Consider the following 91,506-nt stretch of genomic DNA (forward strand, 5'->3'; position numbering starts at 1 on the left):
TACTCACCCGTCCGCCGCTCGTCATCTTCTAGCAAGCTAGAAATGTTACCGCTCGACTTGCATGTGTTAGGCCTGCCGCCAGCGTTCAATCTGAGCCATGATCAAACTCTTCAATTAAAAGTTTTTTGTTTGAAGTAAACCTCAAACGCGCTCAATGAATTCTGATTGTTTGTTTCTACTTTTCAAAAAAGTAAAATCAAAACGAATTGACTATATAGCCACTCAGTTACAATTGAGACTCTAAATTTGTTTGCGTCATCTAGCGAACTAGAATCTGCTGTTAGAACTCAATCTGTACGAGCGCCCACACAGATGATTGCTTCATATTTTTAAAGAACGTTTCGAAACATTTCGTTGTTTCGAGGGATGTGCATTCTAAGCATTCCCATTTTTTTGTCAACACTTAATTTTGAATTTCTTTAGAAGAAGTTTCGAACTTAAGTTTTACTTGACGCTAACTCGTTGCTGCTTTGCTTTTCAGCGTAGCGCCCCGTGTCAGTGGGGTCGCATTATAGGGCGATCCGATTTTAGTGCAACCCTTTTTTTAAAGAAAATTGCAAAAAATAGATCGCTCGAGCAAAAAAAGTCGAAACGTTCATTTTTAACACGTTAATAAGGCATATTAGACTCTCTAAAGACGACTTTTCTAGTTTAATTTTCGAATCTACAAATATGTAAGAGAGGTGTGTCTACTATAGATAGCACTTTTTAGTATGGACTTGGTGAACACTATCTATAAAACAAACCAGCCTAAGCTGAATCTATTCAGTTTAGGCTGAGGGAATTGAGATAACTCCTAAAAACTACTGTTGTAGAAGATGAATAGCTGTAAGCCCTCTTTTATTTTATCAACTGGACCAAGTTCAATTTTTATGTTGATTAGAGCAGAATACATTGTCGGTAATGTATGAGTTAGCAGTTGCAGGTTCTTCAATTGCTAACTTTATAAATGAAGCTAATAAGAATAGTGACCAAAAGATATGAGAGAGCGTTTAGTTATTATAAACAGACGCAAAAGTCTTAAGGGATATAAAAAGAAAAAGCCGAGCATAGCTCGGCTTTTTTGTGTCTTTAAAAAGACTAATTACTCTGCAGACTGCGCGTCTTCTTGAACTTCTTCTGTCGCTGGGCGATCTAGTAGTTCAATATAAGCCATTGGCGCATTGTCACCTGTACGGAAGCCACACTTAAGAATACGAGTGTAACCACCTGGACGATCCGCGAAACGTGGACCGATCTCAGAGAACAATTTACCAACTACTTCTTTATCACGCGTGCGAGCAAACGCTAAACGACGGTTTGCTACGCTGTCAGTCTTAGCCAGTGTGATTAAAGGTTCAATTACACGGCGCAGCTCTTTTGCTTTAGGCAAAGTAGTTTTGATGATTTCGTGCTTCACCAAAGAACCAGCCATGTTGCTAAACATCGCTTTGCGATGGCTGCTGTTACGGTTTAATTGACGACCACTCTTACGATGGCGCATGACCCTATCCTTCTAACTAAACTAATATAGTAACTTAGATTACTCAGCTAGACTTGCAGGTGGCCAGTTTTCTAGGCGCATACCCAGAGATAGACCACGTGAAGCTAGCACGTCTTTAATTTCAGTTAGAGACTTCTTACCAAGGTTTGGTGTTTTCAGAAGCTCAACTTCAGTACGCTGTACTAAGTCACCGATATATTGAATTTGCTCGGCTTTCAGACAGTTTGCAGAACGTACAGTTAGTTCTAAGTCATCAACTGGACGAAGTAGAATCGGATCGAACTCCGGTTTCTCTTCTTTCTCTTCTGGCTCAGAAACATCACGTAGGTCTACGAATGCATCTAACTGCTCAGCAAGGATAGTTGACGCACGGCGGATCGCTTCTTCAGGATCTAAAGTACCGTTCGTTTCCATATCGATGATTAGTTTATCTAAGTCTGTACGCTGCTCAACACGAGCTGACTCAACCGAGTACGCAATACGCTCAACCGGGCTGAATGATGCATCTAGCAACAAACGGCCGATTGGACGCTCATCGTCATCAGAGGATAAACGACTAGACGCCGGTACATAACCGCGACCACGCTCAACACGAATGCGCATGCTGATTTCGCTATTGTCAGCAGTTAAGTGACAAATGACATGCTCAGGGTTGGCGATAGTCACATCTCCGTCGTGCTGGATATCAGCCGCAGTCACAGGGCCTACACCAGACTTAGTCAGGGTAAGGAAAACTTCATCTTTACCTTCTAGAGATACCGCTAGACCTTTAAGGTTTAACAGAATTTCAATGATGTCTTCTTGTACGCCTTCTTTCGCGCTGTACTCGTGCAATACGCCGTCAATTTCAACTTCTGTCACAGCACAACCAGGCATAGATGAAAGAAGTATACGACGTAGAGCATTACCTAGTGTGTGGCCAAAACCACGCTCTAGAGGCTCTAAAACTACTTTAGAACGCGTTGAGCTTACAGCGTCGATATCGACTAATCTTGGTTTTAGGAATTCGGTTACAGAACCCTGCATTTTATCCTCTCTTAACTCTTAACTTTACTTCGAGTAAAGTTCGACGATTAGTTGTTCGTTAATGTCCGCAGACAGATCAGAACGCTCTGGTAGACGCTTGAAAGTGCCTTCCATTTTCTTACCGTCAACTTCAATCCAAGTTGGCTTTTCACGTTGCTCAGCCAACTCTAGAGCAGCGATGATACGCGCTTGCTTTTTAGACTTCTCGCGAATTACTACTACATCTTCAGGAGTAACTACGAAAGAAGGGATATTAACAACACGACCATTAACCATAATCGCTTTGTGGCTTACTAGCTGACGTGCTTCAGCACGTGTGCTTGCAAAACCCATGCGATATACAACATTGTCTAGACGTTGCTCTAGAAGCTGTAACAAGTTTTCACCTGTGTTACCTTTAAGGCGAGCAGCTTCTTTGTAGTAGTTACGGAATTGCTTTTCTAGTACACCGTAGATACGACGAACTTTTTGCTTTTCACGTAGCTGTAAACCGTAATCAGATAGACGACCTTTACGTGCGCCGTGCTGACCAGGTGCTGTTTCTAGTTTACACTTAGAGTCAATTGCTCTTACGCCGCTTTTAAGGAACAGGTCAGTACCTTCACGACGACTCAGCTTGAGCTTAGGGCCCAAATATCTTGCCATGTTCTTTCTCCTAACCTATTGTTATACGCGACGTTTCTTCGGTGGACGACAACCATTGTGTGGAATTGGCGTCACGTCAGTGATGTTAGTGATACGGTAACCAGCAGCATTCAATGCACGAACAGCAGACTCACGGCCTGGACCTGGACCTTTGATGAATACTTCTAGGTTCTTAAGACCGTACTCTTGTGCAGCAACACCTGCACGCTCCGCAGCAACCTGTGCAGCGAATGGAGTAGACTTACGAGAACCACGGAAACCTGAACCACCTGCAGTCGCCCAAGAAAGAGCATTACCTTGACGGTCAGTGATGGTCACAATCGTGTTGTTGAAAGATGCATGAACGTGAGCCATGCCGTCAACAACCTGCTTTTTGACCTTTTTACGACGAATTGGTGCTTTTGCCATAACTTACCCCACCTTATTTCTTGATAGGCTTGCGAGGACCCTTACGAGTACGCGCGTTAGTCTTAGTACGCTGACCACGTAGTGGTAGCGAACGACGGTGACGTAAGCCACGGAAACAACCAAGGTCCATAAGACGCTTGATGTTTAGTGTAACTTCACGACGAAGATCACCTTCAACAGTGTACTTGCCAACTTCTTCACGAAGGATGTCAAGTGTTTCGTCATTTAACTCGCCGATTTTAGTAGTTTCAGCGATACCTGTCGCAGCTAAGATCGCCTTAGCGCGAGTTTTACCTACACCATAGATGCTTGTTAAACCGATAACAGCATGCTTATGATCAGGAACGTTAATGCCTGCGATACGGGCCACTAACATATCTCCTATAAATAAACTTGATTATCATCTTGCTGGAAAGCCCGTATAGGATACCCAACCGACATTCAAGTTTTACCAAAGAAACAGGCTAAGTAAAGTTACTCAGCCTGCACGACTTAATTTGCTTAGCCTTGCCTTTGCTTGTGCTTTGGCTCACTGCAGATCACACGTACAACACCTGCACGCTTGATTACTTTGCAGTTACGGCAAATTTTCTTAACGGAAGCACGTACTTTCATTACTCAACTCCGTAAACTGACCTTAACGGCCGTAGCCTTTAAGGTTCGCTTTTTTCAGCACAGAATCATATTGATGTGACATCATATGAGTCTGTACTTGTGCCATAAAGTCCATGATGACAACAACGATAATCAGAATCGATGTACCGCCGAAGTAGAATGGCGTTTGCCATGCCATAGTCATAAACTCGGGCACCAGACAGATAAAGGTTATATACAAAGCACCTGCCAATGTCAGGCGTGTCATCACTTTATCAATGTATTTAGATGTCTGCTCACCTGGACGAATGCCTGGAATAAAAGCGCCAGATTTTTTCAGGTTATCTGCTGTCTCACGCGGGTTAAACACCAACGCTGTGTAGAAAAAGCAGAAGAAGATAATAGCCGCAGCTAATACCATCGCATACAGTGGTTGACCTGGAGTCAATACTGCTGAGATAGCTTGTAGCACATCAGCGACCGGACCTTCACCTTGGCCAAACCAGCTTGCTATTGTACCAGGGAACAAAATGATACTGCTAGCAAAGATTGGTGGAATAACACCCGCCATGTTAACTTTTAGTGGTAAGTGCGTGCTTTGAGCAGCAAATACCTGACGACCTTGTTGACGCTTCGCATAGTTTACAACGATACGACGTTGACCACGTTCGAAGAACACAACTAGGTAAGTTACAGCGAATACGATTACCGCAATCAATAACAATGCTAAAATATGCAGATCACCTTGGCGCGCCATTTCTGCTGTCGAACCAATTGCAGACGGCAGGTTAGCTACAATACCAACAAATATTAGAACTGAGATACCGTTACCGATACCACGCTCAGTGATTTGTTCGCCCAACCACATAAGGAACATAGTTCCTGTGACTAAGCTCACTACAGCTGTGAAATAAAAGCCGAAGCCTGGATTCACAACTAGGCCTTCCATCATGTTAGGTAGACCAGTAGCGATACCTATCGATTGGAATGTAGCAAGCACAAGCGTACCATAACGCGTATACTGGCTTATTTTCTTACGCCCTTGCTCACCTTCTTTCTTAAGCTCTACCATCGCAGGATGTATGTGCGTTAATAGCTGCATAATAATCGAAGCCGAGATGTACGGCATAATACCTAGCGCCAATACCGATGCACGCTCAAGCGCACCACCGCTGAACATGTTGAACATCTCAACAATGGTGCCCTTTTGTTGCTCGAAGAATTCGGCAAGTACAGCGGCGTCAATCCCAGGGATTGGCACAAAAGAGCCCAGACGGTAAATAATGATAGCACCCAATACGAATAGTAATCGGCGCTTCAGTTCCGCAAGCCCACTTTGTGCACTTTGCATATCTTGACCTGGTTTAGCCATAGCGTACTTCCTTAGTCTTCTACCTTGCCTCCGGCAGCTTCGATAGCTTCGCGTGCACCTTTAGACACTTTCATGCCTTTAACAGTAACAGCGCGTGAAACTTCGCCAGATTTTACAACTTTTACGAACTGGATGTTCTTTTTAACGATACCAGCTGCCTGTAACGCGTTTAGATCTACCACATCGCCTTCAACTTTAGCGATTTCGAATAGATTCACTTCTTTAGACACAAGAGACTTGCGTGAAGTGAAACCAAACTTAGGTAGACGACGTTGCATAGGCATTTGACCGCCTTCGAAACCAACGCGTACTTTACCGCCAGAGCGTGACTTTTGACCTTTGTGACCACGGCCACCAGTCTTACCAAGACCAGAACCGATACCACGGCCAACACGCTTACCAGCTGTTTTTGAACCTGCAGCAGGTGAAAGTGTATTCAAGTTCATCGAATTACCCCTCAACCTTAACCATGTAAGAAACTTGGTTGATCATACCGCGAACTGCTGGCGTATCTTCTAGCTCAACAGTGTGATTGATACGACGTAAACCAAGGCCACGTAATGTAGCTTTATGCTTCGGTAAACGACCGATTGAGCTACGTACTTGAGTTACTTTTACTGTGTTTGCCATGGTGTCTTACCCCAAGATTTCGTCAACGCTAAGACCACGCTTCGCAGCAATACCTTCTGGAGAATTCATATTCTCTAGCGCTGCGATAGTTGCGCGAACGATGTTGATCGGGTTAGTTGAACCGTATGCTTTAGATAGTACGTTCTGTACACCAGTTACTTCTAGTACTGCACGCATCGCACCACCTGCGATGATACCTGTACCTTCAGATGCTGGCTGCATGTATACTTTAGAACCCGCGTGGCGACCCTTGATTGGGTGCTGTAGCGTGTTACCTTTTAGTTCAACAGTGATCATGTTGCGACGTGCTTTTTCCATTGCTTTTTGAATAGCAGCAGGAACTTCACGTGCTTTACCATAACCAAAACCTACTTTACCAGCGCCATCACCAACTACTGTTAGTGCAGTGAAGCTAAAGATACGACCACCTTTAACCACTTTAGACACACGGTTTACCGCGATTAGCTTTTCAGCCAATTCAGGCTGTTGTGCTTTTGCTTCTACGTTAGCCATTGTCTACTCCTAGAATTGCAGACCGGCTTCGCGCGCAGCATCAGCTAGCGCCTTCACACGGCCGTGATATTTAAAGCCACTGCGATCAAAAGCGATTTTTTCAACGCCTTTGTCAGCTACGCGCTCAGCGATTGCTTTACCAACTGCTTGAGCCGCTTCGATGTTGCCTGTGCCTTTAACTGTTTCAACAATTGCTTTTTCAACAGTAGAAGCAGCAGCCAGTACATTACCCTCAGCATTGATTACTTGAGCGTAAATGTGACGTGGCGTGCGGTGGATAACAAGACGTGTTGTGCCTTGTTCGATAATATTTCTACGAGTGCGCTTAGCACGACGTAGACGAGCTGTTTTCTTATCCATCGTCTTACCTTACTTCTTCTTAGCCTCTTTACGACGCACGTGCTCATCAGCGTAACGTACACCTTTACCTTTATAAGGCTCTGGTTCACGGTATGAGCGGATGTTAGCAGCTGTTTGACCAACTAACTGCTTGTCTGCGCCTTTAACAACAATTTCAGTCTGGCTTGGAGCTTCGATAGTGATACCTGTTGGGATCTCGAAGTTCACTGGGTGAGAAAAGCCAAGGGTTAAATCTAATGTATTACCCTTAACTGCCGCACGGTAACCAACACCTACTAGCTGTAGTTTCTTCTCATAACCATCGTTAACACCAACAATCATGTTGTTGATTAGCGCACGTGCAGTACCAGCTTGAGCCCAAGCATTAGCAACTTCACGAGGAGCTGTAGTGATAACGTTGTCGTTTAGTGAAACTTCAACCGCATCGTTGATTGTGCGAGTTAATTCACCGTTCTTGCCTTTAACTTTGATGTCCTGGCCGTTAATTGTAACTTCAACACCGGCAGGAACATTGATTGGAGCCTTCGCTATACGAGACATAGTTCCCCTCCGATTAAGCTACAAAGCCAATGATTTCACCACCAACGCCAGCGGTACGCGCAGCGCGGTCTGTCATCAGGCCTTTAGAAGTTGATACGATAGCGATACCTAGACCACCCATTACCTTAGGTAATTCGTCACGTCTCTTATAGATACGTAGACCAGGGCGGCTAACACGCTGGATGTTTTCGATTACAGCTTTGCCTTCGAAGTACTTAAGTTCGATAGTCAATTCTGCTTTTACGTCACCAGATACTGCGAAGTCAGTGATATAACCTTCGTCTTTAAGTACCTTAGCTACAGCTACTTTCAGCTTTGAAGTTGGCATTGAAACAGATACCTTCTTCGCAGACTGACCGTTACGGATACGTGTGAACAAATCCGCAATTGGATCTTGCAAGCTCATGTCTTACTCCCGTGATTCTATTACCAACTAGCCTTTTTAAGGCCAGGAATTTCACCGCGCATCGCTGCTTCGCGAACTTTAATACGGCTTAAGCCGAACTTGCGAAGGTAACCATGAGGGCGGCCCGTGATGTTACAACGATTACGTTGACGTGAAGGGCTAGAATCGCGTGGTAAAGACTGTAGCTTTAACACTGCATCCCAACGCTCATCATCAGATGCATTAACATCGCTGATGATAGCTTTTAACGCAGCACGCTTTTCAGCATACTGAGTAACTAATTTAGCACGTTTTACGTCACGTGCTTTCATTGAATTCTTTGCCATAACCCTACCCTTACTTTTTGAATGGGAAGTTGAACGCTTCTAACAACGCACGGCCTTCGTCATCTGTTTTCGCAGAAGTAGTGATTGTGATATCCATACCGCGAACGCGGTCTACTTTATCATAATCGATTTCTGGGAAGATGATTTGTTCACGTACGCCCATAGAGTAGTTACCGCGACCGTCAAAAGACTTTGCGCTAACACCGCGGAAGTCACGAATACGTGGCATCGCGATAGAGACTAAACGCTCTAGGAAATCCCACATACGCTCGCCGCGTAGGGTTACTTTACAGCCAATTGGGTAACCTTCACGGATCTTAAAGCCAGCAACTGATTTGCGTGCTTTAGTCACTAGAGGCTTCTGACCAGAGATTGATTCTAGGTCTGCTACTGCGTTTTCTAGAATTTTCTTGTCAGCTAGGGCTTCGCCCACACCCATGTTAAGTGTGATCTTTTCGATCTGAGGGACTTGCATGACAGAGCTGTAACCGAACTTCTCTTGAAGCTCTTTTACCACTTTGTCTTTGTACACTTCATGCAGTTTCGCCATCGTCTACTCCAACTATTAAATAGTTTTACCGGTAGACTTGAAGAAACGGACTTTTTTACCGTCTTCAAATCTAAAACCTACACGATCCGCTTTGCCAGTTTCGGCATTGAAAATCGCTACGTTTGATACGTCGACTGACGCTTCTTTCTCAACAACACCGCCAGCTTGCTGTAGTTGTGGTACAGGCTTCTGGTGTTTCTTGATGATGTTAACGCCTTCAACAAATACTCGGCCAGTTTCAGTAACAACTGAAAGCACTTTACCGCGCTTACCTTTGTCTTTACCGGCTAGTACGATTACTTCGTCATCACGACGGATTTTTGCTGCCATGATCGACTCCTTATAGTACTTCTGGTGCTAGTGAAACGATCTTCATGAACTTTTCAGTACGAAGTTCACGAGTCACAGGGCCGAAGATACGAGTACCAATAGGCTGTAAGTTATCATTTAAGATAACAGCCGCATTGCTATCGAAACGGATTAAAGAGCCGTCTGGACGACGTACGCCTTTTTTAGTACGCACTACTACTGCGTTTTTAACATCACCTTTCTTCACTTTGCCGCGAGGAATCGCTTCTTTAACAGAAACTTTAATGATGTCGCCAACCGCTGCGTAGCGACGGTGCGAACCACCAAGGACTTTTATACACTGCACTTTGCGAGCGCCGCTGTTATCAGCAACGTCCAGCTGAGTTTGCATTTGGATCATCTTAATGACCTCCGGTGTAGTTACAACTCGCCTAGATTTCGTTCAAAATCAAGGCATTTAGGTTAAATTCCACTCAAAAAACTGTGATTATGTCTTTCAAGGGCGGGCAATTGTATCAGCAATGTCGCATCAAAGATAGTTCAATTTTTAATTAATTTAACGCGTTAACATGACGTACCGATTACAGTTTGAGGATATGGCGGCAAGCAATCGAGAATTCAACCACTTGCGCAAATATTAAACAAAGTTTACAGCGAAAATTTTATTTCGATTATTGTTTAGGCATATCGCTTAGTAGGCTGTGAACAAGAATTTCTCATCCTTTTCTCACAAACAAGCTCAAGCTTTGAGCAAACAGCTATATGGAGCGACGAGAGAATTTTAGAAATCGTCAAGTCGAGATAAATCTCGACCTACGGCTCTCTTTTACTTTTGATGTAATCACCCACATTGCTTACGGTGTCTAACCAATAACCGTTTTTAGGGTCCTGTAAGTAAGGAATAAGCTGGTCTAACATTTTGGTATCTACGGTGTACATGCCTTTTTCGCCCACTTCATGTCCAGCAAGAATTATCCAACTGTTATTTGCCCTAAGGTGCTCCAGTAACCCTTTTAGCTCTTCAAAACTAACACCGTCCATTCTCACTCCTGTGAGCTGCGCAAAGTCAGTATAAGTTGGGTTGTTAGCGGTTTCATCTAACCACGTGCGGCCACTGTCAAAATGCTTCGCAATCACAGGCACATAACTTTTTACTTCAGCGCCGCGACCAACAAAGGTATTACCACAAGGATATGCAAAGCTTCTGGGGGTTACGCCTAAATGCTTTTCAATATATTTTGTGGTGCTTACTACATCGCGTTCTATGTAGGCCAAATCAACCTGTTCGAGTCCTTTATTCTTTTCCCTTAGCCAGGCAAAGTTACCCGTACATAAGTGTTCACTGGTGTGATTACCTATTTCATGCCCCTGCTTCACAGCGGCTTGCCACAATGCGAGCTTTTCCTTCACCTGTGGTGGCATAACATAAAATGTGCCTTTCACCTTGTGGCGGTTGAGTAGCGGCACTCCCACATCAACTTGACTTGGTCTTGCATCATCAAACGTAAGGCTTATTGCGTTACGAGCGTTATTGGGGTAACTAAAGGTTTGCTTGTTACCTGCCGCTATACTAGACGTATTCACGAGCAGAGCGCTTGCCATCATGGCGGCCAAACTGAAGTGAGAAACTAAATTAGAAGATAACTTTGCCATTTGCTTTTCCTTATTGTTGTTTATCCTTATAACCTACATGCGGCTGTGAGTATGACAAAGTGTTAAATTTTCAACTTGTTATTTGCGACTAAGCCCAACGCAAATGGTACTAATTTAGTATTTTTAGCGATACACTAACCCCAATAATAAAAGAGAAAGACAGCGCTGTGTTGAAGTTAGAAGAATACTATCAGGACGTGATCTTGCTCGCCGAAGGCGGAATGAGCAAAGTGTACCTTGCTACCGACAAAAAATTAGGCCGCCGAGTGGCGGTAAAGGTGATGTCACTAACTCAGCACACGCAATCAGATGCACTCAACGAAGCCCGACTGTTAGCGCGTTTTAACCATCCAAATATAGTACAAATTTATGATGTCTTTGAAAGCGATGGGCAAATGGCTTTGGAAATGGAATATGTGCAAGGTGCAACTTTACAGCACTACACAAAAACACACGTATTAACTACCGAGCAAAAAGTCGAGCTACTAAGCCATATTGCCGATGGCCTAGCCTCAGCTCATGGCCAGAACATTCTTCATTTAGACTTAAAACCTGGCAATATACTGGTTAATGAACAGAGCATAGCCAAAATTGCCGACTTTGGTATTTCACAATTAGAAGACAACCAAGCCTCTCGTCCACATACCAGTTACGGTAGTCTCACAGCAATGTCACCAGAGCAACTTCGTGATGAAACGCTAGACAGTCGCAGTGACTTATTCTCATTTGGGCTAATAGCTTATCAATTGTTAGCAGGACATCATCCTTATTTCGAACAAGCTGACGATGGTAGTGACAAGTCTATTGCTGAACAGATCAAGTTCCAGCCATTAAAAGCCAGCGCTAAACGTATTTTAGATATTCCCCCTGCACTGGCACAGCTTATTGATCGCTTATTGCAATACGACAAAAACGCTCGTCCAAGCAGCGCGAATGAAGTCAGTCAGCAGCTAAAACAAATTTTACACGCCTTTAGCTACGATAACAGCGAAGCGACAGTCTCACTTGAACAAATAGAGCTACGAGATAGAGCCAGAGAGAGAGCCAAAGTACGTAAAAAGCAACTAGGTATTGCAGCACTTTTCACCTTTTTAGTGTGCTTAGCCGTTGGTGGGTACTGGTATTGGCAGGAAACCAAACCCAAGATCTATATTGCAGCGCTACCGATAAAATTCACTAACTCTTTTCAACTACTTGAAGCGCATCAACAAAACATCGAGTTAGCAATTAACGACGCACTTAAACAACATTTTTTAAGTAATAATGATTACGTCTTCATTTCAGACAGTGAAGTAGAGCAAACACAAAAGTTTATTGGTGTTGAAGCACCATTAAAGGCATTGGGGCGAGCGTTAAATAGTAATGAGCTCATTACGATAAAACTAGACTGTAATATTCAAAGCTGTGACATCGTTATCGACTTAGTTGATGCGTCTAATGGAGCCTTAATTAGTAGTGCGCGAACGATGACATCGAGTGAAAACTACAGTCGTGTTTTTGCTATTACAGCCTCGGCCCTCACTTCATTAACCGGAGGCTCAACTGATTTAGCCACTAGCAATAAAACATTACTGAATAACTACGCCACACTGCATGATGCTAGTTTAGTAAAAGATGCGGACCGCGCTACGATATTAAAAGAGTTAACAACGCTGATTGATACTGCGCCGGACTTCCTGCCGCTGTATTCACTTTACTCTGAACTCGCGACTCAGTTGTATGAAGATAGTTCAAATGATCAAATACTTCTAAACTGGGAACAAGTATTACAGCAAGCCCCCAAGAGATTAAAAGCAAGTACAATTATTCAAGCTTCCTATCTCGATTTTTATGCGTTTGCAAAAGACAAAATCCGTGCCAAAGGAACCTTTTTAGCAATTCAGAATTCAGCCAAGGACGAGTATCAAAAGCATGCACTTATCAGCATCTACTATCATTTAATAAACGATTACGCTTCGGCACTTCATCACACTGAGCTTGCCTATGAACTTAGACCGACCTTAAAAGTCATCCGCAATGCAGCTCTGTTCAACATGAAGCTTGGCCAGTATGAAGAAGCCTTACCTTACTTACGAGCAGCCAGCCATTACGGCCCTGATAACCTGAAAACACTGAAGGCCATTGCCGATATCTCTCTTCTACTTGGTAAGCTCCATGACGCAGAAAAATCTTATCAGGCTCTAGTTAAGCGCTCATATACAAGTACGGCTACCTTTAATAATTATGCCATTGTATTGATGCTATTAGGTGATTTAGAACGGGCACTAGAGTTTGCTGAACGAGCCTCTCAGTTGGCGCCCAGCAATGTAGAAATCTTACTTAACTACGCAGACATTTACTCACTAATGGGTGAGAAGGCGAAAGCCAGTGAAGTGTATCTGCAAATTTTAGCCAGTGATCCAGCAAGCCAAGTTGAAGTCGTGCGCATCCAAGCTTTAGCACACCTAGGTAAGCACCAAGAGGCATTAATAGCAATTGATGAATATTTGGCTGAGTATCCCGATTCAGCTGAAGCTTTTTACGTAAAATCGTTAATTCAAACCCTGATAGAAGAAAAGTATTCCGCGATGGCTTCACTGAAAAAAAGCATTGATTTAGGCTGGAGCCCGTCTTTTTATCGCCTGTCATGGTTCAGGACACTATGTCACTCGCCATCACTTGAATTAAGAATTGGCACAGAACATTTTACCTATCTGTGCCAAATGCAAATTACGAATTAACCTGGACCATCTGGGTTGTCAATTATCACCCTTGGATCTTGAGAGAAATAACGCACAGCACCATTTGCGGAATTGTATTGAGCAACAAGTCTGAATTCAATATTCGAGTTGTTATTGTCTACGAGTGTAACAACCCTCGCATCAGGATTAGCTGAAAGCGCTTCGATATCATCTTCACTTAGCGTATTCGCAACATTCAATGCTTCAATCTTCACCTCAACCGTAAACTCATCTTTTAATGTGCTTATAAGGTTATAATTGAAATTGTCTTGCGCTTCGGTAAAAAAAGTACCGTTTTCAGCAAAGCTCCAGCCGGCTTCATCAGTAACGAGCTTATAAGTTAGAACAGCGCTTTCACCCTGAGCTAATTTAAGTTCAACTGGTTTATCGTCATTTGAAAATATCCAGTTACCCTCAGCTTTTGGCGTCACCGTGTATTCGAGTAAAATAGGTGTACTCATTATTTTATCCTTCGTTTGTTTATAGAGCTATTCGCATCTATCTAAGCACATGAATAGCAGTAATTCTATTACAGCTGGTTACAACTTATAGGCATAAGTCATCATAAGCTCACTATAACTGCATATAGATAATTAACTCGCGATAAATATAGAACAAGGGCTACCATCGGCAAGCCCTTGTTAAGCTGAAATTGATTTAAAACAAACAGATGAGCTGTTTATTGAAGCGTCATAAAGATCTATCCACCAAACAAACCTTTAAGTTTGTCTTTTACCTTATCCTTAACCTTGTCTTTGGCTTTGTCTTTTGCCGCTTCTTTTAGGTCTAGGTTAGTTTCAACTTTGTGGAATGGACCTTTGATCCGCACCGGAATTTTAAAGCCGGTACTGTCATCGCTGCTGGCTTGCCCTTCAATGGTATCAACAATTCCAGTCACCACACGGTAATCAACTAAAGTTTGTGGTAAATCAACGGTGCCCTTGCCTGTCACTCGTAGTAACGGGCTTGCCAACGAGAAGTCATCGTTTTGACCTACGCCTTTGGTGAAGACAAAGGTGCCAGTCATGGCTGAGAAGTCGGTTTTTTGATCTGGGTCGAAATTGGCATTGAGTCCTTGCGATACCGAAGAGAAGTCACCTTTGAGCATCTCTTTGCCCTTACGGATCATCTCAGCAAGGTTTGCGCCTTTTACCCCACCATCTTTGAACTCAAAACCTAATTTACCACCTAGGGCATTCACAAATTGCTTTTGACTGATACCTTGTGTGTTTAACGCCCAATTAAGACTACCTTTACCCAATACTTTGTCAAAGCCAATGGCATCGGTCAGTAGTGGCTCGGCATTAATTGCCGTTAACGCAAAGTCAGTACTGATGGTATAAGGTTTTGCAGCCGCATTTACAACAACCCTACCTTTACCCTGACCTTCATAGGCTTGGAACTTATCTAAGCTCAGTGTCGCCTTACCTGAGTTAAGCACTAAGCTGATTTGGTTTTCGCCAAGCTTAATTTCTCTCGCACGTAGCCCTGTTGAGGTGATCTTCACATTCGCATTGAGGCTATTAAGTGCTGACAAATCAATTGCAGTGTCATCCCACACGATAGGCTGTGCTGGTGCGCCTTCTGGCTCAGTTTGCGTTTGTGGCTTTTCCACAGGTTCTGGTAAATACGGGTTAAGATCTAACATGCCAAGGTCAACGCTAGCGACAATATCAGGCTTACCTGAGAGGGTGACTTTGCTTTGACCCTTTATTACCAATTCGTCCAAGGTCGCTTCTAAGGCATTGAGAGTAAAAACTTGCCCTTGCGTCGTCATTTTAGCATTTAGGCCAAAGTCATTGAACGCATTTTCTTTGGCTTTTAGATCAACGCCCTGCCACTTAGCTAGCGCTTTTACCGAGTCGCCAGACAAGGCTAATTGACCGCGAATGGTTTTACCTTGCTCTGCAATTTCACCTTTATAGTCAAGGTTGAACAGCGCTGATTTTACTTGTTGTTCAACATTAAAGGTTTCACCTTCGATCGCCTTTGCTGGATTATCGAGTGTAGTAACTAGGTTAAAAGTTTGACCTTGAAAAGTCAGCTTGCCGTCGACTTCTAATGGTTGGTACAGTGACGATAGCATCACGCTAATGTCTAAATCAGTTACCTGATATTCAGCGCCTGTCACACCATCAAGATAAGTCACCGAGCCACCATAAATCGCCACTTCGCCAAGGCTAACATCTAAGCCTTCCGGTAACTGCATATTACCTTTTGAGCTGGTTTGCGCCGTTGGCGTGTTTTCTGCACTGGTGGGTAGCAACTGCCAGTTAGCATTACCTTGTTTGTCGGTTTCTAGAATAATTTTAGGATTATTGATCACAAAGCGCTCAAGCTTAGCTTCACCAGACAACGCACTTAACCACGGAATATGCACGGCAAGTTGCTCCATAGCGAACATATCTGGGCGACTGCCCGTTGCCATGTTGGCAAATCGCACTTGGTTTAGCTCAATGTGCAGCGTTGGGAAAATACCGATGTCAGAGTCGCCATCGATCGACAGTTTTCTACCTGTCACTGACTCAACCTGTGACGTGACTTGGTCAATAATTGCCTGTTTGGGGATTAAAAACGGGGCTGCGATAACAAGAATAATAATAAGCGCGACAATGGCGCCTACGATTTTAACTAGCCGGTTCATTGCTTTTCCTTCGTAAGGCTTGGTTCTCTTTATGATAACGGCTGTAGTCGAATATACCATGAATAAAGGCAAATAATTTGTACTGAGCGATTGCAACCTTTTGACTAATCGGTATGATCCTCGCCCTTGCCAGTTTTTAGCGTCATTAGCTATATTTTACTGGTTGGTTTATTAATCAAACTTGGAGTATCTAACCCGCATGAAGAAACTGCTCGTATCACCGTCAAACATGGCCTTGGGCGAACAAGAAAGTCAGATTTATCAAAATATCCTCAAACAGGCCACGGAGATCAGCCTTAATCTGATGGCGGTTAAGGTGGAAAATCATCCTGAAGATTTTCTTGGTTGGTGTTATGAACTGCTTGATGTGGCGAAAAATCGTATCAATTTTGATTTACTGGATGACCATCAATTACCCACAGTGAAAAAGCTACAAGATCTGCTCATCGCAGCGATTAGCTTTTTACAACTCAAGACGTTACGCATTGCGCCTTGGCCTATGGTGGCTGCATTTATTACCGGTCACAAAGAAGTGATTGTACTAGATGAGCAATTAAAACTGATTGAATACCTTAAACCAATGCGCAGCACTCCACTTAAAGACATGATCAAAGAAGATCGCCTCGCCTTTAGCGGTAAGCATGCTGCAAATTTAGATACCAGCGTGTATCAGTTTGACGTGGAGTGGTTTGCCTCCACCAAAAGTGCAAAAGGCTTTCACCAGTTATTAGACGACCTTCCGGGTGCTTTTGATGAAGCGCTAGCCACAATCCCGGCAGAAGGTGACGTGACGCTCGAGCATTATCAGTCATTTATGGTGGGGTATTTAAGCGCTTTTGCTGGCAGCGAGGAAAAGCCAACGCTTGCACCAGCTACTCGCCTATTAGCAATGCGTCGCCCTGATGTGTTCACTCCAATAACCTCGAGCAAGCTTGACGCTTTGTGCCAAGCGCTTGGTGTTGCTAAACTTAACAATCGCGATTTTGAGCGTTACTGGACCGATGTCGTCAGCACCATTAAAGCAATGCCATGGTATACGATGGCCGCTCCTGTGGATGAGTTTGAAACGCAACTTGCTGAAATTAAAGCGCTGCTACCATGCCTGTTTTATTACGCGGATAAAGACACCGCCACTAACTCCAATTACTTTAAGCTACTGCATAAGCCTAAGCGCAGCGGCAGCAGTGGTGGCAAAAAGACCGTACGCCGCGGTAAAGAGTCAGCTGAAGTGTTAGTCGACCGCGCACTCGCGGATGAGTCTATTCCAGAACATATTCGCGCCAAACGTGACTCGATAGTCGCTGAAGTGGAAAAAGGCCGCAGTGTTGATGAAACCATCAGCCTAATGCGCACCATCTTTGGATAACTAACCTAAACTTCAATAACGGCTAGCGCAATCCATAGCTTGCATTAATACTGTGCAAGCTATGGTACTTTGCACCAGCTATGTGCAACATTTATGCAAATCACTCTGTCCTATTTTCGAAAATCAGAAATTAATTTCCAATATTTTTAATAACATAGAATAAATTCCCTACTATTTCCTGACATTGGCCTCCCCCTTGCACTTACTCTTTGCAGAAAATGCAATGACAACAACCGAATAATAACTCTGCGTTCAATGGGGAAAACAGAATGAAAAACAAACCTTTGCTTATGCTACTCGGCGGCCTGACTGCGTGCTTTTGTGTCTCTGCTCAGGCGGAAGTGACCGCGAATATTGCGGCAAGCTCAAATTATTACTGGCGTGGTATCACCCAGACTGATGACGGCGCAGCGGTGTCTGGCGGCTTGGATTATAGCAATGAGTCAGGGTTTTATGCAGGCACTTGGGTCTCTAACATCGACTTTGGCGACTCCGCCAGTTACGAAATGGATCTGTACGTGGGTTACGCTGGAGAAATCAAGGGCATGAGTTTTGATTTCGGTTATATCCACTACGCCTATCCCGATGCCAGTGGAGATATTGATTTTGGCGAGATTTACGCCGCGCTTGGCTGGCAATACTTTACGTTTAAACTCAGCCACTTAGCTACAGCGCAAAGCGACTCAACCACAGAAGAAGACATGCTATATGCCGAAGTGTCGGCCAGCTTCCCCATTTTTAAAGACAGTGAATTAACTCTACATATTGGTCGCTCCAGCGGAGATACAGTGCTTGAGTGGACAGGAGAAGACGACGCTTATATGGATTACGGGGTGAGTTTATCTACGCAAGGCTTTACCTTCGGATTAGTAAAAACCGACCTAGACAGTAGCGACGATATCAAAGCATACGTAAGTTATGGATTAGATTTTAATCTGTGATGACCAAAGGTGAACGGCCCTGTGACAGCCGCATCACCTTATTTTTTACTTGCTGCAACACGTAGGGCCGAAAGGCCCTTTTTTTAATTCTTCAACATTCTGAGTTTGGAACATTAAAAACGTACTGTAATTCATTGCGAGAATTGTAAAAGTGAATTGTGCAACCTGTTACCTTACTGCTGTCTCCAGACTCTGGCGGAATTCCACCTGGATTACCAAACCGAGTCGCCGAACCATCCTTAAGTTTCAACTGTCCGAACTGACTTAATTTTTCTAGCTGGTATAAAACACACTCATTAGTAATTTCTTGCGGCCCATGAAGTGCTTGCAATAGCGTCGTAATTCTTTTCCCCCCAGCAACTCGCGAATGAGCTTTATTCAACTTCATACCCAACAAAGGTACATTTTCAGCATCCCAACCGATATGATCTATGCTCAACGCTAGCACATCACGAAATGAGCTAGACTCTTCATTTTCATAAAACGTCTTAGCATAAACTAGCGGTTGCTCATGTTCAGATATACTGACTGACACACTCGCTCCAAAATGAGATAGACTCACGGAACCTCCAGTGAAACGCGCGCCTTGATAAATCCTCTTATTAACATCAATACCGTCACCCATCCCAACTGTAATCTCAGCCAACGCAAGCTCCTCCAGTGCCATCATTTTTGAGGGGTCGAGCAAAGTTGCTAGCGCAGAATTTGATGGGCACGATTGTTCTGGCTGCTGAGCCTGGCTACGCACGTTTGACAAACCATAACGACTCACATTCTGACTTGAGGTAGTTGCTAGCACGTGCTTCATCTCTTCATAAAAACTGGCCGCCTCTGCAAAGACCTTTTTTTGCACTTCCGTTAACGAAAAGGCAGTCACTTTGACATCATAGGGTAAAAAATCTTCATGCGTAACCCAAAAACCGTAAGTCGTTCCACTTGCAGGGTGTACAAGAAAAACCTGTTTTTTTGCAGAAGTACACTGCATGTTTTCAGGGGTCATAGGCGCGCTAGGTTTTAATGGATAGCAGCTTTTTTGTGGTGCATAAGTTTTAGCCATCTTCTGAGCTTTACTTTCAGATGTACATAAGCTGCAAAACTGGCCTCGATAATCAGACGCACTCGAATTCGCAAATACAGGTCTGGTGGCCAATATGCACATCAAGAATAGCACCGCTGAGATTATACATTTCATTTATTTAACTCCTTTTTAGAAATGAAAGTACAAAATAATCAAAAGAAGAGACAATATACAAGTAGTTTGAGATAAGTATTAAAGTTCAAAAGTAGTGCTCTCAGCTACTGCCAAGCTATTTATGTTTACTAGGAAAAACTTCGCTATTTATTTGTTCTAATTGATAAATTTTTTAACAAACTACGATACCTGGGGTTTGAATGCAACTGATATTATAACTGGCTCAAATTTATTGCCGTGGTTTGCCCCAAATAACTTCAGGGCAAACTAATCGGTTATGGTACGCTATGCCCAGTAGACGCTGTCCAAATGCGATACCACTGCTCGCGACTCATGCTAAGTGACTGTGAAGCAAACGCGCTGGCAACTCGAGTGATATTTCCCGTTCCAAGCACAGTGGCAGGTTTCGATGGGTGCATGGCAAGCCATGCGTAGATCACTTGATCAATTTCAGTGCTACCAATCTCTTCACCCACTTGCTTTAGCACCGCTCGCAGGCGTTTGGCTTTTTCATCTTCACTGGAGAATATTCTCCCCCCTGCCAATGGCGACCACAGCATAGGGTTCATGCCTAGTTGTTGGCACTGATCAAGCGTGCCATCGTCAAGCGCTTTCATCTCATAAGGTGAAAACTCAATTTGGTTGGTCACTAAAGCGAAATCGAGTCTCGATTGCAATAAGGCAAGCTGGCTCGGTGTAAAGTTCGAGACCCCAAAATGCAGCACATCGCCGTTTTGTTTGAGGGTATTAAACGCATCGGCAACTTCATCAGCATCCATCAGATAATCCGGGCGATGGATCAACAACACATCTAACCTATCCGTGCCGAAATGCTTTAGTGACTGCTGCGCTTGGGCAATGATATGCGCCTTACTCGAATCATAGTGGTTCGCCTTTCCCACTAGTCCCAAGCTTGGAAATGCGGGCTTAATGCCACATTTAGTGATGATCCGAATGTGCTCTCGAATGCTAGGCTCAAGCGCTAAGGCTTTGCCAAACTCCGCCTCACACTGATACTCACCGTAAATATCAGCATGATCAGTATCGCGTATTCCAAGCTCAATCGCTTGCTTTAAAAAGCGTAAATTTTCTTGCGGCGTAATTTGCCAATCTAATAGCCGCCAAAACCCCAATACTAATGGGTCAAGTACGCGGGTGTTTGAGTTCATAACGTAATTCCTACTGTTGCAGCCACTTGCTTGGCTTTTTCGACAGCACTTTCAGCCGAATCTGAGCGCGCTAACGCCACACCCATTCTACGCTTGCCACTCACCTCGGGTTTACCAAACAAACGAATATCCGTTAGTGGCTCTGCAAGCGCTTGTGCAAGATTGTTGAACTGTAGCTGTGTTGATTCCCCTTCGACAAGGATCACGCTAGATGCCGATGGCCCATTAAAGTGAATGGTGGGGATAGGCAAACCTAAAATTGCCCGAGCATGCAGCGCAAACTCACTTAAGTCTTGCGAGATAAGCGTGACCATGCCGGTATCATGTGGCCTTGGTGAGACTTCGCTGAAGTAAACTTCATCACCCTTAATAAAGAGCTCAACGCCAAACAGACCCCGACCGCCCAGTGCTGCCGTGACTTTTTCAGCCATCGCTTTACTGCGCTCTAGCGCGAGTACTGACATCTGCTGCGGCTGCCAGCTTTGCTGATAATCACCGTCTTGTTGCACATGTCCAATTGGCTCACAAAAACTCGTACCATCGATATGGCGTACGGTTAGCAGCGTAATTTCGTAGTCAAAATCAACAAAACCTTCCACAATCACTCTGCCCTGACCTGCACGCCCACCTTCTTGAGCATAGTGCCAAGCCGCTTCGATATCCGCGGCACTTTTAATCACACTTTGCCCTTTACCTGACGAGCTCATGATAGGCTTAACCACACATGGCATGCCGATACGCGCGACAGCAGCATTAAAGTCTGCCAAGGTATCAACAAATTGGTAGGGTGAAGTAGCAAGTCCAAGCGTCTCAGCGGCAAGACGGCGGATCCCTTCACGGTTCATGGTCAGTTGAGTCGCTTTGGCGGTTGGCACCACCGTGTAACCTTTAGCCTCTAATTCCACCAACTTATCCGTCGCAATGGCTTCGATTTCCGGCACGATATAATCAGGTTGCTCTTGTTCAATAATCGCTTTGAGTTTTTCACCATCCAACATAGACAAGGTATAGCTGCGATCTGCCACTTGCATCGCTGGCGCATTGTCGTAGCGATCTAAGACAATCACTTCTGCACCTAAGCGCTTAAATTCGATAACGACTTCCTTTCCTAACTCGCCACCACCGCAGAGTAATACTTTGCAAGCAGTTGCCGAAAAGGGCGTGCCCAGAGGTTTGATTTTCATGATGATTCCTTGGTTGGTTTGATGCCCCATGGTAGCGACTTTTTGTCATATGCAAAAGCTGAGAAGACGGCAATTCAACTCGAAATCACAAAATACACATTTCAAACACATTCTTTACATATTGTACACAAAGAGCATTTTTATATTTAAAGGATTACTTCAATGACCGCCCAGTCTCCTATTGATTACAGCACTCAGCCGCAGATCTTATTAACGCAAGCATTCAGCCAATACGCCAATAAAGTTGCACTGATATTTAACGGTACGCAAGTCACCTATAAAGCACTTGAAGAGCAGGTAACACGAGTCGCCGCGAATATTCAGCAACAAGCGAATCTGAGCCAATCTCAATCGCCTTATGTGGCACTATATCTCGAGCGTGGCATTGATATGGTCGTGGGGATCTTAGCGGCAATCAAATCAGGACTGGGTTATATCCCTATTTCCACTGAGGCACCCAAAGCTCGCTGCGAGTTTATTCTTGAAGATAGCCAACCGGCGCTTATCGTCACCCATGGGCATTATCAAGCGCTGCCACAATTTGGCCATACACCTCAAGTGTTGATCGAATCTCCTGCAACGCAAGCCTTTGTTACTCCTGATTATAAAATGAGTGATATTGCCTATGTGATCTACACCTCGGGCACCACTGGCACGCCAAAAGGCGTAGAAGTACCTTACCAAAATTTACTTTATTTAGCCGAGTCACAAATTGGCCGCTTTGAACTAGACCAACTTGACCGCGTTATGATGTTTGCCTCTTATATTTTCGATGCCAGTGTATTTGAGCTGCTCGTGCATATCATGTTGGGCCAAACTGTATTTGTAACGACAGAAACCGAGCGACGTGATGCCAAAGCGCTAAGCCAATTGATCTCAAAAAATGCGATTCAATTTGGCGCTATCCCTCCTGCATTGCTGGCTTTGATGGACCCCCGTGATTTGCGCTCTATGCGCAAATTAATCGTCGCAGGAGAAACCCCAAATCTAGAAATGCTTTCTCGACTTTCAGAAGTCACGCGAGTGTTTAACGGTTATGGTCCTACCGAATATACCGTGTGCACCTGCGCCAATGAATATACCAATGCCGACTCCGAATTTAATATTGGTCAACCTTTTGTGAATACCAGACTTTATGTGCTAGATGAGCAATTGCAACAAGTAGCCAATGGCGCTATCGGTGAGCTCTATATTAGTGGTGCAGGTTTAGCAAAAGGATACTTAAACCGTCCTGAACTCACAAAATCTCGATTTATCGCCAACCCATATTATCAAGCAGAAGTCGATCCTGTGCACTTCGCTAGACTTTACAAAACTGGCGACTTAGTAAGTTTTGACGGTGATAATTATCATTTTGTTGGTCGTAATGACAACCAAATTAAGCTACGTGGATTTCGTATTGAGTTAGGTGAAATAGAAAAAGTTGTTGCCCAACATGAGGCTGTAAAACTTGCAAGCTGCCAAGTAGTACAACGAGGTAATGCTAAGTTCTTGGTAGCCTTTATCGTTCCTCATAGTGAACCTACAGCAGACCTTGGACAACACATCAGCCAGTTAGCAGAAAAGCTACTGCCAGACTATATGCTGCCTGATCACTATCAATGTTTAGACGCATTACCCATGACCGAAAACGGGAAGGTAGATAGCCGCGCACTCGCTAATTACGAATTAAGTAGCCAACAAGACCAACCGCAAGATCAGCTTAGCCAAGAACAACAAGCTTTTTTAGCGCAGTTTCAAGGTTTCTGTTTGCCAGGTCTTGGCTGGCAACAAGATTTTTTCCAACAAGGTGGAGACTCCATCTCCGCAATCAACCTTAGCAACCAGTTATTTCAGCAGCTCGGCTTAAGCGTGCCAACACATCTAATCTATCGCTATCGTAGTGCTGGACACGTATGGCAAGCAATGCAAACTCAACACTTTGAAACCATTGCGATTCCAAAGCGCGGTGCTGATTTTGAGGAAGTCGCCCCGCTATCACTGCAACAACGCGCGATTTGGTTTTTAGCCAAAGCCGATCCAAGCGATAAAGCCTATCATGCAAAGTGTACGATCACCTTCAGTGGCGATTTAAATGTACCTGCACTACAAGGTGCATTACAAGATATCGTTGATAACCATGCGATTTTCCGTACTAGCTACGACTTACATGAGCCGCTGCAGTATATTGCAAAGCACTACCAGCAAGATGTGCCTTACTTTGACTTTAGTGAGTATCAAGAAGCACAAGCATTAGCTGAGGTCGATAAACTCGTTAATGGTCATATGAATGATATTTTTGCGATTGACCAATTACCGCTGGCACGCTGGGCAATTGTAAAAATTAGCGAATATAAACATGTACTTATTCATATTGAACATCACTTAGTACATGATGGTTGGTCTTCTAACATCTTCCTTGATCACCTATTTAGTTGTTATAAACAGCGCTTGAATGGCGCAAGCCAAGGTACTTTGCCTGAGATCACACAATACGCCGATTACGCAGCCTATCAGCATCAATGGTTGGGAACAGAGCAAGCCGAGTTGCAACGTCAATTTTGGAAGGCACAACTTCAAGACGCACCGAGCCGTATTAACTTACCTGTTTCTCGTCTCGGCGAAACCGCAACCGAACGTGGTCGCGCACACCGAGTTAAACTGCCTCGTTCGCTATGGAACAATTTAAAAGCCTACAGCCAAGCGCATCAGATCACCCCATTCGCCGTTGCCCTTGCGGCATTAAATATTGTCCTTTCGCGCTTTAGTGGCGATCAGGATATTTGTATTGGTTCTGGCGTTGCAAACCGAGGCTACACCAATGTGGATGATACCATTGGTATGCTCGTCAGCACCGTAGTGGCGCGAGTACAGCAAACACCAGAAATGTCTGTTGAACAACTGGTACAGCATTGTTTTGAAGTCAGTAACGATATGCTGGCCAATCAAACCCTACCATTTACTGAAGTCGTCGCGGACGTAAACCCTGAGCGCATCAAAGGCGTCAATCCGTTATTCCAGATCTGTTTTAGCTTCCATGATTCACCACTCCCAGAGCTCACGCTTCCGGGATTAGATGATATTGAGTATTTCGAGGCAATCAGCAGTCAAGCGGCTAAGTTTGAGATTAATATCGTGGTGCTTACCCGTATGGGGCAAGATCAGGATGATTCGGTCACTATGTTATGGGAGTTTGACTTAAACCGCTACGATCCTTGGTTTATCGATGCCTTAAGTGACAACTTTAGTCATATTCTCGCGCAACTTATCAGCGTTGATGGGCAATTACCACTTGAGCAGTTGAGTTTACAAAACCATATTGAGCGCGATGTTCAAATAGCGCAGCACCAAAGCCAAGATTTGCTGTCACTATTTACGTATCACGCGCAGTCTCGCAACCAGCAAACTGCACTTATCACCAGTCAAACGGAGTTAAGCTATCAGGCGTTAAGTACTCGGTCAGACAGCCTTGCTGCACATATTCTTAAGCAGTATGGTACGCTTGAGTATATCGGCCTATACCTGCAGCCCGGCATTGACACAGTGGTTGCAATGCTCGCCATCATGAAAGCTGGTGCCGCTTATGTGCCGCTATCGCCAAGAGCGCCAACTGCCCGCAATGCTTTTATTATTGACGATGCTCAGCTCAAGTTAGTATTAACTAACACCATAAGTCAGCAAAGCTTGAGCGAAAATGAGCAATCAAATTGGCCACTGTTAAACTTGGATAATACATTCGCGCCTTGCGATATTGCACTTTGCCAACCGTCGCCTGATTCTGCAGCCTACATAATTTACACCTCAGGTACGACGGGCCAACCTAAGGGCGTTATTCAAAGCCATAAAAATGTTGCGCGCTTGCTATCTGCCAGTCAACCGCTTTACCACTTTAATAGCGAAGATACTTGGGTACTTTATCACGATACGATTTTTGACTTTAGTGTTTGGGAAATATGGGGAGCACTGTGTCATGGCGGTCGGTTGTTTATTCCAAGTTACGAAGAAGCAAGAGACAGTTTTGGTTTTGTAAAGCAGTGTGAGCAATTTGCTGTCACCGTGCTTAACCAAACTCCCAGTGCATTCTATAATTTTAGTGATGTTGCCATTTCTGCGGCGGCGTCGCTCGATAGCCTTAGCACTGTGATCTTTGGTGGTGAGCAGCTCAACTACGATAAACTGAGCCCTTGGTGGCAACGCTTTGGTCAGCGTATTCAATTGGTCAATATGTACGGTATTACTGAAACCACAGTACATGTCACCTATCAACCTTTACACCCTAACATGAATACCCAGATTGCTGACATTGGCGTGCCGCTCAATGATATGCAGGCTTGGGTGCTGGATAGTCAGTTACGTCCCGTACCTGTGGGTTGTCCTGGAGAGCTGTTTATCTCTGGTGCAGGTTTGGCGATTGGGTATTTGAACCAACCAGAGCTGAGCGCCACTCGCTTTTTCGAGCTAACGCTCAATGGCAAACTCACTCGCGTTTACAAAACTGGTGATAACGCCAGATTATTACCAAGCGGTCATTTAGAATACCTAGGTCGTTTGGATAACCAAGTGAAGATCAGGGGTCATCGTATCGAGCTTGGTGAAGTCGAATCCCAATTGCTCAGCTGTAGCGGTGTTAAAGAAGCAGCAGTGATCACCTATACACGCCAAAATCAAACGGCGTTAAGTGGCTATGCTGTAATGGAAAGCCATGCTTATTTTGACGCCGAACAGTTACTTAACCATCTACGAACGCAGCTGCCAGCATATATGGTACCGGATAGCATCACCCAACTCACGGCGATGCCACTCACCGTAAACGGAAAGCTAGATAGCAAAGCACTACCGCTACCGCAGATGTCATCATCAAACCAATACGCTGCGCCGCGCACAGCGCTTGAACAGACGCTTTGCCAAATTTGGCAAACCACATTAGAACTGGAACAAGTCGGTATCCATGATAATTTCTATCGTCTAGGTGGTAACTCCATCTTAGCAGTGCAGCTCGTGCGCAATGCCCATAAATGGCACCAGATTGCGATCCCGTTATCAGCGATCATTGCCAACCCATCGGTTGCGGCTCTGGCGCAATATCTAGACACCATAGAGCTGGGTGATATCACCCAATCTCAAGACGCACCTGCCACCACCTCTTCGCAGGTGATGGAGCTATAGTCATGGAGTTAACATCTTTACTGAACGACCTTCACGCGCAGCAGTTGCGCGTGTGGGTGTCTGAGCAAAATACCTTGGCACTGGGATATGAGGGTAACGTAGCGCCAACTTTGCTAACGGCACTCAAAGCGCATAAAGCTGAACTATTGGCGCTACTAAGCGCCCACCAGATCTGCTCCGAAGCAGCCTTTTTAAGTTGGCCATTATTAAAACCAGTGCCGCTTTCCAATGCCCAAGCAAGGTTGCTGTATGTAGACAAACGTGCACCAAAGTCCTGTGCTTATCATATTCCAATGCTGGTTGAGCTGAATGATCCAGCGCAGCAACAAGACATAATCTCGGCACTAGCACAGCTGCTTGTCCATCACCCTATCCTAACGAGTGTGATTGAAACCGATGCTGAGCATTTTAACTGCCGAGCAACCTTACAACCTCTTGCGGTCGAGTATCACCGAGCAACCACTTTGGCTCATGTACAAACACTGGTAAGAGAGCACATCCACACGCCGTTTGATCTCCATACTCAAGCTCCCTTTAGAGTCTGTATTATTGAGCTTGAGCAAAGGCGTTTTATGCTTTTCCTTTGGCATCATATCGTCTTTGATGCTTGGTCAATGCGAGTCATGTTGCGCGATCTGGTTAGCTTGCTACGAGGAGAAAGCATTAAGCCATTAAGCTATTTTGACTTTGCCAAGTGGCAACAAAGGCAAGAACAAAGCGCTGCACACAGTTATTGGCAAACGCAACTTGCAGGCGCTCATGCCACACAAATTGCACCGCTGTTTGCTACACAAGCACAAGAAACCGAATCGCTCACGCACTATTTTGCACTTTCACCACAGCAAAGTCAGGCATTGCGTGCCCTAGCAAAATCATTAAATACCACAGTGTACAGCGTGTTGCTTGCCCATTACTGTTATATTTTGGCACTTCATAGCGGTGAAACAGACATCGTGATTGGTGCGCCATCGGATAATCGAGATCACCCGCAAACGCAAGAAATGATTGGCTTTTTTGTCAACACCTTAGTGCTTAGAGTGAAGCTAGATTATCGCCAAAGTTTTGCCAGCCTCGTGCAGCAAGTTCATGAGACTGTGCGCGCCGCAAAACAATACCAAAGTTATCCTTATGATCAACAAGTTGCCTGTTTGAGTGAGGGAAAACACTCACCTCAGCCAAGCCTGATGTTTAGTGTACAGAGATTTGCCAGCGAGCTTATGGACGAGTTTGCGTTGCCATTTTCAGCGGTTGATGCTTTTACTAGTGAGTCTTTATACAACCCGATTAAATGTGACTTCCGCCTAGCATTTGATGATAGCAATACAAATTTACAAGGACAGGTAAATCTCGATCCCAATAAGTTTGATGATGCATTTGCACAGCAATTTGCCCACACCTATCAGCAATTATTGGTACAGCAGTTAGAGCACAGCGACGTCGCTCTTGAGCAATTATCAACTTCTCACCCAAGCACAAAGCCATCAGCAACCACCGTTAAGCAAACTTCAACCCTATCGCTATATCAACAATTTTTAGCCTGCGCCTCAGCAGCTCCAGATGCACCAGCATTACAAATCAACGATGAGGTTATTACTTACCAAACACTCGCTGCGCGTGTTCAGCACCTGACTGTGCAACTCCAAGCACAGTTAACCCACGAGCAAAACCCTGTTATCGCGCTGATATTTGAGCGCAGTCCAGAGATGATAGTCGCCATATTAGCAACGCTTGGAGCCGGTGCTGGATATTTACCCCTCAATCCAGAGCAAGGCCAAACACGTAGTGAGTTTATGTTGCAAGACAGTAGTGCCAACCTGCTACTTTGTCATCAAGCAACCTTGAATACAGCCATGTGTTTTAGCGCAATCACAGAGGTGCAAAACATTGACGAGTTAGCGCAACAACCAGCTCCTGTTTTCGATATAGATCAAGCGAACTCAACGTGTCATTCATCACTTGCATATATTATTTATACTTCTGGAAGCACCGGTAAACCAAAAGGCGTCATGGTAGAGCAGCGGCAAGTTCAGGCTTTGGTTCAAAGCGCAACTGCGGCTTACAATTTTAACTCAAGTGAAAAAACACTGAGTCTGGCTCCGTACTTTTTCGACGCGTCCGTAGAGCCACTCTTTTTAACGCTGCTCAACGGTGCTTGCTGGGTGATCATGAATGAGGCAAGTGCAAACTCGCCAGCTATGATAAGCGAAACTATCGTTAGCCAAAGGATCAGTCACTTAGTCACAGTTCCTGCATTTTTAAGTGCCATTGGTACGCCGCCCGAGCATCATGCACTACAGCGTGTGATCACCGGTGGCGAGCCTTGTGACCGTAATCTCATGGAGGCATGGACGCCTCTTCTTCATATTGAATATGGTCCGACCGAAACCACGGTAACCGCAACAGCAAACCACCAGCCGCTACAATCACGCTATTTCAATAATATTGGTGTACCACTGCCTCATGTTGATATTCAGATTGTTGATGCCAACCTCAAAGCGCTGCCACCCTTTTGTCAAGGAGAGATCCTTATTGGTGGCGCGAGTGTCGCACGAGGCTATATTAACCTTGCAGAGCAGACGGCGTCGCGCTTTATTAACTGGCACGGAACACGTATGTATCGCACGGGCGATCAGGCGCGGTATCTGGCAAACGGCGAGATCCAATTTTTAGGGCGTGCCGATGAGCAGGTAAAAATTCGTGGCTATCGCATCGAGCTACAAGAAATAGAGCACCTACTTAACCTGCATTCGCAAATCAACCAAGCTTGCGTCAAAGTACAGCAAAACAACCATCTCATTGCTTATTTCACTGGCGACCAAACCCTCTCTCACACCGAGATTGTGAAGTGGCTACAACCACAATTGCCAGATTATATGCTGCCAAGTGCCACATGTTGGCTCGAACAATTGCCTGTGCTCGCCTCTGGTAAAGTGGACAGCCGCAGCTTACCAAGCGTCGCTCTGGTATCACAGACACCATACCGAGCACCACGCACGTCATTAGAGCAACAGCTTTGTGCTCTATGGCAGACGCAACTTGAAGTTGAGCTAGTAGGTATTGATGATGACTTTTTTGCCTTAGGCGGCCATTCTCTTAGTGCAATGACATTAGTGGCTAAAATGCACTCTAGCTGTAACGTTAACATCAGTTTGAGTCAATTTTTGCAAAGCAAAACGATAGCGCAACTGGTATTACAACAAACTAGCAACGCCAGCGAGCCTTTAGCGGTCGCATCAACATCACAATCACTTGATGAACTCATCGTGCCAGCGCAGCAGCAAGCGATGCTCACCAGCGAGCAATTAGCAACACAATCAGGCGCTTTTCATATCCCCTTACAGCTTAAATGCCCAAGTGAGCTACAACAGCAAGCGTTACAACACGCAATCTATCAGCTGGTTGAGCGTCATGCTATTTTGCGCACCCGCTACACTCAACAGCAACAAGGTCGCTGGGCATATAAAGATGAGCAAGGCGTGCCAACATGCAAAACCCTCATAAACACGCCGCATAGTGAATTTATCGCTCAGACATTTGACCTTGAGAATGATGCGCCGCTACGGATCGGACTGTATCACCAAGATGATGAATTTGGGGTGTTACTGGTATTTCATCACATAGCCTTCGACGGCTGGTCGACACAAGTATTGTTGGATGAACTGAACACGCTGCTATCAGGACACACGCTTGCCCCAACCTCACTGCAATTTCGCGACTATGCATATTGGCAATCAACACAACAATACGACGATGCCACCGCATTTTGGCAGCAACACTTGATTGATATTGATGTCACCCCATGGCCAACCGATGAGCCAAGACAGGCTTTGTTTGATCACCAAGGTGAAGCATTCCCCTTTACCCTCTCGGCAACACTAACATGTGAGTTAAGGACGCTGGCAAAATCACATCAGGTATCTATGTACAACTTACTACTGTGCGCTTTTCAGCTCGCATTATGTGCATGGGATAGTCGTGAAAGTATTGTCGTTGGCTCCCCCACCGATAACCGCGACTCGGCATTTAAAGATACGCTAGGTTACTTTGTTAATACCTTACCGATGCCGCTGCGTGTCGACTTAAATAAGAGTTTTTCTGACTACCTAAGACAAAGCCAAACGCTGTTACTTGCGGCGAAATCTCACCAACAATTGCCGTTAGAGTCAATTGCCGCACAACTTGGATTGATCCGAGAGGTGGGTGTATCGCCACTGTTCCAAGTGTTTTTTACCTTTGATCAGTTCTCACTACCAACGGCGCAATATCAACATTTTGAAGTCGCCAGCGACACCGCCCAGCAAAACCAGTATCACCCAGCCAAGTTTGACTGGAATTTGGTGATTAAAGATATGCCAGAACAATTGATTGGTCAGCTCATTGTTGCTCGCAGTCGTTACCAGTCTTCCCGCTGCCAACAATTTGTGCACTTTTTTTGCCGTTATCTTGAAAATCTCTGTCAGTACAACGAGGAACCTTTACTACAATGCCCTTTGGTTAGTACTGAATATTTACAGCAAGTCATCTCAGAAACACGATTATCACAACCAAATGACGCTTTTTTAGTGCAATTTGCGAAGACAGTAGCAGCGTATCCAGCACGCACAGCATTAAGCTTCGCTGAGCAAACCGTGAGTTATCGCGAGCTAGACTTGTTTTCTGATCACTTAGCAGCACAGTTGATTGCAACCAATGACGAAGGCTCGCCAGTTGCACTTTATTTTGATAAAGGTATAGAAGCTCCCATAGCAATGCTAGCGGCGCTAAAAGCGGGCATGCCCTTTGTTTCACTCTCAGCTAATCATCCCGTTGCTCGTCGCCAAGAGATTATGGCAAAAGCGCAGGCAAAACTGCTCCTTAGCCGCACACCACTCAGCTGGAATGCATTGCCAACACTGACCTTTGATGTACAGACACTACAGCAAAGTGCTCAACTACGGCCATTCTCAGCCAACAATCATGCAACAGACAAGCTGGCTTACCTCATTTTTACTTCGGGGACGACGGGAGAACCAAAAGGGGCGATGCTGTCTTACCAAGGCCTTGCTAACCTCTGCACCGAGAAGCGCAACACCCATAAATTAGAGGGAAATACTCAGGTAGTCACTAGCCAATATGCTGAATATGTTTTTGATGCCTGTATTTGCGAGATATTCCCAGCCCTAGCTGCTGGCGCTAAACTGGAAATCATTCCAGAGCCAATACGCAAAGATCCACAACAGCTGTGCCGCTATCTCAAAGCTAAACAGGTCAACGTCGCATTTATTCCTACGGTATTTATCAATCAGTTTCCAAAGTGGATAGCGGATATTAACTTAACCGTATTGTATGCCGGTGGTTCTCGTTTAGACCCAGTCAGCCACAAGTTGGCAGAGTATCATTTCAATGAATATGGATTAAGTGAAACAAGTGTCACCGCAACACTTAGTGAAGTGTACCCCAATACACCTATCACTATTGGTAAGCCTATTCGTAACACTCGATGCTATGTGTTGGACCCTTTTATGCGGATTTTACCGGACGGTGCGTTGGGTGAGCTATACATCGCCGGTGATTGCGTCGGTTTGGGCTATTGGCAGGCACCAAAGCAAACGGCAAAACACTATATTGACTATCACCTTCGCTGTGAAAACAACCACTTTTCTGACGAAAAGCTCTACCGCAGCGGAGACTTAGTGCGTAAAAATCAGCAAGGTGAATTCGAGTTTGTTGCCAGAGCTGACAAACAGTGGGATTTACATGGTCACCGTGTTGAGCCAGGCGAAATTGAGTATAAACTCAAAGCGCATCCAGATGTTGACCACGCCGTTGCACACTTACATTTAAGTGAAACAGGCAAAGTGCTGTTGGGTTATGTCGTACTTAACGCTAACACTGAGTGTGATGTGAACGACCTTCGCCAATGGTTGAATCAACAGCTCCCAAGCTATATGCAGCTTGCTGCGATATCACAGATTGACGCACTTCCAATGACAGTAAATGGCAAACTTGATACCGCTCAGCTCATCATTCCAACGCTGCAAGATAGTATTACCTATATCGCGCCAGAAACGGAACTACAACAACAACTCGCCAATGCTTGGCGGCAAGTGCTTGAAGTCTCCGAGATTGGCCTACAACACGACTTTTTTGCTTTAGGTGGCTCATCGATACAGGCAGCACAAGTTACCGCTCTGTGTAGTCAAGCACTCGGCAACGAAGTTGCCGTTGCGACCTTACTGACTTACCCACAACTTGACGCATTTGCCACGCAAGTAGAACAACAGCTAAACGCGCTCGCCAGCAGCGAAGACTGCGAATTTGAAATGGAGTTATAACGCATGATCGAATCATTTATTTATGAACTAAAACAAAGTGGGATAAGCGTTTGGCAGCAAGAGGATAAATTAAAAATTGCTAGCAACGTGAATTTACAAGGCCAAGCCATCGTTGAGCAGCTAAAACAGAATAAGCCACAGTTGTTACGCTACCTCACAAGGCAAGGCATAGATAGCAAAGCTCGTTTTGATGAACTGTCTATCTTGCCATTGGAAACGCGATGCGCTCCGCTTACGCTTGGGCAGCAACAACTACTGTTTACGCAAGAAGTGAGCAACGCGGCAAGTACTTATCATATTCCATGCCTACTCAAAATCGCCAAGCACTGCGATATTGAAAAACTCACAGCAGCAATAGAACAACTGGTGATCCGTCACAGTGCGCTAGATATGGTTGTGGCCTATGATCACCAAGGAAAGACGATACAGCAGCCTGCCAATGAGGCGTTTATCGTGACGCATCATGAGCTTGGTAATCTAAACTTGCATGAGCAGTGCGAGCATTTCTTTAACGAGCCGTTTAGCTTACAGCATTCTCGACCATTTCGTGCCTATGTCATCACCTCAAAGGAGCAACAACATGTGTTTTTTGTCTGGCATCATATCGCCTTTGACGGATGGTCTTTGGGACTGTTTTTACAAGAATTGACATCACTCTATGAGGGAGAAAATCGACCTCTGAGTCTACAATTTAGTGATTATGCTTATTATATGGCAACACCCGGCCAACGTGAACGACAAGCAACAAGTCAACGTTATTGGCAAACTCAATTGGCTGATTACGAACCATTAAAACTTGCGCAAACTCAGTCGCGCCCAGCCACCTTTGATCATCGCGGCGCGATACAGAGCATTGTACTAGATGAAAGTACGACGCTAAAGTTACAACAAACAGCGAAAACGCACCGCATTAGTATTAATACACTTGGGCTTGCGGCTTGGTATCACACCCTTGCGCTGCTCAGTCATCAACGTCAATTTGTTGTTGGTATTCCAAGCGAGAACCGTCCAACGGCACTGCAGCAAAACATACTTGGATATTTTGTTAACTCATTGCCGATTAAAGCGGATATCGACATGACGATGTTACTTGAGCGCTGGTTCACTCAAGTTAATCAAGTCGTTAATCAAGCCAAGCAACATCAGGCCTTACCGTTTGAGGCCATTAAGAATAGCTTAGACGTGCCGCTCGACACTAGCATGCACCCGATATTTCAAACGTTGTTTAGCAGTAGTCAGTTTGCCCCTGAGCAACATCATACCTTATGGCAAAGCGTTGACCTTGATCTTACCCAGCAGTGCCAAGCGAAGTTTGATTTAACGTTACACTTGAGCGCAGGGAAAACCACAGAGTTGGGGTTAACTTATGCCACGGCACTTTTTTCCAGTTCATACGCGCAGCAGATCCTCGAGTTATATCAAACGGTTTTACAGGCATATCTAACAGCTGAAAACGCCCAACAGCCTCTCTATAGCCTACCTTTATTGAGTAACACGGCGCAGCAAAAACAATATCAATTAAGTGGAATGCAACACGCCTATCCGAGCGTGGCAAGTATCACCGACCAGTTTGCTGAAGTAGTAGCACGCTATCCAGATAAAGCTGCTATCAGTAATCGCCATCAAACCTTGAGCTACCAAGAGCTTGATAACCAAGCCAAGCAACTTGCCAATGCTATCTTGGCAGTCTGCCCTGAACCCAAAGTCGTCGCACTCTACATGCGAAACGACATTGAGTTTGTGATTGCCATGTTGGCGGTACTAAAAATCGGCGCGGCATACACAACACTATCGCTCAAAGACCCAGTGGCGCGTCATCAATATCAACTGAGTGATAGTAATGCCGATGTAATTGTCACCTTGCATGAACATAGCCAAACATTGGCAACACTCAACCACAACAATATCGCTGAAGTTTTCTATGATACAAGTCTGGCAGATACTGATATCACGGCGAATTTTGAGCCTATGTACATCGCACCTAGCGAAGTCGCGACGATTATTTATACCTCAGGTACGACAGGAAACCCTAAAGGCACATTGCTCTCTCACGCCGCAATTAGCTCTTTGGCACTCGATAATCATAGTTACCAGCATCAGCCCCAAGATAGCTTTATTCAACTCGCAAACCCAGCTTTTGATGCCACTCTATTTGAGATATGGAGCGCATTACTCAACGGTGCAGAGGTGCACTTAGGCTATCAGGACAGCCTTAATTCTGCAGCGCAGCTCAGTGCAACATTACAGACGTTGAATATCACTTCAATGTTTCTAACCCGCTCACTGTTCGACACTTTGTTGCTGCAAGACGAGCATATTTTCGCTTCTCTGACTCATTTACTCGTGGGTGGTGAAGCATTAACAGAGTCGATGGTAAATAAATTGCTGGCGTCCACATCTTGTCCAAAACACTTTATCAATGGTTATGGCCCGACTGAGTGCACCACATTTACCACAGTGCAAACGATGTCTAAACAGCAGTCTGAGATAGCAATCGGCAAGCCAATCCCAGGGCGAGCAGTGGCTGTAGTCGGTCACAATAACGAATTACTGCCACTTGGCTGTCCCGGCGAGTTAGTGGTTTGTGGACATGGCGTGGCTGCACGTTACCTCAATCACCCAACACTCAACAGCGAAAAGTTTGTATCCCTAAATCTGTTTGGCTCAATGCAAAAGTACTATCGCACGGGCGACTTAGTATATTGGAATGCACAACAGCAACTGTGTTATATCAACCGTGGCGACCAACAAGTCAAAGTACGAGGCTTTAGAATTGAGTTGGCAGAGATTGAGCATCACCTTAATCAGCTGGCGGATATAGATAGCTGTGCGGTTATTGCCAAAAAGCAGCAGGCTCAGACCTTGCTGCATGCATATTTGGTCATCAAACCAGCGGCCGATCAAGCTGCGGCACTCAGCCACTGTAAAACTCAGCTTACCAAGTTACTTCCTAGTTATATGATGCCACATAGCTTCACTGTCCTTTCGGCGTTACCGTTAACGCTCAACGGCAAACTCGACAAAACTAAGTTGCCAGAACCTGAGCTAAAGCAGCATCAACTCGTCGTGCCACAAACCAACACAGAGAAGGAAGTGCAGGCCATTTGGCAGGATGTTTTAGGCCAGAGTCCACTTTGTTGTGTGACGGCAGTGACTGAGCAAGGTGCCGACTCCATTAGTTTATTAAGCTTTTGTGGTGCAGCAAGCAAGCGTAATTGGCAGCTAACCCCACAACTTATCCTTGAACATCTATCAGTGCAGCAACTGGCAAGATTTATTGATAATCAGACCCGACTTGATTTTGCCACCATGAGTGAAGATCAAGCAATTGACGCTGCGCTTGCCCATGAGCATTTCGCTCCTTCACGTTTTTTTAATGCACCGCAGGGTGAGTTTCTGCTTCACCTCATGCCCGCAGCAGCAACCGCAGATAGCTTTGCACCTCTGTGTGAAAAACTCGCGCCCGACCTGCGCATTCACGCATTAGAAAATATCAAACTGTTCACAGGCAAACACATCAGCTTGCATACTATGGTGCGCTATTATGCTCAGCGTATTACAGAGATATCGCCAACTGGTCCACTTTACTTGGGCGGCTTTTGTGAAGGTGCGGCATTGTCACTGGAAGTGGCGCGTTACTTGGCCGAAATGGGTAGAGAAATTGTCCATTGCTTTTTGATTGACCCCGTCTTACCAAGGCTTACTTCAACAGCGCGTCAGGCCGCTGAAGAAGAGTATATTCGCTCGCAAGACGATGACGCTAAACCCATCGCTCGAGCATTTTTAGACTTTACTCAATACTTTCAAAGCGCGACGGCGTTTACCTTCCCTGTGAGCTTCTTTATCGCCGATCATGTCAGTGATGAGGCCATTCCACTTCCGGCACTGAGGTTGATCCATCAAGTGGAAGACATACCTGCGCTGTATAAGCGGACATTTGCAAGTGACAGAAATGGTTTTGAAAATTTACTTGCCAATGCAGACTATATTGCGCTTGAAAGTGCACACGATGAAATCATGACCGACGCTAAAGACTTATCCATCATCGCGTCACACATTAATGCGTTAATGCAACAAACGAATAGCGCCGCAACCACTGTGGAGCAACGCGCATGACTCGTTCACAATTTGCTACACGATACGGCATCCACCTTGGGTTAACTATGTTTGCCAGTATGCTGGTGCTCCCTATTTTTACGCCTTACATGCTGAACTTAGGTCTAGCATTGCAAGATGTGGCCTTAGCTATGGTGGTCATGGCTATCACTATCGTGGTGTGTGAAGTACCAAGTGGCATTGCGGCAGATGCCATTGGTCGCCGCAAAGTATTTTTAGTTTCTTTAGTGTTTGCCGCTGTATGCAACTTACTTTTATTGTTGAGTGAAGACTTTTGGCACGTCTGCTTAGCCATGGCATGTTGGGGATTAAGTCAGGCATCGTTAACTGGCACGCTCAACGCATGGTTTGTTGAAACTTATCAAAAGCTTGAAGGAGACGAACCACTGAATAAAGGGTTCGGTAAAGTGTATGGTATTGGCTATCTTATCGGCGCCAGTGCCGCTTTATTTGCCGCCCTCTTTTTGGCGTTTGCGACTAGCCCAACACAACAGCTCAACCACTTGTATCAAGCCTTAATCTTGGTTTCGATAGCGGTATTGTGTGTGGTATTTGCATGTACTTTTGTCGTGGTGAAAGAGTCAACGAGACCTCAGCAAGAGGTGGTTGAGAAAGGACCGATTAGCCAAGCTAAGGCCATGCTGGCAACTTGTAAGCAAAGTGGTATGCAAAGGCTGCTGTTGGTGATTGTTTTTGCAATTCCTGTTGCCAGTAGCATAGAGAAGTTTTGGCCTGCTCTAGCAGAGCGCTATAGTAGTGCACCAGTTGACTCTATTGCGTGGATATTCCCAGCAATGATGGCGGCTGGGTTTGTATTAAATGGCGTCGCTGCAGCTATCAGCGCTCCGATCTGCTCTCTATTTGGCCAACGCTTAGGGTATGTCATGGCGTTCGCTCATTTCGCCAAATTAGCCTTTGTGCTGTTACTTGCTTGGGTTACGTCACTACCATTACTGATTGTAGCTCTGCTGTGCTTTTATTTTTGTATGGGACTAGCGCAACCAGCACAACTGCAACTACAACATCAACTGAGTAGCGATAACGTGCGAGCCAGTGTGGAGTCAATAATGTCACTGACCACTCGCTTTGGTGGCTTGCTCGGCTCTGCATTAACCGCTTTACTGTTGGGCTACGTCAGCCTGACTATCAGCTGGATAATATTAGGCGCAATTTCACTCGTTGCTATCATGCTGTGCTGCTCGAGCACAATCAATCAACCGGAAGCTGAGCTCGTTGCTGCGCAGTCGTAACAGACTACGCAGCGATGTACATAAAAGCGAGAAGCTAATCTATCGCAACTTTGCCATGCCAAGGAGTATGGCTTTTCAGCTGCAGCGTAAGTTCATCGCCATGCGCTAGGCTCCCTACCCCTTTTGGCGTTCCTGTTAAGACAATATCTCCTGGCTGAAGCGTAAAGTAACGAGCAATGTCCTTTAGCAACTCAGCGATTGGAAAAATCATTAAGCTAGAGTCGCCATGTTGTTTAAGCTCTCCATTTTGCCAAAAACGATATTCAATACTCTCAGAAAAGGTGTTTTCATCGCATGGTACAAAAGGCGTCATTGGGCAACTATTATCATAGGCCTTTGCCCGCTCCCATGGGTGCCCTTGTGCTTTTAGCTCACTTTGTAAGTCTCGTAATGTCAAATCGAGTGCCAGCCCAATTCCAGCGATATGCTTGAGAGGCGCTGGGGTTTTTGCATCAATTTTGGTGCCTACCAATAGTGCAAGCTCGGCCTCATAATGATGTTCGCCAAGTGCGGCGTCCAACTTCATTTCATTATTAAATGGTACTAAGCTCGTTGCTGGTTTAATAAACAACAGCGGACTGCTTGGAATAGGGTTATCTAGCTCTTTGGCGTGCGCTACGTAGTTTCTACCAACACAAACGATTTTCCCCGCTGGTAGACTTATTTTATTGTTTTCATTATCAATATGTTGATACATTTCACCCTCTCTGTACGGCCACAAGCTTTAGTTATGGAGCGTACCATAACCAAAGCGTTGAGCTAGCAAGTTATCATATAAACGGTATTATTCCGGTTTACAGACCCAGCGCACCATATCCTTAATTGAGGGTTCCTTGCCATACATCACCATGCCCGCTTTAAACAATCGCCCCGCAGCAACACGGATAAGGTAGCAACCAAGTAATGCGCTGACCAACGCGCATAACACTTGCCAAATGGGTACTTCAATTAACGCCATTTTTACTGGCATCACCACAAATGCGGTAAGCGGGAAAAGACTCAAAATATCCACGGCAAGGCTGCTAGGACTATCAACAATCATAAACGCGATAACAATTGGCAATATAGGGATCATCATAAATCCTGTCTTGCCACTATGGTTAGGATCGTCAATAGCTGCGGCTATTGCTGCCATAAAGGCTGTTGCCATATAAAGACCTACTATCGCAAACAGGGTAAACCAAGGCAACATTGCAAAGTCTATCATCGTAAAGTCCAAGGCTTCGTTTTTTACAACGACTTGTATAAAAGCCATCGCCAACAAAAATGAAAATAACGTACTTAACATAGCCTTTAGACAATGGAGCATTTGACCAAATATTTTGCCGTCAATCCAAGTTTGCGCATTCATACAAGAATATAATTGCTCGGTAACACGCTGCTGCTTTTCTCCGGTGATAGACACGAAGATCTGTCCAAATGACGTAAAAATACCGATGAGCATCAATAGCATCACGCCAAATGCTGTCATCGAAGACTGGTTGTGTGCCTCCTTAACCGCATCCTTGGTGTATTGATTGGAAACGGTCACAGGTTGCTGTAACAAGGCGAGCTGAGCGGCAGATAAATTAAAGCTCTGTGCGAGTTCGTTGCTGTAAAACTGCTTAAGCGCTACCTCAACTTCATTCTGCCAAGACATTTTACCTGTGGTAATCAGTTCAAACTGTAACGCCTCACCCGCTTGGGCTTGAAGTATCAAAATACCGTCAATTTCCTCTTGTTCTAACTGAGTCAGAAGCTCAGCTTTTGAAGCATCAACTCGCTTTAGAAGCAAAGGCTCAGGTAGCTGAGTTAAGTTCATGGCGGATGGTGTTGCGATAACATATTGCTCAGGTTCAAAAAACGAAGTGCTTTGCCAAAAATAGATAAGCAAACCTATCGCCAGCATAATTGCTTTACCGATCAACTCCTGCTTGAGTTTAAAAAAGTACATAAACTCCCATTTGGTCACTTGCAGTATCTGTTGCAGTTTATGAGACATGGGCATTCTCCTGAGATTGCACTTTGCCTTGATGAGACTCGATTGCTTTAAGATAGAGTTGATGCAAGTCCATCGTTTTGGTTTCTATTCCTTGCAAAGTCGTTGATTTAGACAAATCGGCGAGCAGCAAATTAAGCTCTGAGGAGTCACTCAACTCAAACTTAATTTTATTCTGACTTAATTGAGTACACGCAACCTTGTAGTTACCTAAATTGAGCTCTGTGTAGTTCGTTGCCTCACTGAAGCTCACTGTGATATCGATGCCAACACCAACGTCCTGTTTTATTTCGGCTAACGTGCCATAAAGCACGGCTTGCCCGTGATTCATTAACAGCATTCGATCGGCAAGCTTTTCCACCATCGCCATCTGATGTGCGCTTAAAATAACCGTCATGCCTTGTGCTTTTAACGCTTCTAAAAACACCACCACCTTTTCTTGGTTGATGGGATCAAGACCAGAGAAAGGCTCATCGAGCAATACAACCTTGGGTTTGTGCAATACTGCCGATATTAACTGTACTTTTTGCTGATTGCCTTTTGACAACGATTTCAACCGCTCATGCGCTCTATCACTTAAGTCAAACTGCGTTAGCCAAGACTCAATCTGTGCTAGCGCTGCGTTTTTCTCAACACCGCGTAGCTTGGCAAAATAGAGCAAATTCTGCTGCACGGTTTTTTCAGCGTAAAGCCCTCTATCTTCTGGGAGATAACCTAAACTTTGATGAGGGATTGATTGATATGCTTGCCCATCAATATTCACAGCGATTGTGCCGCTATCTGGATAGGTAAATCCAACCAACATTCTCACGAGAGATGATTTACCCGCACCATTGGGGCCTAGTAATGCAAAGATCTCACCTTGTTTAACGCTAAAACTTAGATTGTCTACTGCTTTTACCGAAACATATTGCTTCGACACCCCTGTTACTTGCAATAAATCTGGCATAACTTTCCTTTAAAAACGAATGAGGGCTTTCGAAAAGCCCTCTCCTACCTATATATCCATTAGAGTGACTTGATGTTATCGGCGGTTTTCTTATCAATCAGTTTTACAAACGGATCAACTCCCGCAAATTTCGGTAACTCTGTTACTTTCAACTCAATCTTATTTTCACCCGATGTGATGACGTGCTTTTGTAGATATAACAGCGTTTCGTCACTTTGAATGTTGTTAGGATCGGCAGAGAATAAGGCTATATCAATCTCTTGATTAAGCGGGATTTCTTCTTCGTTACCTTCACCATCTGCATGCTTTTTCGCCGCCTCAACCGTTAAGGTCACCGTATGTAGCTCTCCCGCTTGCGTCGCTTCTTGCACTTCAACACCCGCAAGCTTAAGCTCATACAACGTAATCGCATTGAACTGATCTTCGATAAATACTTGTTCTTGCTCTGAAGCCCCCGCTTTTAAGTAAGTCAAAAAGTCGAGTGTCGTTGGGTAGATATCTGTTCTAAAACGATAGTCATTTAAGAAGCTTCTTAATGCGCTATTAAGTCGCGTTTCTCCAAGTAAATCGTGCAGCGCTAACATCACAACAGAACCTTTATTGTAGTGAATGTACTGCTGACCGACTGTTCTGGATAGCGCCCGCTCTTCATACGGATCAGAACCTCGTCCACTTAAATAGGTGTCTAGTTCATACTTCAAGAATTTACGAAGATTATGCTCGCCGTACTTTTCTTTCATCACCATAATGGCAGAATATTGCGACAACATTTCCGACAGGATATTTGATCCCTCCACATTAGCACCAATTACCTGATGCGCCCACCACTGGTGTGCCAGCTCATGTGACGTCACATAGTAAGGTACATTGATATTGTCAGGGTTACGGGTGTCCGTTAAAAATCCAATATTCTCCGAGTAAGGCACTGTATTGGCAAAACTTTGCGCAAAGTCTCGGTAACGAGGAAACTCAATAATACGCATTTGCTTATGTTGGTAAGGCCCAAACTCTCGAGTGAAATAATCAATTGAGTCTTTAGTCGACTGCAACATAGTGTCGACGTTCCAAGCATGATCTTTATGGTAGTAAACCTCGAGCGCAATGCCTTTGTACTCTTCTCGTTTCACCTCAAGATCCATCGACAAGATGTTATAGAAGTGCAGCATTGGAGCATCCATTTCATAGACATAGGTCGTGCGGCCGTCTTTACTGAATTTTGATTGCAAATAACCCGGCACCATCGCAACTTGCGATTCATCCGTCGTCACCGTTGCGGCGAATGTGACGAAATTTTCAGCAAACAATGGCTCATGATGATAGTGTGTTTCTTCAATCTTATTGCCACGTTTTAGTGGTTCAAGGCTGCGCTGACGACGCTCACTTTTGTCTTGAATTTGCTTATAGATGTTATAACCAAATGTCGGGAACAAGGTCGCGTTATCAATGAAGGTACCATTGTTCACCAAAGTTTCATCATAGCCTCTATCTACAAAGCCAAGCGTTTGGCGTACGACTGACATCGTAATTGCACGCTGCTCACCCGGTGTCATTGGTTGTGAAAGCTCAAGCCAAGCATGCTTAAAGGTTTTATCCTCTTCAGCAAGCGTAGCGCCAGCCATTTCAACTTGCCACTCTAATGTATGATCAGGTTTATTGACCAAGAAGCGAGCAATCTCTTTATCTGAGCGGTTTTCAACCAACAGCTTTACCTGCGCTTCAATACGACGTGTCTTTGGAAATATCTCAGCATTGAGCTGTACATCTAACGTGACAGGTACAGGGTCATCACGATACTGGGAAAATTGTTGCTCATATAGCTCTGCGATATCTTCAGCTTCATCCTGCGTGATAAACTCATTGACCACTTGCGTGTTGTAGTAGATGTAGCTGCCACTGCCCACGAATATTAAAGCACCACAAGCCAATAATGCTTTACCAGCGTTACCTAACTGATAGCCCATCAGTGAAATGCGTGCTTTCAGCGTTTGTCCTGCACCACGAGGCCAAAGTGCATAGCTTAGTGTCGCTAATATCATGCTAAAACCAAACCAGTACAAATTGTACCAATGTGCCGCACTGAGGAAATGACCATAACCATTAATATCTGAGTACGGCACTGGGGAAGTTTCGCCTAAGTGGTACATATTGTGCTCAAAACCAAAGTTGGTCAGGACTATCGAAATAATGAAATAAACGACATATATTCCCATACCCATATATTTGCTTGGACTCATCACCTGTATCAAAAATGCTAAGGTGGTTTGGAAGGCAAAACCTAACACATATAAATATCCCAAGCGCACAATATACTGGGCAAGATCTATCTGTGTCACACCCGACAATAGTTGATAGCTAATGGTGATCAAGCTACCAAATACACATAGCAGCGTCATCACCGCAACTAAGGCTATGTATTTAGAGCCCCAAAATACCCAGTTTGCAACAGGATAAGAGTCAACAATGTCTCCCATTCGCGAATCACGGTCATGCCATACCAGCTCAGCGCTGTAATACACCAATACAATGACCAATAATTGCCAGAAGCTCCCATGGATAAGCTCCACCATTCTAAAGGTCACTGGCCATACTTCTGTGCCATACCAATTAAATGAGCCAACCAGTGCAGGTATTAAGGTTGCCACCGCCAAAATTAATAACACTAAGAATGGGTAGCTTTTAAGCACTTGCTTTACTTCAAAAGTGGTTCTGGTGCAAAAGTGCACCCAACTACTACCTACGCTCGCTTTAAAATCAAAACGATTCAGCAATGCCGACGCTTGGTTACCATCTTCTTTGGCTTTACTCTTAGTTTTTTGTTTTTGCGGTAAATAATGAGAAGTATTTAAGGCTAAAGCACCTAAACTGAGCAGTGCAACTGACATCCAAATTAAGCGGTTATAGAGCAGTTCATCAACTAAGCTAATGACTGACGTATTGCGATCTGCAATGGTCCAATATTCTGATTGCGCCGAAATAGCTGATAGGCCAAACATGTCTAAATACGCAGCAATGGTACGGTATTCAATGTCTGAAAAAATACTATTTGCCACAAGATAAGTCACAAACAAACCCACAGCAACTAAGTACATTGCTATCATGGTTCTAAATTTTTGCGCCACCAGCGCAAATAGGCTCGCCATAAAAAACAGTGACGGGGCCGCGATGACAAATAGTGGCGTTAGGTAATAGTTGAGTTTATTAGGCCCAATCAGTTCGGTATCCAACCAACCGACTAATCCGCCGATACCAGAACCTACCCAGATCCCCACTAAACACATTGAAAATACTAACAAGGTGACAAGATATGCACCGAGAAAACGACCCAATCGATATTGCGCTAAGTGCAAGGGCTTACTCAAAATAAGTTCACTGAACTTACTTTGATCGTCTCTTATCACCGCACTACCAACAAAGTTAACCACCAAAAAGATGGAAAAAATGGTCATGATGGCAACGGTTTGTAAGATGGCAAAGGGCGAGTTTACATTGACGTTACTGCCACCACCAATCTGTACCGAGTCCGAAACTGAGGCAAAAAAGGTGAGCAAAAATAGAATCAGAGAAGTCACATAAAAGGAAGGCTGACGGACAAAATACCGCAGCTCAAAACGCATCATTTTAAATAGCATCTGCCTACTCCTTACGCTGCTTGATTATTTCGATGAGTATGCAGAGTAGAAAAATAGACGTCCTCTAAATCGGCAGGTACCGCTTCAAAACCTTCAGGTGCTTGATCTGCAAATACGTTAAGTAAGGTCTGTCCCGCAAATAATCGCTTAGAAATAACCGGTAAGTTTTGCTCTACTTCTTTCGCTTCTGCAAGTGTGACCGACTTACGCCAGATTTTCCCCTGTAGCTGCTCGGTGAGCGCAATTGGATTACCTTCAAGTAAAATTTGTCCGCTCGCCAATACAGCCATATTCGGACATAGCTCAGACACATCCTCTACAATATGCGTTGATAAGATGACTACTTTACTCTCACCTAAGCCAACGAGTAGATTGTGGAAACGATTACGTTCTTCTGGGTCTAGTCCCGCCGTCGGTTCATCCACAATGAGTAAATCAGGGTCGCCAAGCAGTGCCTGTGCAATACCAAAGCGTTGACGCATACCTCCGGAAAATCCGCTTACCGCATTTTTACGGTGATCATATAAGTTAGTTTGTGCGAGCAATCCGTCAACGGCTTCTTTACGCTCTTTTTTATTATTTAACCCTTTTAGGATTGCCATATGATCCAATAAATCATACGCACTAACGCGTTGGTAAACACCAAAGTCTTGCGGCAGGTAGCCTAAACGTGCACGAAGTGCCTTTGGCTCCTTTAAAACATCTACACCATCGAACTGTATAGTGCCCGCATCTGCCGACTGTAATGTGGCAATCGTGCGCATCAACGAAGATTTACCAGCGCCATTAGGTCCGAGTAAACCAAACATTCCCTTTGGAATAGTCAGGTTTACACCTCTCAAAGCATGAACGCCATTGTCATAGGTTTTTGAAAGTCCTGAGATTTCGAGCATTTTTATTTCCTGTCCGGATTTTTATTATTGTCCTTTTTATAACATTTCCCTAGGTTAGTGACAATTAACATAAACATATCAATTGCAAATAAAAGTAAACACTGAAACACTAAGAAGCATTCTTAGTTTACAACACCCAAGGAAAACTAACATGCAAGATCACGCCAACCACCCATTGACGGATTTTATTGAATACCCTCACGAGGAAATGCTAAGTCGTGCGGAAGCATTCTTGGAGAACAGTAAGAGACGTCATAGTATCCGTGCTTTTAGCAACCGCCCAGTACCGCAAGAAATCATCGAAACTTGTATCAAAGCGGCGGGCACTGCCCCTAGTGGTGCAAATCACCAGCCATGGCATTTCGTGGCGATTGGCAGCGCAGAAAAGAAAAAACAGATCCGAGCTGCAGCCGAAGACCTCGAGCGCTCGTTTTACCAAGGCCGTGCGGGAGATGAGTGGCTGGACGCGCTAAAGCCTTTGGGCACAGATGCACAAAAACCCTACTTAGAACATGCACCTTGGCTTATCGCTATTTTTAGTCAGAAAAAAGGTGGGATCCACGCGGAAGACAAAAATACCAACTACTATGTCCATGAATCGGTTGGGATAGCTACTGGGTTTCTTATCCAAGCTCTGCATAATGCAGGACTTGCCACACTGACCCATACACCTAAACCTATGAGCTTTTTAAGCGAGTTGTGCGGTAGAGATAAAGATAACGAACGTCCTTATATGTTATTGATTGCGGGTTATCCAAGTGATGATGCAACTATTCCAGAGCACGCAACAGTGAAAAAATCACTCGCCGAAATCGCTTCCTTTATTTAAAAGTTCGGATCAGCTAACTATCGCTGCACAGCTAGCTGATCACCTTCGTTTAGGCCACTAATAACAATCGTTTTATTACCTGTCTCTTCGCCCAACCTGAGGTAGCGTTTGTGAAGCTGGCCACTTTCTATTACCTCAACCATCGCCAATTGACCATACTTGCTGATCATATTAGTTGGAATTTGGATAACCGCCTGCTCGCCAAGCACAAGTTCAACCAGCGCGTACATGCCAGGCACCACATTTTGCAGCAAAGACATATCCAGTTTAATAATAAAGCTGCGCGCTTGGCTGTCGGCAATTGGCACCATTTCCGACACTCGCGCGGTTTGGCTTATATCTAGCGCAGGTATGCGTACCTTAATCTCGCTTCCTAGCTGAATATGCTTAACTTGGCTCTCGCGAATTGGCGCTTCAATCTGCAATTGTAATGGGTTGAATAACGAAATAATGGCGCCACCGGGGCTAACCATGCTGCCCGGCTCTTGTAAGCGCGCCACCACTTTACCCGAAATAGGGGCTGTGATTTGCGTGTAACCCAGCGCGACTTCAGCACTACGATACGCTTCTTGCAATGCCTTATCTTGCGCTTGTAACTCGTTCACTGTGGCTTGCCACTCATCCACTTGGTTAATCGCGATAAGCCCTTTTTCATTAAGAGATTTATTGCGTACTAACTGCTTAGTTGCTTGCTCTAGCTTAGCTGAATTCGCCGCTTGCTGCGCTGCCACTCTTTGCAGCTCTGCTTTAAGCTCTGCATCATCGAGTGTTGCTATCAGCTGTCCCGCAGTGACTTTATCACCGGCTCTGACGTTAAGCGTTTTAAGCTCCGCCAACAACCGACTGGACACTAACGTATTTTCTTTTGCGACCACACTCGCGGGAACTTGTTCAATCATCGCAATCAGCGACTTTTGTACTGTATAACGTGTTCCTTGATAGGCGGGAAGTTCGGACTTATTGCCCGGAGCTAGCTTATTTTGGAATCCACCAGCAAGCCATACGACCATCAAGAATAGGCAAAAAATAGCAAGAACAGGAATAAAGATTTTATTACGAGACATGAGAAGACTCCTGAACTGATGAGGCATTAAGGGGTTGATTAGGTGTCGATGATGATTTGAATACTAAATAGTAAACGATAGGCACGACCAACAGTGAAAATAACGTTGAAGCAATGATCCCGAAGATAATAGCAAGGGCGAGGCCACTAAAAACGGGATCTAAGATAATTACTAAATTGCCTAATAACGTCGTACCTGCTGTAAGTAATACCGGTCGCATTCTTATACTTCCCGCCGCAATCAATGCATCGATAAGTGCCATACCAGCCGCTCGAGACTGATTAATAAACTCCACCAAAATCAGGGAGTTTCTCACCACTATTCCGGCCAGCGCTATCATCCCTATCATCGCGGTCGCTGTAAATAACACGGGCTCAGGCGCACCTGCAACCACACGCTCACCAAACTGGTTGAGTAACCAAAAACCCGGCATAATCCCTATCATAGTGAGGGGAATAGCCGACATAATGATAAGTGATAAGCTACTAGATGCCGTTTGTACCCGCAGGATGATAAATATCGCCACCAGTGCAAACGCAAATGCGATCCCCATATCTCTAAACACATCTATGGTAATGCGCCATTCACCTTCGCCTTTAAAGGTATAATGGGTTCCCTCAAACATTGACCAAGTGACTCCTCCGCCACTGTGTAAAAAGGTGCGAGATGTCCAATTGCTCGGTGTTATCTGTTGGTTTTCATCCGCAACCACATCGGCAATCACCTCAGCTGGCGTGCGGCCATTTAGCTCCGCAAACACATAAATCACCTCTTGTAGGTCTTTTCGAAGGATCACGGGAGCCGTAGGAATAGATGTTAATTCGCCCAGTTCACCAATCGCCACAAGGGGTCTCGCAGCCTGCTCTAAGCCGTATTCTTGAGTGGTTTTAGCCAACTCCTGACGACCACGAACTTGCATCGCTAATACGTTTTGCCATTGATTACGCTGCGCGTAACTCACACCTAACTCGATGGGCACCGTTGCGACCTCACCTTGAGTATATAAAAAGCCTGCTGACATGCCGCTGCTTGCAACCACTAAAGATTGATTAATATCCTCTGTGGCCACACCTGATAACGCAGCCTTTTGTTTATCAACCACAAACCGCTTTAGCCATGTTGGCGAAGCCATTGAGGTGTCAACCTCAACCACATGTGGCTCCTGCCTTAAACGATGTGCTAACCTCTGGGCTGCTTGCTCTTGCGTTTCACGAGCAACAAACGGATCTGCATAAACCTCAGCAACGAGTGTACTTAATACCGGAGGTCCCGGCGGCACTTCCACCACTTTTACTTGCGTCAAAGTTTGGTTAAAAGGCTGAAGCTTTTCACGCAGTCGCATGACGATGGCGTGAGATTGATGTTCGCGTTCACGCTTATCCACCAGTAAGACTCTAAGTTCGGCAAGATGCGTACCACTACGACGATAATAGCCTCGCACCATACCATTAAAATCCATACTGGAAGGCTTACCGACAAAAGCGGCGATGTCGGTCACTTCAGCTTCTGACCAAACGATTTGCTGTACTTGCCTCGCCATTGCGGCCGTTTGCTCAAGGCTGGTTCCCTCAGGCATATCTATCAGTACTTGGATTTCACTTTTATTGTCAAACGGCAGCAATTTCAGTGGTACGGCCCTAAAAATAGGAAGGCTCACACTCGCAACAAATAACCCTAACACACCCCATAATAACCATTTGGCTTTGCGGGTGTTTTGTAAAATTGGCAGCATGATTTTGCTGTAGTACGAGTCTTGAGGCGCGACTTCACTTGTTTTTGAATCCGCTTTGAGTAGCTTTTTAGATAGCCAAGGCGTTACTAAAAAAGCCACTAACGTCGAGGCAATGACACTAACAGGGACGTTAAATGCCATGGGTGCCATATATGGGCCCATCATGCCAGTAATAAACGCCAATGGAATAAACGCCATGATGATAGTTAACGTTGACATCAAAAGCGCAGATTTGATCTCGACCATAGCAGCGACAATGTTATGATCTGTGTCAGCTGCCGCGCCGCGATGAATAAAGCGGCTAATATTATCAATCCCAGTGATTGGGTCATCGACTAACAATCCCAGCGACAAAATAAGCGCAAACAAGGTGACCCGATTAATGGTGTAACCAAACGCAAAGTCCAACCCAAGTGTAATGCCATAGCAAATTGGCACTGCAAGACCAACAACGATGGCAGGCCGCCAACCTAAAAATACACCGACAAATATCACAACGGTAAATACCGCAAAGGCCAAGCTAGAGGTAAGGTTATTGACTTTGTCATTGGCCGTCTCGCCATAGTTTCTTAATACTTTTACCGATACCTCAGCAGGAAGGAGCTCCTGTTGTAGCTGGGTCACAAGCGCTAAACTTTGCTCTGCAACCGTTACCGCATTACTTCCCTTTTGCTTCGCCACGCCAATCGTCACTAATGGTGCATCAGCCTGGCTGTCGCTGCTTGCTAACCACTGATAGCTATCGGGCTCACTAGGACCATCAATAACCCGAGCAACTTCTTTTAAAACAATGGCACGACCATTAATTACATTCACCGTGAGCCCTTCAAGTGCCGACTTATTACGAAGGACATCACCTGATTCAAAGGCAATTGTGTTACTACCTGCCGTCACTTGCCCGACTCGTGTCACTAGATTACTACTTTGGATAGCACCTAAAACATCCATTGGTGTTGTTTGATGTGCGGCAAGAGCAGTTAAGTTCAACTCAATCCTAAGTGCTCTCGTGCGCCCGGTAATAACCGTAACCTCGCTGGTATCTGCAATGCTCTGTAACTGGATAGCTAGCTCTTGTGCAAAACGCGTTAGCGCGTAGTCATCATATAGTTGCGGCTTGGAACTTGTCAGTCCAAGCATAAGAATCGGAACGTCATCGACTTCTACCGGACGGATCTGCCACTGAGTGACAATTCCCGGCATAGTATGCTGGTTGGCATACAGCTTAGTGTAGGTGTTGAGAATGGCTTTCTCTCTGTCTTCACCCACATGAAACCTTAAAGTAACAACCGTGCCGCCGGTTTGGGTCGTAGAATAGACGTGTTCAACGCCTGGAATTTGCAGCAGTAACTTTTCAAGTGGAGTGGTGACCAATCGTGCCACTTCTGGTGAGGCAGTATTTGGTACCGACACATGAATATCCAGCATAGGCACCACTATTTGTGGTTCTTCCTCTCGTGGTGTCATTTGCAATGCAAATAATCCAAGTACCACAGCGCACAAGAAGATAATCGTTGGCAAGCTGCCTTGTAGAGCATACCGAATGACACCATCTAACTTTTGCATCTCAGTCGTTCCTAGTTACTCTGCACTTGAGGCGCAGAACAGCTGATATAAACTTTCGAGTAGTACAGCGACTCGGCTATCTTTAACCTGATAATAAATCGTCGCTCCCTCACGCCTAGTCGCCACGATTTGTGCCTTTCTCATGCTGGCTAAATGTTGTGATAAGGCAGACTGCGCTAACGGCACCATTTCGTTAAGCTGGCTAACACTGAGCTCTTGCTTTTGCAATGCACACAAAATCATCAAGCGATTTTTATTCGCCATAAGCTTTAACAAGGCTTCTGCCTGTTCGGCATTTTGCGCCATTTGCTGAAGATCCATGTTGACTCCCAAAAAATAAATGCGCTTAAAGTATAGACACAAACATTAGCAATGTCTAATATTAGAAACACCTAATATTAAAGGTGACACTCATTATGACCTTACATCCTCTACTTAGATTAATCGCTGGTGTTATGTTTGCCATTTCTTTACTGCTCACACATTTTGTCAACCCACATTGGGTTTGGTTTAGTGTGTTTATTTGTGTCAATTTAGTGCAGTCTGCTTTTACAAACTGGTGCCCTATGATCGTTATATTGAAGAAACTTGGCATTCAGGAAAGGTGAGTCATAATGAAACCGATAACCCAATAAGGAGCTATATATGCTGATATCTGCCCAAGATGTATTAAAGACAGTCAAGCCTAATCAACGCTGCATTGACGCGGTACAAGCAAAATCAGAGATTGCACAAAACAATGGTCTGGTTATCGACGTGAGAGAGCCGGCTGAACACAGTCAAAAGGCAGCCAACGGCACGGTAAATATCCCAAGAGGATTGCTAGAATTTAAGCTTCCAGAGCTGGAAAAAGACGCAGACAGACCAATTTATTTACACTGTGCCGCTGGTGGTCGTGCTATTTTTGCCGCAGAGCAACTAACTCGTATCGGTTACACCAATGTCAGCGTAATTACCTGCAAAGCTGAAGTGGTGTGTGACACGCTTTAAGCACATTATGACCTTCTTTTTATTGAGGCACTGAGTCACAAAACTTTATTAGGCTCAGTGCTTTTTCTGACTTCCATTTCTTACCCAGCCTTAACATTCGCTATAAAAGTATTTAAATCATTAAGTTAATTAATTTTATAAATCTATTGTCATATGACAGTTTGAGCACTGACGTAAGCTTGTCGGCGTGTTTTAATGGAGAAACAGGCACAGTGGAGACAACAACTTAACGGGAGTTCAATATGTCTGACTTAAAAAAGCTAGAAAGAGCCACCTACAAAGTGTATTTCCAAGATGGAGATCATCAAATTACGTGTTGTGCAAATGCATTAAATTGCACTCAATATGTTTTCGTCGACGATGTTTGCGTTTCTCAAAAACGCCACTTACTCGGTGATAGTACCCATAAATTTACTTATGCAGATCAAGCCTATGAAGCTAGATTTTGTTTAATTAACGGGTTTACTTTTGAAACTGAGTGCCTACTACTCAAAGGAAAAAAAATACTTGGTCGCCAGTCAAGTACCCCTCTGAACGATCAACTGACCTTAGCCAAGGTCATATTCACTTTTATGGGCTACGGCCTGGTTGCAGGTTTTTGTATATTTACTCTCGCGTACTACTTGGGACGCTGGTACGGCAGCACCGTACTTTAAGTTCGTCAAGGAGGAGATAATGCAAATAAATAATAATACAGTAAAGCTGTTGCGAACCGAAAAGAGTTGGACTCAGCAACATTTAGCAGATGCCTCTGGAGTAAGTCTACGCACAATTCAACGCGTCGAGAGCGACAGGACAGCAAGTAAAGAGACTGTAATGAGCTTGTGTGCGGTGTTTGAAATCTCCCAATCCAAGCTTATTGACTTGGCCGACATGCTCCATAATAAAGAAAACAAAGAAGAAAAAACAGTGAGTTATCATTTATTCTTGTTTACTGCAATCCTATCCCTAAGCGTTGGGGGCGTTATCGGCGCAGGCCTGATTTATCTGATAATTCGATAAATACCTTATTCTTATAGCAGCCGAAATCCATAAAAAGGAGTGCTCAAACATAGCACTCCTTGATTTTTCTTACGCGCGGTTTGGAATAATTTTAATTTCGACTCGGCGATTTTGTGCCTTACCTTGCTCGGTGCTATTGCTCGCGATTGGCTGAGACTCACCCATGCCCTCTGCGTACAAACGCGCAGGTAGTACTTGCTGTGATAATAAATACTGCTTTACGCTATTTGCGCGCTGTTCAGACAAAGTCTGATTGAAGCTCGCTGAACCAGTAGAATCTGTATGTCCGACAATCGTTAAGAATGTCTTATCGTACTGCTGCATCACGCGTGCAATGCCTTGAAGTGTATTGTAAAAACCAGGGCTGATAGCTGACTTACCTGTCGCAAAGGTTATGTTTGATGGCAACACTAAGCGCATTTGATCGCCTTCACGAACAACCTCAACACCCGTACCAGCAAGCTCTTGGTTAAAAGCGGCTTCCTGCTTGTCCATATAGTTACCAATCGCGGCACCTGCAATTGCCCCAACCGCAGCACCAATGGCAAGACGCTTATCTTTGTGGTTACCTGTAGCTTTACCTAACACCGCACCGGTTGCAGCACCAATCGCCGCACCTTTACCTGTGTTATTCATTTCACATCCAGACAAAGCAACCACAACAGCTGCACCAATTAACATATTTCTTGCAATCATCTTCCCACCTGAGTTCGTTTCAACTTGATTGTCTATATTGTTGCAATAAACAATTAACTCTGGCTGAAGCCTTGTTGGTTTTTTTAAGGGTGAGCAGGGACTAAGTCGCTTATATGCTCAGAAACTGGTGGCAGTTTATATTTTGCAACCACAGCATCAAGCTGCTTTCTCTTAGCCAATTGCTTCATCGTTAAACGAATGGTTTGCGCAAGCTCGGTGCCGCTGAAGCGTTTGCTCATCGCCATATGACCATAAATCGGCTGAGCGTGGTGATAGGAGACTTTTTTCAACTTTTCAATGGGCTGACTAAGCACTTCCATCGCCACCTCAGCGGTGTCTTCAACTGCGATCACAAGGTCAACACGTCCTCTAAGCAATAAATCAAACGCCACTTGCTCACTAAACACAGGGACTTTATTGAGTTGACGGTCTTCATCAAAGCGAGGATAAAAAACGCCGCCACGCATCACCGCAATCCGCTTGGTATAAAGATCCGTATATTGTTCCACCCGAATATCGCTGTCTTGCTTAGCGTAGAATACAAACGAAGATGTCAGCGCCATGTAGGCGGGCTCGACAAAGTCGATTAACTTTTCTCGTTGAGGCGTACGGATCAAGCCACCCATGACGTCTACCTCACCTTGCGCTATCATCCGCATACAGCGAGAGAAAGGACAGGGAACGGCATTTATTTGATAATCAACACCAGCCTGAGCCTGCACCGTTGCCAATATATCTAAGATTAAACCTTCCACTTCACCATTGTCTTCAATAATGCTATACGGTGGCGCGTGATCAACAGCGACATTAATTTGCTGAGCAAAACAAGAGAAGTTCGCCAACAAAAAAAGTAAACAGGGCGATAAAAAAGTCATTCGCATAATACTTATCCAACTGAGGCGCACCAGCACCAAAAGTCATAAATATGTCATATAAAAATGTGAGGATACAAGGTTAACAATATCACAAGGTACACTATGTTTCTGAAAATATTTTATCAGTTTTTGTTATTAGGATGTACGAGCTTTGGGGGACCTGCAGCCCACCTTGGGTTCTTTAAAAAACACTTTGTCGATAACTTAAAATGGCTGAGTAACGAGCGCTATGCCAGTATGATCAGCCTGTCACAAATACTGCCAGGACCGGGGTCCAGCCAAGTCGGATTCGCGATTGGTTTAGAAAAAGCTGGAATACTAGGAGGGATCGCCGCCTTTTTAGGGTTTACGCTACCGTCTTTTTTGCTCATGATCATGCTGGCATTAACCGCTGAGCAGCTTTCGGGCACTGCGTTGAATGTCATTGATGGGTTGAAGTTGTTTGCTGTTGTTATCGTTGCCGATGCGGTACTGAGTATGGCGAAAAGCTTTTGTAAAACCACAGCACTCAAATTCGTCGCATTTTTCGCCACCTTCACGCTGTTGATGCTGCCGAACTTAAGCGCGCAATTGGGTGTGCTTATGACGCTTGTCATCGCGGGTTGCTTTTACTCATTCAGCAATGTGCCAAGTAAACCGAGTCAATCAAAAAGCCAAATCAACTGGTCTGTATTTGCGCTATTTATTGGCCTATTTGCGTTAACCTTTGCCGCGCTACCAAATCAACTATTTGCCGAGTTTTATCAGGCAGGTGCTTTGGTTTTTGGCGGTGGTCACGTCGTGCTGCCGCTGCTACAAACCAGTGTCGAGGGGGTCGCGCAAGAAACCTTCTTAACGGCTTATGCTGCCGCGCAAGCCATTCCTGGGCCGATGTTTACCATCGCAAGCTTTTTAGGCGCCGTTGTCGACAATACCCATCCCATTTTGGGCGCAGCGATTGCGACGCTCGCTATTTTCTTGCCGGGCCTACTGTTAATGTGGGCATTTAACCAACAGTGGCAATCACTTATTGCATTGCCACGGTTTGCAAGTATTAGCGCGGCCTTAAATGCAGGTGTTGTGGGAATTTTAGCCGCTGCGTTTTATCAACCAATTTGGCTTTCTGCGGTGCATAGTTTGCTCGATATCACCGCGGTGGTATTAGGCTTTGCAGCACTAAAATGGCTAAAGCCCGCGATATGGCAGTTGCTTATTGCCTTTATGGTGTTTGGGGTTATCGCAGGAAGTGTGTAGGCCACGCTTGAGTGGCCTTGATGATTATTCTGAAGTTGCGTCTGGTTTGCTACCGGCGCGCACTTTCACGCGGTGTGCGCCAAAGTAATCACTCACGCTTTGATATGGACGTAACCCAAATGCTGGCATTACGCTTAGCATGTAGTCCAAAATATCGGCTTGTAGATGCTCATAAAACACCCAGCGTTTATCGCGACTAAAACAGTAAAACTCTAGAGGCAAGCCATGTTGTGTGGGTGCAAGTTCCCTGACCATACATAAACAATCTTGATTGATGGCATCATGCTGCTTCAAGTAGGCCTCTGCATAGCGTCTAAATAAGCCTAAATTGGTGATATCGCTTGGTACATCTTCAAGTTTTTCCAGTAGTGGATATTGCTCGGTTAGCGACGCTCGCTTTTGCTCAGGCAACGGCTCAATGCTAGTAAAATCAATATGGATGGCGCGTTTGATGCGGCGTCCTGCTGACTCTTGCATGGCACGCCAGTTTTTAAATGAATCAGAGATCAACATATAAGTTGGTATGGTGGTGACGGTGTTATCCCAGTTACGTACCCTAACGGTATTTAACCCCAGATCTATCACCTCGCCGTCTGCACCAAATGCGTCAACTTGGATCCAGTCGCCAGTGGTTACCAATCGGTTGGCCGCTATTTGAATACTCGCAACTAACCCCAAAATCGTATCTTTAAATACCAAAATAATAACTGCAGCGATAGCACCAAAACCGGAAAGAATATAGGTCGGTGATTTATCCACCAAGATACTGACCACCAATATAGAACAAACTATAAATATCAGTAGCTTAATTACTTGAATAATCCCTTGGATCGGCACTTCTTTGGCGAATGGAAAGAGGTTATAAACGCCATTCCCTAAATTGACTAAACTGCTAAATAAAAACCCAGATGACACCACCAACATAACGTACACTAGTGTTTCCATCACGATAAACACCCAAGCAGGCGCGACAAATAGACGCTCGTGGTAGGCGGAAAAAACCAGTAAACACAATACAAAGGCAAAGCGGCCGCTAAATTTACTTAACTGAGGGGAAAGGTGACCAATTTTACGCGGTGAAATATGGCGCGCGAGGTTTTCTACATTGGGTAGCACTAAACGGCGGATCACCCAATATAAAAGCAATAACCCAACAACCGCGACACCATTGGTGAATAACGCACTGATCACAGTGCCCTGCGGTAGCTCTTTTAACCACGGTTGAACGACATCATGAAGGTGATCAAACTTCATAGCTGTTTTAGCTCCTCATTGAGCGTGTCATTTGGCTCAGTCGAATGCAGCCAATGCGCTTCGAGTTGGCAATCTTTGCGTTGCCAGACTTCATTCATAAAAGACTGAAACTGTACACGGTAAGCTTTATCGGCTTGATAGTTACCAAGTGGCACTTTCTCCATCGCGATGTAGTCTATTTTTACATCAATTGCATCCAAGCGTCCAAGCGTAAATGCACGGCAAATATGTTCACCCTCTAACTCATAAGCCAAAGTCGCGTTGAGCATGCCGTCAAGTTGCTCAGATAGCACTTCTAGGGCAAACGCTACACCACCCGCCTTTGGTTTGAGCAGATGCTTAAACGGACTATTTTGATGCGCATGTTTGGCTTTAGTATGACGAGTACCTTCCACAAAATTAATTACCGTTGTGGGATGATCACGAAAATTGCGACAACTGGCTTTGGTACGCTCTACATCCATCCCTTTAAGCTTAGGGTTTTTGGCGATCTGCGCTTTACTCGCACGTTTCATAAATGGCATGCCCATCGCCCATGCACCAGTACCAATGAAAGGCACGTATTTTAATTCATCTTTTAAGAAAAATTTAGGTGCAGGTAGTACCTCCATGGCGCTAAGCACAACGATATCAAGCCAGCTAAGATGATTGGAAATTAATAAATACCACCCTTGAGCGTGTAATTCTTTTGGCAAGCTCACTTGTATTTTGTCGCACGCGATGCGCAAACCGAGGTAATTGCCTTTACACCACATACCGTAAAAAAAGTGCAGTGCTGTAGAGATAAACTTAACTGGCACAAGCAATTTTATGATGCCAAACAATAGCACCAATAAACCACAAACAAAGGTATTCACCAGCAGCCACACACTGGCCGATAGCCCGAGAAACCACTTAGGTAGTATTTGTTTTAACATCACAACATCCTTCTACTACTTTTTATCGGCAAGCTCCACAAGTTGTGCGTCTTTGGCTTGCCACAAGGCGTTTAATTCGGATTGGAAACGCACTCTAAATTCGGGATCATTCGTGTAGTCGCCGACCAAGTTTGCACTGACCGGCATTACTTCCACCTGAACATCTACTGACTTCACTTTACCAGCGATAAAGTCTGCAAAAGTTGGTACACCACCGGGATAATGGATGGTGACATTCACCACTTTGCTGATTTGCTCACCCATGGCTTGCATCACAAACGCGATGCCTCCCGCTTTTGGTTTAAGCAGGTGTGTGAATGGGCTTTTCTGCTTACTATGCTTGGACTCGGTGTAACGCGTACCCTCAACGAAGTTTACAATACTCACTGGCATTGTTTTAAACTTTTCGCATGCTTTTCGCGTCGTTTCTATGTCCTTACCACGCAATTTAGGGTTTTTCTTTAATTGCGACTTGCTGGTTCTCGTCATAAAAGGAAAATCGAGCGCCCACCAAGCAAGACCTAGCACGGGTACGTAAAGCAGCTCTTTTTTCAAAAAGAAATTCAAAAACGGGATTTTGCCATGAAGCACTCGCTGCAACACTAAGATATCCACCCAACTTTGGTGGTTGGCAATAACCAAGTACCAGTCTTTGCGTTTAAGCTCATCCAATCCGCTAACATTGAGCGTATACGGCGCAATGAGGTTTTGGCTCACTGAATTACACGCGACCCAGTTACTTGCGCACGCTTTAGCAATATAGCTCATGGCTTTTTGCAATGGTGGGATGGGCAGTAGCTTAATCAAGCCACAAATAAAGATCGGTATAAACCAAAATATAGTGTTAACGGCGTACAGCAAGATGCTGATCACTTTACGAATAAACGACATTCATTCCCTCATCGTGTTTTACGGCAGAGCTGTATCATACCTTGAAAATCACACACAATTAAGCCGACCAGTTGGTCGGCTATAATTTATTCCATTTCACTATCTAGAAATCAATCTTCGAAGTAAGTATAACCTTCAAGTCCGGCGTTTAACTCTTGTAAATACTGAGCTTTAATTGACTCTGGCAACGACAACGCCGCGACTTGCTGTGCATAGTTCTCAGATAACACCGCTTTGTCATAATGAACAAAGCGCAGTACATCTTCAACACTGTCGCCCTTGATGGCATTAGTGAGTTTATAACCCTCATCACAAAGCTCAACGTGTACTGAGTCTGTGTCACCAAATAAGTTATGTAAATCACCCAATATTTCTTGATAGGCTCCCACCAAGAACATCGCAACGTGATATTGCTCTCCCGGCACATACTCAGGAATGGGTAAACTTGACTCGATACCCGCGCCCTCAACATAACTGTTGATTTGACCGTCCGAATCACAGGTAATGTCCTGAATAATCGCTCTTTGCGTCAACGGCTGATTGAGCTTGTCGATAGGCATCACCGGAAATAGCTGGTCAATACCCCACACATCCGGCAGTGATTGGAACAACGAGAAGTTCACAAACAGTTTATCTGCCAGCTTTTCATTGAGGTCGTCTAGTACTTCTCGGTGTGCTCTCGCATTCTCATTTAAGCACTCACGCACTTTATGAAGTGTCGTGAAGTATAGCTGTTCAAGCTGCGCCCACTCTTGCATGCTGATCAAACCATGCACGTATTGGTCGTGTGCGTCGCTGAACAAATGCATAGCGTCATGATAAGTTTCTAAAGCCATGCGAGGGGTTAGTTGTGACAACGAATGCCATAACTCTTGCAACACCAATGGGCTGGTATCTAGTGGTTGCACCGGTTCAACTTGATTTGGCGCTTTTTCTACGTCAATCACATCCGTGATCAGCATCGCGTGATGGGCAGTTAATGCTCGGCCAGATTCAGTAATAATATCCGGATGCGGAATGTTATTAAGCTCCGCAATATCATGAAAAGCATGCACCACATTTTTCGCGTATTCCGCCACCGTATAATTCATAGAGCATGAACTACGAGAACCTGAGCCTTCGTAGTCCACTCCGAGGCCACCGCCAACATCAACGATACGCAGCGGAACACCTAGTTGGTATAGCTCAGCATAGTGACGCGCACACTCTTTAAGCGCACGTTGAATATCGCGAATATTGGCAACTTGCGAGCCGATATGGAAGTGTACCAACTGCATTAAGTGCAAACGATTATGCGACTTAAGTAGCTCAACCGCTTGCAGCACTTGGCTAGCAGTAAGACCAAACTTGCCTTTTTCACCACCGGTATTTTGCCACTTGCCCTTACCAACTGAATTAAGACGAATACGAATACCAATCGACGGTTCAATGCCTAAATCGTCGATTTCCTGTAATAAGGTATCCAGTTCAGAGAGCTTTTCAACGACTATGTTTACTTGATGGCCCATCGCTTGACCAATGCAAGCTAAGCGCAAGAACTCACTGTCTTTGTAGCCGTTACAGACAATGGTAATAGGTTGGTGTGCCACACCCAAAATTGCCATCAACTCAGGCTTAGAACCGGCTTCAAGACCAACAAGACCGCTCGGGTGAGCCAATAACTTACTGACAACCGAGCGCTGCTGATTCACTTTTATTGGGTAAACACAGGTGTACTGGCCTTGGTAATCACGTTGAGTTCGTGCGGCAGTAAATGCTTGAGTCAAGGTATCGACACGATGTTTTAAAATGTCGGTAAAACGTACCAAAACCGGCAAAGTTAGCCCCTGCGCTTTAAATTGCTCAGTTAACTCTGAAAGAAGAATTGGTGGCTTAGTGCGATCACCATCAGGAAACGCCACTAACTGGCCCTGTTCATTGATATCAAAATAGCCGTCACTCCAGTGAGTAACGTTATAGATAGAACGTGCTGTTTGCAGACCCCAAGTCATTGCTGCTCTCAATTAATTCTTTATAAAGCTTCATTCTAATACGCGAGGCAAGTCAATGCGACCTAAAGTTGCGTTTTCATTAGCTTACAAACCTTATAAATCGGCCATGGTTGATTAGAACTAATATGAGGCAAAGTACAAAATGTTGACTAAAATTGATTGAGCAAAGGCGCAAGCACTGGCAGAATTGCCTTAATTTTTATCAAGTGTGAACACAATCATGGCAAACTTAGAAGCAAACCGTTGGTTTACAGAAATTAGCGACCGCGATGGCAGCGCTTTTTCACTTAGAGTCAACAAAAAATTAGACGAAATCCAATCACCTTTTCAAAAAGTAGAAATGTTTGAAACGACGGATTTTGGTAACCTGATGATCATTGACGGTTGCACTATGGTGAGCACGCGTGAAAACTTTTTCTATCACGAAATGATGAGTCACCCGGCGCTATTCTCGCACCCAGCACCTACAAATGTTGTGATCATTGGCGGCGGCGACTGTGGCACATTGCGTGAAGTATTAAAGCACCCTGGCGTTGAAAAAGTAACTCAGATTGATATCGACGAAGTTGTGACGCAAATGTCTTTGAAATACTTCCCTGAGCTTTGTGAGTCTAATAACGATCCTCGCGCAACTGTAATGTTTGATGATGGCATCAAATTTATGCGTGAAGCCGAAGCAGAGTCTATCGACGTTATCATCGTTGATGGCACCGATCCTGTAGGCCCTGGTGAAGGTTTATTCAACCACGCATTCTACAAGAGCTGTTTAGCAGCGCTTCGCACTGGTGGTATCATGATCCAGCAAAGTGAATCACCACTGATGCACATGCCGTTGCTACTAGAAATGCGCGATGCAATGTTGGAAGTAGGCTTTGTTGATCTGCAAACCCTGCCTTTCCCACAGCCGATCTACCCAAGCGGTCTGTGGTCAGCAACGATGGCGCGTAAAGATGAAAAGTTTGCCGGATTCCGCGAGCAAGATGTTGATAACGCAACATTTGATACTGAGTACTACAACACAGGTATTCATAAAGGAGCATTAGCAACACCTAACTTTATGAAGCGTGCTTTCGAAAAGTAGACCGAATCAAAACATAAACTTAATTGTTAAAGTGTAGTAGCTCATATCTGCTCCTACAGCCTTGATGGTTCGGTTAATATTTCACCTGACCTGAAGTTATGAGCGAACAACAGACGTTCGCTCTAGCTCGTTTTTGGACAAAAACGTTTTCGGTCGCCGGCTGTATTAGATGACTTTCGCATAAAAATTTCTATGGGCTAGCGCCGCCAGCACGCGCGGCTTTGTAGTGAAGGTGAAGCCGCAACAGAAAAGCCGTCGCTGTGCCTGACCTTGTTATGACTACTTCGCTCGCTTGATGACACATGTTCCAGACCTAACAACGACATTGGTAGCTCGTTTTGCCATAACTGCTCAAATATATCTTTTTGCAAAGGCAACAACTTTAGAGCGCCTTGCCCAGAGATGAGCCAATAATTACTCCAAAACTCATGATAAGAGCTGCCGCAACAAATGCCGCTAACACAATCAGGCCCGTTTTCTGGGCTTTTGGTACTGAGCTCCACCAATTTTTAATTTCATTAATCATAAATCTTCCTTAAAACAACCGCACGCGAAGTTACTTAGCCTTAACATTTTAGTATTTATGCGACACGCAGTTTGTGTTGCATAATCACTTGTTGGACTGAGCCGCTACCTGCTCGGTGTGACAGAGTTGGTGTTGTTTATGCTATAGCTTACTTAGAAAAAATAGGCTTTTTGGAGGCTCTCACTTTCCTAGCTAGTGTTATGTAAGCTTTCCCTGCATTGCTCAGCGCTTATTATGTATTCATTACACCTAAATTTGCCTTAATAAGCAATTATATTTTTTACTCGTACAGAGGCAGCTAGCCTGAACAATTAAGCAGGTTAACTAATTGATTTTGAGCAGCTATCGAGCTGCTAACTCGTTCGGTCTACTTTGGTCGTTGTTGCATCTAACTTGAATGCGCCAATTAGCCGCAAGATACCTGCTCGACAATGCTGCAAGGCCAATGCTGTATCAGCGTCACGTTTTCTGTCTTCGCCTTCTCAACTTCACCTGTGTGTGATTCTTGTGACTTTATTAATGCTAACTTTCGCTTGCGACATGCATTAGCTACTCATTTACTACAAAGTGGTGCAGATATTAGAACCGTGCAAGCTCAACTTGGTCATTCCGATGTGAAGACAACGCAAATATATACTCATGTTTTACAGCAAGGCGCAAACGGTGTTGTTAGCCCTTTGAGCAAAATTTTCTAGCTTGTTTTGGTGTAAATCGCTGAGGTGTAAATCGCTGACACCCACCACTAATTTGCACCTTCCAAATATACCGCCTACGCTTTAATTCTGCACTCAAAGGATTGAGGAAACCAAACTATGGCAACTGCCCGTAAAAGACAAATCAGTTTAACCGACACCAAATACTACCACTGTATCTCCCGTTGCGTAAGGCGTGCGTTTCTGTGCGGTGAAGATAAATTTACCGGAAAATCATACGAACACCGTCGTGATTGGGCTGAAGAAAAGCTATTGATGTTGGGGTCTGTGTTTTGTATTGATGTCTGTGCTTATGCGGTGATGAGTAATCACACTCACATTGTTTTATATGTTGATGATAAAAAAGCTAAGCGCCTGTCGGATAAAGCGATTGTAATACGGTGGCACAAGTTGTTTAAGGGCAATTGGATAAGCCAAAAGTTTACTGAAGGTGAGCCACTCAATGAGTCGGAGCAGTTGATACTCAATGAGCATGTCGCCAAATACAGAGAAAGGCTCGCAGACATTAGCTGGTTTATGCGAGTACTCAACGAAGATATCGCCCGCCGAGCAAATAAAGAAGATAATTGCGCAGGTCGATTTTGGGAAGGAAGATTTAAATCCCAAGCATTACTGGATGAAGCCGCACTGGCTGCTTGTCTCGCTTACGTAGACTTAAACCCCATTAGAGCCAAAATCGCCGCAACGCCTGAAACCTCAGACCACACCAGCATCAAAAAGCGCATCGACCACGCTAAACGGGGTAATCAACCAAAAAGTCTACTACGTTTTGCTGGCAGCCCACGAAAACGTATGCCTAAAGGCCTGCCTTTTGAGCTCAAGTCTTATATCGAATTGGTTGAACTCACAGGCCAATGTATTCGCGCCGACAAACGAGGCTATATTTTTGAGTCACAACCCATACTCACTCGACTCAATATAGAGCCTGAGAACTGGATAAAACTCACTACGCAGTTTTCTCGGGTATTTCACGGTGCCGTTGGTCGAGAGCGAACAATAACCGCTTACTGCGAAACACTGCAAAAACGACGACGGACAAACCTAACAAACTGCGAGCGCTTGTTGGCTTAGCAAAACTCACATTCTCAATTCTAGAATTTCTTACTGTTGTATTTGCAGCGCGTTGTCGTGCGCGATAACCCAGTTTTAGTGTAGAGATACGCTTGAGCGCTAAAAAATAACCTATCGATAAACGTTTTTGACCAAAATTATTGGAGTGTTTACATGCTTTTTTACTTCACTTCCTCAACTTTGATGTTAATAGTGATGGGTGTCGCTTATTTTCCTAATGATAAGCGTCACCCAGCTTCAATGGGCGATAACGAGGTTGTCGAATATCTCGACTACCTTGTACTTAAACGTAATGTGTCGCCTAAAACACAAGCGACAGCGTTAAATGCATTATCTTTTCTGTATAAGCAAATAATTAAACAGGATTTGTGTCCTAATCTTGTAAATCGCTGACACCCAACACTAACTTGCAATGGAAGTGCTTTCATACTTTTTTACTTCATCTCCTCAGCTGTGGTGTTAATAGCGATAGGTGTCACTTGTTTTTCTTGTTTTCATCACTACAACACAAGTATTCATAAGGGGGCATTAACGACACCTAACTTTATGAAGCGTGCTTTCGAAAAGTAACGCACTGCCGAGGAGCATATTTTGCTCCTCAGTAATTTTATTTCCTTGCTCCGCAAAGCTATATTTATCTTCTAATTTAAAAAGGAGATTTAATATGCAGATAGGACTAAGAACATTCATACTTTCGTTTGCCTTGATCACGCCAGCCGCTCACAGCAAACCTCAAGTGGAAAGCCCAGCGCCAACCAAAGAAGAGCTCATATTCAATTCAGGCCATATAACTTCAGTGGATCAGATGAGCCCTAATCACGCCAAAATCACATATAAATTAGCAAAGCAACTCATCGCCAATCCAAACATTTCTAAAACTGAGGAACTGATTAGGCTCTCTGAAAAAGTCTCATTGACTGAGAAAAAGATAGCAGAAGAATCCATCAAGATATGTCAAGACCTCATCGACTATGACATTTCCGATACGCGCGCTGCAGTTTATGCGTTTTTCTCCAAATTCGAACGCTTAGAAACGTTTAAAAGTCGTATGTATATCGAAGCATTGCAAGGGGAGAGCAAAGCCGTTCTTAATATGGTAGAAAACTCCCACCACAAAGAGTTTGTTATATTAACTCCCGAAGTAATCTTAGATGATTCACCCACGTCATGGTTGCTTGACCATAAGAACTTTTGCCGTAGCAAAATTATAACGATGAAACAAAACCTAACAACGCATTGATAAAGGGCTTAATTGCCCTTTATTTTTTCTAAAAACAACCGTTTTTGTTCTGGGGTTGCTTGTTGCCACCAATAGTCCAACATGCCAACCACATCTGGGTGTGCTGACTTAGGCACCGCTGGCGTTACGGCTCTTGTGGCAGTGCTTGGCGTTGAATAACGTGGTGCAGTGGGTGTTGATGGCTCACTTGCTATCGCTGTCGCTACTCTTGGTCTTTCTTGCGTCACCACCAATGTTGTCGCTAACGATTCATTGGGTGCTTGCAACATAATCAACGGCTGATCTGCAAATGCCTTTGCCGCAACCACATTGTCAGGTCGGTTAAATTCAACCTCATACTCGCCGTCTTGATCGATACTTACTTTTGCCCAAAATGGCTTCGACTCTATGGTTTCGTGGTCGTCATAGCCCACTTCATACAAATCGGTATAACGCATTTTGACCGCATACTCCCCTTTTGCTAAGTCCAGCTCTCGTACTTTGGAGAAGAATGAGTGTTCAATGGTTTTATCATCAACTTGCAAGGGAATAATTTCTTCAGGAAAACTTAGCAACGCAGCCTGTGAAAGCGGTGACAACAGTAAAACAGCGGTCGCAAGCGTATATTTTAAGCGCATCTATTCACTCCTTCGTGAAAACCAAATCATTATACCTTGATGAGATTACTGCATACCTGCGTATATCTCTACCCTTTTAATTGGTGCGCTTTAGAATAACGCATCAAATCTATTGAGTCTCTTTGAGAGTTAGCTATGCTAGAGCAATTCAATATGGCAGATAAGGAAGGACCATGAGTTCAGAAACTATTTTTACCAAAATTATTAATCGAGAGATCCCAGCAGACATCATTTACGAAGATGAACAAGCACTCGCGTTTAGAGACATTAATCCACAAGCGCCATTTCACGTCTTAGTTATTCCTAAAACAGCAATTGCGACCATCAATGACGTGACGGAAGAAAATGCTCACCTTGTTGGTCATTTATATGTTGTTGCCGCCAAATTAGCGAAAGAGCACGGCTTTGCGGAAGATGGATATCGCGTGGTGATGAACTGTAATGATCACGGTGGTCAAACCGTATATCACCTTCATCTACATGTATTAGCTGGAAAAGAAATGGGCTGGCCGCCTTATCAAAATACGAAAAAAGTACCAGTTTAGATTATTCTCTGTTAAGCAATGTAAATAAGTAAGTTATTAACAGCAATTGTTAAAAACTTACTTATTTCAACAAATTACATTTAAATACATATTCTGTACATAATTTCGATTTATTATTTCACTTTGTTATATAGCGGATTTCTCTATCTTGTACTAAAAATTCTAATACAAAAGGTCTGAATCCCATGTTAGCATTGAGAAATCGGAAAAATTAGAGTGTGTCCAAAAATGAGCAGTAGTGCTTTTTTGTTATTAGATAAAGAACCGGTTAACACCATTGGTATCAATGTGTTACAACCTTTGTTAAAAACCCAAGGGTTGGATGTTACTATCGGAACTGATATCTCAGATGTGCCTGAAGGCACTCGATTACTTTTCATCGAAACCGCAGTGAACGATTCTTGGGGTCAATTAAAAGAACAACTAGTCAACCTCAAAGTTAAATGCGATATCGTGCTATTCAACTTAGATGAAAACCCGGAGCTTGCCAATCGTGCGCTGCTAAGCGGTATTCGTGGTGTATTTTACACGACAGACAACGCCGACGTGCTAATGAAAGGGATCCGTTTGTTGCTTGAAGATCAACTTTGGTATCGCCGTGACGTGATGTGTAATGTGTTAAATCGCATGTTGCAATTCAATAAGGATGCATTACATAAACTAACCGAAGGTGATATCGAACCTGTTAAGCTCACTAAGCGAGAAAAAGCAATTATCGCGCTAATGAGTAAAGGCGCGAAAAACAAAGAGATCGCTGAAGAGCTAAATATCAGTCCACATACGGTGAAAACGCATCTGTACAGTGCATTTCGTAAGACCAAATGTCGTAACCGTATCGAACTCCTTTCATGGGCTCAGCAGAATATTCCTGACGAAATTCGCTAAGCTTCATATGTCTTTAACCTGCTGACGCAAGTCGGCGGGGGAAGACAGCGCTGACATCGTGATATCGAAGCTTCTGTTTCATACGGGCTTTACTGCCTCAACGAATACCTCTATGCTAAGTTTTTTCGCAACAAAAAGCAGTTTTAGGTAAATGCTCGACCCAAAAACCCTCTACCTAACCAGCCTCGTCATGACGGCAATGATGGCACTCCTTACCTTTTTAACGTGGCGAGCGAATAAAAGCACTCCCGGAACGCTGCTCTATATTTTTTACCCTCTGGTTTTGCTTTGTGCGATTTCTTCCTTTGCACTACACGGCTATTTTGACAATTGGGAAACTATCCCCATTGCTAATACCTTGCTATTCACGGCCTCCATCATCCACTGTATGGCGATAAGGCAGTTTTTAGGGGTTAAAGGCCCATCCTTTAAAGTGTTTCTCGGCGTTACAGCAGGGCTTTTCATCTTGTTGATGTACAGCAGTATTTTCTCTCCTAGCCTGAGAGACAGAATCCTTATCTCAGACTTACAACACTTAGCTGAAGCGACACTCCTGCTCTATTTCTTTATCCGCTTTGCACGAAATAAATACCCTAACGGCAGCATAGTCTATATCACCATTCTACTTATTATATTGGTGATATTTACCGGCAGAACCCTATTAATGGGAGAAGTGACGCATTTCACGCTTTTCAAAGAGAACTGGTTTACCATCACTATTTTCTTCAATGGCGTCCTTGCTCCTATTTTTTATGCCACCGGCATGGCGCTGTTATGTAACGAGCAAAGAGAACAAAACCTTAATAAACTTGCATTAAAGGCACAACAAGACCTTGAGCTGCGCGGTATGTTTTTATCAACGATCAGTCATGAGATACGAACTCCGCTTAACGGTATCTTGGGCAGCGCCCAACTTGTACTGGGACGCACCAGAGATAGTCGCAACAAGGCCTACTGTGAGGCTATCGTAAACTCTGCAGAGTCGCTAAATTTACTGATTGATAAAGTACTAGACTACGCCAGTTTGGAGCAAAGTGATGAAGCCTTGTACGAAGAGGATGTTGAGCTTAGAAGTTGGCTACAAAACCTTTGCTTATTGCTAAGCCCGCTTGCAGAGCAAAAGAGACTACACTTTGAACTGGTGTACGAACTGCCCGATCAGGTGTGCTATTACTTTGACCAACAAAAGCTGAGGCAAATTCTTATTAACCTCGTTGGTAATGCCATTAAGTTCACTGATAAAGGGGAAGTAAAGCTCAAAGTTGAGATTTTAAAAGACCAACAAATTGAGCATAAAGTGCGTTTTAGCATTACGGACTCGGGGCCAGGTATTGATAGTGAAGATATTAATAAACTGACCGAGCCATACGTACAAAGTAGTGCAGGTAAAGTTAAGGGTGGCACAGGCCTTGGTCTTGCCATTACCAGTCGCCTACTCAACCGTTTGAATTCACAACTAGATATCCAAAGTGAGCTTAACAAAGGCAGTACATTCAGTTTTGATTTACTACTAAACATTGGTGAACTGAGCTTAGTAGAGCAGCGCCCGCAGCACGATAACTGTATCACCGGTCTGAAAGTACTGTTGGTAGAAGACCTGGATCTCAACCAAAAAATCGCTATTGAGTTTATGGCAGAAGATGAGCATAAGGTTAAATTGGCAACCAATGGTAAAAGCGCCATCGAGATGCTAATACAGCACCATTTCGATGTGGTGTTGTTAGACATGAACTTACCCGATCTTTCCGGGCAAGAAGTATTAAAGCAGCTACAAAATTGTGAGCATAAAAACAAACGAACCCCTTTCCTAGCCTTTACCGCAAGCCTCAGCCCTGATGAGGTTAAAGAATACTTAGCACTCGGCATTCGCGATATTGTTGGCAAACCGATAAAGCAAGAAAAATTACGCCAAGCGCTTAGCGAGTCTCAGTCTCCCAAAAAAGCCAATGTCAGCGTCGAGTTGCCCGATATCCTATACGATGAAACGGCTGTAAATGCCCTAAAGTCTGGATTTAGTGAAGATGAAGTCTCTTCGATTTACAACGAGTTTGTGTTGTCGGCTCGTAATAAACTCATCCATATTCAGCAGCTATTAGAGCAAGACGAAGATCAATGTATTAGACAGCTTCATCGTCAAGCCAGCACCGCGTTACAACTCGGGTTTAACCGCTATGGTTCAAATTTGAAAAAAGCAGAGCGCCGCTTATTGGATGGCAAATCCTGCCATGATGAACTCACAGAAGCCATGACGCTATGGCAAGACAGTCTCGCTGCATATCTCCACTTTGTTCGTAAAGAGGCGATAGGTTAAGCGTCATTAAACGCATGTTGTTCGACATCATAATAAAACTTGTTCATGCTTAGTAAGCATATACATTAACGCTAATTTAACCGAGGCAAACTGCTCGCCTTGGGCAATAACTATAAAATTAAGGGAACATCTATGTCATTTTTTAAATCACCATTAGCCATTGCTATTGGTGCTGCTGTGATTGGTTTGGCTCAGCCAGCCAGCGCTGATGATGCCGTTACAGCCACGCAAAAAGAAGAGAAGTCAACCAAAGGCTGGGATGTGCTCAACCCACCAGGTGAAAAGCAAACCATCACCATCGATACCAACGAAACCACATGGAGTAACTTAGATGTTAGCCCTGATGGTAAAAGCATCGTCTTTGATATGCTTGGCGACCTTTACATCATGCCAATTGGCGGTGGTAAAGCAACAGCCTTAACATCCGACATGGGCTGGAACATTCAACCTAAGTTTTCGCCTGATGGCAAGCACATCGCATTTATCTCCGATCGCGCAGGTGGCGATAACCTGTGGGTGATGGACGTAGATGGCAAAAACCTGCGTCAGGTATCAAAAGAAGTGAATAATATTGTTCACAACCCTGCATGGTCGCCTGATGGTCAATACATTGCAGTTAAGCAAGGTCAAGTAACGGGGCGTACCATTCCAGGTGGCTCTATTCGTATGTATCACATCAGCGGCGGTAAAGGCGTGTTGGTTCGCGAGCGTCTACATGGTGCAAAATCGCAAAAGAACGTTGCAGAGCCCGCTTTTTCTCACGATGGCAAGAAAATCTATTACTCAGTTGATGCGACCTCTGGCGTGCGCTGGGAATATAACAAAAACTCGCTCGACGCTGTATTCGAAATTCGTAGTTGGGATTTAGCAACCGGTGAAGAAGAGACAGTGATCCGTGGTGCTGGCGGTGCTATTCGTCCAACCGTCAGTCCTGATGGTAAATCTATTGCGTTTGTTAAACGCGAAGATAACGGCAACGAAATGATCGGTTCCTTATATATTAAAGATTTACACTCTGGCGTCGAAACTCGTGTTTATGCCGGCCTTGATCGCGATTTACAAGAAGCCAATGGCGCACATGGTAACACACCTTCTTTTGCTTACACGCCGGATGGTAAATCCCTCGTTTTTTGGGCGAAAGGGGTATTCAACCGCGTCAATATCGCATCGCACGAGGTCAACGTCATCCCTACTCGCGTTGTCGCTGAAAAACAAATCACACCGGCGCTACGCTTTGCGGTAGATGTCGCGCCTGACACTTTTAAAGTCAAACTTGCACGCTGGTCTCAAATTTCTCCTGATGGTGAAACTGCACTATTCCAAGCGCTTGGCTACCTTTACGTAAAAGACATTGCGTCAGGCAAAGTAAAACGCCTCACTAAGCAAACCGACCACTTTGAGTTCTACCCAAGCTACTCTCGCGATGGCAAGTCTATCGTTTACACAACTTGGAGTGATAAAGACTTAGGCGCAATACGTGTTGTGTCTGCAAACGGTGGTAAAGGTAAAGTGATCACCCAAGAACCTGGTCACTATATCTCACCTAGCTTTTCACCAAATGGCAAAAACGTGCTATTTAAAAAGGTAACTGGTGGCTACTTGCTAAGCGGTGACTGGTCAATGCATCCAGGGATTTATCTAGTTAATGCCAACGGCGGTGAAGCAAAACGCATCATTAAACGCGGCGACAATCCGCACTTTGGAGCCGACTCTGAGCGCATTTACTTCTCCACCATGAGTGATGAAACACATCGCGAACTAAAAAGTGTTAACCTCAATGGTCAAGAAGAACGTAGCCACTTCAAAGGTGATTACGTCTTTGACTTTAAGGTCTCTCCAAATGGCCAATATGTTGCATTTATCGAGCATTTCAATACGTTTGTTGCACCTTTTACCAGTACAGGTAAAACCTTATCCATTAACAAGGGTGAGAAAGCTTTCCCAGTTAAGCAGGTGTCAAAGTACTCTGGTGATTTCCTAAATTGGAAAGCAGACAGCAGCGCGCTAACTTGGGCATTTGGTCCCACACTTTATCAGCGCAAACTGACTGATACTTTCGCTTTCGTCGATGGTGCATCTGACAACACCGACGAGCTAACCGCTGAAGGTATCGACTTGAGTTTTGAGCAAAAAGCAGATAAGCCTGAAGGTATGATTGCGTTAGTCGGCGGTAAAGTAGTGACTATGCGTAACGCTGAGAACGAACAAGAAATCATCGACAATGGTGTGATCCTAATCAAAGAGAATCGCATCGTTGCAGTCGGTAAGCAAGGTGAGCTAGACGTTCCTAGCACAGCTAAAGTAATAGATATTAGCGGTAAAACCGTGATCCCAGGCCTTATCGATGCCCACGCACATGGCAGTTACGGTAGCTATAACCTACAGCCACAGCAAAACTGGAATCAGTATTCTAATCTTAGCTTTGGTGTAACGACTATCCATGATCCATCAAATAACTCTGCCGAGGTATTTTCTATGGCAGAACTACAAAGAACGGGTTTAACGGTCGCGCCACGTACCTATTCTGTTGGACGTATTTTATATGCTGGCCACGCGCCGGGTTATAAAACACCAATCAGTAACCTTGAAGACGCAGAGTTCCACGTTAAACGCCTAAAAGACGCTGGCGCTATTTCAGTGAAGAGTTACAACCACCCTCGCCGTGAGACACGTCAGCAAGTATTGGAAGCGGCGAAGAACATGGAAATCATGGTTGTGCCTGAAGGTGGTTCAAAATTCCAACACAACATGAACATGATAGTCGATGGTCATACCGGTGTTGAACATGCCCTACCTATCCCGAATATTTACTCTGATATCGAACAAATGTGGGGACAAACAAACGTTGGCTTTACGCCAACTTTTGTTGTTGCCTATGGCGGTATCTCTGGCGAAGAATACTGGTATCAACACACTAATGTGTGGGAAAACGAGCGCTTAATGAGCTTCGTTCCGGAGTATGTGGTAAAGCCAAGATCAATTCGTCCAAGCAAAGCACCTGAACGTCACTATAACCATATCAATGTCGCCAAAACCGCAAAACAGCTTCGCGATAAGGGTGTGACTGTACACATTGGTGCTCACGGCCAGCGTGAAGGTCTAGCTGCACATTGGGAATTATGGTCTATGGCACAAGGCGGGTTTACACCTTGGCAGGCGCTTCGCAGCGGTACAATCGACGGTGCAAGATATCTAGGTATGGACCGTGACCTTGGTACGATTGAACAAGGAAAACTCGCCGATCTTGCCATCATAGATGGTGATGTGCTGTCTAACATCCGTGATTCAGAGAAAGTTGCCTACACCGTGATCAATGGCCGTATTTACGATGCGGCCACCATGAATGAAATCGGCAACTATGACAATAAACGTCAGCCTTTCTTCTTTGAAAATGGCGCACAAACCCAAATGCATCCAGCAACTGCTGAGTATATGGAAGAAAAGGCCCATACCTATCATTGGAAACACTAATACGTAGCACGATTGAAGCGTGAAACGTTAAGTTTACAAGCCCGGCTATCTAGATAGCCGGGTTTTTTATTTTTTGTCTAGATCTTAATCAATACTGTTCTATGCTGTTATAGGTACTTCCATAGCAACAAGGAATTAGGTTATGTCTGGGTTTTCGCAATTTTTTAACTCTCTTAATTTAACTAAAAAGCTGATTTTTGCATTTCTAATCGTCGCGCTCGTGCCGTTGATAGTAATTATTTCCATCGCACTTAATACCGCATCGAATGCCATGACAGCGCAAGTATATTCACAACTTGGTGCCGTTAGTGAGATCAAAAAAAGCGCGGTTAATCGTTACTTTAAGACCGTTGAGGATAAACTCGATGCCTTTACGGCAAACCCATTACTTCCTGTGATTGCACAAGAGTTTATTACCAGCTTTCCTAGCGCTCAGGCCGATATTAACTATGCCAAATTATCTCGATTTTATGATGAAGTGTTCGTACCTAAATTCAATCAAGAAAACCCCGAAGATACGAGCACAGCAAGGCTAATTGGTAACATTTCAGAGTCTGGGCTTGCGCTGCAAGCACGTTACTTAGCAAGCAACCCCTACCCAGTTGGTGAAAAATACAAATTTATTGAAACCGGTCACTTAGATAGTTATGACCTTGCTCACCGCAGTTACCATCCATATATGCTTAACATCGCCGACATTTATGAGTTTTACGATATCTTTATCATTGACCCAAGTAATGGAAATATTGTCTATTCTGTATTTAAAGAGGTTGATTTTGCTACGTCACTAGAAACAGGTCCTTATGCCAATAGTAATCTAGCTTCTCTTTATCAAGAACTGAAGGACTCAACGGATCCAACAATCAGCGCTTTCGCAGACTACAAACAATACCTCCCCTCCTATAATGCACCCGCTAGTTTTATTGCCAAACCTATCGTGGTGAATGGCCAAACCGTTGCAATTGTAGCTGCACAGCTATCTATTGATGCCATCAATGCCATTATGACCGAGCGAGAAGGCTTGGGAGAAAGTGGTGAAACCTACCTAGTTGGCCCTGAGGGCCTGATGCGTTCAGACTCATTCTTAGATCCACAACATCATTCCGTGGTGAATTCATTTCGATACCCTGAACGCGGCAAGGTAGCCACCCTTGCAGTCTCTCAAGCATTAAATAATCAATCTGGACAACAGGTTATTGAAGACTACAACGGCGAAGCCGTGTTATCTGCCTATACACCAGTGGAAGTCTTTAATACGCGCTGGGCACTGCTTGCCGAAATTGACGAAGCGGAAGCGTTTGCTTCTATCACCTCACTATCTCAATACCTGATGATTATTTTAGCGGTCACTATAGTATTAGTACTGATCGTCGCCTACTGGTTCTCAAAAACGCTTACCAAACCTGTTCACGAGTTGGTAGAAACCATGAAATCAGTTGAACAGGAAGGTAACTTTTCATTGCGAGCGCCCATTCGTAGCCATGATGAAATAGGCAATAGTGCACAGGCATTTAATTCTCTACTGGATGCCCTACAGCTTTCTATCACAGAGGCTAATCGCGTCATGAATCAAATGGCCTCGGGCAAGTTTGACGACCGCATCAAAGTACCGTGTCGGGGCGAGCTTGAAACCCTAAAAGAAGCCACTAACCATTGTGCTAATACGTTAAGCCGAGCGATTTCTGAGCTGAATGAAATTTCGATTGATATGGCTAATGGTCGCTTCGATACCAAACTTAATGCCCCCATGTCTGGCGATTTAGACAAGCTCAAAAATAATATTAACGATTCTTTGGCATCGATTAATTCGACTATGAACGGTATTGTTCATGTGATGACCAATATTGAGCAAGGTAACTTTAAGGAACAAGTCACCGTGCCCGCTAAAGGAAAATTAGCGCAACTTAAAGATTCGGTAAATAATTCCGTACGCAGCCTTAGCAGTGCGATTGACGGTATCAGCACGATTATGTCTGCACTACGCCAAGGCGACTTTTCTGCGCAACTCGATGCCCCTCTCGCAGGCCAATTAGATACCTTAAAACAAGATATCAACTCCAGCATGGCAAACCTAGACAAAGTAATGAAAGAAATAGGCACTGTGATGGCTGGCGTCAGCAACGGCGACTTTAAACAACAAGTGGATGTGGTAGCAACGGGCCAACTCGCGCAACTTAAAGATAATATCAATGCTTCTGTGACCGCCGTTGATGTTGCTATCTCGGAAATTTCTACGGTGATGATGGCTATTAGCCATGGTCGATTTGACCGAACCATTCAATCTGCGATGTCTGGCCAGCTTGATAATCTCAAAGGTGATATCAACCGTTCAGTCGAGAACCTCAATCAGGTCATCGAAGAACTCGGCAGCGTAATGGGCGCAATGTCCGAAGGAGACTTTAGTCAAAAAATAGAGTTGCCACTACAAGGTCAACTGCAACAACTTAAAGAGAATGTAAATGAATCGACCTTACAAGTATCCGACGCTATCTCCGAAGTGAGCAGCGTGTTGGCCAACGTTGCTCAGGGTAACTTAAGTAATCAAGTAAATGGTGAATATTTTGGCGTGTTTAAGTCTTTGCAAAATGACACCAATACCACAATTAAAAAACTCACCAGTGTAATCGAAGGGATCCAAGCCGCTGCAAATTATGTTGCTCAAAGTGCCGGAGAAATAGCGGCGAGTAACACTGAAATCAGCCAACGCACAGAAGAGCAAGCTGCAAACTTAGAAGAAGCCAGTGCCAGCACCGGCAATATGTTAGATGAACTCACTAAAGTTTCAAACCAATCTGGTGATGCCGTAGGACTGGCAACAAACGCAGAAAACATAGCCAAAGAAGGAGGCAGTTTATCTGCCCAAACCGTAGCCGCAATAATTGAGGTGAACAAAGCCAGTAAAGACATTAATGAGATTGTATCGGTGATTGATGGACTTGCGTTTCAAACCAACCTGCTGGCACTCAATGCTGCCGTTGAAGCGGCACGAGCGGGAGAAAATGGCCGTGGCTTTGCAGTCGTTGCAAACGAAGTACGAGAGCTGGCAGGGCGTAGCGCCGCCTCAGCAAAGCAAATCAAAGAAATTATCTCAAACAGTAATCAGAAGGTAGAGCAAGGGACTGAACTTGCCAATAGTTCCGGTGAAAAGCTGCAACAAATCGTTGGCGCCGTGAGTGATGTAAATAACAACATCATTAAAATCAATGAGTCGACTTCAATGCAGCAGCAAGCCATTAAAGAAGTGGATTTGGTGGTGCAAAGGCTGACAGATCTTATTCAAGAAAACTCTGCAATTACCGAAGAAACGATGGCAGCAGCGAGACAAATGGCTGAGCAAGCCCATGAAATGCGTACCCAGTTGAGCTATTTCCGTTTATCAAAAAATGATTACAGCGCCACAGGTAGAGAAGGTGAATTGCTTGTGCATCGATATAATGCATCTTAGGGCCAGTTGAGTTTCGAGTTAGAGCATGCCCAACTAAGCCTTTTAGTTGGGCATGCTATGCCTGTACCAATGTGTATTATGCCAGCGTAAATTTATCCGCATCGAGGTGGGCTGGAAATTTAGCTTTATACTGCTGCAAATCGCTCAGTTTTAGCTTTACGGTAATAACCTCAGCTTGGTTATCTACTGCCGACACAAGACTATTACCATTGAAATCAACCGCTTTGGTACCGCCATTATGTGCAGTGCCATACCCGTCTTCACCTACGCGATTTACCGCAAGCACAAAGCACTGATTCTCGATTGCGCGAGCAGCCAGTAAAGTATCCCAATGATTTCGGCGTGCCGCTGGCCAGTTTGCAATATTAATCATAACCTCATAATCGGTCTGATTGCGCTGAAATACTGGGAAACGTAAGTCATAGCAGATCTGCGGTAAGAATCTAATGCCTTTTAATTCGAACACTTCACGGTGCTCACCAGCAACCACAAAATCACCCTCATTACCCAAACAGAATAAGTGTCTTTTGTCATAATGAAGTATCTTTCCATCCGGCTGGCACCACACCATACGGTTGGCCTTTTTATCTCCTTGCGGAACCAGTATGCTGCCCGCAACAACAGCTCCAAAGCGCTGAGCACATTGCTGTAAAAACTCGATGGCTGCATCAGCATAGCGCTCAACATCCGGCTCTTTTACGGCGAAGCCGGTAGCAAATGTTTCTGGTAGAAAAATTAAATCGCTTGGTTCGACATTTTCTAGCAAACGTTCAATATGGGTAAAGTTGGCCTCAGGTGAAAGCCACTGGATATCTGTTTGCACAAGGGTAACGGTTAAAGTTGACATAAGCGTTTTGCAGCCTCTTCTAATGTCTGGTTTTCCTTAGCAAAGCACAATCGTATGACCTTGTCTTCAGGTGCTTGTTGGTAAAAAACGCTGAGTGGCACTGCCGCAACCCCAACCTCTTCCACCAGATAGCGACAAAAGGCAACATCATCAAGATCAGAAATTTCACTGTAATCCAAAAGCAAAAAATAAGTCCCTTCACTTGGTAATAGCGTAAATCGGCTTGACGCTAACGCCTTAACCAGTACATCGCGTTTTTGTTGATAAAATCCACTCAGCTCATCAACGTGCTCAGGGTGTTCAGCAAGCATATCAGCCAATGCAAGTTGTGCCGGAGTGAAGCTTGAGAACGTTACATATTGATGGATCTTTCTAAACTCAACAGTCATTTGCTTTGGCGCCACACAGTAGCCCATTTTCCAGCCTGTACTATGAAAGGTTTTACCAAAGCTAGAGATCACAAACGCACGCTCAAACAATGCTGGATCAGTTAATGCGCTCAGATGAGGCAAATCATCAAAGGTAATATGCTCGTATACTTCATCACTGATTAATAACAAGTCATGCTGATTTAGCAGCTGTTTTAGTTGCTCTAAATCTGACGGCTTCAGCGTTTTAGCCGACGGGTTATGCGGTGTATTGATGATAATAGCACGGGTATTTGGGTTGATACTCGCTGCGACTTGTTGCCAATCAATTTGGTAATGCGGCGCAGTCAATGCAATATGCACGGCTTTCCCGCCAGCAAGTTCAATTGCAGGCTCATAAGAGTCGTAAGCCGGATCGAATACAATAACTTCATCCCCTTCAGATACTATTGCCTGAATTGCCACGAAGAGTGCTTCCGTTGCGCCCGAGGTCACCGTGATCTGTTCTTGTCCTGAAACCCTCACCTGATAACGACGTTCAATTAATGCCGCAATTTGTGCTTGCAAGCTCGGTACGCCAGCAGAAGGTGAATACTGATTTTGACCTTCGCCAACGTAGTGGCTCAGTTGTGATTTTAGGTAATCAGGTGCATCAAACTCCGGAAAGCCTTGCGATAAGTTGATCGCACCATGCTCGTTCGCTAATGCCGTCATTTGGCTAAATATACTAATTCCAACCTGAGGTAACTTACTTTTCACTGCAACACTCTCTTTCTTATGGTGCTAATCGTGAGTGGATGCTATCATTGCTCAAAATAGATGTATAGCCGTCCAAACGCATTTAATTTATAGGTGTTAACTATGCACACACAAGCCGCAAAACTCGCGCTTATCGACGCAGGAGCTTGGGTTGCTCAGCAAGGCTGGGTTCCCGCGACTGGTGGTAATTTCTCTATCAAAACAGACTCTGGCTTTGTTGTCACGGCCAGCGGCTTTGATAAAGGTAAATTAACATCAGAACAATTTCTGGAATTAGACGCCACAGGCACCATCATTGCCGGTAGTGGCAAGCCTTCAGCCGAAACCGCATTGCACCTAAAATTATATGATTTATGTGCGGGTGCACAGTGTATATTACACACGCATTCCGTAGCTGCGACTGTGTTATCACGGCTTATTCAAGGCGATCAATTTCAGATCCGTGGTTATGAAATGCAAAAGTCACTGTCTGGCATTCAATCCCATGAAGAAACCCTATCCATTGCTATTTTTGATAACGATCAGGATATAGAGCGACTAGCACAGCGGGTGGCGCAATCTCATCAAACTACACCAGTTGTACACGGTGTATTGATCCGAGGTCACGGGTTATACGCCGTGGGCCGCACAGTGCAAGAAACTCGTCGTCATATTGAGGGCTTAGAGTTTTTATTTGCCTGCGAATTAGAACGCATCAAATTGGAGGGGCGCCAATGATCAAAGCCATTTTAACAGATATTGAAGGGACAATTACCCGCATCTCCTTTGTTAAAGAGATACTATTCCCATATGCCGCTGCGCATTTACCGCAATTTATTCGCGACCATCAACATGACGCCGCCGTTGTCGAGCAAATTAGTGCCGTCAGAGCAGAATTGGATAATGCCAACGCTGATATTGATACCGTGATTGCCGCGCTACTTGAGTGGATCGCCGCAGATAAAAAAATCACGCCATTAAAACAGCTACAGGGTCTCGTTTGGCAGTTTGGCTATACAAACGGCGATTTTACCGGACATTTGTACGAAGATGCCTACCAGTTTTTAACACAACAAAAAGCGGATGGTCGCAATCTCTACGTGTATTCCTCGGGTTCAGTGAAAGCGCAGCAGCTACTTTTTGCGCACTCAGACTATGGTGATATTCGCCCGCTATTTAGCGACTACTTTGATACTAAAGTGGGTGCCAAGCAGGAAGTCTCGTCGTATCAGAACATTATTGCAGCCCTACCGTATGAAGCAGAGCAAATACTCTTTTTAAGCGATATCGTTGCCGAGCTAGACGCGGCAAAGGCCGCTGGCATGCAAACATTACAACTGTTTAGAGATGCACAAGCAACATCACCTGAACATCCAGTTATATCAAGCTTTGACCATTTTGATGAAGGGGCGTTTTCATGAGTCAACTGACTATCTACCAGGTACAGAATCCAAGCCAAGCTTTACAACAAGAGCAAGACGCAAACATCATCGCATCTTTGCTCGCAGAGCAAGGCGTACGCTTTGAACAATGGCAGACTAGCACCGATATCACAGCTGAAATGTCACAAGACGACATTATTAATGCCTACCTGAGCGATATTGAAAGATTAAAGACGCAAGGCGGCTATCAAACTGTCGACGTGATTTCACTTGCAAAGGGCAACCCTAGTGCCTCGGAGTTGCGACAAAAGTTTCTTTTTGAGCATACTCATAGCGAAGATGAAGTGCGTTTTTTTGTTAAAGGACAGGGGTTATTTTGCCTGCATTTAAACGACAAAGTTTATCAAGTTTTATGTCAGCAAGGCGACTTAATCTCAGTGCCAGAAAATACGCCTCATTGGTTCGATATGGGTAGCGATCCAGAATTTACTGCCATTCGCCTGTTCAATAATCAAGAGGGCTGGGTTGCGAAAAGCACGGACTCTGACATTGCAAAGCAGTTTCCCTTACTTGATTAATCCAAGTCTGAATACTCACAGTATTAACGAAGCACTGTGAGTACTTGCTTACTCATGCTAGGCTCACAACCTTCAACAAAATACACACCAAATTCCATCATCAGATTTTACCTCATGACTCATTTCAATATTTGTATTACAAAAGCAAGTAAACCAACATGGCACTGACATAATAGGTAAACTCTTGGAGAGGCCTGACTTTCAATCTACGTTTCCGTTGATATGAACATTTTCACTTATCAAAACTAAGTCCTTAAATGCGCATACTTTCCCTAAAATTCGTTAACTTTTTGTACCTAACTGCAAGAAAGCTTCCTTATCAACTAATCGGCTCGAAATTTGATTAAAATACAAAATTATTTAATTTCTTTGAGCGCACTGATGAGTAAGTTTATTGATGTTTGCTGCTGATGCTGTTTCAAAAGTAAATACATCACCGTTATCGCTGTATACCCAAATAACACAGATTTATACATGTATGGAAAGTAGTTTAAAAATACAGAGAGAGCAAGATACAAGAAAACACACCCTGTGACTTCAATTTTTTTCTTCCGTTCAACCTTATTTGCTCGTTCTAATTGCTTAATAATTTCATCTAATTCTATTGATTTCAATTCTTGTTTTTCCATAATAATACCTTTTAAAGTTTGATTCGCTTATTGTTTTCTTGGTTTAGGTTAAATAAGACGACACTATAGTTTAAAGCTCGGAAAGGCCGAAATAATTTCTTTGTATAGTATCGGGTTGCTATTTTGATACGCAGCAACCCTTTGTTTGTGACTTGATTCAATAGGGGCTCCCGCGTAGAGCAGCTGAGAGATATAGAAAAAGCTGTCATTCAAACTCATATTATTCCCAGCAGCTAACTCCATGGCACTTGCCCCATTTTCAACCTGCTCTAGTGCGAAGTCTAAGGCATCTAGCCCATAGGGATCTGGCTTGACTGAAACCTTATGTCTCAGCAAATATGTCATGATTTTTGGAGTGCGTAATAAAACGGCATAGAGCAACGCATTGCGACCTAGTGGGTCAACAAAATGTAAATCCAAGTCATATTTAACGAGCGCCTTAATTAGTGGAAGGTTGTGCGTTCGCACTAAATTTAATATTGTTTGGGGACCTAGCCGTGCCCCTTTTTCAAGTAATCTAGTTATTTCATCGATACTGGCATTTGTCGAAATGGCCATGGTCAATAAAGCGTTTAGCATTTCTTGCTGCTCTATTTGCGCATTTTGTTCAGTCATGTGATCTGCAGCTTGCTGCCAATTACCTTTTTGTGCCAGCGTAAAGGCTTCTGTGATCGCCTCTTGTAACTTGGCTTGCTTTGCCTTTTCTTCATCGCTTAACTGCGCTTGTTGTTCGGTGTGTCTCGCCAGCAAAGCTTTTAATTGCTCATAACGATAATGGTCTACTGCCATTTTGTTCAGCAAATCAGGTTCTTGCCCTAAAACACGGACTATCATGCTTGGATCAGTATTCTGTTCAGTGACTGTAGTAACCAAACTCTCAGCTGACTGTTTTATCTCTTTAACATTAACGGCCTGTAACTGCTCATTATTTAGCTGTTCATATGCGTGCTCACGATTAAATACTAGCTGTATTTTTGCTCGCCCGACAGAGTGAAAGCAGGGATGGGCTTTAGACAACTTTTCAGGAGCTACTATGTCTGATAAAACGGCGCGATATAATTTATCGACACCCGATTCAATCTCATCTTGCCATTCTGACGGTATTGCATTTTCTACGTGTTGAAGCTGGGTCTTATATTGCGCGAGAGTACCATCAGAGAGCCAGTGAAGAAGCCTCTTACTACTAAGTTCGTTCGAAGGGCGCACCCCATTTGCTAGTAATAAAAGAATGATAGACTCTACTTCATCAGCTTTGTCTGTAGGTGCTGGTGAGAGTAAATCGAGGGCATTATTCGAAAATGGGTCAGCAATTGCTGGACTTCCTTCTTTAAGCCAAAACGTAGTTAATTCAGAGTTAATTGCAGCAATAGCAACATTTGTTAGTGATGTATAATGCTCTAACTCATAGTCATACCAAACTTCACTCGGTGTTAGTCCGCTTGCATCGAGTAACTGGGCCATAAGGGTTGGAGCGATACCTAGTTGCGTGGCTGTAACCAAGTCTTGATATGTCACCAAAATACCGCTCGAGGTAAGCTCTGAAATAACGTTGGAATTGTCACCTTGAAGTTGCGTCAATATGAGACTCACTGGTGTGTCGTAGACAGAAACACGCTTGCTGGCTTGTATTTGATTTTGCTGATAGGCGGTTATTAACCCTTTGATGTCTTGACTTCTAAGGTAGGCCCAGAACATATCAGCCTGTCGCTGAGATAAAATACCATTAGCGTAGTGAGGGATTGCATCTACCGATTGGTAATACTTCGATTCAGGCCTTAGCATTCGACCTCTAAGTATACCTAGGCCCGCAGCTTTTGAAATATAATCTAGCTGGTTTTCGCCTAATCCCTGATGCTGCATAGAAGAAAACATATATTGAATACGCTGCTCAGCTAGAGCTTACCAGCTTACCATATCATCAATATCACTTGCATAGTCATTACACATCACACTGAGCGTTTCTTCTGGCTGAGTTGCAACACTTCCCGAGCTTGTATGCTGATATTGTCCAATGTTATTTGACTGCAACGGCTCACGAGTTATTACATTTTCCTCGATGTTGTCAAAGGCGAGGTATGTCCAATAAAGGCAGAGCAGTACTAACAATGTAGCGCTTGCAATTAAAAGTGACTTTTTACTCAATATTTTGCTCCTTGCATTAATATATCGTCAGCACTGGTACGATGTATAGGCGCAAAATGTGCTCCTATACATCACCTTTGCTATGCTCTAGCACACGTTTTTTCTGATTGGCAATTTTGCTTGAACAATAACTGCCTGCATTATGTATATCATGCTCTTTTGCCATGTTGCATGCTGTTGCTGAAACAACACCTGCCATCCCACCTGCACCTAAAGAGATACCGCCAGCAGCAATACCCAATACTCCAGAAGCACCAATACACGCATGATGTAATTGACTAATAGTGTATTTACGGTCCGCCACACAAGTTCCTTGAGAATCAATACCTGCTAAGTATTTCTTTCTTTTTTCTTCATCGGTTTTCTGTTTTGATGCCGTGCTTGCACCACCGCTACCACCACCCCAAGCGCCAGCGCTATTACTAGAGTTACCCCCCTTCCCACGGATATAGTGTCCGCATTGGATATGGCTTATGGCTTATGACCTATCACGTCAATTCTTTCTACGGCAGTGACATTTTGGGTAGCTACGAGCACTATAAAGCTCAATACAAGCGTTTTTATTTTCACCTTATTTACTTGTTACGGTTTGTATGTATTTGACTAACTTTTTATAGGCGTTATAAGCATCAAACTTGACACACCAATACCTATAATAATTGAGTGGGTCTTCAACAATAGAGAGATGCCATCACAAAAATACACTTATAAAGAAGAAAGTAAAACTTCCAAAAAAAACAAAATAACAATTACTTTCAACACCTTATTACAAAAAATCATGAGCAAATAACAAATTGATAAGAACTTGATAATCGGGTTTAGAAATTAAAACTTTTATAAAGCAATTCAAAGCATGGAGTTAAATATAACAACCCACTGAATTAACAAACACTTTAACGACTTAGACTTTCACATTACTGAATAAGACATAAATAAAAAATTTTTAATAGAACTTATTAGGCTACCACTTACCGCTATATCAATAAAAATTATCAAAGTAAGTTATTTATCCCGACTTTAAGGCCAACTTGATTAATTAAGTACCCTATTATGAGGTGATAAAACATTGTCGATAACACGGCTACCGCGTTCTATTGCCTCCAAGGTATCTACATCCATGTAAGCAAGGCAAAATTTTTCTACTTAGTTGTTCTCAATCAGAAGTTTTTAACATAGTTAGCGTCAGGTTTGCTCCTTCAGGTTGAGCAAGTATTAAGACAAATTGGTATAACTCACAAATGCAACACTCTAACCAAAATAAAGCAACCAGCATCGTTTTTTAAATATAACGGTAACTGTTTAATACCTATACACTTTACGTTCGATAGTTTACCCATTACATCGTGAACTCGATATCTATCTCACTTGCGCATAAAATACTCACAACCTTCAACAAAATACACGCCTATATGGTTATCACGATAAGCGTGATTATATTTACCGAAGAAATCGGCTTGAAACTTAAATCCCGCGTCGTTCAACTCAAACAAAAGCTTATCCACAAGATCTCAAGACATTGTCAGCGGTGAAAAAAGCAGAGTATTAGTGTGCATGCCGGTAGGAATTTCAGCCTCAGAGGACGATATAACTAAGCTATCTGTCGCATCAATAAACAATTGTTCAAACACCTGAGGGGGGCAACTTGCAACTATATGGATGTAGGTTTTTTGCGGCTGAATAGAGTGGCAGCTGCATAAGGCCAGTACAACCACACCGATAATGAACCATCCCTTCATTAGCTACTTTACCTTACTTCAAATTCTCTATAGTAAAGCAGCTTGTCCCTAAAGCTGAAATGAAGGTTTTGTGACCATGCAATAATGGGAAACTATTAATTTCTAATGATATAAGCAATAACAGCTGAATATTATTTTGAAATCTTTGATAATATCGAAATTTGTATATCCGCCTTTTTGATTACTAACTTGGTATTTTCATGGTTTTTGAAGCAACACACTCAAAGTATATTGATATAGGATGTTGGCAACTTAATACGGCAACACAAACCATCAACAACAAACACGAGCGTAAAGAACTTGAGCCTCTGCTGTTTAAAACACTTATGTATCTCATTGGTAACCAAGAGCGGATCATTACGCGGCAGGAACTGGCTGAACATGTTTGGCAACTTAACTTTGTCGACGACAATACAATTAACCGAGTCATTTTCGAGTTAAGAAAGCAGTTGGCTTGTGATCTGCAACCTCAACCAACGATCAAAACCCACTATCGCAAAGGCTACAGTTTCACGATACCGGCACCTGAACCGATTGAGCTATCTAGTAAGACATCTGACACCACAGGAAACAGCGAAGCAAGCAAGTCTTACCGAGTGCGAATACTCTGTGGCACCTTAATTGCGCTCGCCGCTTTGATCACCGTGCTATATTTCGTCACAAAGCAAACTCTCCAGATAAAAAGTGCACCTCAGCCACAGCCACAGCCACAGCCATCCGCTGAGATTTTCCATAATCAAATACTATCTTGGTATCGAGGTCATCATGGCAAACTGTATAACTCACCGGATCAACGTTACCTAGCCTATAATTTTAAAGCTGATACCAATGAAGTTGGGGCGTTAGGGGAGGTGAGGCTCATGGATCTTACCACCCAACATGAAAGAGCACTTAGCCTGCCGAATGGCAGCAACATTTTAGGTTGGTCGGCTGACAGTACATGGGTTTATTACTTATACCGATCTGAAGGGGAAAACCCTATCTGCGAATACCGCCGCCACCAGTTATCTCCAAAAACAGGCGCTCATGACCAGTTACTCTTTCGCTGTTCTGGCGGCCTAATTAACGCACTGTTTGATTTTGGAAAAGACCATCTGATATACAGTCGACGAGGCTATTTAGACGTACCAAACCTAGGTGCGATTTATAGCTATAATATGGAAAAACAACAAGAAACTAGGATCACAACACCGAATAACCATGGTTTTGGGGATCAGCTTTTAGCAATTATCCCTGAGTCACACCAGCTAATTTTTACTCGTAATATCGGTGATAAAGTCGAGCTACTGGTGACCACTTCAACAGGGCAAAAGACCTTAAAATTGGCAGAGTTCCCGCATTTGCTATGGGCTGCGAACTGGAATACTAAACAAAAAAGTGTGCTGTGGTTTGATCACAACACCAGTGAAATCAAACGCTATTCCATGCAAAGCTTAACGGAGCTGCCTGCCGTAAAAGTTGCGGTCGAGCCCACCTCGTACATTTTGCCAATGTCAGAAAACCAATTGCTCATGACGACCTACGGCTACGACCATGACAGCTATGTCATCGATCTTAATACGGGTAAATCAACCCTCTTTGCCAAACCGAATATTTACGAAGTAATTATGGCTTACCTTGGGGATAATGAATTTGCCTACAATGATTCCATTTTCAAAGATGTGGAATCTTACGGGGTCATGCATATAGACTCAAGCCATCGATATTCACCCATAGCGGCATTAAGTTCGGGCTACTCCATTATCGACTCAGATCCAAGCAATCAGCAAATTCTCGTCAAACATGTCGCCAACAAACAAACTGAAGTGAGAGATTGGAAGTCTCTTGATGTGCTAATAACTCTGCCCGATAACGAACAGAATGGTGGTACTCGGCTTGGCGGAAATAAGGTTGCTCAACTGCGGGCTCACAAGGTAACTGATGACAAAATTATTGAGGTTACTTTTCTGAATGACAAAAATAACAAAATCATTACGGTTGATGACATCGTGAGTATTGATTGGTACGACGACCATCACCTAGTAACCTTATCAAGTAACCGGAATATTTCGTTACTGAATATAGAAACGGCTCAAATGACCCCTTTGATATCCGGATCCGAGCTTGCAAACCGCACCAATGAAGTAAAAGTAAGACCAACGATCACCGCCTCCAATGGTGCAATCTACCTCTATAATCGGCAATACGTATATAAGCTTGACGCAAATCAACAAATAACAACCATCTTAGATATCAAAGCCAGCGTGAATGCCGAATCTAGCATTTACTACCTTGATGCTCATGCTGACAAGTTACTGATTTCTTACCTCACGAGATACCACAATGAGATAAAGTTATATCACCGCTAAGCAGGTAAAGCTTACCGACCGATAGGCTTATAACGAAAAATGGCGAGCTCTATAAGCTCGCCATGGTTGGGATCCTTTCTATTACACTAACCTACTGAATAGTCAGTTGCTTTACAGTGAAGCCTTTACCCTCAAGCTGCTTGCTTAGCGTGTTGGTGTCACCAACTACAACATAAGTCATCTCGGCTGGAGTAAAGTACTTGCTCGCCAGCTGATTAAGCTCTTTTTTGCCAACTGTTTCAATTGTTTTAGCTCGGACATCAACAATATCAGCATCAACATTATGGGCATGCATCATCGCAAAGAAGTTTAATTTTGCCGCTGGTGTTTCGTATTTCAGCGCATCTCTTTGCGCGATCGAATTTCTTGTGAATTGAATTTCTTCATCAGTTAATCCGTGCTCACTAATCTTGCTAAGCTCTTGTTGGATTTCTGTCAGCGCATCAGCAACGTTTGCTGCATTAATGCCTGAAGCGAGGACAAACTGACCGGCATCACCATATCCAGAGAAGTGTCCTCCGATACCATATGTATATCCTTTGTTTTCACGCAGGTTTTGATTCACTCGACTGTTAAAGCTGCCGGAGAAGGCAAAGTTCATGATTTGACTTTTAAAGTGCTCCGCAGCTAAATCTTCCGCAGCGGCATGGCGTGCAACACGGATCTGGACCTGAGGTGCATTCTCTTTATGTACCAAATACACGATATTACTATCGAGAGGAGCAAATTTAGGAAGCGCCATGTCCAGCTCACCTTTTCCTTGCCACTGTGATAGTGCACTAATTAATGCCGACATCAATTTCGACTGTGCAACATCGGATACAATTGATAATTTACTACCTTGTGGACGTATCTGCTGCGCATAAAATGATTTAACATCTGCAAGTTCAATAGTCGCAAGCTCTGCTTGAGACGGCAACCAAGGTTTACTGTAGTTTCCTTCTTGATACATCACCTGAGATAATGCGCTATCTGCCAGAAATTTTGCGCTATCGCGTTCAGATTTACTATATTCTGAAACCATGCTTTTAACTCGCGCGAAGTCCGACTCCGAAAACTTTGGTTGTAACAACTTTTCTGACAAGATATCTAGTGTCGCGATTAAGTTCTTACTTAATGTGGATAGCTTAATCTCAATATATTCAGACTTCGCTTCGAATGCGATCTCAGCACCTAATTTTGCCAATTGCTGTGCCAGCTCTGACGGCGTACTCTGTGTTGTAGCTTGACCCAACATTTCCACCGTTAAAAGTGCGACCCCTGCTTTATTTTCAGGGTCATATAAACGACCAGCAGGGATCTGAAGTAGCAATGTTGTGGTTGGCGTTTCGGTATCAAACGCTCCTAATACGTCTATGCCATTATCAGTTTTAACTTGCCATAAGTCTGGCAATGTAATTGCTTTTGCAACACCTGCCTGCGGTTTAATGCTGCGGTCAAAACTATCAGTAATCGAGGGAAGTTGTACTTCGTCTCGTACTTCCTCAGTTGCTTTAGGCTCATAAAACTTCGGCGTATAGTTGTCTTGCTGCGCGATAAGTTCTGGCTTTCCTTTTGGTACAATACTCAATACAACATTCGCCTTATTAGCAACATATTGCTCAAATACACGTTTTATATCTCCAACTTTCAAAGCTTTAACATTTTTAAGCTGTTGAGTTAGGAAACCTGGATTCTCATGGAAAGTCTCAAATTTAGCCAGCATAGAAACTTTACCCTCCACGCTCTGCAGCGCTCTCACAATCTCTGCTTCTCTTTTAGTGATAAAAAGATCAACATCTTCTTGGGTAATTTTATTTTGAATATAATCTGCAACTAACTCATCAATGCGCTTATCTAAGCTAGTCAGTGTCTCACCACTCACCGGATGAGGAAGTGCACCAAAAGCCATTTGACAAGATAGTTCAAAGCATTGATGCCATGCAAATGCCGCTACCGCTTTTTGTGTATCAACCAATTCGCGATATAACACTGAGCTTTCACCTTGCCCTGCAAAATAACCAATCGCATCTAACGCAGCTTCATCTTTATGCCCCATATAAACCGTTGAGTACACTTTTCTAAGCATCGGTAGTGATACATTATCTTCATAAGAAACGTAACGAGACTCAACTAATGTACCGGGTTGCTTTGCAGCATCTGAAACAGTCTCCCCTTTTGGAATAGAGCCAAAGTACTTCTGTACAAGTGGTAAAACCTCATCTGGAGTTACAGCACCACCAATAGTCAACGTCGCATTATTAGGCCCATACCAACGTTTAAAAAAAGCTTTCAAATCATTTGAATTCGCACGATTTAAATCAGACATATAGCCAATCGGCATCCATGAATAGGGGTGACCATAGTCATATAGCGCTTGGTGCAGCTTTTCTAAAGCTTGCCCATAAGGGACGTTGTCGTATCGCATCATGCGCTCATTTTTTACCGCGGCGCGTTGTATCTCAAACTTTTCTTGAGTAATACCTTGAGCAAAGAATCCCATACGGTCCGCTTCTAACCAAAGCATCTTCTCCAATTGATTTACTGGCACTGTTTGGAAGTAATTTGTTCTGTCTGTACTGGTTGTTGCATTTAACTTACCACCTGCTTCCGTCACTATTTTAAAGTGCTCTTCGTCAGCTACATGCTTTGATCCCTGGAACATCATATGCTCAAATAAATGTGCAAATCCTGATTTGCCCATTTCTTCACGTGCAGATCCAACATGGTAAGTTACATCTACATGAACTAATGGGTCTGAATGATCTTCATGAAGAATAACTGTCAAACCGTTATCGAGTTCAAACTTTTGATAAGCGATCCCAATATCACCGCCCTCAATGTTTTTTTGTTCCACTAATGTTGCACCAGCGTACTTTGACGCATCAGAAGATTGAAATTGACTACAACCGTTCAATGTTGCGGCCATTATGACTGCGATTGCAACTTTGTTTAAAAGCATAAAAAATCCTTACATTTATTTTATAATTTGGCGTTTATCTCGTATGGAACAAAGCTAGAAGCGTTCAGCGTTCCCCGTTGTTGGCAACAAGATTACAAGCCAAAGAAATTTAAGTCGCTTATCGAGTCATCATGAATTTATTTATTTTTATTAGCTTTAAAATCAAATATTTACAAAAATAATGAAATTATTTTTAGCCTTTGGAACAACAAATAGTGAAGTGTTAGATAACGATAACAATGCGAATATGTCGTTTTATACCTACAGCATTAAGCCTATAAGCCATTTCGGAGTACGGAAATAGCTCGCGAATTCAGATAATAAATCCATCAATCATGATTAAAGGGTGAGAAAGCATCAATTGCTTGTTGGTGGTGTAACTCCCCCAAAAAATGAAACAGTTTATAAGTAGAATTTTCCATTAACTAAAATAGGAAAATTTAAGATGAGAAAAAGCAAGTTCACCGAAACTCAAATTGTCAGCATGATCAAGGAAGCTGAGTCAGGTATTCCTGTACCAGAAATCTGCCGTAAACATGGTATCGGCCAA

The 91,506-nt window shown here is 44.0% G+C and carries 73 protein-coding genes, 1 rRNA gene and 1 pseudogene; 28 read left to right on the forward strand and 47 right to left on the reverse strand.

Annotated elements, in window-relative coordinates; all coding sequences use genetic code 11:
• The 19 genes from L3V43_RS19915 to L3V43_RS20005 form a co-directional block, all read right to left on the reverse strand.
• Positions 1 to 117 (reverse strand): 16S ribosomal RNA (locus tag L3V43_RS19915); the annotation flags it as partial.
• Between the two features lie 967 nt (positions 118 to 1,084).
• Complete coding sequence (gene rplQ, locus L3V43_RS19920; RefSeq protein WP_010606804.1) at positions 1,085 to 1,483, reverse strand: 50S ribosomal protein L17; 399 nt, start codon at positions 1,481 to 1,483, stop codon at positions 1,085 to 1,087.
• 39 nt (positions 1,484 to 1,522) lie between these two features.
• Positions 1,523 to 2,509, reverse strand: a complete 987-nt coding sequence (gene rpoA / locus L3V43_RS19925; RefSeq protein ID WP_010378288.1) for a DNA-directed RNA polymerase subunit alpha — start codon at positions 2,507 to 2,509, stop codon at positions 1,523 to 1,525.
• 24 nt (positions 2,510 to 2,533) lie between these two features.
• Complete coding sequence (gene rpsD, locus L3V43_RS19930; protein WP_017218390.1) at positions 2,534 to 3,154, reverse strand: 30S ribosomal protein S4; 621 nt, start codon at positions 3,152 to 3,154, stop codon at positions 2,534 to 2,536.
• Positions 3,155 to 3,175: 21 nt separating this feature from the next.
• On the reverse strand, positions 3,176 to 3,562 hold the full coding sequence (gene rpsK / locus L3V43_RS19935; protein WP_010378285.1) for a 30S ribosomal protein S11: 387 nt from the start codon (positions 3,560 to 3,562) through the stop codon (positions 3,176 to 3,178).
• 13 nt (positions 3,563 to 3,575) lie between these two features.
• Complete coding sequence (rpsM, locus tag L3V43_RS19940) at positions 3,576 to 3,932, reverse strand: 30S ribosomal protein S13 (RefSeq protein ID WP_010378282.1); 357 nt, start codon at positions 3,930 to 3,932, stop codon at positions 3,576 to 3,578.
• A 131-nt stretch (positions 3,933 to 4,063) separates the two neighbouring features.
• A complete protein-coding gene (gene rpmJ / locus L3V43_RS19945) occupies positions 4,064 to 4,177 on the reverse strand; it encodes a 50S ribosomal protein L36 (RefSeq protein WP_002959476.1) in 114 nt (37 codons plus the stop codon).
• Between the two features lie 22 nt (positions 4,178 to 4,199).
• On the reverse strand, positions 4,200 to 5,528 hold the full coding sequence (secY, locus tag L3V43_RS19950; protein WP_237117250.1) for a preprotein translocase subunit SecY: 1,329 nt from the start codon (positions 5,526 to 5,528) through the stop codon (positions 4,200 to 4,202).
• Positions 5,529 to 5,539: 11 nt separating this feature from the next.
• A complete protein-coding gene (gene rplO / locus L3V43_RS19955) occupies positions 5,540 to 5,974 on the reverse strand; it encodes a 50S ribosomal protein L15 (protein WP_095728863.1) in 435 nt (144 codons plus the stop codon).
• A 4-nt stretch (positions 5,975 to 5,978) separates the two neighbouring features.
• Positions 5,979 to 6,158, reverse strand: coding sequence for a 50S ribosomal protein L30 (gene rpmD / locus L3V43_RS19960; RefSeq protein WP_010378276.1), 180 nt, complete (start codon positions 6,156 to 6,158; stop codon positions 5,979 to 5,981).
• Positions 6,159 to 6,164: 6 nt separating this feature from the next.
• A complete protein-coding gene (gene rpsE / locus L3V43_RS19965) occupies positions 6,165 to 6,671 on the reverse strand; it encodes a 30S ribosomal protein S5 (protein WP_010606806.1) in 507 nt (168 codons plus the stop codon).
• Positions 6,672 to 6,680: 9 nt separating this feature from the next.
• The gene (rplR, locus tag L3V43_RS19970; protein ID WP_010378271.1) at positions 6,681 to 7,031 is read right to left on the reverse strand and encodes a 50S ribosomal protein L18; all 351 of its coding nucleotides are present in this window, start codon (positions 7,029 to 7,031) and stop codon (positions 6,681 to 6,683) included.
• 9 nt (positions 7,032 to 7,040) lie between these two features.
• Positions 7,041 to 7,571: a 50S ribosomal protein L6 gene (gene rplF, locus L3V43_RS19975; RefSeq protein WP_102057674.1), complete on the reverse strand. Its 531-nt coding sequence runs from the start codon at positions 7,569 to 7,571 to the stop codon at positions 7,041 to 7,043.
• Positions 7,572 to 7,584: 13 nt separating this feature from the next.
• Positions 7,585 to 7,977 (reverse strand): 30S ribosomal protein S8, encoded by a 393-nt coding sequence (gene rpsH, locus L3V43_RS19980; RefSeq protein ID WP_010378266.1) that lies wholly within the window; start codon positions 7,975 to 7,977, stop codon positions 7,585 to 7,587.
• A 20-nt stretch (positions 7,978 to 7,997) separates the two neighbouring features.
• Positions 7,998 to 8,303: a 30S ribosomal protein S14 gene (gene rpsN, locus L3V43_RS19985; protein WP_010378264.1), complete on the reverse strand. Its 306-nt coding sequence runs from the start codon at positions 8,301 to 8,303 to the stop codon at positions 7,998 to 8,000.
• A gap of 10 nt (positions 8,304 to 8,313) precedes the next feature.
• A complete protein-coding gene (gene rplE / locus L3V43_RS19990; RefSeq protein WP_010378262.1) occupies positions 8,314 to 8,853 on the reverse strand; it encodes a 50S ribosomal protein L5 in 540 nt (179 codons plus the stop codon).
• Between the two features lie 15 nt (positions 8,854 to 8,868).
• Positions 8,869 to 9,183, reverse strand: a complete 315-nt coding sequence (gene rplX / locus L3V43_RS19995) for a 50S ribosomal protein L24 (RefSeq protein WP_010378260.1) — start codon at positions 9,181 to 9,183, stop codon at positions 8,869 to 8,871.
• 10 nt (positions 9,184 to 9,193) lie between these two features.
• On the reverse strand, positions 9,194 to 9,562 hold the full coding sequence (gene rplN, locus L3V43_RS20000; protein WP_010378257.1) for a 50S ribosomal protein L14: 369 nt from the start codon (positions 9,560 to 9,562) through the stop codon (positions 9,194 to 9,196).
• A gap of 413 nt (positions 9,563 to 9,975) precedes the next feature.
• Positions 9,976 to 10,815, reverse strand: coding sequence for a polysaccharide deacetylase family protein (locus tag L3V43_RS20005; protein ID WP_237117251.1), 840 nt, complete (start codon positions 10,813 to 10,815; stop codon positions 9,976 to 9,978).
• 167 nt (positions 10,816 to 10,982) lie between these two features.
• Here L3V43_RS20005 and L3V43_RS20010 point away from each other — a divergent pair, with 167 nt between their 5' ends.
• Positions 10,983 to 13,535, forward strand: a complete 2,553-nt coding sequence (locus tag L3V43_RS20010; protein ID WP_237117252.1) for a serine/threonine-protein kinase — start codon at positions 10,983 to 10,985, stop codon at positions 13,533 to 13,535.
• On the opposite strand, the gene L3V43_RS20015 is transcribed toward L3V43_RS20010, so the two are convergent.
• Complete coding sequence (locus L3V43_RS20015) at positions 13,532 to 13,996, reverse strand: hypothetical protein (RefSeq protein ID WP_237117253.1); 465 nt, start codon at positions 13,994 to 13,996, stop codon at positions 13,532 to 13,534. The genes L3V43_RS20010 and L3V43_RS20015 overlap by 4 nt on opposite strands.
• Positions 13,997 to 14,235: 239 nt before the next feature.
• Positions 14,236 to 16,179 carry an AsmA family protein gene (locus L3V43_RS20020; RefSeq protein WP_237117254.1) on the reverse strand — a complete coding sequence of 648 codons (1,944 nt, stop codon included), beginning with the start codon at positions 16,177 to 16,179 and terminating at the stop codon, positions 14,236 to 14,238.
• 199 nt (positions 16,180 to 16,378) lie between these two features.
• On the opposite strand from L3V43_RS20020, the gene L3V43_RS20025 reads away from it, so the two are divergent.
• Positions 16,379 to 17,545, forward strand: a complete 1,167-nt coding sequence (locus L3V43_RS20025; protein WP_199539667.1) for a hypothetical protein — start codon at positions 16,379 to 16,381, stop codon at positions 17,543 to 17,545.
• A gap of 269 nt (positions 17,546 to 17,814) precedes the next feature.
• On the forward strand, positions 17,815 to 18,486 hold the full coding sequence (locus L3V43_RS20030; protein WP_237117255.1) for a TorF family putative porin: 672 nt from the start codon (positions 17,815 to 17,817) through the stop codon (positions 18,484 to 18,486).
• Between the two features lie 91 nt (positions 18,487 to 18,577).
• Here the strand turns inward: L3V43_RS20030 and L3V43_RS20035 are convergent, their stop codons facing one another.
• The 3 genes from L3V43_RS20035 to purT form a co-directional block, all read right to left on the reverse strand.
• Positions 18,578 to 19,543 carry a hypothetical protein gene (locus L3V43_RS20035; protein WP_237117256.1) on the reverse strand — a complete coding sequence of 322 codons (966 nt, stop codon included), beginning with the start codon at positions 19,541 to 19,543 and terminating at the stop codon, positions 18,578 to 18,580.
• Between the two features lie 410 nt (positions 19,544 to 19,953).
• Positions 19,954 to 20,847, reverse strand: coding sequence for an aldo/keto reductase (locus tag L3V43_RS20040; RefSeq protein WP_237117257.1), 894 nt, complete (start codon positions 20,845 to 20,847; stop codon positions 19,954 to 19,956).
• Positions 20,844 to 22,031 carry a formate-dependent phosphoribosylglycinamide formyltransferase gene (purT, locus tag L3V43_RS20045; protein WP_237117258.1) on the reverse strand — a complete coding sequence of 396 codons (1,188 nt, stop codon included), beginning with the start codon at positions 22,029 to 22,031 and terminating at the stop codon, positions 20,844 to 20,846. The genes L3V43_RS20040 and purT overlap by 4 nt, the downstream gene beginning before the upstream one ends.
• 162 nt (positions 22,032 to 22,193) lie before the next feature.
• Between purT and L3V43_RS20050 the strand changes: the two genes are divergently transcribed.
• The 4 genes from L3V43_RS20050 to L3V43_RS20065 are packed head-to-tail and all read left to right on the forward strand — an operon-like array spanning position 22,194 to position 38,856.
• Complete coding sequence (locus tag L3V43_RS20050; protein WP_237117259.1) at positions 22,194 to 27,176, forward strand: non-ribosomal peptide synthetase; 4,983 nt, start codon at positions 22,194 to 22,196, stop codon at positions 27,174 to 27,176.
• Between the two features lie 2 nt (positions 27,177 to 27,178).
• Entirely contained in the window at positions 27,179 to 33,490 is a 6,312-nt protein-coding gene (locus L3V43_RS20055) for a non-ribosomal peptide synthetase (protein WP_237117260.1), read from the forward strand.
• A 3-nt stretch (positions 33,491 to 33,493) separates the two neighbouring features.
• Positions 33,494 to 37,606, forward strand: coding sequence for an amino acid adenylation domain-containing protein (locus L3V43_RS20060; protein ID WP_237117261.1), 4,113 nt, complete (start codon positions 33,494 to 33,496; stop codon positions 37,604 to 37,606).
• Complete coding sequence (locus tag L3V43_RS20065) at positions 37,603 to 38,856, forward strand: MFS transporter (RefSeq protein WP_237117262.1); 1,254 nt, start codon at positions 37,603 to 37,605, stop codon at positions 38,854 to 38,856. The genes L3V43_RS20060 and L3V43_RS20065 overlap by 4 nt, the downstream gene beginning before the upstream one ends.
• A 34-nt stretch (positions 38,857 to 38,890) precedes the next feature.
• On the opposite strand, the gene L3V43_RS20070 is transcribed toward L3V43_RS20065, so the two are convergent.
• From L3V43_RS20070 to L3V43_RS20090, 5 genes are all read right to left on the reverse strand, one after another.
• Positions 38,891 to 39,553 (reverse strand): fumarylacetoacetate hydrolase family protein, encoded by a 663-nt coding sequence (locus L3V43_RS20070; protein WP_237117263.1) that lies wholly within the window; start codon positions 39,551 to 39,553, stop codon positions 38,891 to 38,893.
• 87 nt (positions 39,554 to 39,640) lie between these two features.
• A complete protein-coding gene (locus tag L3V43_RS20075; RefSeq protein WP_237117264.1) occupies positions 39,641 to 40,837 on the reverse strand; it encodes an ABC transporter permease in 1,197 nt (398 codons plus the stop codon).
• Positions 40,827 to 41,783 carry an ATP-binding cassette domain-containing protein gene (locus L3V43_RS20080; protein WP_237117265.1) on the reverse strand — a complete coding sequence of 319 codons (957 nt, stop codon included), beginning with the start codon at positions 41,781 to 41,783 and terminating at the stop codon, positions 40,827 to 40,829. Before L3V43_RS20080 ends, L3V43_RS20075 begins: the two co-directional genes overlap by 11 nt.
• Positions 41,784 to 41,842: 59 nt before the next feature.
• Positions 41,843 to 45,412 carry a M1 family aminopeptidase gene (locus L3V43_RS20085; RefSeq protein ID WP_237117266.1) on the reverse strand — a complete coding sequence of 1,190 codons (3,570 nt, stop codon included), beginning with the start codon at positions 45,410 to 45,412 and terminating at the stop codon, positions 41,843 to 41,845.
• An 11-nt stretch (positions 45,413 to 45,423) separates the two neighbouring features.
• Positions 45,424 to 46,305 carry an ABC transporter ATP-binding protein gene (locus L3V43_RS20090; protein WP_010606823.1) on the reverse strand — a complete coding sequence of 294 codons (882 nt, stop codon included), beginning with the start codon at positions 46,303 to 46,305 and terminating at the stop codon, positions 45,424 to 45,426.
• Between the two features lie 151 nt (positions 46,306 to 46,456).
• On the opposite strand from L3V43_RS20090, the gene L3V43_RS20095 reads away from it, so the two are divergent.
• Entirely contained in the window at positions 46,457 to 47,134 is a 678-nt protein-coding gene (locus L3V43_RS20095) for a nitroreductase family protein (protein WP_237117267.1), read from the forward strand.
• A gap of 17 nt (positions 47,135 to 47,151) precedes the next feature.
• Here L3V43_RS20095 and L3V43_RS20100 read toward each other — a convergent pair whose 3' ends face one another.
• Genes L3V43_RS20100 through L3V43_RS20110 form a run of 3 tightly spaced genes read right to left on the reverse strand, consistent with a single transcriptional unit; the run spans position 47,152 to position 51,814 of the window.
• Positions 47,152 to 48,198, reverse strand: a complete 1,047-nt coding sequence (locus L3V43_RS20100) for an efflux RND transporter periplasmic adaptor subunit (protein WP_237117268.1) — start codon at positions 48,196 to 48,198, stop codon at positions 47,152 to 47,154.
• Complete coding sequence (locus tag L3V43_RS20105; protein ID WP_237117269.1) at positions 48,188 to 51,493, reverse strand: efflux RND transporter permease subunit; 3,306 nt, start codon at positions 51,491 to 51,493, stop codon at positions 48,188 to 48,190. The genes L3V43_RS20100 and L3V43_RS20105 overlap by 11 nt, the downstream gene beginning before the upstream one ends.
• Positions 51,494 to 51,508: 15 nt before the next feature.
• A complete protein-coding gene (locus L3V43_RS20110; protein ID WP_010606827.1) occupies positions 51,509 to 51,814 on the reverse strand; it encodes a metalloregulator ArsR/SmtB family transcription factor in 306 nt (101 codons plus the stop codon).
• A gap of 95 nt (positions 51,815 to 51,909) precedes the next feature.
• Here L3V43_RS20110 and L3V43_RS20115 point away from each other — a divergent pair, with 95 nt between their 5' ends.
• From L3V43_RS20115 to L3V43_RS20130, 4 genes are all read left to right on the forward strand, one after another.
• Positions 51,910 to 52,101 (forward strand): DUF2892 domain-containing protein, encoded by a 192-nt coding sequence (locus L3V43_RS20115; RefSeq protein WP_045987806.1) that lies wholly within the window; start codon positions 51,910 to 51,912, stop codon positions 52,099 to 52,101.
• A 37-nt stretch (positions 52,102 to 52,138) separates the two neighbouring features.
• Positions 52,139 to 52,483: a rhodanese-like domain-containing protein gene (locus L3V43_RS20120; protein ID WP_010606829.1), complete on the forward strand. Its 345-nt coding sequence runs from the start codon at positions 52,139 to 52,141 to the stop codon at positions 52,481 to 52,483.
• A gap of 242 nt (positions 52,484 to 52,725) precedes the next feature.
• Positions 52,726 to 53,139 (forward strand): hypothetical protein, encoded by a 414-nt coding sequence (locus L3V43_RS20125; protein WP_010606830.1) that lies wholly within the window; start codon positions 52,726 to 52,728, stop codon positions 53,137 to 53,139.
• A 19-nt stretch (positions 53,140 to 53,158) separates the two neighbouring features.
• Complete coding sequence (locus tag L3V43_RS20130) at positions 53,159 to 53,485, forward strand: helix-turn-helix transcriptional regulator (RefSeq protein ID WP_235368389.1); 327 nt, start codon at positions 53,159 to 53,161, stop codon at positions 53,483 to 53,485.
• Positions 53,486 to 53,554: 69 nt separating this feature from the next.
• Here the strand turns inward: L3V43_RS20130 and L3V43_RS20135 are convergent, their stop codons facing one another.
• Positions 53,555 to 54,181 (reverse strand): OmpA family protein, encoded by a 627-nt coding sequence (locus tag L3V43_RS20135; protein ID WP_010378204.1) that lies wholly within the window; start codon positions 54,179 to 54,181, stop codon positions 53,555 to 53,557.
• 83 nt (positions 54,182 to 54,264) lie between these two features.
• Positions 54,265 to 55,056 (reverse strand): transporter substrate-binding domain-containing protein, encoded by a 792-nt coding sequence (locus L3V43_RS20140; RefSeq protein WP_237117270.1) that lies wholly within the window; start codon positions 55,054 to 55,056, stop codon positions 54,265 to 54,267.
• Between the two features lie 102 nt (positions 55,057 to 55,158).
• Here L3V43_RS20140 and chrA point away from each other — a divergent pair, with 102 nt between their 5' ends.
• Complete coding sequence (gene chrA / locus L3V43_RS20145; RefSeq protein ID WP_235368387.1) at positions 55,159 to 56,289, forward strand: chromate efflux transporter; 1,131 nt, start codon at positions 55,159 to 55,161, stop codon at positions 56,287 to 56,289.
• Positions 56,290 to 56,313: 24 nt separating this feature from the next.
• Here the strand turns inward: chrA and L3V43_RS20150 are convergent, their stop codons facing one another.
• From L3V43_RS20150 to speA, 4 genes are all read right to left on the reverse strand, one after another.
• A complete protein-coding gene (locus L3V43_RS20150; RefSeq protein ID WP_235368386.1) occupies positions 56,314 to 57,543 on the reverse strand; it encodes a mechanosensitive ion channel domain-containing protein in 1,230 nt (409 codons plus the stop codon).
• A complete protein-coding gene (locus L3V43_RS20155; protein ID WP_017218365.1) occupies positions 57,540 to 58,460 on the reverse strand; it encodes an acetyltransferase in 921 nt (306 codons plus the stop codon). Before L3V43_RS20155 ends, L3V43_RS20150 begins: the two co-directional genes overlap by 4 nt.
• A 15-nt stretch (positions 58,461 to 58,475) precedes the next feature.
• Positions 58,476 to 59,351: an acyltransferase gene (locus L3V43_RS20160; RefSeq protein ID WP_010378193.1), complete on the reverse strand. Its 876-nt coding sequence runs from the start codon at positions 59,349 to 59,351 to the stop codon at positions 58,476 to 58,478.
• Between the two features lie 110 nt (positions 59,352 to 59,461).
• Complete coding sequence (gene speA, locus L3V43_RS20165; protein ID WP_045964779.1) at positions 59,462 to 61,342, reverse strand: biosynthetic arginine decarboxylase; 1,881 nt, start codon at positions 61,340 to 61,342, stop codon at positions 59,462 to 59,464.
• A gap of 220 nt (positions 61,343 to 61,562) precedes the next feature.
• Between speA and speE the strand changes: the two genes are divergently transcribed.
• Positions 61,563 to 62,423 (forward strand): polyamine aminopropyltransferase, encoded by an 861-nt coding sequence (speE, locus tag L3V43_RS20170; RefSeq protein ID WP_102057696.1) that lies wholly within the window; start codon positions 61,563 to 61,565, stop codon positions 62,421 to 62,423.
• Positions 62,424 to 62,805: 382 nt separating this feature from the next.
• Here the strand turns inward: speE and L3V43_RS20175 are convergent, their stop codons facing one another.
• Positions 62,806 to 62,949 carry a hypothetical protein gene (locus L3V43_RS20175; protein WP_158299133.1) on the reverse strand — a complete coding sequence of 48 codons (144 nt, stop codon included), beginning with the start codon at positions 62,947 to 62,949 and terminating at the stop codon, positions 62,806 to 62,808.
• Between the two features lie 533 nt (positions 62,950 to 63,482).
• On the opposite strand from L3V43_RS20175, the pseudogene L3V43_RS20180 reads away from it, so the two are divergent.
• The 4 genes and pseudogenes from L3V43_RS20180 to L3V43_RS20195 all read left to right on the forward strand — a co-directional run.
• Positions 63,483 to 63,644: pseudogene (locus L3V43_RS20180) on the forward strand (tyrosine-type recombinase/integrase); the annotation flags it as partial.
• Positions 63,645 to 63,761: 117 nt separating this feature from the next.
• A complete protein-coding gene (locus tag L3V43_RS20185; protein WP_102057698.1) occupies positions 63,762 to 64,733 on the forward strand; it encodes a transposase in 972 nt (323 codons plus the stop codon).
• Between the two features lie 153 nt (positions 64,734 to 64,886).
• Entirely contained in the window at positions 64,887 to 65,126 is a 240-nt protein-coding gene (locus L3V43_RS20190; RefSeq protein ID WP_237117271.1) for a phage integrase N-terminal SAM-like domain-containing protein, read from the forward strand.
• A 271-nt stretch (positions 65,127 to 65,397) separates the two neighbouring features.
• A complete protein-coding gene (locus L3V43_RS20195; protein WP_102057699.1) occupies positions 65,398 to 65,973 on the forward strand; it encodes a hypothetical protein in 576 nt (191 codons plus the stop codon).
• A gap of 8 nt (positions 65,974 to 65,981) precedes the next feature.
• Here L3V43_RS20195 and L3V43_RS20200 read toward each other — a convergent pair whose 3' ends face one another.
• Positions 65,982 to 66,590 carry a DUF2057 domain-containing protein gene (locus L3V43_RS20200; RefSeq protein ID WP_237117272.1) on the reverse strand — a complete coding sequence of 203 codons (609 nt, stop codon included), beginning with the start codon at positions 66,588 to 66,590 and terminating at the stop codon, positions 65,982 to 65,984.
• A 173-nt stretch (positions 66,591 to 66,763) separates the two neighbouring features.
• Between L3V43_RS20200 and L3V43_RS20205 the strand changes: the two genes are divergently transcribed.
• The 5 genes from L3V43_RS20205 (at position 66,764) to L3V43_RS20225 (ending at position 77,247) form a co-directional block, all read left to right on the forward strand.
• Positions 66,764 to 67,135, forward strand: coding sequence for a histidine triad nucleotide-binding protein (locus L3V43_RS20205; protein WP_174170266.1), 372 nt, complete (start codon positions 66,764 to 66,766; stop codon positions 67,133 to 67,135).
• Positions 67,136 to 67,363: 228 nt separating this feature from the next.
• Positions 67,364 to 68,020 carry a response regulator transcription factor gene (locus tag L3V43_RS20210; RefSeq protein ID WP_010606850.1) on the forward strand — a complete coding sequence of 219 codons (657 nt, stop codon included), beginning with the start codon at positions 67,364 to 67,366 and terminating at the stop codon, positions 68,018 to 68,020.
• Positions 68,021 to 68,171: 151 nt separating this feature from the next.
• Entirely contained in the window at positions 68,172 to 70,331 is a 2,160-nt protein-coding gene (locus tag L3V43_RS20215; protein ID WP_174170265.1) for an ATP-binding protein, read from the forward strand.
• 132 nt (positions 70,332 to 70,463) lie between these two features.
• Positions 70,464 to 73,802, forward strand: coding sequence for an amidohydrolase family protein (locus L3V43_RS20220; protein WP_237117273.1), 3,339 nt, complete (start codon positions 70,464 to 70,466; stop codon positions 73,800 to 73,802).
• Between the two features lie 142 nt (positions 73,803 to 73,944).
• A complete protein-coding gene (locus L3V43_RS20225; RefSeq protein ID WP_237117274.1) occupies positions 73,945 to 77,247 on the forward strand; it encodes a methyl-accepting chemotaxis protein in 3,303 nt (1,100 codons plus the stop codon).
• A gap of 76 nt (positions 77,248 to 77,323) precedes the next feature.
• Here L3V43_RS20225 and L3V43_RS20230 read toward each other — a convergent pair whose 3' ends face one another.
• Together L3V43_RS20230 and L3V43_RS20235 are read right to left on the reverse strand one after the other, a co-directional pair.
• Entirely contained in the window at positions 77,324 to 78,094 is a 771-nt protein-coding gene (locus tag L3V43_RS20230; protein WP_237117275.1) for an amidohydrolase, read from the reverse strand.
• Positions 78,082 to 79,221: a methionine aminotransferase gene (locus tag L3V43_RS20235; protein ID WP_323054424.1), complete on the reverse strand. Its 1,140-nt coding sequence runs from the start codon at positions 79,219 to 79,221 to the stop codon at positions 78,082 to 78,084. Before L3V43_RS20235 ends, L3V43_RS20230 begins: the two co-directional genes overlap by 13 nt.
• 102 nt (positions 79,222 to 79,323) lie before the next feature.
• Here L3V43_RS20235 and L3V43_RS20240 point away from each other — a divergent pair, with 102 nt between their 5' ends.
• From L3V43_RS20240 to L3V43_RS20250, 3 genes are read left to right on the forward strand one after another with little or no spacing between them, the layout of a single operon-like run.
• Positions 79,324 to 79,938 carry a methylthioribulose 1-phosphate dehydratase gene (locus L3V43_RS20240; protein WP_237117276.1) on the forward strand — a complete coding sequence of 205 codons (615 nt, stop codon included), beginning with the start codon at positions 79,324 to 79,326 and terminating at the stop codon, positions 79,936 to 79,938.
• Positions 79,935 to 80,621 carry an acireductone synthase gene (gene mtnC / locus L3V43_RS20245; RefSeq protein ID WP_206471207.1) on the forward strand — a complete coding sequence of 229 codons (687 nt, stop codon included), beginning with the start codon at positions 79,935 to 79,937 and terminating at the stop codon, positions 80,619 to 80,621. The genes L3V43_RS20240 and mtnC overlap by 4 nt, the downstream gene beginning before the upstream one ends.
• Positions 80,618 to 81,160: a cupin domain-containing protein gene (locus L3V43_RS20250; RefSeq protein ID WP_102057708.1), complete on the forward strand. Its 543-nt coding sequence runs from the start codon at positions 80,618 to 80,620 to the stop codon at positions 81,158 to 81,160. Before mtnC ends, L3V43_RS20250 begins: the two co-directional genes overlap by 4 nt.
• 356 nt (positions 81,161 to 81,516) lie before the next feature.
• On the opposite strand, the gene L3V43_RS20255 is transcribed toward L3V43_RS20250, so the two are convergent.
• From L3V43_RS20255 to L3V43_RS20270, 4 genes are all read right to left on the reverse strand, one after another.
• Positions 81,517 to 81,789 (reverse strand): hypothetical protein, encoded by a 273-nt coding sequence (locus L3V43_RS20255; RefSeq protein ID WP_237117277.1) that lies wholly within the window; start codon positions 81,787 to 81,789, stop codon positions 81,517 to 81,519.
• A 63-nt stretch (positions 81,790 to 81,852) separates the two neighbouring features.
• On the reverse strand, positions 81,853 to 83,661 hold the full coding sequence (locus L3V43_RS20260) for an ankyrin repeat domain-containing protein (RefSeq protein ID WP_237117278.1): 1,809 nt from the start codon (positions 83,659 to 83,661) through the stop codon (positions 81,853 to 81,855).
• Between the two features lie 27 nt (positions 83,662 to 83,688).
• Positions 83,689 to 83,931, reverse strand: coding sequence for a hypothetical protein (locus L3V43_RS20265; protein ID WP_237117279.1), 243 nt, complete (start codon positions 83,929 to 83,931; stop codon positions 83,689 to 83,691).
• 64 nt (positions 83,932 to 83,995) lie between these two features.
• Positions 83,996 to 84,235 (reverse strand): hypothetical protein, encoded by a 240-nt coding sequence (locus L3V43_RS20270; protein WP_237117280.1) that lies wholly within the window; start codon positions 84,233 to 84,235, stop codon positions 83,996 to 83,998.
• Between the two features lie 1,632 nt (positions 84,236 to 85,867).
• On the opposite strand from L3V43_RS20270, the gene L3V43_RS20275 reads away from it, so the two are divergent.
• The gene (locus L3V43_RS20275; RefSeq protein WP_237117281.1) at positions 85,868 to 88,015 is read left to right on the forward strand and encodes a winged helix-turn-helix domain-containing protein; all 2,148 of its coding nucleotides are present in this window, start codon (positions 85,868 to 85,870) and stop codon (positions 88,013 to 88,015) included.
• Positions 88,016 to 88,106: 91 nt separating this feature from the next.
• Here the strand turns inward: L3V43_RS20275 and L3V43_RS20280 are convergent, their stop codons facing one another.
• Positions 88,107 to 90,956 (reverse strand): pitrilysin family protein, encoded by a 2,850-nt coding sequence (locus L3V43_RS20280; RefSeq protein ID WP_102057712.1) that lies wholly within the window; start codon positions 90,954 to 90,956, stop codon positions 88,107 to 88,109.
• Positions 90,957 to 91,401: 445 nt separating this feature from the next.
• On the opposite strand from L3V43_RS20280, the gene L3V43_RS20285 reads away from it, so the two are divergent.
• On the forward strand, positions 91,402 to 91,506 hold a 105-nt coding region (locus L3V43_RS20285; RefSeq protein ID WP_237123943.1), incomplete at its 3' end, for a transposase.

Source organism: Pseudoalteromonas sp. L23 (assembly GCF_021728455.1).
GTDB lineage: Bacteria > Pseudomonadota > Gammaproteobacteria > Enterobacterales > Alteromonadaceae > Pseudoalteromonas.

Excerpts from the sequence above, each read along its gene's own strand:
- rplQ (WP_010606804.1), bottom strand. The coding sequence starts at position 1,483 with ATGCGCCATCGTAAGAGTGGTCGTCAATTAAACCGTAACAGCAGCCAT.
- rpoA (WP_010378288.1), bottom strand. The coding sequence starts at position 2,509 with ATGCAGGGTTCTGTAACCGAATTCCTAAAACCAAGATTAGTCGATATC.
- rpsD (WP_017218390.1), bottom strand. The coding sequence starts at position 3,154 with ATGGCAAGATATTTGGGCCCTAAGCTCAAGCTGAGTCGTCGTGAAGGT.
- rpsK (WP_010378285.1), bottom strand. The coding sequence starts at position 3,562 with ATGGCAAAAGCACCAATTCGTCGTAAAAAGGTCAAAAAGCAGGTTGTT.
- rpmJ (WP_002959476.1), bottom strand. The coding sequence starts at position 4,177 with ATGAAAGTACGTGCTTCCGTTAAGAAAATTTGCCGTAACTGCAAAGTA.
- secY (WP_237117250.1), bottom strand. The coding sequence starts at position 5,528 with ATGGCTAAACCAGGTCAAGATATGCAAAGTGCACAAAGTGGGCTTGCG.
- rplO (WP_095728863.1), bottom strand. The coding sequence starts at position 5,974 with ATGAACTTGAATACACTTTCACCTGCTGCAGGTTCAAAAACAGCTGGT.
- rpmD (WP_010378276.1), bottom strand. The coding sequence starts at position 6,158 with ATGGCAAACACAGTAAAAGTAACTCAAGTACGTAGCTCAATCGGTCGT.
- rpsE (WP_010606806.1), bottom strand. The coding sequence starts at position 6,671 with ATGGCTAACGTAGAAGCAAAAGCACAACAGCCTGAATTGGCTGAAAAG.
- rplR (WP_010378271.1), bottom strand. The coding sequence starts at position 7,031 with ATGGATAAGAAAACAGCTCGTCTACGTCGTGCTAAGCGCACTCGTAGA.
- rplF (WP_102057674.1), bottom strand. The coding sequence starts at position 7,571 with ATGTCTCGTATAGCGAAGGCTCCAATCAATGTTCCTGCCGGTGTTGAA.
- rpsH (WP_010378266.1), bottom strand. The coding sequence starts at position 7,977 with ATGAGCTTGCAAGATCCAATTGCGGATTTGTTCACACGTATCCGTAAC.
- rpsN (WP_010378264.1), bottom strand. The coding sequence starts at position 8,303 with ATGGCAAAGAATTCAATGAAAGCACGTGACGTAAAACGTGCTAAATTA.
- rplE (WP_010378262.1), bottom strand. The coding sequence starts at position 8,853 with ATGGCGAAACTGCATGAAGTGTACAAAGACAAAGTGGTAAAAGAGCTT.
- rplX (WP_010378260.1), bottom strand. The coding sequence starts at position 9,183 with ATGGCAGCAAAAATCCGTCGTGATGACGAAGTAATCGTACTAGCCGGT.
- rplN (WP_010378257.1), bottom strand. The coding sequence starts at position 9,562 with ATGATCCAAATGCAAACTCAGCTGGACGTTGCTGATAACAGCGGCGCT.
- L3V43_RS20005 (WP_237117251.1), bottom strand. The coding sequence starts at position 10,815 with ATGGCAAAGTTATCTTCTAATTTAGTTTCTCACTTCAGTTTGGCCGCC.
- L3V43_RS20015 (WP_237117253.1), bottom strand. The coding sequence starts at position 13,996 with ATGAGTACACCTATTTTACTCGAATACACGGTGACGCCAAAAGCTGAG.
- L3V43_RS20020 (WP_237117254.1), bottom strand. The coding sequence starts at position 16,179 with ATGAACCGGCTAGTTAAAATCGTAGGCGCCATTGTCGCGCTTATTATT.
- L3V43_RS20025 (WP_199539667.1), top strand. The coding sequence starts at position 16,379 with ATGAAGAAACTGCTCGTATCACCGTCAAACATGGCCTTGGGCGAACAA.
- L3V43_RS20030 (WP_237117255.1), top strand. The coding sequence starts at position 17,815 with ATGAAAAACAAACCTTTGCTTATGCTACTCGGCGGCCTGACTGCGTGC.
- L3V43_RS20035 (WP_237117256.1), bottom strand. The coding sequence starts at position 19,543 with ATGGCTAAAACTTATGCACCACAAAAAAGCTGCTATCCATTAAAACCT.
- L3V43_RS20040 (WP_237117257.1), bottom strand. The coding sequence starts at position 20,847 with ATGAACTCAAACACCCGCGTACTTGACCCATTAGTATTGGGGTTTTGG.
- purT (WP_237117258.1), bottom strand. The coding sequence starts at position 22,031 with ATGAAAATCAAACCTCTGGGCACGCCCTTTTCGGCAACTGCTTGCAAA.
- L3V43_RS20050 (WP_237117259.1), top strand. The coding sequence starts at position 22,194 with ATGACCGCCCAGTCTCCTATTGATTACAGCACTCAGCCGCAGATCTTA.
- L3V43_RS20055 (WP_237117260.1), top strand. The coding sequence starts at position 27,179 with ATGGAGTTAACATCTTTACTGAACGACCTTCACGCGCAGCAGTTGCGC.
- L3V43_RS20060 (WP_237117261.1), top strand. The coding sequence starts at position 33,494 with ATGATCGAATCATTTATTTATGAACTAAAACAAAGTGGGATAAGCGTT.
- L3V43_RS20065 (WP_237117262.1), top strand. The coding sequence starts at position 37,603 with ATGACTCGTTCACAATTTGCTACACGATACGGCATCCACCTTGGGTTA.
- L3V43_RS20070 (WP_237117263.1), bottom strand. The coding sequence starts at position 39,553 with ATGTATCAACATATTGATAATGAAAACAATAAAATAAGTCTACCAGCG.
- L3V43_RS20075 (WP_237117264.1), bottom strand. The coding sequence starts at position 40,837 with ATGTCTCATAAACTGCAACAGATACTGCAAGTGACCAAATGGGAGTTT.
- L3V43_RS20080 (WP_237117265.1), bottom strand. The coding sequence starts at position 41,783 with ATGCCAGATTTATTGCAAGTAACAGGGGTGTCGAAGCAATATGTTTCG.
- L3V43_RS20085 (WP_237117266.1), bottom strand. The coding sequence starts at position 45,412 with ATGCTATTTAAAATGATGCGTTTTGAGCTGCGGTATTTTGTCCGTCAG.
- L3V43_RS20090 (WP_010606823.1), bottom strand. The coding sequence starts at position 46,305 with ATGCTCGAAATCTCAGGACTTTCAAAAACCTATGACAATGGCGTTCAT.
- L3V43_RS20095 (WP_237117267.1), top strand. The coding sequence starts at position 46,457 with ATGCAAGATCACGCCAACCACCCATTGACGGATTTTATTGAATACCCT.
- L3V43_RS20100 (WP_237117268.1), bottom strand. The coding sequence starts at position 48,198 with ATGTCTCGTAATAAAATCTTTATTCCTGTTCTTGCTATTTTTTGCCTA.
- L3V43_RS20105 (WP_237117269.1), bottom strand. The coding sequence starts at position 51,493 with ATGCAAAAGTTAGATGGTGTCATTCGGTATGCTCTACAAGGCAGCTTG.
- L3V43_RS20110 (WP_010606827.1), bottom strand. The coding sequence starts at position 51,814 with ATGGATCTTCAGCAAATGGCGCAAAATGCCGAACAGGCAGAAGCCTTG.
- L3V43_RS20115 (WP_045987806.1), top strand. The coding sequence starts at position 51,910 with ATGACCTTACATCCTCTACTTAGATTAATCGCTGGTGTTATGTTTGCC.
- L3V43_RS20120 (WP_010606829.1), top strand. The coding sequence starts at position 52,139 with ATGCTGATATCTGCCCAAGATGTATTAAAGACAGTCAAGCCTAATCAA.
- L3V43_RS20125 (WP_010606830.1), top strand. The coding sequence starts at position 52,726 with ATGTCTGACTTAAAAAAGCTAGAAAGAGCCACCTACAAAGTGTATTTC.
- L3V43_RS20130 (WP_235368389.1), top strand. The coding sequence starts at position 53,159 with ATGCAAATAAATAATAATACAGTAAAGCTGTTGCGAACCGAAAAGAGT.
- L3V43_RS20135 (WP_010378204.1), bottom strand. The coding sequence starts at position 54,181 with ATGATTGCAAGAAATATGTTAATTGGTGCAGCTGTTGTGGTTGCTTTG.
- L3V43_RS20140 (WP_237117270.1), bottom strand. The coding sequence starts at position 55,056 with ATGACTTTTTTATCGCCCTGTTTACTTTTTTTGTTGGCGAACTTCTCT.
- chrA (WP_235368387.1), top strand. The coding sequence starts at position 55,159 with ATGTTTCTGAAAATATTTTATCAGTTTTTGTTATTAGGATGTACGAGC.
- L3V43_RS20150 (WP_235368386.1), bottom strand. The coding sequence starts at position 57,543 with ATGAAGTTTGATCACCTTCATGATGTCGTTCAACCGTGGTTAAAAGAG.
- L3V43_RS20155 (WP_017218365.1), bottom strand. The coding sequence starts at position 58,460 with ATGTTAAAACAAATACTACCTAAGTGGTTTCTCGGGCTATCGGCCAGT.
- L3V43_RS20160 (WP_010378193.1), bottom strand. The coding sequence starts at position 59,351 with ATGTCGTTTATTCGTAAAGTGATCAGCATCTTGCTGTACGCCGTTAAC.
- speA (WP_045964779.1), bottom strand. The coding sequence starts at position 61,342 with ATGACTTGGGGTCTGCAAACAGCACGTTCTATCTATAACGTTACTCAC.
- speE (WP_102057696.1), top strand. The coding sequence starts at position 61,563 with ATGGCAAACTTAGAAGCAAACCGTTGGTTTACAGAAATTAGCGACCGC.
- L3V43_RS20175 (WP_158299133.1), bottom strand. The coding sequence starts at position 62,949 with ATGATTAATGAAATTAAAAATTGGTGGAGCTCAGTACCAAAAGCCCAG.
- L3V43_RS20185 (WP_102057698.1), top strand. The coding sequence starts at position 63,762 with ATGGCAACTGCCCGTAAAAGACAAATCAGTTTAACCGACACCAAATAC.
- L3V43_RS20190 (WP_237117271.1), top strand. The coding sequence starts at position 64,887 with ATGCTTTTTTACTTCACTTCCTCAACTTTGATGTTAATAGTGATGGGT.
- L3V43_RS20195 (WP_102057699.1), top strand. The coding sequence starts at position 65,398 with ATGCAGATAGGACTAAGAACATTCATACTTTCGTTTGCCTTGATCACG.
- L3V43_RS20200 (WP_237117272.1), bottom strand. The coding sequence starts at position 66,590 with ATGCGCTTAAAATATACGCTTGCGACCGCTGTTTTACTGTTGTCACCG.
- L3V43_RS20205 (WP_174170266.1), top strand. The coding sequence starts at position 66,764 with ATGAGTTCAGAAACTATTTTTACCAAAATTATTAATCGAGAGATCCCA.
- L3V43_RS20210 (WP_010606850.1), top strand. The coding sequence starts at position 67,364 with ATGAGCAGTAGTGCTTTTTTGTTATTAGATAAAGAACCGGTTAACACC.
- L3V43_RS20215 (WP_174170265.1), top strand. The coding sequence starts at position 68,172 with ATGCTCGACCCAAAAACCCTCTACCTAACCAGCCTCGTCATGACGGCA.
- L3V43_RS20220 (WP_237117273.1), top strand. The coding sequence starts at position 70,464 with ATGTCATTTTTTAAATCACCATTAGCCATTGCTATTGGTGCTGCTGTG.
- L3V43_RS20225 (WP_237117274.1), top strand. The coding sequence starts at position 73,945 with ATGTCTGGGTTTTCGCAATTTTTTAACTCTCTTAATTTAACTAAAAAG.
- L3V43_RS20230 (WP_237117275.1), bottom strand. The coding sequence starts at position 78,094 with ATGTCAACTTTAACCGTTACCCTTGTGCAAACAGATATCCAGTGGCTT.
- L3V43_RS20240 (WP_237117276.1), top strand. The coding sequence starts at position 79,324 with ATGCACACACAAGCCGCAAAACTCGCGCTTATCGACGCAGGAGCTTGG.
- mtnC (WP_206471207.1), top strand. The coding sequence starts at position 79,935 with ATGATCAAAGCCATTTTAACAGATATTGAAGGGACAATTACCCGCATC.
- L3V43_RS20250 (WP_102057708.1), top strand. The coding sequence starts at position 80,618 with ATGAGTCAACTGACTATCTACCAGGTACAGAATCCAAGCCAAGCTTTA.
- L3V43_RS20255 (WP_237117277.1), bottom strand. The coding sequence starts at position 81,789 with ATGGAAAAACAAGAATTGAAATCAATAGAATTAGATGAAATTATTAAG.
- L3V43_RS20260 (WP_237117278.1), bottom strand. The coding sequence starts at position 83,661 with ATGTTTTCTTCTATGCAGCATCAGGGATTAGGCGAAAACCAGCTAGAT.
- L3V43_RS20275 (WP_237117281.1), top strand. The coding sequence starts at position 85,868 with ATGGTTTTTGAAGCAACACACTCAAAGTATATTGATATAGGATGTTGG.
- L3V43_RS20280 (WP_102057712.1), bottom strand. The coding sequence starts at position 90,956 with ATGCTTTTAAACAAAGTTGCAATCGCAGTCATAATGGCCGCAACATTG.